This is a genomic window from Pseudomonas sp. So3.2b (genome assembly GCF_019464415.1).
Lineage (GTDB): Bacteria > Pseudomonadota > Gammaproteobacteria > Pseudomonadales > Pseudomonadaceae > Aquipseudomonas > Aquipseudomonas shahriarae.
Genome location: NZ_CP080494.1, coordinates 4,425,843 through 4,536,264, shown reverse-complemented (window position 1 = coordinate 4,536,264; position 110,422 = coordinate 4,425,843). Strand labels below are relative to the sequence as shown.

113 protein-coding genes and 2 pseudogenes (2 of these 115 only partly in view) are annotated in these 110,422 nt (G+C 58.3%); 48 read left to right on the top strand and 67 right to left on the bottom strand.

All coding sequences use genetic code 11. From position 1 onward, the window contains the following. A protein-coding gene (locus tag K1X80_RS20320; protein ID WP_057960300.1) for an ATP-binding cassette domain-containing protein crosses the window boundary here: on the top strand, positions 1–718 show its final stretch. Its footprint begins 1,199 nt before the window's first position; the window shows 718 of its 1,917 coding nt (coding positions 1,200–1,917); the start codon falls outside the window, past its left edge; its stop codon occupies positions 716–718. A 178-nt stretch (positions 719–896) separates the two neighbouring features. On the opposite strand, the gene K1X80_RS20315 is transcribed toward K1X80_RS20320, so the two are convergent. Continuing rightward, entirely contained in the window at positions 897–1,334 is a 438-nt protein-coding gene (locus K1X80_RS20315; RefSeq protein WP_057438517.1) for a universal stress protein, read from the bottom strand. A gap of 95 nt (positions 1,335–1,429) precedes the next feature. On the opposite strand from K1X80_RS20315, the gene K1X80_RS20310 reads away from it, so the two are divergent. After that, positions 1,430–1,867 (top strand): hypothetical protein, encoded by a 438-nt coding sequence (locus K1X80_RS20310; protein ID WP_057438518.1) that lies wholly within the window; start codon positions 1,430–1,432, stop codon positions 1,865–1,867. 105 nt (positions 1,868–1,972) lie between these two features. Here the strand turns inward: K1X80_RS20310 and K1X80_RS20305 are convergent, their stop codons facing one another. Beyond that, positions 1,973–2,314 carry a hypothetical protein gene (locus K1X80_RS20305; protein WP_157717225.1) on the bottom strand — a complete coding sequence of 114 codons (342 nt, stop codon included), beginning with the start codon at positions 2,312–2,314 and terminating at the stop codon, positions 1,973–1,975. Positions 2,315–2,331: 17 nt separating this feature from the next. On the opposite strand from K1X80_RS20305, the gene fadB reads away from it, so the two are divergent. The 6 genes from fadB to K1X80_RS20275 all read left to right on the top strand — a co-directional run bounded on the left by fadB (position 2,332) and on the right by K1X80_RS20275 (position 9,759). Further along, on the top strand, positions 2,332–4,479 hold the full coding sequence (fadB, locus tag K1X80_RS20300) for a fatty acid oxidation complex subunit alpha FadB (RefSeq protein WP_057438519.1): 2,148 nt from the start codon (positions 2,332–2,334) through the stop codon (positions 4,477–4,479). Between the two features lie 29 nt (positions 4,480–4,508). Next, complete coding sequence (fadA, locus tag K1X80_RS20295) at positions 4,509–5,684, top strand: acetyl-CoA C-acyltransferase FadA (RefSeq protein WP_005786153.1); 1,176 nt, start codon at positions 4,509–4,511, stop codon at positions 5,682–5,684. Between the two features lie 95 nt (positions 5,685–5,779). After that, positions 5,780–6,016 carry a DUF1653 domain-containing protein gene (locus tag K1X80_RS20290; protein WP_029300088.1) on the top strand — a complete coding sequence of 79 codons (237 nt, stop codon included), beginning with the start codon at positions 5,780–5,782 and terminating at the stop codon, positions 6,014–6,016. A 114-nt stretch (positions 6,017–6,130) separates the two neighbouring features. Next, the gene (gene topA, locus K1X80_RS20285; RefSeq protein WP_057960299.1) at positions 6,131–8,752 is read left to right on the top strand and encodes a type I DNA topoisomerase; all 2,622 of its coding nucleotides are present in this window, start codon (positions 6,131–6,133) and stop codon (positions 8,750–8,752) included. 129 nt (positions 8,753–8,881) lie between these two features. Then, positions 8,882–9,403, top strand: coding sequence for a DUF6586 family protein (locus K1X80_RS20280; protein ID WP_057438522.1), 522 nt, complete (start codon positions 8,882–8,884; stop codon positions 9,401–9,403). Positions 9,404–9,525: 122 nt separating this feature from the next. Continuing rightward, complete coding sequence (locus K1X80_RS20275) at positions 9,526–9,759, top strand: hypothetical protein (protein WP_026136850.1); 234 nt, start codon at positions 9,526–9,528, stop codon at positions 9,757–9,759. A gap of 150 nt (positions 9,760–9,909) precedes the next feature. Here the strand turns inward: K1X80_RS20275 and sulA are convergent, their stop codons facing one another. Both sulA and lexA read right to left on the bottom strand, forming a co-directional pair. Beyond that, positions 9,910–10,389, bottom strand: a complete 480-nt coding sequence (sulA, locus tag K1X80_RS20270; RefSeq protein WP_057438523.1) for an SOS-induced cell division inhibitor SulA — start codon at positions 10,387–10,389, stop codon at positions 9,910–9,912. Between the two features lie 10 nt (positions 10,390–10,399). Continuing rightward, positions 10,400–11,008 (bottom strand): transcriptional repressor LexA, encoded by a 609-nt coding sequence (gene lexA / locus K1X80_RS20265; RefSeq protein ID WP_029300096.1) that lies wholly within the window; start codon positions 11,006–11,008, stop codon positions 10,400–10,402. A 263-nt stretch (positions 11,009–11,271) separates the two neighbouring features. Between lexA and K1X80_RS20260 the strand changes: the two genes are divergently transcribed. The 3 genes from K1X80_RS20260 (at position 11,272) to K1X80_RS20250 (ending at position 14,459) form a co-directional block, all read left to right on the top strand. Then, positions 11,272–11,979 carry a TetR/AcrR family transcriptional regulator gene (locus tag K1X80_RS20260; protein WP_057438524.1) on the top strand — a complete coding sequence of 236 codons (708 nt, stop codon included), beginning with the start codon at positions 11,272–11,274 and terminating at the stop codon, positions 11,977–11,979. A gap of 140 nt (positions 11,980–12,119) precedes the next feature. Then, the gene (gene nagZ, locus K1X80_RS20255; protein WP_057438525.1) at positions 12,120–13,130 is read left to right on the top strand and encodes a beta-N-acetylhexosaminidase; all 1,011 of its coding nucleotides are present in this window, start codon (positions 12,120–12,122) and stop codon (positions 13,128–13,130) included. 366 nt (positions 13,131–13,496) lie between these two features. Continuing rightward, the gene (locus K1X80_RS20250; protein ID WP_076965387.1) at positions 13,497–14,459 is read left to right on the top strand and encodes an IS110 family transposase; all 963 of its coding nucleotides are present in this window, start codon (positions 13,497–13,499) and stop codon (positions 14,457–14,459) included. 503 nt (positions 14,460–14,962) lie between these two features. On the opposite strand, the gene K1X80_RS20245 is transcribed toward K1X80_RS20250, so the two are convergent. From K1X80_RS20245 to mfd, 3 genes are read right to left on the bottom strand one after another with little or no spacing between them, the layout of a single operon-like run. Beyond that, a complete protein-coding gene (locus K1X80_RS20245) occupies positions 14,963–17,656 on the bottom strand; it encodes a DEAD/DEAH box helicase (RefSeq protein WP_057960298.1) in 2,694 nt (897 codons plus the stop codon). Positions 17,657–17,665: 9 nt separating this feature from the next. Further along, entirely contained in the window at positions 17,666–18,235 is a 570-nt protein-coding gene (locus tag K1X80_RS20240) for a CsiV family protein (RefSeq protein ID WP_057438527.1), read from the bottom strand. Positions 18,236–18,245: 10 nt separating this feature from the next. Further along, positions 18,246–21,695, bottom strand: coding sequence for a transcription-repair coupling factor (mfd, locus tag K1X80_RS20235; protein WP_057960297.1), 3,450 nt, complete (start codon positions 21,693–21,695; stop codon positions 18,246–18,248). Positions 21,696–22,033: 338 nt separating this feature from the next. On the opposite strand from mfd, the gene K1X80_RS20230 reads away from it, so the two are divergent. Next, positions 22,034–23,497: a glyceraldehyde-3-phosphate dehydrogenase gene (locus tag K1X80_RS20230; protein ID WP_115128680.1), complete on the top strand. Its 1,464-nt coding sequence runs from the start codon at positions 22,034–22,036 to the stop codon at positions 23,495–23,497. A gap of 176 nt (positions 23,498–23,673) precedes the next feature. Here the strand turns inward: K1X80_RS20230 and K1X80_RS20225 are convergent, their stop codons facing one another. Next, positions 23,674–24,972: an MFS transporter gene (locus K1X80_RS20225; RefSeq protein WP_220172483.1), complete on the bottom strand. Its 1,299-nt coding sequence runs from the start codon at positions 24,970–24,972 to the stop codon at positions 23,674–23,676. Between the two features lie 263 nt (positions 24,973–25,235). Here K1X80_RS20225 and K1X80_RS20220 point away from each other — a divergent pair, with 263 nt between their 5' ends. Together K1X80_RS20220 and sthA are read left to right on the top strand one after the other, a co-directional pair. After that, positions 25,236–26,249 carry an FAD:protein FMN transferase gene (locus K1X80_RS20220; RefSeq protein ID WP_057960294.1) on the top strand — a complete coding sequence of 338 codons (1,014 nt, stop codon included), beginning with the start codon at positions 25,236–25,238 and terminating at the stop codon, positions 26,247–26,249. 190 nt (positions 26,250–26,439) lie between these two features. Then, positions 26,440–27,834: a Si-specific NAD(P)(+) transhydrogenase gene (gene sthA / locus K1X80_RS20215; protein ID WP_057438530.1), complete on the top strand. Its 1,395-nt coding sequence runs from the start codon at positions 26,440–26,442 to the stop codon at positions 27,832–27,834. A 42-nt stretch (positions 27,835–27,876) separates the two neighbouring features. Here sthA and K1X80_RS20210 read toward each other — a convergent pair whose 3' ends face one another. Together K1X80_RS20210 and K1X80_RS20205 are read right to left on the bottom strand one after the other, a co-directional pair. Continuing rightward, positions 27,877–28,599, bottom strand: a complete 723-nt coding sequence (locus K1X80_RS20210; RefSeq protein WP_057438531.1) for a glycerophosphodiester phosphodiesterase — start codon at positions 28,597–28,599, stop codon at positions 27,877–27,879. A 43-nt stretch (positions 28,600–28,642) separates the two neighbouring features. Continuing rightward, positions 28,643–29,227, bottom strand: coding sequence for a PilZ domain-containing protein (locus K1X80_RS20205; RefSeq protein WP_057960293.1), 585 nt, complete (start codon positions 29,225–29,227; stop codon positions 28,643–28,645). A 94-nt stretch (positions 29,228–29,321) separates the two neighbouring features. On the opposite strand from K1X80_RS20205, the gene K1X80_RS20200 reads away from it, so the two are divergent. From K1X80_RS20200 to K1X80_RS20190, 3 genes are read left to right on the top strand one after another with little or no spacing between them, the layout of a single operon-like run. Further along, positions 29,322–30,572, top strand: a complete 1,251-nt coding sequence (locus tag K1X80_RS20200; RefSeq protein WP_057438533.1) for a lipoprotein-releasing ABC transporter permease subunit — start codon at positions 29,322–29,324, stop codon at positions 30,570–30,572. A gap of 7 nt (positions 30,573–30,579) precedes the next feature. Continuing rightward, positions 30,580–31,263, top strand: a complete 684-nt coding sequence (gene lolD / locus K1X80_RS20195; protein ID WP_019818240.1) for a lipoprotein-releasing ABC transporter ATP-binding protein LolD — start codon at positions 30,580–30,582, stop codon at positions 31,261–31,263. Positions 31,264–31,321: 58 nt separating this feature from the next. Further along, on the top strand, positions 31,322–32,566 hold the full coding sequence (locus K1X80_RS20190; protein WP_057438534.1) for a lipoprotein-releasing ABC transporter permease subunit: 1,245 nt from the start codon (positions 31,322–31,324) through the stop codon (positions 32,564–32,566). Between the two features lie 105 nt (positions 32,567–32,671). On the opposite strand, the gene K1X80_RS20185 is transcribed toward K1X80_RS20190, so the two are convergent. Then, positions 32,672–34,036 (bottom strand): heavy metal sensor histidine kinase, encoded by a 1,365-nt coding sequence (locus K1X80_RS20185; RefSeq protein ID WP_057960292.1) that lies wholly within the window; start codon positions 34,034–34,036, stop codon positions 32,672–32,674. Next, positions 34,033–34,713 (bottom strand): heavy metal response regulator transcription factor, encoded by a 681-nt coding sequence (locus K1X80_RS20180; RefSeq protein WP_057960291.1) that lies wholly within the window; start codon positions 34,711–34,713, stop codon positions 34,033–34,035. Before K1X80_RS20180 ends, K1X80_RS20185 begins: the two co-directional genes overlap by 4 nt. A 156-nt stretch (positions 34,714–34,869) precedes the next feature. On the opposite strand from K1X80_RS20180, the gene K1X80_RS20175 reads away from it, so the two are divergent. Together K1X80_RS20175 and queF are read left to right on the top strand one after the other, a co-directional pair. After that, positions 34,870–35,394, top strand: coding sequence for a plastocyanin/azurin family copper-binding protein (locus K1X80_RS20175; RefSeq protein WP_057960290.1), 525 nt, complete (start codon positions 34,870–34,872; stop codon positions 35,392–35,394). Between the two features lie 67 nt (positions 35,395–35,461). Further along, positions 35,462–36,292, top strand: coding sequence for an NADPH-dependent 7-cyano-7-deazaguanine reductase QueF (gene queF / locus K1X80_RS20170; protein ID WP_057438537.1), 831 nt, complete (start codon positions 35,462–35,464; stop codon positions 36,290–36,292). Between the two features lie 136 nt (positions 36,293–36,428). Here the strand turns inward: queF and K1X80_RS20165 are convergent, their stop codons facing one another. Further along, positions 36,429–36,695: a DUF4404 family protein gene (locus K1X80_RS20165; RefSeq protein ID WP_057438538.1), complete on the bottom strand. Its 267-nt coding sequence runs from the start codon at positions 36,693–36,695 to the stop codon at positions 36,429–36,431. A 110-nt stretch (positions 36,696–36,805) separates the two neighbouring features. Beyond that, the gene (locus tag K1X80_RS20160; protein WP_057960289.1) at positions 36,806–37,417 is read right to left on the bottom strand and encodes a hypothetical protein; all 612 of its coding nucleotides are present in this window, start codon (positions 37,415–37,417) and stop codon (positions 36,806–36,808) included. 196 nt (positions 37,418–37,613) lie between these two features. Here K1X80_RS20160 and K1X80_RS20155 point away from each other — a divergent pair, with 196 nt between their 5' ends. Continuing rightward, entirely contained in the window at positions 37,614–38,300 is a 687-nt protein-coding gene (locus K1X80_RS20155; RefSeq protein WP_057438540.1) for a VacJ family lipoprotein, read from the top strand. A gap of 59 nt (positions 38,301–38,359) precedes the next feature. On the opposite strand, the gene K1X80_RS20150 is transcribed toward K1X80_RS20155, so the two are convergent. Next, on the bottom strand, positions 38,360–38,656 hold the full coding sequence (locus K1X80_RS20150; RefSeq protein ID WP_032863288.1) for a PilZ domain-containing protein: 297 nt from the start codon (positions 38,654–38,656) through the stop codon (positions 38,360–38,362). 277 nt (positions 38,657–38,933) lie between these two features. On the opposite strand from K1X80_RS20150, the gene rssB reads away from it, so the two are divergent. Then, positions 38,934–40,115, top strand: coding sequence for a two-component system response regulator RssB (gene rssB / locus K1X80_RS20145; RefSeq protein ID WP_032863287.1), 1,182 nt, complete (start codon positions 38,934–38,936; stop codon positions 40,113–40,115). Next, entirely contained in the window at positions 40,115–40,597 is a 483-nt protein-coding gene (rssC, locus tag K1X80_RS20140) for an anti-sigma factor antagonist RssC (protein ID WP_029293846.1), read from the top strand. Before rssB ends, rssC begins: the two co-directional genes overlap by 1 nt. 130 nt (positions 40,598–40,727) lie before the next feature. Here the strand turns inward: rssC and tal are convergent, their stop codons facing one another. Both tal and dusA read right to left on the bottom strand, forming a co-directional pair. After that, positions 40,728–41,654, bottom strand: coding sequence for a transaldolase (tal, locus tag K1X80_RS20135; protein ID WP_057438541.1), 927 nt, complete (start codon positions 41,652–41,654; stop codon positions 40,728–40,730). 229 nt (positions 41,655–41,883) lie between these two features. Then, positions 41,884–42,894, bottom strand: a complete 1,011-nt coding sequence (dusA, locus tag K1X80_RS20130) for a tRNA dihydrouridine(20/20a) synthase DusA (RefSeq protein WP_220172482.1) — start codon at positions 42,892–42,894, stop codon at positions 41,884–41,886. A gap of 103 nt (positions 42,895–42,997) precedes the next feature. Between dusA and K1X80_RS20125 the strand changes: the two genes are divergently transcribed. After that, complete coding sequence (locus K1X80_RS20125) at positions 42,998–44,149, top strand: site-specific integrase (protein WP_220172974.1); 1,152 nt, start codon at positions 42,998–43,000, stop codon at positions 44,147–44,149. Here K1X80_RS20125 and K1X80_RS20120 read toward each other — a convergent pair. From K1X80_RS20120 to K1X80_RS20085, 8 genes are all read right to left on the bottom strand, one after another. Then, entirely contained in the window at positions 44,124–44,399 is a 276-nt protein-coding gene (locus K1X80_RS20120) for a pyocin activator PrtN family protein (protein WP_169960493.1), read from the bottom strand. The genes K1X80_RS20125 and K1X80_RS20120 overlap by 26 nt on opposite strands. Positions 44,400–44,907: 508 nt before the next feature. Beyond that, positions 44,908–45,219 carry a hypothetical protein gene (locus K1X80_RS20115; RefSeq protein WP_220172481.1) on the bottom strand — a complete coding sequence of 104 codons (312 nt, stop codon included), beginning with the start codon at positions 45,217–45,219 and terminating at the stop codon, positions 44,908–44,910. A 62-nt stretch (positions 45,220–45,281) separates the two neighbouring features. Then, on the bottom strand, positions 45,282–48,095 hold the full coding sequence (locus tag K1X80_RS20110) for a toprim domain-containing protein (RefSeq protein WP_408980313.1): 2,814 nt from the start codon (positions 48,093–48,095) through the stop codon (positions 45,282–45,284). Then, positions 48,092–48,334 carry a hypothetical protein gene (locus tag K1X80_RS20105; RefSeq protein WP_220172480.1) on the bottom strand — a complete coding sequence of 81 codons (243 nt, stop codon included), beginning with the start codon at positions 48,332–48,334 and terminating at the stop codon, positions 48,092–48,094. Before K1X80_RS20105 ends, K1X80_RS20110 begins: the two co-directional genes overlap by 4 nt. A 71-nt stretch (positions 48,335–48,405) precedes the next feature. After that, a complete protein-coding gene (locus K1X80_RS20100) occupies positions 48,406–48,777 on the bottom strand; it encodes a hypothetical protein (RefSeq protein ID WP_220172479.1) in 372 nt (123 codons plus the stop codon). Further along, a complete protein-coding gene (locus tag K1X80_RS20095; protein WP_071610006.1) occupies positions 48,774–49,076 on the bottom strand; it encodes an ogr/Delta-like zinc finger family protein in 303 nt (100 codons plus the stop codon). The genes K1X80_RS20100 and K1X80_RS20095 overlap by 4 nt, the downstream gene beginning before the upstream one ends. Continuing rightward, positions 49,073–49,546 (bottom strand): YmfL family putative regulatory protein, encoded by a 474-nt coding sequence (locus K1X80_RS20090; RefSeq protein ID WP_170043356.1) that lies wholly within the window; start codon positions 49,544–49,546, stop codon positions 49,073–49,075. The genes K1X80_RS20095 and K1X80_RS20090 overlap by 4 nt, the downstream gene beginning before the upstream one ends. Before the next feature lie 29 nt (positions 49,547–49,575). Continuing rightward, positions 49,576–49,791: a DNA-binding protein gene (locus tag K1X80_RS20085; RefSeq protein ID WP_220172478.1), complete on the bottom strand. Its 216-nt coding sequence runs from the start codon at positions 49,789–49,791 to the stop codon at positions 49,576–49,578. Positions 49,792–49,875: 84 nt separating this feature from the next. Between K1X80_RS20085 and K1X80_RS20080 the strand changes: the two genes are divergently transcribed. The 4 genes from K1X80_RS20080 to K1X80_RS28295 all read left to right on the top strand — a co-directional run bounded on the left by K1X80_RS20080 (position 49,876) and on the right by K1X80_RS28295 (position 52,065). After that, positions 49,876–50,214 (top strand): helix-turn-helix domain-containing protein, encoded by a 339-nt coding sequence (locus tag K1X80_RS20080; RefSeq protein WP_220172477.1) that lies wholly within the window; start codon positions 49,876–49,878, stop codon positions 50,212–50,214. Positions 50,215–50,303: 89 nt separating this feature from the next. Then, positions 50,304–51,083, top strand: coding sequence for a zinc ribbon domain-containing protein (locus K1X80_RS20075; RefSeq protein WP_220172475.1), 780 nt, complete (start codon positions 50,304–50,306; stop codon positions 51,081–51,083). Positions 51,084–51,445: 362 nt separating this feature from the next. Further along, positions 51,446–51,748 carry a hypothetical protein gene (locus K1X80_RS20070; RefSeq protein WP_170060368.1) on the top strand — a complete coding sequence of 101 codons (303 nt, stop codon included), beginning with the start codon at positions 51,446–51,448 and terminating at the stop codon, positions 51,746–51,748. Continuing rightward, on the top strand, positions 51,745–52,065 hold the full coding sequence (locus K1X80_RS28295) for a hypothetical protein (protein ID WP_258571530.1): 321 nt from the start codon (positions 51,745–51,747) through the stop codon (positions 52,063–52,065). The genes K1X80_RS20070 and K1X80_RS28295 overlap by 4 nt, the downstream gene beginning before the upstream one ends. A 63-nt stretch (positions 52,066–52,128) precedes the next feature. Here the strand turns inward: K1X80_RS28295 and K1X80_RS20060 are convergent, their stop codons facing one another. The 13 genes from K1X80_RS20060 to K1X80_RS20000 all read right to left on the bottom strand — a co-directional run bounded on the left by K1X80_RS20060 (position 52,129) and on the right by K1X80_RS20000 (position 63,662). Then, a complete protein-coding gene (locus K1X80_RS20060; RefSeq protein WP_220172473.1) occupies positions 52,129–53,397 on the bottom strand; it encodes a phage late control D family protein in 1,269 nt (422 codons plus the stop codon). After that, positions 53,394–53,834, bottom strand: coding sequence for a phage tail protein (locus K1X80_RS20055; RefSeq protein WP_220172471.1), 441 nt, complete (start codon positions 53,832–53,834; stop codon positions 53,394–53,396). The genes K1X80_RS20060 and K1X80_RS20055 overlap by 4 nt, the downstream gene beginning before the upstream one ends. A gap of 5 nt (positions 53,835–53,839) precedes the next feature. Continuing rightward, complete coding sequence (locus K1X80_RS20050) at positions 53,840–56,461, bottom strand: phage tail tape measure protein (protein ID WP_220172470.1); 2,622 nt, start codon at positions 56,459–56,461, stop codon at positions 53,840–53,842. Beyond that, positions 56,451–56,570 (bottom strand): GpE family phage tail protein, encoded by a 120-nt coding sequence (locus tag K1X80_RS20045; protein ID WP_029293885.1) that lies wholly within the window; start codon positions 56,568–56,570, stop codon positions 56,451–56,453. Before K1X80_RS20045 ends, K1X80_RS20050 begins: the two co-directional genes overlap by 11 nt. A gap of 8 nt (positions 56,571–56,578) precedes the next feature. Continuing rightward, positions 56,579–56,914, bottom strand: coding sequence for a phage tail assembly protein (locus K1X80_RS20040; protein ID WP_220172468.1), 336 nt, complete (start codon positions 56,912–56,914; stop codon positions 56,579–56,581). A 51-nt stretch (positions 56,915–56,965) separates the two neighbouring features. Then, a complete protein-coding gene (locus K1X80_RS20035; RefSeq protein WP_220172466.1) occupies positions 56,966–57,481 on the bottom strand; it encodes a phage major tail tube protein in 516 nt (171 codons plus the stop codon). Between the two features lie 57 nt (positions 57,482–57,538). Further along, entirely contained in the window at positions 57,539–58,714 is a 1,176-nt protein-coding gene (locus tag K1X80_RS20030; protein ID WP_220172465.1) for a phage tail sheath protein, read from the bottom strand. Between the two features lie 131 nt (positions 58,715–58,845). Further along, a complete protein-coding gene (locus K1X80_RS20025) occupies positions 58,846–59,298 on the bottom strand; it encodes a phage tail assembly chaperone (RefSeq protein ID WP_220172463.1) in 453 nt (150 codons plus the stop codon). A gap of 3 nt (positions 59,299–59,301) precedes the next feature. Further along, on the bottom strand, positions 59,302–61,227 hold the full coding sequence (locus tag K1X80_RS28290) for a phage tail protein (protein ID WP_258571529.1): 1,926 nt from the start codon (positions 61,225–61,227) through the stop codon (positions 59,302–59,304). Next, on the bottom strand, positions 61,224–61,841 hold the full coding sequence (locus tag K1X80_RS20015; protein WP_220172461.1) for a phage tail protein I: 618 nt from the start codon (positions 61,839–61,841) through the stop codon (positions 61,224–61,226). The genes K1X80_RS28290 and K1X80_RS20015 overlap by 4 nt, the downstream gene beginning before the upstream one ends. Then, positions 61,841–62,752 carry a baseplate J/gp47 family protein gene (locus tag K1X80_RS20010; protein WP_220172457.1) on the bottom strand — a complete coding sequence of 304 codons (912 nt, stop codon included), beginning with the start codon at positions 62,750–62,752 and terminating at the stop codon, positions 61,841–61,843. Before K1X80_RS20010 ends, K1X80_RS20015 begins: the two co-directional genes overlap by 1 nt. Further along, positions 62,749–63,093, bottom strand: coding sequence for a GPW/gp25 family protein (locus K1X80_RS20005; protein ID WP_220172456.1), 345 nt, complete (start codon positions 63,091–63,093; stop codon positions 62,749–62,751). Before K1X80_RS20005 ends, K1X80_RS20010 begins: the two co-directional genes overlap by 4 nt. Then, entirely contained in the window at positions 63,090–63,662 is a 573-nt protein-coding gene (locus K1X80_RS20000; protein WP_220172455.1) for a phage baseplate assembly protein V, read from the bottom strand. The genes K1X80_RS20005 and K1X80_RS20000 overlap by 4 nt, the downstream gene beginning before the upstream one ends. A 223-nt stretch (positions 63,663–63,885) precedes the next feature. Between K1X80_RS20000 and K1X80_RS19995 the strand changes: the two genes are divergently transcribed. Both K1X80_RS19995 and K1X80_RS19990 read left to right on the top strand, forming a co-directional pair. Beyond that, on the top strand, positions 63,886–64,122 hold the full coding sequence (locus tag K1X80_RS19995) for a hypothetical protein (RefSeq protein ID WP_220172454.1): 237 nt from the start codon (positions 63,886–63,888) through the stop codon (positions 64,120–64,122). Continuing rightward, on the top strand, positions 64,119–64,577 hold the full coding sequence (locus K1X80_RS19990) for a hypothetical protein (RefSeq protein ID WP_220172453.1): 459 nt from the start codon (positions 64,119–64,121) through the stop codon (positions 64,575–64,577). The genes K1X80_RS19995 and K1X80_RS19990 overlap by 4 nt, the downstream gene beginning before the upstream one ends. Positions 64,578–64,588: 11 nt before the next feature. On the opposite strand, the gene K1X80_RS19985 is transcribed toward K1X80_RS19990, so the two are convergent. The 12 genes and pseudogenes from K1X80_RS19985 to K1X80_RS19935 form a co-directional block, all read right to left on the bottom strand. After that, positions 64,589–65,050, bottom strand: a complete 462-nt coding sequence (locus K1X80_RS19985; RefSeq protein WP_220172452.1) for a phage virion morphogenesis protein — start codon at positions 65,048–65,050, stop codon at positions 64,589–64,591. After that, complete coding sequence (locus K1X80_RS19980; RefSeq protein WP_220172451.1) at positions 65,040–65,522, bottom strand: phage tail protein; 483 nt, start codon at positions 65,520–65,522, stop codon at positions 65,040–65,042. Before K1X80_RS19980 ends, K1X80_RS19985 begins: the two co-directional genes overlap by 11 nt. Then, positions 65,519–65,704 (bottom strand): annotated as a pseudogene (lysC, locus tag K1X80_RS19975) (Rz1-like lysis system protein LysC); the annotation flags it as partial. The pseudogene lysC and the gene K1X80_RS19980, both read right to left, overlap by 4 nt. After that, positions 65,619–66,062, bottom strand: coding sequence for an Rz-like lysis system protein LysB (gene lysB / locus K1X80_RS28285; RefSeq protein WP_258571528.1), 444 nt, complete (start codon positions 66,060–66,062; stop codon positions 65,619–65,621). The gene lysB and the pseudogene lysC, both read right to left, overlap by 86 nt. After that, a complete protein-coding gene (locus K1X80_RS19970; RefSeq protein WP_220172448.1) occupies positions 66,059–66,262 on the bottom strand; it encodes a hypothetical protein in 204 nt (67 codons plus the stop codon). Before K1X80_RS19970 ends, lysB begins: the two co-directional genes overlap by 4 nt. Continuing rightward, complete coding sequence (locus tag K1X80_RS19965; RefSeq protein WP_220172447.1) at positions 66,259–67,101, bottom strand: N-acetylmuramidase family protein; 843 nt, start codon at positions 67,099–67,101, stop codon at positions 66,259–66,261. The genes K1X80_RS19970 and K1X80_RS19965 overlap by 4 nt, the downstream gene beginning before the upstream one ends. Further along, entirely contained in the window at positions 67,098–67,421 is a 324-nt protein-coding gene (locus tag K1X80_RS19960; RefSeq protein ID WP_169851701.1) for a phage holin, lambda family, read from the bottom strand. The genes K1X80_RS19965 and K1X80_RS19960 overlap by 4 nt, the downstream gene beginning before the upstream one ends. A 45-nt stretch (positions 67,422–67,466) precedes the next feature. Continuing rightward, on the bottom strand, positions 67,467–67,679 hold the full coding sequence (locus tag K1X80_RS19955; protein ID WP_220172446.1) for a tail protein X: 213 nt from the start codon (positions 67,677–67,679) through the stop codon (positions 67,467–67,469). Beyond that, the gene (locus K1X80_RS19950; protein ID WP_220172445.1) at positions 67,679–68,140 is read right to left on the bottom strand and encodes a head completion/stabilization protein; all 462 of its coding nucleotides are present in this window, start codon (positions 68,138–68,140) and stop codon (positions 67,679–67,681) included. The genes K1X80_RS19955 and K1X80_RS19950 overlap by 1 nt, the downstream gene beginning before the upstream one ends. A 104-nt stretch (positions 68,141–68,244) precedes the next feature. Next, positions 68,245–68,946, bottom strand: coding sequence for a terminase endonuclease subunit (locus K1X80_RS19945; protein ID WP_220172444.1), 702 nt, complete (start codon positions 68,944–68,946; stop codon positions 68,245–68,247). A 4-nt stretch (positions 68,947–68,950) separates the two neighbouring features. Then, the gene (locus tag K1X80_RS19940) at positions 68,951–69,973 is read right to left on the bottom strand and encodes a phage major capsid protein, P2 family (RefSeq protein ID WP_220172443.1); all 1,023 of its coding nucleotides are present in this window, start codon (positions 69,971–69,973) and stop codon (positions 68,951–68,953) included. Positions 69,974–70,013: 40 nt separating this feature from the next. Beyond that, the gene (locus K1X80_RS19935; RefSeq protein ID WP_220172442.1) at positions 70,014–70,844 is read right to left on the bottom strand and encodes a GPO family capsid scaffolding protein; all 831 of its coding nucleotides are present in this window, start codon (positions 70,842–70,844) and stop codon (positions 70,014–70,016) included. A gap of 155 nt (positions 70,845–70,999) precedes the next feature. Between K1X80_RS19935 and K1X80_RS19930 the strand changes: the two genes are divergently transcribed. From K1X80_RS19930 to K1X80_RS19920, 3 genes are all read left to right on the top strand, one after another. Continuing rightward, positions 71,000–72,757, top strand: coding sequence for a terminase ATPase subunit family protein (locus tag K1X80_RS19930; protein WP_220172441.1), 1,758 nt, complete (start codon positions 71,000–71,002; stop codon positions 72,755–72,757). Beyond that, complete coding sequence (locus K1X80_RS19925; protein ID WP_220172440.1) at positions 72,757–73,806, top strand: phage portal protein; 1,050 nt, start codon at positions 72,757–72,759, stop codon at positions 73,804–73,806. The genes K1X80_RS19930 and K1X80_RS19925 overlap by 1 nt, the downstream gene beginning before the upstream one ends. A gap of 62 nt (positions 73,807–73,868) precedes the next feature. After that, entirely contained in the window at positions 73,869–74,849 is a 981-nt protein-coding gene (locus tag K1X80_RS19920) for a hypothetical protein (protein ID WP_220172439.1), read from the top strand. Between the two features lie 85 nt (positions 74,850–74,934). Here K1X80_RS19920 and K1X80_RS19915 read toward each other — a convergent pair whose 3' ends face one another. The 7 genes from K1X80_RS19915 to K1X80_RS19885 all read right to left on the bottom strand — a co-directional run bounded on the left by K1X80_RS19915 (position 74,935) and on the right by K1X80_RS19885 (position 85,050). Further along, positions 74,935–75,615: an SOS response-associated peptidase family protein gene (locus K1X80_RS19915; protein WP_220172972.1), complete on the bottom strand. Its 681-nt coding sequence runs from the start codon at positions 75,613–75,615 to the stop codon at positions 74,935–74,937. 25 nt (positions 75,616–75,640) lie between these two features. Then, positions 75,641–75,979: a hypothetical protein gene (locus K1X80_RS19910; RefSeq protein ID WP_070994582.1), complete on the bottom strand. Its 339-nt coding sequence runs from the start codon at positions 75,977–75,979 to the stop codon at positions 75,641–75,643. 1,198 nt (positions 75,980–77,177) lie between these two features. Then, positions 77,178–79,793 (bottom strand): AAA family ATPase, encoded by a 2,616-nt coding sequence (locus tag K1X80_RS19905; RefSeq protein ID WP_220172438.1) that lies wholly within the window; start codon positions 79,791–79,793, stop codon positions 77,178–77,180. Positions 79,794–79,994: 201 nt separating this feature from the next. Next, positions 79,995–80,210 (bottom strand): hypothetical protein, encoded by a 216-nt coding sequence (locus K1X80_RS19900; protein WP_220172437.1) that lies wholly within the window; start codon positions 80,208–80,210, stop codon positions 79,995–79,997. A 186-nt stretch (positions 80,211–80,396) separates the two neighbouring features. After that, positions 80,397–81,725 carry a hypothetical protein gene (locus K1X80_RS19895; RefSeq protein WP_220172436.1) on the bottom strand — a complete coding sequence of 443 codons (1,329 nt, stop codon included), beginning with the start codon at positions 81,723–81,725 and terminating at the stop codon, positions 80,397–80,399. A 589-nt stretch (positions 81,726–82,314) separates the two neighbouring features. Continuing rightward, a complete protein-coding gene (locus K1X80_RS19890) occupies positions 82,315–83,976 on the bottom strand; it encodes a hypothetical protein (RefSeq protein WP_220172435.1) in 1,662 nt (553 codons plus the stop codon). A gap of 354 nt (positions 83,977–84,330) precedes the next feature. Next, positions 84,331–85,050, bottom strand: a complete 720-nt coding sequence (locus tag K1X80_RS19885; RefSeq protein ID WP_220172434.1) for a hypothetical protein — start codon at positions 85,048–85,050, stop codon at positions 84,331–84,333. Between the two features lie 42 nt (positions 85,051–85,092). On the opposite strand from K1X80_RS19885, the gene K1X80_RS19880 reads away from it, so the two are divergent. The 7 genes and pseudogenes from K1X80_RS19880 to gltS all read left to right on the top strand — a co-directional run bounded on the left by K1X80_RS19880 (position 85,093) and on the right by gltS (position 92,038). Continuing rightward, a protein-coding gene (locus K1X80_RS19880) for an IS3 family transposase (RefSeq protein WP_197884037.1) occupies positions 85,093–86,312 on the top strand; the annotation gives its coding sequence in 2 pieces (ribosomal slippage) (positions 85,093–85,438 and positions 85,438–86,312; 1,221 coding nt in all). Between the two features lie 457 nt (positions 86,313–86,769). Continuing rightward, positions 86,770–87,471 (top strand): transcriptional regulator, encoded by a 702-nt coding sequence (locus K1X80_RS19875; protein ID WP_057960365.1) that lies wholly within the window; start codon positions 86,770–86,772, stop codon positions 87,469–87,471. Positions 87,472–87,476: 5 nt separating this feature from the next. Continuing rightward, positions 87,477–88,262 carry a PhzF family phenazine biosynthesis protein gene (locus tag K1X80_RS19870; RefSeq protein WP_057960286.1) on the top strand — a complete coding sequence of 262 codons (786 nt, stop codon included), beginning with the start codon at positions 87,477–87,479 and terminating at the stop codon, positions 88,260–88,262. Between the two features lie 533 nt (positions 88,263–88,795). Further along, positions 88,796–88,993, top strand: a pseudogene (locus K1X80_RS19865) (DsbA family protein); the annotation flags it as partial. A gap of 93 nt (positions 88,994–89,086) precedes the next feature. After that, entirely contained in the window at positions 89,087–89,812 is a 726-nt protein-coding gene (locus K1X80_RS19860) for an IclR family transcriptional regulator (protein ID WP_057438547.1), read from the top strand. Between the two features lie 20 nt (positions 89,813–89,832). Then, on the top strand, positions 89,833–90,771 hold the full coding sequence (gene hutG, locus K1X80_RS19855) for a formimidoylglutamase (RefSeq protein ID WP_057960285.1): 939 nt from the start codon (positions 89,833–89,835) through the stop codon (positions 90,769–90,771). A gap of 58 nt (positions 90,772–90,829) precedes the next feature. Then, positions 90,830–92,038, top strand: coding sequence for a sodium/glutamate symporter (gene gltS / locus K1X80_RS19850; protein WP_057960284.1), 1,209 nt, complete (start codon positions 90,830–90,832; stop codon positions 92,036–92,038). A gap of 493 nt (positions 92,039–92,531) precedes the next feature. Here the strand turns inward: gltS and K1X80_RS19845 are convergent, their stop codons facing one another. Further along, positions 92,532–93,080, bottom strand: a complete 549-nt coding sequence (locus tag K1X80_RS19845) for a cytochrome b (RefSeq protein ID WP_057960283.1) — start codon at positions 93,078–93,080, stop codon at positions 92,532–92,534. Between the two features lie 506 nt (positions 93,081–93,586). Between K1X80_RS19845 and mqo the strand changes: the two genes are divergently transcribed. Beyond that, the gene (gene mqo / locus K1X80_RS19840; RefSeq protein ID WP_198817683.1) at positions 93,587–95,233 is read left to right on the top strand and encodes a malate dehydrogenase (quinone); all 1,647 of its coding nucleotides are present in this window, start codon (positions 93,587–93,589) and stop codon (positions 95,231–95,233) included. Positions 95,234–95,332: 99 nt separating this feature from the next. Here the strand turns inward: mqo and K1X80_RS19835 are convergent, their stop codons facing one another. Beyond that, positions 95,333–96,190 (bottom strand): LysR family transcriptional regulator, encoded by an 858-nt coding sequence (locus K1X80_RS19835; protein ID WP_057960281.1) that lies wholly within the window; start codon positions 96,188–96,190, stop codon positions 95,333–95,335. A gap of 122 nt (positions 96,191–96,312) precedes the next feature. On the opposite strand from K1X80_RS19835, the gene K1X80_RS19830 reads away from it, so the two are divergent. From K1X80_RS19830 to K1X80_RS19815, 4 genes are read left to right on the top strand one after another with little or no spacing between them, the layout of a single operon-like run. Then, positions 96,313–96,759 carry a hypothetical protein gene (locus K1X80_RS19830; protein ID WP_198817682.1) on the top strand — a complete coding sequence of 149 codons (447 nt, stop codon included), beginning with the start codon at positions 96,313–96,315 and terminating at the stop codon, positions 96,757–96,759. 33 nt (positions 96,760–96,792) lie between these two features. Next, positions 96,793–97,308 (top strand): hypothetical protein, encoded by a 516-nt coding sequence (locus K1X80_RS19825; RefSeq protein ID WP_162947753.1) that lies wholly within the window; start codon positions 96,793–96,795, stop codon positions 97,306–97,308. 12 nt (positions 97,309–97,320) lie between these two features. Next, positions 97,321–98,310: a 2OG-Fe(II) oxygenase gene (locus K1X80_RS19820; protein ID WP_198817681.1), complete on the top strand. Its 990-nt coding sequence runs from the start codon at positions 97,321–97,323 to the stop codon at positions 98,308–98,310. Beyond that, positions 98,300–99,220 carry a DMT family transporter gene (locus K1X80_RS19815; protein ID WP_057960364.1) on the top strand — a complete coding sequence of 307 codons (921 nt, stop codon included), beginning with the start codon at positions 98,300–98,302 and terminating at the stop codon, positions 99,218–99,220. Before K1X80_RS19820 ends, K1X80_RS19815 begins: the two co-directional genes overlap by 11 nt. Positions 99,221–99,252: 32 nt before the next feature. Here K1X80_RS19815 and K1X80_RS19810 read toward each other — a convergent pair whose 3' ends face one another. The 4 genes from K1X80_RS19810 to ppnN all read right to left on the bottom strand — a co-directional run bounded on the left by K1X80_RS19810 (position 99,253) and on the right by ppnN (position 101,898). Further along, the gene (locus K1X80_RS19810) at positions 99,253–99,627 is read right to left on the bottom strand and encodes a hypothetical protein (protein WP_057960278.1); all 375 of its coding nucleotides are present in this window, start codon (positions 99,625–99,627) and stop codon (positions 99,253–99,255) included. Between the two features lie 71 nt (positions 99,628–99,698). Continuing rightward, positions 99,699–100,094, bottom strand: a complete 396-nt coding sequence (locus tag K1X80_RS19805; protein ID WP_057960277.1) for a PIN domain-containing protein — start codon at positions 100,092–100,094, stop codon at positions 99,699–99,701. Next, positions 100,091–100,348 (bottom strand): AbrB/MazE/SpoVT family DNA-binding domain-containing protein, encoded by a 258-nt coding sequence (locus K1X80_RS19800; RefSeq protein ID WP_128592932.1) that lies wholly within the window; start codon positions 100,346–100,348, stop codon positions 100,091–100,093. Before K1X80_RS19800 ends, K1X80_RS19805 begins: the two co-directional genes overlap by 4 nt. A gap of 176 nt (positions 100,349–100,524) precedes the next feature. Then, positions 100,525–101,898: a nucleotide 5'-monophosphate nucleosidase PpnN gene (gene ppnN, locus K1X80_RS19795; RefSeq protein WP_057960275.1), complete on the bottom strand. Its 1,374-nt coding sequence runs from the start codon at positions 101,896–101,898 to the stop codon at positions 100,525–100,527. 328 nt (positions 101,899–102,226) lie between these two features. Here ppnN and fabV point away from each other — a divergent pair, with 328 nt between their 5' ends. Next, positions 102,227–103,420 (top strand): enoyl-ACP reductase FabV, encoded by a 1,194-nt coding sequence (gene fabV, locus K1X80_RS19790; protein WP_115128665.1) that lies wholly within the window; start codon positions 102,227–102,229, stop codon positions 103,418–103,420. Positions 103,421–103,606: 186 nt separating this feature from the next. Next, positions 103,607–104,230, top strand: coding sequence for an HAD family phosphatase (locus K1X80_RS19785; RefSeq protein WP_120733673.1), 624 nt, complete (start codon positions 103,607–103,609; stop codon positions 104,228–104,230). Here K1X80_RS19785 and K1X80_RS19780 read toward each other — a convergent pair. Further along, entirely contained in the window at positions 104,227–105,132 is a 906-nt protein-coding gene (locus tag K1X80_RS19780) for a LysR family transcriptional regulator (RefSeq protein ID WP_057438556.1), read from the bottom strand. The two genes, K1X80_RS19785 and K1X80_RS19780, sit on opposite strands and share 4 nt — an antisense overlap. A 98-nt stretch (positions 105,133–105,230) precedes the next feature. Between K1X80_RS19780 and K1X80_RS19775 the strand changes: the two genes are divergently transcribed. Further along, positions 105,231–106,397, top strand: a complete 1,167-nt coding sequence (locus tag K1X80_RS19775; RefSeq protein ID WP_128592933.1) for an aspartate aminotransferase family protein — start codon at positions 105,231–105,233, stop codon at positions 106,395–106,397. On the opposite strand, the gene punR is transcribed toward K1X80_RS19775, so the two are convergent. Continuing rightward, the gene (gene punR, locus K1X80_RS19770) at positions 106,389–107,306 is read right to left on the bottom strand and encodes a DNA-binding transcriptional activator PunR (RefSeq protein WP_057438557.1); all 918 of its coding nucleotides are present in this window, start codon (positions 107,304–107,306) and stop codon (positions 106,389–106,391) included. The two genes, K1X80_RS19775 and punR, sit on opposite strands and share 9 nt — an antisense overlap. A gap of 122 nt (positions 107,307–107,428) precedes the next feature. Between punR and punC the strand changes: the two genes are divergently transcribed. Then, on the top strand, positions 107,429–108,613 hold the full coding sequence (gene punC, locus K1X80_RS19765) for a purine nucleoside transporter PunC (RefSeq protein WP_220172433.1): 1,185 nt from the start codon (positions 107,429–107,431) through the stop codon (positions 108,611–108,613). A 1-nt stretch (position 108,614) separates the two neighbouring features. Here punC and K1X80_RS19760 read toward each other — a convergent pair whose 3' ends face one another. Further along, the gene (locus tag K1X80_RS19760) at positions 108,615–109,448 is read right to left on the bottom strand and encodes a nucleoside-binding protein (RefSeq protein WP_186626191.1); all 834 of its coding nucleotides are present in this window, start codon (positions 109,446–109,448) and stop codon (positions 108,615–108,617) included. Positions 109,449–109,591: 143 nt separating this feature from the next. Then, on the bottom strand, positions 109,592–110,422 hold the 3' portion of the coding sequence (locus K1X80_RS19755; protein WP_057960270.1) for a LysR family transcriptional regulator. It continues 120 nt past the right edge of the window; the window shows 831 of its 951 coding nt (coding positions 121–951); its start codon lies off the right edge, out of view; its stop codon occupies positions 109,592–109,594.

The window sequence follows — 110,422 nt, the reverse complement described above, 5'->3', positions numbered from 1 at the left end:
CAACGTCGCCGAAGGCCGCGACTTTATCGACATCGACGGCCAGAGCCGCCACGTGTTGAGCTACCTGGGCGACTTCCTGTTCAGCCCGCAACGTGCGCGCACGCCGGTCAAGGCGTTGTCTGGCGGCGAGCGTGCGCGTCTGCTGCTGGCCAAGTTGTTCAGCAAACCGGCCAACCTGCTGGTGCTCGACGAACCAACCAACGACCTCGACGTGGAAACGCTGGAGTTGCTGGAAGAGGTCCTGCTGACCTTCAACGGTACCGTACTGATGGTCAGCCACGACCGGGCATTCCTCGACAACGTGGTCACCAGCACTCTGGTCTTCGAAGGTGAAGGCAAGGTGCGCGAATACGTCGGTGGTTACCAGGACTGGCTGCGCCAGGGCGGCTCGCCGCGCCTGCTGGGCGTGACCGAGAGCAAGTCTGGCAAGGCCGACTTGAACTCTGCTGTGGTTGCACCGGCTGCTGTTGCGCCGGTTCAGGAAGCCGCGCCGGCTGCCAAGAAGAAGCTCAGCTACAAGCTGCAGCGTGAGCTCGAAGCCCTGCCGGGTGAGATCGAAGCCAAGGAAAAGCAGATTGCTGCAGTGGAGGCCGACATGGCTGACGCGGGCTTCTACCTGCGTCCGGCGGCAGAAACGGCCAAGGTCATCGAGTCCCTGGAGAAGCTGAACCAGGAGCTGGAAGTCTTGGTTGAGCGTTGGGCCGAGCTGGATGCCTGATTGATTCAGCGGCAATAAAAAACCGGTGCTCTTACGAGTACCGGTTTTTTTATATGAAATGCACTTCAACAGGTAGGAGCTGGCTTGCCGGCGATAGCGGTCTGCCAGCCACCCGATGTATCAGCTGACAGGCTGCTATCGCAGGTAAGCCAGCTCCTACATCTGATGTGCAGTGCTCTTACGAGCTTTTTACCAGCTTCACTGCCAGTACGTCGCACGGTGCGCCGTGCAATACGTCGTTGGCGGTCGAGCCCAGCAGCAACGCCAAGCCGTGGCGACCATGGCTGCCGACCACGATCAGGTCGCAGTTCTGTTCCTTGGCCAGATGATGGATTTCCTGGCGTGGCTGGCCGTAAGTCAGGTGGCTTTGGTCTTTTTTCAGTGCGGGATATTTGGCAATCAGTCGGTCCAGGCGCTCCTTGGCCTGGTCGAACTGCTGCTGTTGCAGTTGCGAAAGGTCCATCGGTACGTCGCCGCCAAAGGCCATGGCCATGGGTTCGACGATATGCACCAGCGACAGCTTCACGGTATCGCCGGCAATGGCCACGGCGCGCTTGATCACCGGATCGCACTCTTCGGTCAGATCCACGGCGACCAGAATATGTTGGTAAGTCATGAGGCGTTCCTCCAGGGGACTGCAATAAGTTCAGTATGGCTGCTTTCAAGCGGATGGGGTCAAATCCGCTCATCTAGAAATTCGGGAGTACACATATGACGGTCTGGATAGTGGTGTCAATCCTTCTAGTGGTCTTGAGCCCTCTGGCATGGCTGCGGCCCTCGCGCCACCAGAGCGGGCGCATGGCCCTGCGCATGGAGGCGCGACGCATCGGCCTGGCGATGCAACTGTCGCCCCAGGAATGGCCGCACTGGCTCAAGCAGGAGCCGCCCAGCCCCTGTGCGCAGTACTGTCGGCCACGGCGCGGCAGCAAACCCGCGCTGTGGGTTTACTGGCAGCAGGAGCCAGGTGTGTGGGTCAACCAATGGCAGGAAATCTGCGTGGACGAGAAGTTGTTGCCGCATTTTGCAACGCTGCCGGCCAATGTCTTCAAAGTGGAGGCGGACAAGCAGATGATCGCCCTGTACTGGGGCGAGAAGGGCGAGTCCAGTGACTTGCAGGCCATCAGTGCGTTACTCAAGGCCCTGGCCTGAGGCAATAAAAAGCCCGACATCATCATCGGGCTGGAGTTGGCCAGGCAGGCCGGTCATTCTGCGTTTCATCGCGCCGCGCATTCGCGCCGGCGTTCCCACATGCGGCTAGCCTAGCCGGATATCCGCCGCTGTACAGGCCTTTGCTGGCTCTTTTGGATTATTGATCAGGTGAATACCTGCGCATTGATTCGCCTTGGCGGTTATGAAATGACTGAAAAGTCGCGTTTTTACAGCGCTTTCGGGCGATTGACAATTGTCGGAATTTGGCTGAAGGTGGCGTACCCAAATCAAACGGGCGTATGAATTGAGTGTTTGTCTGTCAGGCATCTCATACATAATCCCGACTATCGCATTGGCGGGTGTGCCTGGCGCGTTGGCGTGAGCATTGACGAAATGATCAATGCCCGACCAGGGGCCAGCGTCCGATGTGTACTGTTCAGCTTCCATATCGTGGAGATCAGTTGATGATTTACGAAGGTAAAGCCATCACGGTTAAGGCTCTTGAAAGTGGCATCGTCGAATTGAAATTCGACCTCAAGGGTGAGTCCGTCAACAAGTTCAACCGTCTAACCCTGAACGAACTGCGTCAGGCCGTAGACACCATCAAGGCTGATGCATCGATCAAAGGTGTGATCGTCTCCAGCGGCAAGGACGTGTTTATCGTCGGCGCTGACATCACCGAATTCGTCGACAACTTCAAGCTGCCCGATGCCGAGCTTGTGGCTGGCAACCTCGAAGCCAACAAGATTTTCAGCGATTTCGAAGACCTCAACGTGCCGACCGTTGCCGCGATCAATGGCATCGCTCTGGGCGGCGGTCTGGAAATGTGCCTGGCTGCGGACTTCCGCGTCATGGCTTCCAGCGCGAAAATCGGCCTGCCGGAAGTCAAGCTGGGTATCTACCCGGGTTTCGGCGGTACCGTGCGCCTGCCGCGTATCATTGGTGCCGACAACGCCATCGAGTGGATCGCCGCCGGCAAGGAAAACCGTGCTGAAGACGCGCTGAAAGTCGGCGCCGTCGATGCTGTGGTTGCTCCGGAAAAACTCGCAGAAGCGGCACTGAACCTGATCAAGGGCGCCATCAGCGGCGAATTTGACTACAAGGCCAAGCGTCAGCCTAAGCTGGAAAAACTCAAGCTCAACGCCATCGAACAAATGATGTCGTTCGAAACCGCCAAGGGTTTCGTGGCCGGTCAAGCGGGCCCTAACTACCCGGCGCCGGTCGAAGCGATCAAGACCATCCAGAAAGCCGCGAACTTCGGTCGCGACAAGGCCCTGGAAATCGAAGCTGCCGGCTTCGTCAAGCTGGCCAAGACTTCTGCTGCGCAGAGCTTGATCGGCCTGTTCCTGAACGATCAGGAACTGAAGAAAAAAGCCAAGGCCTACGACGAAATCGCCAAAGACGTGAAACAGGCTGCCGTACTCGGCGCCGGGATCATGGGCGGTGGTATTGCCTATCAGTCGGCGTCCAAAGGCACGCCGATCCTGATGAAAGACATCAACGAGCACGGTATCGAGCAAGGCCTGGCGGAAGCTGCCAAGCTGCTGGTCGGCCGCGTTGATAAAGGTCGCATGACCGCTGCGAAAATGGCTGAAGTGCTTAACGGCATTCGTCCTACGCTGTCCTACGGTGATTTCGGCCACGTCGACCTGGTGGTCGAAGCGGTTGTCGAGAACCCGAAGGTCAAGCAGGCGGTACTGGCTGAAGTCGAAGCCCAGGTCAAAGAAGACACGATCCTGGCGTCCAACACCTCGACCATTTCCATCACCTTGCTGGCCAAGGCCCTCAAGCGTCCGGAAAACTTCGTCGGCATGCACTTCTTCAACCCGGTGCACATGATGCCGCTGGTAGAAGTGATCCGTGGCGAGAAGTCCAGCGAGCTGGCTGTTGCCACCACCGTTGCCTACGCCAAGAAAATGGGCAAGAACCCGATCGTGGTCAACGACTGCCCGGGCTTCTTGGTCAACCGCGTGCTGTTCCCGTACTTCGGCGGTTTCGCCAAGCTGGTCAGCGCTGGCGTGGACTTTGTGCGTATCGACAAGGTCATGGAAAAATTCGGCTGGCCCATGGGCCCGGCGTACCTGATGGACGTGGTCGGCATCGACACCGGCCACCACGGTCGCGACGTCATGGCTGAAGGCTTCCCGGACCGCATGAAGGACGACCGTCGTTCGGCTGTCGATGCACTCTACGAAGCCAAGCGCCTGGGCCAGAAGAATGGCAAGGGCTTCTACGCCTACGAGACCGACAAGAAGGGCAAGCAGAAGAAAGTTGCCGACCCATCGGTCCACGAAGTGCTGGCACCCATCGTCTACGAGCAGCGTGAGGTGTCTGACGAAGACATCATCAACTGGATGATGATCGCCCTGTGCCTGGAAACCGTACGTTGCCTGGAAGACGGCATCGTCGAAACCGCCGCCGAAGCCGATATGGGCCTGGTGTACGGTATTGGTTTCCCTCCATTCCGTGGCGGTGCGCTGCGTTACATCGACTCGATCGGTGTGGCCGAGTTCGTTGCCCTGGCTGATCAGTACGCTGATCTGGGCCCGCTGTACCACCCGACTGCGAAGCTGCGCGAGATGGCCAAGAATGGCCAGAGCTTCTTCGGTTAAGTGCCCAGACGACTAGAGCGAGAATATTTATGAGCTTGAATCCAAGAGACGTCGTGATTGTCGACTTCGGTCGTACTCCGATGGGCCGCTCCAAGGGCGGCATGCACCGCAACACCCGTGCCGAAGATATGTCGGCGCACCTGATCAGCAAGTTGCTGGAGCGTAACGTCAAGGTCGACCCGAACGAGGTCGAGGACGTGATCTGGGGCTGCGTCAACCAGACCCTGGAGCAGGGCTGGAACATCGCGCGCATGGCCTCCTTGATGACGCAGATCCCGCACACCGCGGCCGGCCAGACCGTCAGCCGCCTGTGTGGCTCGTCGATGAGCGCGCTGCACACGGCTGCCCAGGCGATCATGACCGGCAACGGTGATGTGTTCGTGGTCGGTGGCGTGGAGCACATGGGTCACGTCAGCATGATGCACGGTGTCGATCCTAACCCGCACATGTCGCTGTACGCGGCGAAAGCCTCGGGCATGATGGGCCTGACTGCGGAAATGCTCGGCAAGATGCATGGCATCACCCGTGAAGCCCAGGACGCCTTTGGCTTGCGCTCCCACCAGTTGGCCCACAAGGCGACTGTGGAAGGCAAGTTCAAGGATGAAATCATCCCGATGAACGGCTACGACGAGAACGGTTTCCTGAAACTGTTCGACTACGACGAAACCATTCGTCCGGACACCACCCTGGAAAGCCTGGCGGCCTTGAAGCCGGCGTTCAATCCAAAGGGCGGCACCGTGACAGCCGGTACGTCGTCGCAGATCACTGATGGTGCTTCGTGCATGATCGTGATGTCGGCCCAGCGTGCCCAGGACCTGGGGATCCAGCCTCTGGCGGTGATCCGTTCCATGGCCGTAGCGGGTGTGGACCCGGCGATCATGGGCTATGGTCCAGTACCGGCCACACAAAAAGCCTTGAAGCGCGCAGGTCTGAGCATCTCCGACATCGACTTCTTCGAGCTCAACGAAGCTTTCGCCGCACAGGCCCTGCCAGTGCTGAAAGATTTGAAAGTACTCGACAAGATGAACGAGAAGGTTAACCTGCACGGCGGTGCGATTGCCCTGGGCCACCCATTCGGTTGCTCCGGTGCACGTATCTCCGGCACCTTGCTTAACGTGATGAAGCAAAATGGCGGCAACCTGGGGGTTGCAACCATGTGCATTGGTCTCGGCCAAGGCATTTCCACCGTCTTCGAACGCGTCTAAGCGTTGGGTTGACGGAAGCCGGGGCCCAGTGCCCCGGTTTTTGTTTTTTGGAATTTTTAATTTTTTTTTAATAAATTTTGTAAGAGGGTCAGAGCATGAAAGTCGAACCAGGGCTCTACCAGCATTATAAAGGTCCCAAGTACCGCGTTTTTAATGTGGCACGGCACTCCGAGACCGAGGAAGAAGTGGTGTTCTACCAAGCACTGTATGGCGATTACGGCTTTTGGGTGCGTCCCTTGAGCATGTTCCTGGAGACCGTCGAGGTTGACGGCAAGCAGGTCCCGCGCTTTGCTTTGGTGCAGGTCGAACCCAGTCTTTTTTCAGGGCAATAACGGCGGGTTGCGCGCAATGCTGCGCTTGACCTCACTGTGTTGCCACTATATATAGCGTTGCCGCGTCAGGCGCCAACCGCCTTTCTCTTCTCGAATTCAGGAATTTTCCGATCCATGGGCAAATCGCTGGTCATTGTGGAATCCCCGGCTAAGGCCAAGACCATCAACAAGTACTTGGGTAACGAGTACGTGGTGAAGTCGAGTATCGGCCATATCCGAGACCTGCCCACCAGCGGTTCGGCTAGCGCCAGCAAGGAGCCTGCTGCCAAGCGCGGCAAGGCGGCTGCGGGCGAAGGTCCGGTGCTCTCGCCTAAAGAGAAGGCGCGCAAGCAGCTGGTCTCGCGCATGGGTGTGGACCCGGATCATGGCTGGAAGGCCAAGTACGAAATCCTTCCGGGCAAGGAAAAGGTGATCGAGGAGCTGCGCCGGCTCGCCAAGGATGCTGACACCATCTATCTCGCGACGGACTTGGACCGCGAAGGGGAAGCCATTGCCTGGCACCTGCGCGAAGCCATCGGTGGGGATGACAGCCGCTATAAGCGCGTGGTGTTCAACGAAATCACCAAGAAGGCGATCCAGGAAGCCTTCTCCAAGCCGGGCGAGTTGGACATTGACCGCGTCAATGCCCAACAGGCGCGGCGCTTCCTCGACCGCGTCGTCGGCTACATGGTCTCGCCACTGCTGTGGGCGAAGATCGCCCGCGGCCTGTCCGCTGGCCGTGTGCAATCGGTAGCGGTCAAGCTGGTGGTGGAGCGTGAGCGCGAGATTCGTGCGTTCAACCCTGAAGAGTACTGGGAAGTCCACGCGGACCTCGGTACAGCCAAGGGCAATAACGTGCGCTTTGAAGTGGCCCGCGAGAAAGGCGAGGCCTTCAAGCCGCTCAACGAAGCCCAGGCCATGGCCGCGCTGGACAAGCTCAAGACTTCCAGCTACAGCATCGTCAAGCGTGAAGACAAGCCCACCAGCAGCAAGCCGTCGGCGCCGTTCATCACCTCCACCCTGCAACAGGCCGCGAGCAACCGCCTGGGCTTTGGCGTGAAGAAGACGATGATGATGGCCCAGCGTCTGTACGAAGCGGGCTACATCACTTATATGCGTACTGACTCCACCAACCTGTCGGTGGACGCGGTGGCGATGGCGCGTACTTATATTGAAAGCGAGTTCGGCAAGAAGTACCTGCCGGAGAAGCCAAACGTCTACAGCAGCAAGGAAGGCGCACAAGAGGCTCACGAAGCGATTCGTCCGTCCGACGCCAATACCGAGCCAAGCAAGCTGACCGGCATGGAGCGCGACGCTGAGCGCCTCTACGAGCTGATCTGGCGCCAGTTCCTGGCGTGCCAGATGCTGCCGGCGCAATACCTGTCCACCACCGTCACAGTGGGTGCCGGGGACTTCGAGCTGCGTGCCAAGGGCCGGATCCTCAAGTTCGACGGCTATACCCGCGTGATGCCGCAAATCGCCAAGCCGGGTGATGACGATGTGCTGCCAGACATGGCCCAGGGCGATGCGCTGAAGCTGATCAAACTCGATCCGAGCCAGCACTTCACCAAGCCACCACCCCGTTATTCGGAAGCCAGCCTGGTCAAGGAGATGGAAAAACGCGGTATCGGTCGTCCTTCGACCTATGCGGCGATCATTTCCACGATCCAGGACCGTGGCTACGTTGCCTTGCACAACCGTCGTTTCTATTCGGAAAAGATGGGCGATATCGTTACTGAGCGTCTGTCCGAGAGCTTCTCCAACCTGATGGACTACGGCTTTACTGCCGGTATGGAAGAGAATCTCGATGACGTGGCCCAGGGCGAGCGCGACTGGAAAAACGTACTCGACGAGTTCTACGGCGACTTCAAGAAAAAACTCGAAGTAGCCGAGAGCCCGGAAAACGGCATGCGTGCCAATCAGCCGGTGATGACGGATATTCCGTGCACCACTTGCGGTCGTCCAATGCAGATCCGTACCGCGTCGACCGGTGTGTTCCTGGGTTGCTCGGGCTACAGCCTGCCGCCCAAAGAGCGCTGCAAGGCCACCGTCAACCTGGTGCCAGGTGATGAAATCGCTGCCGATGACGAGGGTGAATCCGAGTCGCTGGTGCTGCGTGGCAAGCACCGTTGCCCGATCTGCAGCACGGCCATGGATGCCTACCTGCTGGACGAGAAGCACAAGCTGCACATCTGTGGTAACAACCCCGATTGCAACGGCTACGAGATCGAAGAAGGCACCTATCGCATCAAGGGCTATGAAGGCCCGAGCCTGGAATGCGACAAGTGCGGCAGCGAGATGCAGCTCAAGACCGGTCGTTTCGGCAAGTTCTTCGGTTGCACCAACCCGACCTGCAAGAACACCCGCAAACTGCTGAAAAGCGGTGATGCGGCGCCGCCGAAGATGGACCCGGTGAAGATGCCCGAGCTCAAGTGCGAGAAGGTCAACGACACCTATATCCTGCGTGACGGCGCTTCGGGCTTGTTCCTGGCCGCCAGCCAGTTCCCTAAAAATCGCGAAACCCGTGCGCCGCTGGTGCTGGAGATCGTGCCGCACAAGGATGAAATCGATCCGAAGTACCACTTCCTGTGCGAAGCGCCGAAGAAGGATCCCGACGGTCGCCCGGCCGTGATCCGCTACAGCCGCAAGACCAAGGAGCAGTACGTGCAGACCGAAGTGGACGGCAAGCCTACGGGCTGGAAAGCCTTCTACGACGGTGGCAAGTGGAAGGTCGAGGATAAGCGCCAGGGCGCTTGATCCAGCACCTGCGTTGAAGTAAAGGCCGCCTTCACAGGCGGCCTTTTGTTTTGCGCTTGCAGTGGACTTGTCTCATCCTTGACACTGTTCAGCCAGCATCACATCTATGTCGTTGTGGAGACTGCCGTCATGGCCAACGAACTCTATACCCGTACCAACCAGAAAATTTACTTCGCGGGTTTGTCCCTGGAAGCCCTTGGCCGCGCCGAGGAAGGAAAGGAGATGAACGCTATCGCGCTGGTCCAGGCGGGTCGAGAGTCGGCGTTGTTTCACCTGTACGGGGCCTTGCTGGGCCTGTGTCATGAAATTGCCGGCTTCTATCGTTTGCCCCAGGCGAATGCGCCACGGGCCGAGGATATCCTGACCCGTGAGGTGCAGGAGTCGCTGGCTATTCCTGAGTTGGCTGAATTGGTGGAAATGGCCCGCAGCCCAGACAGTTGGCTGGCACGCTTGTTGGCTGCGCATTCGGCGATGTTCCAGCCGCCGCGTGTGCCGCACAAGCCCAAGGGCGATGTGACCCAGCCGCTGATCGTTGCGGTCAGCCTGGAAGAAGAAGGGCCGGAGCCACTAAGCCGGGCCGAACTGGAGAGTTGGCGCCAGGAGCTGAAGAAGCTGGCGATCCGCTTTCGGGATGGATTGAACGAGTGCTGAGCCGGGTGTACTCGGCAGGCCTTTGACCATTCATCAAGCCGCACGGCAAGCTGCCTCAGATACCGAGCGATGCAGCCCTCATGCCTGATATAATGCCGGGCTATCCTGGAGAACAGATTTTTATGCCAACGTCCTTTCTGGAAATTGTTGAATTGCCCGACGGCCGAATTGAGCTGCGCAGGGCTGAGGACGAGGGTTCTCTGGTGACTTTGGATTTTTCCGAGGACGCCAAGGCGTTCCTGCAAGGCCAGCATGTGGAAGTGGCAAAAGCCATGTTGAGCGTGGGTGTGCAGATGGCGGGGCGCCTGGCTGAAGGCGAACCTGAAAAAGACGACGGTCCACGGGTTCTTCACTGAGTCCGTTTGGCGTTTTTTAAGATTCAAATGTTCAATCGGCTTCTCAATTCTGTAGAAGCCTTGCGTCCATCGCAGGCACTGACCTGACGTCAGGCTGCAATCGGACGACCTGTGCCACTCCCGAGAACGCGTTGCGCGCCAGTCTCGGGTTTATCCCAATCGAATATTCAAACTTTGTGCATCGCCTGTGCGCGCTGCGCTGATCAACTGCTGCTTGGCCGAAGCGCCCAGCGGGTTCAGCCAGCTGACGACGGTGTGGCTACGCCCCAGGCGCAATGCCTCGCAGGTCAGTTGCTGGGCGCTCTGGGCACCGCGTGGTTGCAGCAGCAGGATGCGCTCGCGGTTCAGGCCTGCATCCCGCAGCCAGGCTTGGGTCAGGCTGGAGGGTGGGGCGATCAGGGTCAGCCAGCGGGCGTCCTGTTCCTCGCTCAGTTCACGCAGGATCGGCGCCAGCAAGCTCAGGCAGTTCCCGGCAGCGCCGCGCAACGACAATTCACTGAAGACCTCCGGTTCGGCGGGGGCGGTCCATGGGGACTCCACCGCCTCGCTGAGGATAGGTGCAAGTGGCTGGGCCAGAAAGGCCTCAAACAGCGGCAGTTGTGTATGTTGTTGCGCGTGTGGGAACTGCATGATGCCTCCGTTAGCGGCGAATTACGCCGACACTCAAGCCTTCGATCACCAGGTCCTGATCCTTCAGGTTGACTTCAATCGGCGAAAACTCAGGGTTTTCTGCCAGCAGCCAGACTTTGCTGCCTTCGCGCTTGAAGCGCTTGACCGTTACTTCATCGCCAATGCGGGCCACGACGATCTGGCCGTTACGCGCTTCGCGGGTGGTGTGCACGGCCAGCAGGTCGCCGTCGAAGATGCCCACGTCCTTCATGCTCATGCCATGGACCCGCAACAGATAGTCGGCGCGAGGATGGAAGAAGGTCGGGTTGATGTTGCAGGACTCTTCGACGTGCTGTTGTGCCAGAATCGGCGCACCGGCAGCGACCCGGCCGATGATCGGCAGTGTCGATTCGTCAGCCTTGGCTTCGAAGCCAGGGATACGAATACCGCGGGACGCACCCGGGGTCATTTCGATCGCACCCTTGCGGGCAAGGGCCTTCAGGTGTTCTTCGGCAGCATTGGGGGATTTGAATCCCAGCTCCAGGGCGATTTCTGCCCGGGTCGGCGGATAGCCGTTGTCGTCGAGGCAGCGCTTGATAAAAGCGAGAATCTCAGCTTGGCGTGGCGTCAGTTTTAGCATGTTGATCGCTCTGTCTTTTTATACAGTGACTGGGATTATATACAGTGAACTGCGCTTGGCAATCATCGTTTTTGCCGACTCCGCCGGACGGTCATCCGTCGGGCCCTGCAAAGCCTGGAGACAGCGCTGCCTACAGGCGATGGAAGATGTGATTAAATAGGTGCGAATCGGGTGACTGACCGGCCGGAAAACGGACCTGCAGGCTTGACATTGCACAAGGTGAAACGTATGTTTCAAACAAGTGTTTGTCAGGCGGAGTAGCCATGGCCCAGTCGGAAACCGTTGAACGCATTCTCGATGCTGCCGAGCAGTTGTTCGCGGAAAAAGGATTTGCTGAAACTTCATTGCGGCTTATCACCAGCAAGGCCGGGGTCAACCTGGCAGCAGTGAACTATCATTTCGGCTCGAAAAAAGCCCTGATTCAGGCGGTGTTCTCGCGCTTCCTGGGGCCATTCTGCATCAGCCTCGACCGTGAGCTGGAGCGTCGCCAGGCCAAGCCTGAGAATAAGCCGAGCCTGGAAGACCTGCTGGAAATCCTCGTCGAGCAAGCCCTGGTGGTACAGCCGCGCAGCGGCAACGATCTGTCGATCTTCATGCGCCTGCTGGGCCTGGCGTTCAGTCAGAGCCAGGGCCACTTGCGACGTTACCTCGAAGACATGTACGGCAAAGTATTCCGTCGCTACATGTTGCTGGTGAACGAGGCGGCCCCGCGTATTCCCCCTATCGAATTGTTCTGGCGCGTGCACTTCATGCTCGGTGCTGCTGCGTTCAGCATGTCCGGGATCAAAGCCTTGCGCGCCATCGCCGAGACCGATTTCGGCGTCAACACCTCCATCGAGCAGGTGATGCGCCTGATGGTGCCGTTCCTGGCCGCTGGCATGCGCGCGGAAAGCGGCGTCACCGACCCGGCCATGGCCGCCGCTCAACTGCGCCCGCGCAGCAAGTCTGTCCCGGTGGCGGCCAAGGTTTAGCCACTGGCGTCTGGGCGCAACCGCTTGCATCCGCTAAGCTAGCCGCCCATGCCGATTTCAACTATTTATCCGCACTTCACCGCCTTGCCTGGCTTGACCTGGCGAGGCGGTGAAGTGCGCGCGTCATTCAAGGAAAATTTATGACTGCTGCCCTGCAAGGCTCTTTGATGGTGGACGTCGCCGGCACCTGGCTGACGGCTGAAGATCGCCACTTGTTGCGCCAGCCTGAAGTGGGCGGCCTGATCATTTTTGCGCGCAACATCGAGCATCCGCGCCAGGTGCGGGAATTGAGCGCCGCCATTCGCGCAGTGCGCCCGGACCTGTTGCTGGCTGTGGATCAGGAAGGCGGTCGGGTCCAGCGCCTGCGCCAGGGGTTTGTACGCCTGCCGGCCATGCGGGCGTTGGCGGACAATGCCAATGCCGAATACCTGGCCGAGCAGTGCGGTTGGGTCATGGCCACGGAAGTACTGGCCGTCGGCCTGGACCTGAGCTTCGCCCCCGTGCTGGACCTCGACTACCAGCGCAGCGCCGTCGTAGGCACGCGCTCGTTCGAAGGTGATCCCGAGCGTGCCGCGTTGCTGGCCGGCGCCTTTATCCGGGGCATGAACAGCGCTGGCATGGCCGCCACCGGCAAGCACTTCCCGGGTCATGGCTGGGCCGAGGCAGATTCCCACGTCGCCATTCCTGTTGATGAGCGCAGCCTGGAACAACTGCGCACCCATGACCTGGTGCCGTTCGCGCGCCTGAGCAAGCAATTGGCCGCGGTCATGCCGGCCCACGTTATTTACCCTCAGGTGGATAACCAGCCGGCCGGCTTCTCGCGTCGCTGGTTGCAGGACATCCTGCGCGGCGAATTGCAGTTCGACGGGGTCATTTTCAGTGATGACCTGTCCATGGCCGGTGCCCACGTGGTGGGGGATGCGGCGAGCCGGATCGAGGCTGCTTTAAGTGCTGGCTGCGACATGGGCCTGGTGTGCAATGACCGCGCGGCGGCCGAGCTGGCCCTGAGTGCCGCCCAGCGCATGAAGGTCACGCCATCGGCACGTATTGCCCGTATGCGTGGGCAGGCGATTGCGTCGACTGACTATAAGCAGGATCCGCGTTGGTTGGCGGCACTTGGCGCGCTTCGGGATGCACAGTTGATCGAATGAGATTGAGGTGCGCCCATCGCAGGCAAGCCAGCTCCCACATCTGATTTGTGGCGGTACCAAAAATCTCTGCCCCAGTGGGCCCCCTGTGGGAGCGGGCTTGCCCGCGATGGCGGCAGCCCAGTCACTCTTTCTGGCGGCTGACCCTCCGCTATCGCAGGCAAGCCAGCTTGTATGGTTAGACTTGTAGGGGTGGTGGGACTAAAAGCCAGCATCTGACTCTAGCCAGTACAGACCGTGGGAGACTTCGTCCCACCCCTTCACCAAAGCGCCGATAAGGAATGCATCGGCCATGACCGACGATAGAAGCAAGCCAGCGCAACGGTGAAGCCCCGACAAGCCCGTAAACCCTAACCCGGAGCTTTTCTCATGGCAATGACTGTCTCGCAATCAATCATTGGAGTGGATGTCGCTAAAGCCGAAGTAGTTGTTTATCAAAGTGAAACTGCTGAAACAAAGATCGTATCGAACAAGAAAAGCGAGCTGAAGGCATGGCTGAAGTCTTTGCCTGCGGGCAGCGCCATCGCAATTGAAGCCACCAATATCTATCACGTGGATACCGTCAATTTGGCTCATTCGATGGGCCATATCGTTTACGTGATTGATGGATATCGCCTTAGCCATTACCGCAAAGGCACAGGTGGTCGCGCTAAAACAGACTTCAGTGATGCGCAGTTGCTGGCTCGCTACTTGAAGAATGAACAGGCTGATTTACGCGCCTGGAATCCGCCGCCGAAGATTTATACCAAGCTTCAAAGCTTGCTGCGTCGACGCGCAGCGCTGGTGAAAATGCGTGTTGCACTGAATCAGAGCTGGGCGGGCGAGCCATCACTCAAGGCCTCGTCCAAGAGCATTTCAGCGTGTCTTGATAGGCATGAGGGGCTCATTGAGAAAAGGATATTAGATGCTGTTACTGAGGCGGGGCTTTTGCATCAGGTCAAGCGCTGCCAAGCCGTCGAGGGCATTGGTTTTCTGACAGCAGTTGCCCTGGTAATGGCGTTTCAGCGAGGAGAATTTGAAAGTGCTGACGCTTACATCGCGTTCTTGGGAATGGACTTGAGAGTATCCGATTCTGGGCAAATGAGCGGACGCCGCTCATTGAGCAAGAAGGGAGATTCAGAGATACGCAGATTGCTGCATAACGCGGCGTCAGCAGGTATCAGGTCAGAAGCCTGGAAACCTTTATACGAGGGTTATCTGGCCAGGGGCCTGAAAACGACTCAAGCCCTGGTCATCATTGGCCGCAAGCTGGCGCGCATCGCCTTTTCGCTCATGAAAAACCTGAGCGAATACCAGTCAAAAGCGGTTTTGGGGGCTTCCCCAAAACCATAGAATCTCCCACATTTGATTTGTGGCGGGGCCATAATTCTCTGCCCCAGTGAGCCCCCCCTGTGGGAGTGGGCTTGCCCGCGATCGCGGCAGCCCAGTCACTCTTTCTGGCGGCTGACCCACCGCTATCGCAGGCAAGCCAGCTCCCACATTTGATTTGTGGCGGTACCAAAAATCTCTGCCCCAGTGAGCCCCCCCTGTGGGAGCGGGCTTGCCCGCGATGGCGGCAGCCCAGTCACTCTTTCTGGCGGCTGACCCACCGCGATCGCAGGCAAGCCAGCTCCCACATTTGATTTGTGGCGGTACCAAAAATCTCTGCCCCAGTGAGATCCCCTGTGGGAGTGGGCTTGCCCGCGATCGCGGTAACCCAGTCACTCTTTCTGGCGGCTGACCCACCGCTATCGCAGGCAAGCCAGCTCCCACATTTGATTTGTGGTGGTACCAAAAATCTCTGCCCCAGTGAGCCCCCTGTGGGAGCGGGCGTGCCCGCGATAGCTATCTAGCTATCAACGCTTCTCTAGCTTTTGGGGCAACGGCGCAAACAGCGCCTCGATATCCTCGTTGCCCAGCTTCCAGTCGCCCGTGGTGCGGCCATCCAGCACCCCCGCTGCCAGGTCTGACTTTTCTTGCTGCAGCGCCTGGATCTTCTCTTCCACGGTGCCCCGGGCAATCATCTTGTACACAAACACTGGCTTTTCCTGGCCGATGCGATACGCACGGTCAGTCGCCTGGTTTTCCGTGGCCGGGTTCCACCAGGGGTCGTAGTGGATCACGGTATCGGCTTCGGTCAGGTTAAGCCCCACGCCGCCCGCCTTGAGGCTGATCAGGAAGATCTGCAGCTTGCCACTCTGGAAGTCCTTGACCGGCGTGCGCCGGTCGCGGGTCTGGCCGGTCAGCAAGGCGTAGGCGACCCCGCGTTTTTTCAGCTCGAGCTCAATCAGGCTGAGCATCGAGGTGAACTGCGAGAACAGCAGGATCCTGCGCCCTTCGGCAAACAGCTCGTCGAGCATCTCCATCAGGCTGTCGAGCTTGCCGGAACTGCTGCCGCGTGCGGGCAGGGTGGCGTCGTTTACCAGGCGCAGATCGCAACAGACCTGGCGCAGCTTGAGCAGCGCTTCCAGAATGATGATCTGGCTGCGGGCCACGCCCTTGCGGGTGATCTCGTCGCGCACCTTCTTGTCCATGGCCAGGCGCATGGTTTCGTACACATCGCGCTGGGCTTCATTGAGATCGACCCAGTGGATGATCTCGGTCTTGGGCGGCAATTCAGTAGCCACCTGTTCCTTGGTACGGCGCAGCAGGAACGGCTTGATCCGACCGTTGAGGTGTTGCAATCGCACGTCGCTGCCGCGTTTTTCGATGGGCACGCGGTAGTCACGGTTGAAGCTTTTTACATCGCCCAACCAACCCGGCAGCAGGAAGTGGAACAGCGACCACAGCTCGCCCAGGTGGTTTTCCAGGGGCGTGCCGCTCAGGCACAGGCGCTGGCGTGCATTCAGCTCGCGGGCGGCCTGGGCGGCCTTGCTGGTGGGGTTCTTGATGTACTGGGCTTCGTCGAGGATCAGCACATGCAGTGGCTGCACGGCCAGTTGTTCGATGTCTTTGGGCAGCAGGGCGTAGGTGGTCAGCAGCAGGTCGTAATCCTGCAACTGGGCGAAGTGTTTCTTGCGCCCGGCACCGTACAGTGCCAGCACCTTGAGCTGCGGGGTGAAGTGCGCCGCTTCGTCGAGCCAGTTGGGGATCAGGCTGGTAGGCATCACCACCATGCACGGCCGGTCCAGGCGCCCGGCGATTTTTTCGCTGAGAATATGCGCCAGGGTCTGTAGGGTTTTGCCCAGGCCCATGTCATCCGCGAGAATCCCGCCCACTTCCAGTTGGCGCAGGGACTGCATCCAGCTCAGGCCTTCGAGCTGGTAGGGGCGCAACGTGGCGTTGAGGCCCTCGGGGGCGGCGCAGGTGAAGTCCTTGATGTCGCGCAGGCGCTGGGCAAAGTTGCGGATCTGCTCGCCACCTTCCCATTGCAGCGGCAGGTCTTCCAGCGGGTTGAGGCGAATCGCGTCGGCCTTGGCCAGGCGCAAGGCGGTGGTGCCAGGCTCCTGCAGGTAGAACTCACCGAGGGTCGCCAGCACCGGTTTGAGCCGGCCGTAGGGCAGGGCGACTTGCAGCGGGCCGTGGCCACCGTTGGGCAGGCCGGGGATGTTCACCAGGATCAGTTCGTCGTCGCGGCGGCGCGCGAGCTTTTCCGGGTTGAGGATTTCGGTGTGGGAGCGCATCAGGTTCAGCAGGATCGGCAGCAGGCTCAGCCGTTCGCCATTGACGATAATCCCCAACTCCAGGTCGAACCAGTCGCGCTCCGGCACTTCATCGACGCTGGCGTACCAGTCCTCGACCGGGCTCAGGTCGAAGCCGAAATCCTCGTCGATCTGCAGTTCCCAGCCGGCAGCCCGCAGGCTTGGGGAGGCGTTGAGGGTGAAGTTCAGCCAGGCGCTGTCATTGACCATCTCAAACAGCTCGCCGGCGCTTTCCGGCAGGGCCTTGCTCTGGCGGGTGGCGATCTTGAAGCCCAGCAGGCGCAGGTGCTCGCGAAAGCCTTGCTCCACCTCGGGATGGCGCTTGATCCGCAGGCTCTGGGTTTCCTGGCGGACAATGATGTCGGCGTTTTTCTGGCCGCTGACATAGTTGCCCTGGTAATTGAATGACAGCGCCGCCCGGTGCTGGATATAGCGCTGCATCTTGCCGTTGCGTGGCTCAAAGGCGCTGAACTCGATGCTGGCCAGCCACAGCCGGGGAATCGGCTGCACATCCTCGAGCACCACTTGCGGCAGGACCACGCGGTTATCCAGCACGGCCTGCAGTTTCTCCAGCAGCTCGGCATCCTTGGCCGCCGCCGGGTAGGCCAGGGTTTCCTGGACCTGCAGCAGCACGGCCGCGATGTGTTTGCAATTGGTGTGCACGGGGCAGGTGCAACGGCTGTCCACCAGGATCAGGGTGCCTTTGGCCGATTCGCGCAGGGAGATGGTCTGGCGATACACATTGCCGCCCGAGCCTTCGCAACTGGCGATGATGGTGCTGTCGCCGGACTCGACAATCCTTACGCGGTTTTCCAGGGCGTAGCGCCGGCCGCGCTCCAGGCTTTGTTCCTTGAAGCGGTTGGCCCAGGACGGAGCCAGGGGTTTGGTCAGCGACGACGTCAGGGGCATGGCGCTGGATCAGTCCGCCAGGCCGGGCGGCGGCGCGCTCGGTGGCTTGGCGGTAAGGGAGGTGATCTTGATCAGCAGGGCCAGGTGGCCGGCGTCCAGGTAATTGAGCTGGTTGTTCTTGGTGCGCACGTCCGGCTGGCTCAAGTGTTCGCTGGCAATCACGCTGCCGTTGTTGTCGAACTGGTTGAGCCAGAAGCTGGCGTCAATACGGGTAAAACGCCCCAATTGCAGGTCCAGTGTGCCCTGGATGGGGTATTGGCCAAACTGTTCCTGGCCGTCGGTGATTTTCACCTTCACCGGCTGCTCGCCCAGGTTCTGCTCCCAGGCTTTGTGCAGCAGCACGGTGTAGTCGCCATTGGCCTGGAGTTTCTCGACGATATTGTTCAGGCGCGGCGGGCTGATTTTCTCGATCCCTTGGCGTGGCGCCCCGGCGGCCCAGTCTTCCGGGGCTGGCCGGCTATTGATCAGCGGCTCTGCATTCTGGCGGATCAGGATCATTTCCACCTGGTAGAGGCTGTCGGCAAACGCCGAAGGTGCGACTACCACCAACAACAGGCTCAGGATACGAAGCAGGCGCATGGGGCGTCCTTCAAGCAGGTTTCGGGATGAGGCGCTCAAACAGCGCCTCCAATGTATTAAAGCGCTCTTCTGCACGTTCCATCGGCACCATGAACTTGAACAGCGTAGCGCCTTCGAATTTGTAGCGGTTGGGCTGGCCCTGGATCAACTTGATCAGTACCAGCGGGTCTACCGGCGTCTGCGCTTCGAACTCGATACGCCCGCCCTGCGGCCCGGCGTCGACCTTCTTGATCCCCAGTTGCTCGGCCTGCAATTTGAGCAGGGTCAGGCGCACCAGGTTCTTGGTCGGCTCCGGCAACAGGCCGAAGCGGTCGATCATCTCCACTTGCAGGTCCTTGAGACCTTCTTCGTCAGTGGCCGAGGCGATGCGCTTGTACAGGATCAGGCGTGCATGCACATCCGGCAGGTAGTCCTCGGGAATCAATGCTGGCAGACGCAGGTTGATTTCCGGCCCGCCGCCCAGGGGCTGGTCGAGGTTCGGTTGTTCGCCTTTGCGGATGGCCTTCACCGCGCGCTCCAGCATCTCCATGTAGAGGGTAAAGCCCACGGCCTGGATCTGCCCGCTCTGGCCGTCGCCCAGCAGTTCGCCGGCGCCACGGATTTCCAGGTCGTTGGTGGCCAGCACAAAGCCCGCACCCAGGTCCTGGGTGTTGGCGATGGCTTCCAGGCGCTTTTCCGCATCGCCGGTAATTTGCTGGCGCGGTGGCGTCAGCAGGTAGGCGTAGGCCTGGTGGTGACTGCGGCCGACCCGGCCACGCAACTGGTGCAGCTGCGCCAGGCCGAACTTGTCGGCGCGCTCGATGATAATGGTGTTGGCGCTCGGCACGTCGATGCCGGTCTCGATAATGGTCGAGGCGATCAGCACGTTGAAGCGCTTGTGGTAGAAGTCGCTCATCACCTGTTCGAGTTCGCGTTCGCGCATCTGCCCGTGGCCGATGCCGATCCGCGCTTCCGGCACCAGTTCGGCGAGGTCGGCGGCGCATTTCTCGATGGTTTTCACATCGTTGTGCAGGTAGTAGACCTGGCCGCCGCGCAGCAACTCGCGCAGCAGGGCTTCCTTGATCGTGCTGTTGTTCTGCTCCATGACAAAGGTGCGCACCGACAGGCGTCGTGCCGGCGGCGTGGCGATGATCGACAGGTCGCGCATGCCCGACACCGCCATGTTCAGCGTGCGCGGGATCGGTGTGGCGGTCAGGGTCAGGATATCGACCTCGCTGCGCAGGGCCTTGAGCTGCTCCTTCTGGCGTACGCCAAAGCGGTGCTCTTCGTCGATGATCACCAGGCCCAGGTTCTTGATCTTCACATCGTCCGACAGCAGCTTGTGGGTACCGATCACGATGTCGATCTTGCCTTCGGCCAGGTCGGCCACGGCTGCGTTGACTTCCTTGGCGGACTTGAAGCGGCTCATCACCTCTACGGTCACCGGCCAATCGGCAAAGCGGTCGCGAAAACTGTTGTAGTGCTGCTGGGCGAGCAGGGTGGTCGGCACCAGGATTGCCACCTGGCGGCCGCCATGCACCGCGATAAACGCGGCGCGCATCGCCACTTCGGTCTTGCCAAAGCCCACGTCACCGCAGACCAGGCGGTCCATGGGCTTGGGCGCGAGCATATCGGCGCGCACGGCGTCGATGGTGGTTTGCTGGTCCGGGGTTTCTTCGAAGGCGAAGCCGGCGCTGAACGTGGCGTAGTCGGCCTTCGGGTCGGCGAACGCATAGCCTTCGCGGGCCGCGCGGCGAGCATAGATGTCCAGCAGTTCGGCGGCTACGTCGCGCACCTGCTCGGCGGCCTTGCGCTTGGCCTTCTGCCAGGTCTCGGAACCCAGGCGGTGCAACGGCGCCAGGGCGTCGTCGCTGCCGGTGTAGCGCGCGATCAGGTGCAGGTTGGCCACTGGCACATAGAGCTTGGCGCCCTCGGCGTATTCCATGGTGAGGAATTCGGCTGCCTGGTTGTCGATCTCCAGGGTCTGCAGGCCCAGGTAGCGTCCCACGCCGTGGTCGATATGCACCACCGGCGCGCCTTCGCGCAGTTCGGTGAGGTTCTTGATCACCGCGTCGTTGTTGGCGTCGGCACGTTTTTCCCGGCGCCGGCGCTGCATCACGCGTTGGCCGAACAGCGGGCTCTCGGCAATCAGTGCCAGGGCCGGATCATCCAGTTGCAGGCCTTCGTTCAGCGGCGCAATGGTGATCGCCAGGCGGTCCTTGCCGGCGACAAAGTCCGGCCAGCTGTCGACGGTTTTTGGTCGCAGCTTCAGACGTTCCAGCAACTCCAGTAGCACTTCGCGGCGCCCGGCGGATTCGGCGGTAAACAGCACGCGGCCGGGGAAGTCGCCGAGGAAGTCGGACAACGCTTGCAGCGGCTGGCTGGCCTTGGCCTCGATGGCCAGGTTGGGCAGGGTTTGGGCGGGGAAGCGTTCGCGGCCGACGCCGGCTTCCACATCCTGTTGGCTGGCGACCACCCGTGGCCAGTTCTTCAGGCGGGCGAAGCAGTCCTCTACCGGCAGGAACAGCTCGGCAGGCGGCAATAAAGGCCGGGATGGATCGACGCGGCGTTCTTCATAACGGTTGCGTACGTCGTTCCAGAAGTTTTCCGCCGCCTGTTCGATGCCCGGCAGCGAGAACACCTGAGTGTCCTGGGGCAGGTAATCGAACAGGGTCGAGGTTTCGTCGAAGAACAGCGGCAGGTAGTACTCGATACCGGCGGGGGTAATCCCGCTGCTCAAGTCCTGGAAGATCGGGCAACGACGGAAGTCCACGTCAAAGCGTTCGCGAAAGCGCGCCTTGAAGCGTGTGACGGCGTCTTTTTGCAGGGGGAATTCCCTGGCCGGCAGCAGCTTGATCGACTGTACTTTGTCGATGGAGCGCTGGTTTTCCGGGTCGAAGGTGCGCAGGGTCTCGATTTCGTCGTCGAACAGGTCGATGCGGTAGGGCAGTTTGCTGCCCATCGGGAACAGGTCGATCAGCGCGCCACGCACGGCGAACTCGCCATGCTCGTACACCGTATCGACGCAGCGGTAGCCGCTGGCTTCCAGGCGCGTGCGCATCTGCTCCACGTCGAGTTTCTGGCCGATATCCAGCACCAGGCTGCTGCCCAGCAGGAACTTGGTCGGCGCCAGGCGGTGCAGGGCCGTGGTGATCGGCACCACCAGCACACCGTGGGCCAGTTCCGGCAAGCGGTACAGGCTGGCGATGCGCTGGGAGATGATGTCCTGGTGCGGCGAGAACAAGTCGTAGGGCAGGGTTTCCCAGTCCGGGAAATGCAGCACCGGCAAATCGGGGGCAAAGAAACTCAGCTCCTGCTCCAACCGTTCGGCGCTTTGGCTGTCGGCGGTCAATAGCAGGGTAAAGCGCTTGGCTGCACTGGCAGCCTCGGCAATGGCCAGGCTCAGGGCGGCACCGGGCAGATTGCCCCAATGCTGTTTACCTGCCTCGGCAGGGAGTAGCGGTAGACGCAGGACGGGCACGGACGTTTGAGCTCCAGCGTTGCGACAAAGTCGGTAATTGTAACGGCCTGGAGTGCCGCCTGTCAGTTGCTGACTGTGCCTATTACGGTTTGTAGGAAATGTAGTGGCTAAGACAAACAATGCGCGGTTTTGACTCAAAATGTAGTGCCAAAATGTACGTATGTTTCGGAGGGTTACGGACAAGTGGCCCGACGCTTTCACCAGGGGGTGCGCTGGAAGCCGCGTATTTACTGGCCTGTAGCGCGGCGAAAATTATGTGCAAGGGCTTTTGTTGCGTGGCGCGCATTGCTCCGGGGGCGGTCGGGCGGCATAATGTAGCCCCTTTTTTCAGCCCCTACATGTGGAAGGTTCCCGTGACTCAGAAGCCCGACCAGTGTCTTGGTGAATGGATCGACCGTGAAGCACTCGCAGAAGCGATGATCCCGCTTATCGGTCAGCTGTACCGCAATAACAATGTGGTGAGCTCGATCTATGGCCGCAGCCTGATCAACCAATCAGTCATCGCGATTCTCAAGGCTCATCGCTTTGCTCGCCATCGTTCTTCGGACGATAGCGAACTCTCCGTCCACGAAACATTCCCTCTGCTTAAAGCCATGAGCGAGCTCAAGCTCGGCGCGGCTTCGGTGGACCTGGGCAAGTTGGCGTTCAAATTCCGCGCTCAAGGCAATGGCCGCAGCGCCGAGCAGTTCGTGCGTGAAGAACTGGCCGACGTGGTTGGCCAGCAAAACGCCGCATCCCGTAAAGGCACTGACGTGGTGCTGTACGGCTTCGGTCGTATCGGCCGTCTGCTGGCACGCATCCTGATCGAAAAAACCGGCGGTGGCGACGGCCTGCGCCTGCGGGCCATTGTCGTGCGCAAAGGCGCCGAAAATGACCTGACCAAGCGCGCCAGCCTCTTGCGTCGCGACTCGGTACACGGTTCGTTCAATGGCACCATCACCATCGACGAAGAAAACAACACCATCACCGCCAACGGTAACCTGATCCAGGTGATCTACGCGAAGAACCCGACCGAGGTGGATTACACCCAGTACGGCATCCAGAACGCCTTGCTGGTGGACAACACCGGCGTATGGCGTGATGCCGACGGCCTGGGCCAGCACCTGGCCTGCCCGGGTATCGACCGCGTTGTGCTGACTGCGCCTGGCAAGGGCAAGCTGAAGAACATCGTTCACGGCATCAACCACAACGAAATCACCGCTGACGACAAGATCGTGTCCGCCGCTTCCTGCACCACCAACGCCATCGTGCCGGTGCTCAAGGCTGTGAATGACAAGTTCGGCATCATCAACGGTCACGTCGAAACCGTTCACTCGTACACCAACGACCAGAACCTGATCGACAACTTCCACAAGGGCGATCGCCGTGGCCGTAGCGCCGCGCTGAACATGGTGATCACCGAGACCGGTGCTGCCACCGCTGCTGCCAAGGCCCTGCCTGAGCTGGCCGGCAAGCTGACCGGTAACGCGATCCGTGTACCCACGCCGAACGTGTCGATGGCCATTCTCAACCTCAACCTTGAGAAAGCCGCCACCCGCGAAGAGATGAACGAGTACCTGCGCTACATGGCGCTGCACTCCGATCTGCATAAGCAAATCGACTTCGTCAATTCCCAGGAAGTGGTGTCCACCGACTTCGTTGGCTCGCGCCACGCCGGTGTGGTCGATGCTGAAGCGACCATCACCCAGGATAACCGCGTTGTACTGTACGTCTGGTACGACAACGAGTTCGGTTACAGCTGCCAGGTGGTGCGCGTGATGGAAGACATGGCTGGGGTCAACCCGCCAGCGTTTCCGCGCTAAGCGTTAGCGGTAAATGAAAAAGCCCCGACTGGTTCGGGGCTTTTTTGTGGCTGGGGGTTTGTGTGGGGTTTGAAGGCCTCATCGCGGGCAAGCCCGCTCCCACAGTTTGATTTGCGAATACATTCAAATGTGTGGGCGGGCTTGTCGGGCCGCCGCATCGCCGCGATAGCGATCTATCAGGCCCCACCGACTACCGAAGCCTGCGCAGTGCGCAGTTCGTGCCGATTCCCCTTGAACAGCACCAGGGTCGCCACCAGCCCCAGCACCGCCGCGCCACTGAGCCAGATCCCCGGTGCAGCCTTGTTATCCAGTACATGGATCAGGTAAGTACAGGCGGCCGGGGTAAAGCCGCCAAAGGTTGCGGTCGCCAGGCTGTAGGCCAATGAAAAGCCTGTGGTGCGTACTTCCACTGGCATGATTTCGGTCAGCGCGACGACCATGGCGCCGTTGTACGAGCCATACAGGAGCGACAGCCATAACTCGACGAGCAGCAGGTGGCTGAAGCTCGGATTGGCCACCAGCCATGACAGGGCCGGGTACGCCGTGAGGATTGCCAGAATAGTCGCCCCCAGCAGCAAGGGCTTGCGACCCACCTTGTCAGACACCGCGCCCATCACGGGTAACCAAAAGAAGTTCGACAGGCCGATGCACACGGTGACCAGCAACGCATCCAGGTCCGACAGGTGCAGTTCGGCCTTGCCGAAGGTCGGTGTGTAGGCGGTGATCAGGTAGAACGACACGGTCGTCATCACCACCAGCGCCATACCTGCCAGGACGATGCCGAAATTCTGGCCGATAGAGCGGATGATTTCCTGCAGGGTAGGGCGATGTTTACGTGCCTGGAATTCCGGGGTTTCCTCCAGGGAGCGGCGAATCACGAAGATCACCGGCACGATCAGGCAGCCGATCAGGAACGGCACGCGCCAGCCCCATTCACCCATTTCCTCGGGGCTCAGCCAGTGGTTCAGGCCCACGCCCAGCAGGCCGGCGAAGACCACGGCGGCTTGTTGGCTGGCGGATTGCCAACTGACGAAGAAACCTTTACGTCCCGGCGTGGCGATCTCCGCCAGGTACACCGAGACCCCGCCCAGTTCGACACCTGCGGAGAAGCCTTGCAGCAATCGACCAAACAGCACGATCAGCGGCGCGGCCACCCCGAGGGTGGCGTAGCCGGGCACGCAGGCGATCAGCACGGTACCGGCGGCCATCATGGCCAGGGTGATCACCAGGCCTTTTTTACGGCCATGGCGGTCGATGTAGGCACCGAGAAAAATTGCCCCCAACGGACGCATCAGGAATCCGGCACCGAAGGTCGCCAGGGACAACATCAGGGACGCGAAGGCGCTGTCGGCAGGGAAGAAGGTCTTGGCAATGGCCGTGGCGTAGAAGCCGTAGACCATGAAGTCGAACATTTCGAGAAAGTTACCGCTGACAACGCGAAAGATCGCCTTGCCTTTGCCCGTGGTGTTGGACATGTCATTTACTCAACTGGCTATCTTGTTGGAAATCCCTGGTCGTCGTTCTTCCTTGCTGCAAGGTCTGGGCGCTGGCTGGCGCCCAAGAGTTTTGTAACCATATGTGTATCCGTGTGGGCGAGCAACAAAAACCGTTAGCAAGCTGGCTATTTGTCATGAAGCAACCCGCGTCAGGCGACGACATGCCGCATAATGGCCAGCCCCGGAAATGTGCTTGAGTGCGGCTTCATTGGGTTTTCAGCAGCGATAAGGTTGTGTGGCTTATGGGCGGTTTGCGATGCGCGATGGTGGGCGCTGTGTTGGCGATCTTGACGGGCTGCGGCGGCGATGAGCCCCTGGAGGCGTTTGGCGGCCCGACCATGGGCAGCACTTATTCAATCAAATATGTCCGTACCCCCGGTACGTCGGCGGCCAATGATGTGCAGCCGCAGGTCGAGCGCATCCTTGCCGAGGTCGACCGACAGCTGTCGACCTATCGCAGCGATTCCGATATCGAGCGCTTCAATGACTTGCCGGCCAACCGCTGCCAGCCGATGCCCGAGTCGATCCTGCAGTTGGTACGCACGGGCGAGCAGCTGTCCCAGGCCAGTGGCGGCGCTTTTGACCTGACCGTCGAGCCACTGCTCAACCTGTGGGGCTTCGGACCCCAGGCGCGGCAGGTAAAAGTCCCGGATCCCATGACGCTGGCCTTGGCGCGCCAGCGCGTCGGTCATCAGCACTTGCGCATCGACGGTCACCAGCTGTGCAAGGACGCGGCGGTGCAAGTGGACTTCAACAGCATCGCCGCCGGCTACACGGTGGACCGGATCGCCGAGCGGCTAGGGCAGTTGGGCATTCAGCGGTATCTGGTCGAAGTGACTGGCGAGCTCAAGGCTGCCGGGCGCAAACCCGATGGCACGCCCTGGCGTGTGGCCCTGGAGGAGCCCCGCGATGACCAGCAGGTGGCTGAGCGCGTGATCGTGGTGGACGGCTTCGGCGTGTCTACTTCAGGTGACTATCGCAATTATTTCCAGCAGGATGGTCGCCGCTATTCCCACACCCTCGATGCCCGTAGCGGGGCGCCGATCACCCATCACCTGGCGTCGGTCACGGTACTGGAGCCTTCGGCGCTTATGGCGGACGGCTTGTCGACCTTGCTCCTGGTACTGGGGCCCGACGAGGGCTGGGACTATGCAGAAAAACAGCGGATCGCGGCATTTTTTGTGATGCGTGAGGGGGATGCTTTCGTCACACGCAGCAACAAAGCGTTCGAACAACTGACGGCGGTCAAGCCGTAATCAATACTGTGTAGTAAAGGCAAAACTGGCCTACGACGCGACCAAGGGTTAATGTGCGCGGCGTTGAGCCTTATATAGACTGTGCCCCGGCTCACACACCTGAGCCTATTTGATCCTTCATGACCGCTGGCCGCGGCATGATTTAGCCAGGCGCCCAACCGTGCGTCCTGGCCTGTTCTGAGGAGTACGCATGGCTGTCTACAACTACGACGTGGTGGTACTGGGTTCCGGCCCAGCTGGAGAAGGTGCGGCGATGAACGCCGCCAAAGCAGGACGCAAGGTGGCGATGGTCGATAGCCGTCGTCAGGTCGGCGGTAACTGCACCCACCTGGGCACCATCCCGTCCAAGGCCTTGCGTCACTCGGTGCGCCAGATCATGCAGTTCAACACCAACCCGATGTTCCGGGCCATTGGTGAGCCGCGCTGGTTCTCGTTCCCGGATGTACTGAAAAGCGCCGAGAAAGTCATTTCCAAACAAGTCGCCTCGCGTACCGGCTACTACGCCCGTAACCGCGTCGACCTGTTCTTCGGCACCGGCAGCTTCGCCGACGAGCAAACCGTCGAAGTGGTCTGCGCCAATGGCGTGGTCGAGAAGCTGGTGGCCAAGCACATCATCATCGCCACCGGTTCGCGTCCGTATCGCCCGGCCGATATCGACTTCCACCACCCGCGTATCTACGATAGCGACACGATCCTCAGCCTGGGCCACACCCCGCGCAAACTGATCATATACGGCGCCGGCGTGATCGGCTGTGAATACGCCTCGATCTTCAGCGGCCTGGGTGTGCTGGTGGAGCTGGTGGACAACCGTGACCAGTTGCTGAGCTTCCTCGACTCGGAAATTTCCCAGGCGTTGAGCTATCACTTCAGCAACAACAACATCACCGTGCGCCACAACGAGGAATACGACCGCGTTGAAGGCCTGGACAACGGTGTGATCCTGCACCTCAAGTCCGGCAAGAAGATCAAGGCCGATGCCTTGCTCTGGTGCAACGGCCGTACGGGCAACACCGACAAGCTGGGCATGGAAAACATCGGGGTCAAGGTCAACAGCCGTGGCCAGATCGAGGTGGATGAGAACTACCGCACCTGCGTCACCAATATCTATGGTGCCGGCGATGTGATCGGCTGGCCGAGCCTGGCCAGTGCCGCCCACGACCAAGGGCGTTCGGCGGCTGGCAGCATTGTCGACAATGGCAGCTGGCGCTACGTCAACGATGTGCCGACCGGGATCTACACCATTCCCGAGATCAGCTCCATCGGCAAGAACGAGCACGAGCTGACCAAGGCCAAGGTGCCTTACGAAGTGGGCAAGGCGTTCTTCAAGAGCATGGCGCGTGCGCAGATCGCCGGCGAGCCGCAAGGCATGCTGAAGATCCTGTTCCACCGCGAGACCCTGGAAGTGCTCGGCGTGCATTGCTTCGGCTACCAGGCCTCGGAGATCGTGCACATCGGCCAGGCGATCATGAGCCAGCCGGGTGATCTCAATACCCTTAAGTATTTTGTGAACACCACGTTCAACTACCCGACCATGGCTGAAGCCTATCGGGTAGCGGCCTACGACGGCCTCAACCGGCTTTTTTGAGCGGCTCCGGCCGGTGGCCTGAGCCGGCCGGGGAGACCGATTTCAGTAATTCCCGAGAGTGGCAGTGGCCAAACCGGGAAAGTCTGTAATCAGGCTATCTACGCCGAAGTCGGCGAGCCTGCGCATCAGCGCGGGTTCGTTGACTGTCCACACGGACACGTGCAAGCCCTGGCGCTGGGCTTTCTCCAGTCGCTCGGGAGTGCACAACGTCCAGTTCAACGCCAAATACTCACAGCCATAGTTCTGCGCGACCTTCAGCGGGTCGAGCCAGGCGTATTCGGCCACCAGTCCACGGGACAGGTCCGGCGTCAGCTCCAGGGCGGCTTTCAACACTTCCCGCGAGCTTGAAGTCACGGTGACCTTGTCCAGCAGGCCAAAGCGCTGGGCCATTTCCCGGATCGCCAGTACGGTGGTCGCGGCGCGGGTGCGCGAGGCGCTTTTGACTTCCAGTTGCCAGTGGTCGAAGTCGCACTGCTCAAACAGCTCTTCCAGGCGCGGGATCGGGCAAGGGGTGACCCAGCCTGGGCCGCCTTTGCGTGCGTCCATCTTCACCAGGTCGGCGGCGACGTACTCCACCACCTTGCCGCGTCGGTCTGCGGTGCGCTTCAAGGTCGGGTCGTGGATCACCATCAACTCGCCGTCCATGGACAGGTGCAAGTCCAGTTCGCAACGGCGCACGCCGTGCTTGAGGCATTGCTGGAAGCTGGTCAGGGTGTTTTCCGGTGCTTCGCCTTTAGCGCCGCGGTGGCCATAAATCAGGGTCACAGTTGCTCCTTTTCGCCAGGTATATGGCTGGATAAATACGAAATCAGGTGTCTTGGCCGTCGCTTTGTTCCCGAGCCAGGCGCCGTTCCTGGGCCTGTTTTTGCAAAATATAGCGAGCCAGTAACTGGCGCTGGGCGTCAGTCATGGATTCGAATTCGGTACCGATGTCAAAACTGTCGCCCTTGGGATCGCAATGGGTGACCTTGGCCCGCAGCAGCAGGCCCAGCGCCTGGGGCATCAGCACCAGCTTGACCGCCAGGTGGCTGCCGGGTGCGAGTGCCGTAGGGTGTTGGAAGTCGATGCCGCCTTCGGAAATGATCACCGGCTGCGGCGCGCCGATGTCGCCCAGCAGGCTTTGCGCCATGACCTGGCTGAGCAAATCCATGCGTTTGTTCTGCACTTTGAGGAAGGCGGCGAGGGTGCGGTCGCGCTCGCCGAGCTGGCGCAGCAGGTGTTGGGACTCGAATTCGCTCAGGTGCAGTTCACTGAGCAGGTTGAACAGCGGGGAATCATCCAGCAACACTTCCTTGCTCGCCGCTTGCGGGGCCGACAGGCTTTTGATTTGGAGTGCGATCATGTCGTCGATACGGTAGTATTCGCGGCGATCTTCTTCATCTAATGTCGTCATGGCGAACCCCAGGTAACGGTAATGGTCTGAGTGTAAAGCTGCTTACCAGACCCCGCCACCGGGACGTCTTCTTTTCCTCCGAACAAGCCCCGACATGTTCAGACCTCTCTTCGTATTTATCGGCACGCGTTATACCCGTGCAAAGCGTCGCAATCATTTTGTGTCGTTCATTTCCCTGACCTCCATGATCGGACTCGCCCTGGGCGTCGTCGTAATGATCGTGGTGCTATCGGTGATGAATGGCTTCGATCATGAGATGCGCACCCGCGTGCTGGGCATGGTGCCCCACGCGACCATCGAGTCCGGCGAGCCCCTGGGCGACTGGCAAGGCCTGGCCGACAAGGTCAAGCAGAACCCCAAGGTGCTGGCCGTCGCGCCATTTACCCAGATGCAGGGGCTGTTGACCAACAATGGCAAGGTGCAGAAAGTCCTGCTCAACGCCATCGACCCGGCACAGGAGCGCAAGGTCTCGATCATTGATCAGTTCATGCAGCAGGGCCAGCTCGATGCCCTGTCGCCTGGCAGCTTCGGCATCGTGATCGGCGACCGTGCGGCGGCCAAGCTCGGCGTGGCCATTGGCGACAAGCTGACCTTCGTCGCCCCGGAAGTCACCGTAACCCCGGCGGGCATGTTCCCGCGCATGAAGCGCTTTACCGTAGTCGGCATCTTTCATGTCGGCGCCGGCGAAATCGACGGCTTCCTCGGCCTGACCAACCTTACCGACCTGGCCCGCCTGCATCGCTGGAAGCCGGACCAGGTGCAGGGCCTGCGCCTGAAGTTCAACGACCTGTTCGAGGCGCCGCGCGGGGCCTGGGAAATCGCCCAGCATCTGGGTGAAAGCCAGTACTACGCCCGTGACTGGACCCGTACCCACGGCAACCTGTACCAGGCGATCCGCATGGAAAAGGCCATGATTGGCCTGTTGCTGTTGCTGATTGTCGCCGTGGCCGCCTTCAACATCATCTCCACTCTGGTGATGGTGGTGAACGACAAGAAGGGCGACATCGCCATCCTGCGCACCCTGGGCGCCACGCCGGGGCAGATCATGGCGATCTTTATGGTCCAGGGCACGGTGATCGGTGTGGTCGGTACCTTGATCGGTACGGCGGTGGGGATCTTCGCCGCGCTGAACGTCAGTGCTGCCATCGCCGGCGTCGAAACCCTGATCGGCCACAAGTTTCTCAACGCCGACGTCTACTTCATCGACTATTTGCCATCCCAGGTGCAGAGCCAGGATGTGTTGATGGTCGGCGGCGCCGCGTTGGTCCTGAGTTTCCTTGCCACCCTATATCCAGCCTGGCGCGCGGCACGTACCCAGCCGGCGCAGGCTTTACGCTATGAGTGAATCGGGCATGAGTGAAAAAGCAATCCTGAGCTGCCGCAACCTGGGCAAATCCTACGAGGAAGGCCCGGAATCGGTAGTGGTGCTGTCCAACCTGCAACTGGAACTGCATCCGGGCGAGCGCGTGGCGATCGTCGGCAGTTCCGGCTCCGGCAAAAGTACCTTGCTCAACCTGTTGGGCGGCCTTGATACGCCGTCCCAGGGCAGCGTGTGGCTGGCCGGTGAAGAACTCTCGGCGTTGAACGAGAAGGCCCGTGGCCAGTTGCGCAACCGCTCCCTGGGCTTTGTGTACCAGTTCCACCACTTGCTGCCAGAGTTCACGGCCCTGGAAAACGTGTGCATGCCCCTGTTGATCGGCAAGACCGCGATCCCGGAGGCGCGTCAGCGTGCTACGGCGCTGCTGGAGCGCGTCGGCCTGGGGCATCGCCTGGAGCACAAGCCGGCAGAGCTGTCTGGTGGCGAGCGCCAGCGTGTGGCGATTGCCCGTGCCCTGGTCAACAACCCAGGCCTGGTGATGCTCGATGAGCCGACCGGCAACCTCGATTCCCACACTGCCCAGGGCATCAAGGACTTGATGCTGGAGCTGAGCACCCAGATGCGCACCGCGTTCCTGGTGGTGACCCATGACATGAGCATGGCCCGGCAGATGGACCGCGTGTTGCACCTGCAGGAAGGTCATCTGGTCGCCATCTGACCTGTTTCAGCCCGGGCATTCGTGCCTGGGTTTTCTATTTTTTCAACGGTGCCCGCGAATGTTCAGACCGTTATCGATTTTTATCGGCACGCGCTATACCCGCGCCAAGCGCCGCAACCGTTTTGTCTCGTTTATCTCGATGACCTCGATGATCGGCCTCGCCCTGGGCGTGCTGGCGATGATCGTGGTGTTGTCGGTGATGAATGGCTTCCAGCGGGAAATGAGCTCGCGCATTCTGGGCATGGTGCCGCATGCCACCATCGTCGGCGTCAACCCGATCAGCGACTGGCAGCCCGTGGCCGCCGCCGCTCTGAAAAACCCCGAAGTGACCGCCGCTGTGCCGTTTACCGAGATGGAAGGCATGCTGTCCTATAAGGGCTCGATGCAGCCGATCCAGATCAGCGGGATCGACCCGGCCCAGGAAGGCAAGGTGTCGATCGTCACCCAGCATATCGTCCAGGGCAATCTGGAAAACCTGCAGCCGGGTGAGTTCGGCGTGGTGATCGGTGAAATCACCGCGCGCCGTTTCCGCTTGAATGTGGGGGACAAGCTGACCTTGATCGTCCCGGAAATCAGCACTGCGCCCGGCGGCATCACCCCGCGTATGCAGCGTTTGAACGTGGTGGGGGTGTTCAAGGTGGGTGCCGAGCTGGATGGCTCGATGGCGCTGATCCACGTCGCCGATGCCGCGCAAATGCTGCATTGGCAGCCGAACCAGGTGCAAAGCGTGCGCCTGGCGGTCAAGGATCTGTACGCGGCACCGAAAGTGTCGGCGGACATTGCCGGCAGCCTGGGCGCCGCCTACAAGGCCGATGACTGGACCCACACCCAGGGCAGCCTGTTCAGTGCAATGAAGATGGAAAAGACCATGATCGGCCTGCTGTTGCTGATGATCGTCGCCGTCGCCGCGTTCAATATCATTGCCACGCTGATCATGGTGGTGAACGACAAGGGCGCGGACATCGCGATCCTGCGCACCATCGGCGCCACGCCACGGCAGATCATGGCGATCTTCATGGTCCAGGGCACGGTGATCGGTATCGTCGGCACCCTGATTGGCGGCGTGCTGGGAGTGATTGCCGCGCTCAACGTCAGTGAGCTGGTGGGCTGGATGGAGCGCGTGACCGGGCAGCATATCTTCAGTTCGGACGTGTACTTTGTCAGCAACCTGCCTTCGGAGCTGCAAGGTGGCGATGTGTTGCTGATTTGCAGCGCGGGGTTTGTGTTGAGCTTTCTGGCGACGATCTACCCGGCGTATCGGGCGGCGAAGATTGAGCCGGCGCATGCCCTGAGATATTCGTAGGTCTTGAGATCGCTATCGCAGGCAAGCCAGCTCCCACATTTGACGGTGTTCGCAAATCAACATGTAGGAGCGGGCTTGCACGCGATGAGGCCCGCCCAACTTGCCTCAAACCCCCTGCGGCAGCTCAATCACAAACCGCGTCCACCCCGGTTGTGACTCACAGAAAATCTTCCCCCCGTGTGCCTGCACAATCGACTGGGTAATCGCCAGCCCCAGCCCTGCATGCTCACTGCTGCCTTCATGGCGTGCCGGATCCACGCGGTAGAACCGGTCAAACAGCTTGGGCAGTAACCCCTGGGGAATCCCGGTGCCGGTGTTTTCCACGCTCAGCGTCACGCCCTGGGCGTTTTCGCTGATCCTCACCCGTACTTCGCCGCCCGGCGGGGTAAAGCGCACAGCGTTGTCCAATAGATTGGAACAAGCACGGCGCAGCATGCTGCGGTCACCGACGGTACTGGCGCTGCCGTCGCGCAGCAGGTTGACCTGGGCGTCCTCGGCCAACGGCGCGAAGAACTCCAGCAAGGCATCCACCTCGTCGGCCAGGGCCAGGGGCTCGCGCCTGGGGTTCAGCAAGCCGTGATCGGCCTTGGCCAGGTACAGCATGTCATTGACCAGTTGGGCCATCCATTGCAGCTCTTCCAGATTGCTGTGCAGCGCTTCGCGGTAGTCCTCCAGCGGCCGGGGCTGGGTGAGGATCACCTGGGTCTGGGTCAGCAGGTTGGATAGCGGCGTGCGCAGCTCGTGGGCGATATCGGCAGAGAACGCCGACAGCCGCTGGAACGCGTCGTCGAGGCGGCTGAACATGGCGTTGAAGGCCTGGGCCAGTTCCGCCAGTTCGGCGGGCATCTGTTCTTCGGGCAGGCGCTGGGTCAGGGAGTGGGCGCGTACGCGGCTGGCCACTTCAGTCATTCGCCGCAACGGACGCAACCCGCTGCGTGCGGCCCAGGCGCCGAGAAGCGCGGTGGCCAGGGCGGACAGGCCGACCGTTAGCCAGATCAGGTGCTGCATGCGCTGCAGGAAGTGTTGGTGATGGGTGATGTCCAGCATCAGGACCAACTGCGCGGAGCCGGGCTGCTCGGGATTCAACGGCGCGTTGTACACCCGGTAGCTGGTGCCGGCGCTTTGCAGGCTGTGCAGGCCGGGCGCGGTAGGCAGGTCATTGGGGATGCGCAGCGCGCTGTCAAACCAGCGCTGGCCGTCGGCGGCATTGATGCGCACCGACAGGTCGGGTTGATGGCTCAGCTCGTCTTTCAGTGCGGCGATGCGTGAAGCGAACAGCGCCGGGGTGTCGGCGCCTTGCAGGGCGCTGCGCAGGGTCATCAGCTTGCTGTCGAGCAATTGCTGGTCCAGCTCGATGAAGTGTTTCTCGCTGGCCTGGTTGAACAACACGCCCGCCAGCAGCGAGACCACGGCGGTGCAGCCGGCAAACAACAGGGCCAGGCGGCTGGCCAGGGACAGGCGCTTGATCAACTGAACCGCTCCTCCAGCACATAACCCATGCCACGCACGGTGTGTATCAGCTTGTTGGGAAAGCTGTCATCTATCTTCAGGCGCAGGCGGCGGATAGCCACTTCGATGATATTGGTGTCGCTGTCGAAGTTCATGTCCCAGACCTGGGAGGCAATCAGCGACTTGGGCAGCACTTCGCCCTGGCGACGCAGGAGCAGCTCCAGCAGGGCGAACTCCTTGGCGGTCAGGTCGATGCGCTGGCCGCTGCGATCCACGCGGCGGCGGATCAGGTCCAGGCGCAGGTCGGCCAGGTGCAGGCTGGTTTCCTGGGGGGTGCTGCTGCCTCGGCGCAACAGGCTGCGCACCCGGGCCAACAGCTCGGAGAACGCGAATGGCTTGACCAGATAGTCGTCGGCCCCCAGCTCGAGGCCGTGGACCCGATCTTCGACCGCATCCCGCGCAGTCAGGAATAACACCGGAATCTCCAGGCGGGCGCTGCGCACCGCCTGCAGGATCTGCCAGCCGGTGCGGCCAGGGAGCATCACGTCGAGGATCAGCAAATCGTAGTCGCCCGTCAGCGCCAGGTGCTGGCCGGTGGTGCCGTCGGCCACCAGTTCGGTATTGAACCCGGCTTCGGCCAGGCCCTGGCGCAGGTAGTGGCCGGTTTTGGGTTGGTCTTCGACGATCAGCAGTTTCATAGGCAACTCATGGCAACGGGTAGCAGCAGGCTTTATACCGTGTGCGCCGTGGTGCTGGCGCAACCTGACAAAGTTGTAATCTAACAGTCAGCTGGCTGGCAGCGACGCATTATTAGAGTGTCCCACAAGCGGATCCCGTACCTTTGGAGAATGAACATGTTATCGCGCAAAGCCTGGTGGTTGGTGGGTTGTCTGATGATGCTGAGCGCTGCGGCGCTGGCCGATGGTGCGCACACTTTCGCCTTTGGCGAGGCTGCCCCGGCGACCAAGGCCACGCGGACTGTAGAAGTGCTGCTGCAGGATATTTCCTTTGCTCCTACATCCCTGGATGTAAAAGCCGGTGAGACGGTGCGCTTTGTGCTGGTCAACAAGGGCCAGTTGCTGCATGAGTTCAACCTGGGGGACGCGGCCATGCATGCCGATCACCAGAAGGAAATGCTCAAAATGCAGGCCAGCGGCATGTTGACCAGCACCGGCATGGGCCAGATGGATCACGCGGCAATGGGCCATGGTGACATGGGCAGCATGAAGCACGACGATCCCAACAGCGTGCTGGTGGAGCCGGGCAAGACCGCCGAATTGACCTGGACCTTCAGCAAGGCTGGGGCCCTGGAGTTTGCCTGCAACCTCCCCGGGCATTACCAGGCGGGGATGGTCGGCAAGCTGAACGTCAGCCAGTAAACCTCGGGCTCAAAGGCGGGTGCAAAGGCTGGTAGACTGGCGGGGTTAATTTAGCCAGGTTTCCGCCATGCATCCCGCAGCCGAACATTCGCCGCTGGGCAAGTCCAGTGAATACATCTCCACTTACACCCCTTCATTGCTGTTTCCCATTCCTCGCGCCGCCAAATGGGCCGAGCTGGGCCTCACCGCCGAGACGCTGCCCTACAAGGGCGTGGATTTCTGGAACTGCTTTGAATTGTCCTGGCTGCTGCCGTCCGGCAAGCCGGTGGTGGCCATCGGTGAGTTCAGCATCCCGGCCGACTCGCCGAACATCATCGAATCGAAATCCTTCAAGCTCTACCTCAACTCGCTGAACCAGACGCCGTTTGCCGATGGGCCAAGCCTTGAGGCGACCCTGCGTGCCGATCTGAGCGCGGCGGCCGGCAAACCGGTGGGCGTGCGCATCCGTAGCCTGGCCGAAGTGGAAGACGAAGGCGTGGTGCGCCTGCCGGGCGTGTGCATTGATGACTTGGATATCAGTGTCAGCAACTACGAGCATCCGCGCCCGGAACTGCTGCGCTGTGATGATTCCCGTGTGGTGGAGGAGAGCGTGCACAGCCATCTGCTCAAATCCAACTGCCCGGTGACCAGTCAGCCGGACTGGGGCAGCGTTGCGGTGGAATATCGCGGCGCGGCGCTGGACCATGCGAGCCTGTTGGCCTACCTGGTGAGCTTCCGCCAGCACTCGGACTTTCATGAGCAGTGCGTGGAGCGGATCTTTCTCGACCTGCAACGGTTGCTCAAGCCTGAGAAGTTGACGGTTTATGCGCGGTATGTGCGACGGGGTGGGTTGGATATCAACCCGTATCGCAGCACTGAGGATGTACAGTTCCAGAACCTGCGCCTGGCCCGACAGTAAGCTTCACACCCGGCAAATGTGGGAGCGGGCTTGCTCGCGATCGCGGTGTTTCAGTCAATATCTTCGGTGACTGATACTCCGTTATCGCGAGCAAGCCCGCTCCCACATTGGGTTTTGTACCTGGCTCGGGTTGGGATTAAATCCCCATATTGCCCAAGGCCACCACAATATTGCGCAATGTCCCGGCAATGCCCGGGTGGTCCAATTCGAAACGTTCGACTGCCAGGTTCACATCATCGGAGATGCTCGGCGGCTGGGTCGCAGGTTCCAGTTCCAGTTGCACTTCAAATTTGGCAATCAATGCTTCCAGCGCTTCGCGTTTTTCCAGCGGCAGAGGCGGCTCCTGGTTCAATTGCTCGCGCAGGATGTTGACCTGTTCTTGCAGTTTTTCGCGGGCAGGCATGGCGTTCTTCCTTTTATCAATAGGCACTGGCATAGACCACGGCACGCCGAGAAAGGTCTACGGTATGACCTGTAGATTAATCCACTGGCGGCGACTGTGCATGATCTTGATCAGGGCTTCTCGCCTTTGAGCCGGCGCAGGCTGATGTCCGCCAGGCAGGTGCCCAGCTCACCCAGATGATCAATCACCGAGTGCACGCCGAGGCCGTACAGCGCGACGGTAGCTTTGGCGCGTTTGTGTTCGCGCTCCTGTTCGCTCAGGGCTTGCCATTGGCTGGGGGGCAGCCCGCACAGTGAGCCGCAGGACGCCAGGCCAATGGTCCAGAGCCCGGCGTTGAGCCCTGCTTGCAGCAGCCGGGGCTCGCCGCTGACCAGTACGCAGCCATCCAGGCGCTGGATGTTCAGGTCCATCAAGGCTTGCCAGCAGGCATGGGGCGCCGGCCAGGGTGCGGTCGCAGGGCGGGTGCCTTGGATCCAGTCCGGCAGGGCTGCGGCCAACGGCGTGGTGACGGTGGGGGGCAGCTCATCCAGCCAGGCGCAGGGGGTGCCTTGACTGTTGAGCCATTGCAGGATGTTCAGGGCGCCAGGGGTGGTCAGGGCTTCGCCGGTGGGGATGGTGTCGGCGTGGGCCATGGAACCGAAGTCCACCAGGCAGCCACTGAGGCCAAAGAGTACGGCGGTCAAGGACGGGGCGTTGTCTGCAGCGATCTGGGGGTGGGGCATTGGGACGTCCCTGAAAATAGCTGTGACGCTATCGGAAGCCCATGACAAGCAGATGACACCTGATCTTGGATGTAGGAGTTTTGTATATTTGCTGAATGACAATTCCGTCAAGCTGCCTAATCTTACACTTCCGTCATATACTGCCGTCTTATTCAGGGCATAGCGCCCATGACAGATCATTCAAGGAGTTCAAGCTATGCGCTGGAGCCAGTGTCTTGCTCAACTATCGGTATGTGCCAGTGTGTTGCTGGTGCCTTTCGCCGCCCAGGCTGCGGAAGACGATCCATGGGAAAGCATCAACCGCCCGATTTTCACCTTCAACGACACCGTTGATACCTACGCACTCAAGCCATTGGCCCAAGGCTATCAGTTCATTACCCCGCAATTTGTCGAAGACGGTATCCACAACTTCTTCCGCAACATTGGTGACGTGGGCAACCTGGCCAACAATGTGCTGCAACTCAAGCCATACCAGGCGGGTGTCGATACCGCGCGTTTGCTGGTCAACACCACGTTTGGCGTGCTCGGCGTCATCGACGTAGGCACCAAAATGGGGCTGCAACGCAGCGACGAAGACTTCGGCCAGACCCTCGGCTACTGGGGCGTGGGCAGCGGTCCGTACGTGATGCTGCCGCTGTTGGGCCCAAGCACCTTGCGTGATGCGCCGTCCAAGTACGTCGACAGCTACACCGAACCGTACCGCTACATGAGCGACATTCCTACACGCAACAGCGCCATGGGCCTGGATATCGTCGATACCCGTGCGAGTCTGCTGTCGGCTGAAAAGCTGATCAATGGCGACAAATACACCTTTATCCGCAATGCCTACCTGCAGAACCGTGAGTTCAAGGTCAAAGATGGCAAGGTAGTGGATGACTTTTAAGGTTAACCCTTGAATGGAAAAGGCGGCCTTCGAGGCCGCCTTTTTTGTGTGCATTAATTTCAGTACATCTTGAGGATTTTCAGGCCCAGGTGTTGGTCGTCACCTTCTTTCCTGGCCCAGACCACCTCGGTGTCCGCCTCCAGGCCTTTGAGCGCAGCGTGCTCTGAGTCAATACGCACCTTCAGTTGGTCGCCCACGTTGAACGGGTGCTGGGCCTGGACCTGCATGCCAGAGCTGGAGAGGTCCAGGCAGACGCCGGCAATCTCTTGCCCGGCATGGATCAACGACACGCCGGCATCCACACGCATGCGGATGAAATCGCGCTTTTCTGCATAGTCACGTTCATTTGCGCTCATAGCTTTCATCCTTCCATTGCGTTGTGGTTTTGCCTGTTCTTATAACTCCCGGTGATTTGCGATGTAAAGACGTCCAGCGACCATCGGCATGAGCTTGAAACCCCTGGCGGATGGGAGTACCGTCTGCGCCTTAGAAGGGCACCTCTGCTTTACCTTTGTGCGTGAGCCAAAAGCTCATGTTTTGTAGGACAGAGAGGCTAGAAAGCGAATCCAGTAGTGCGAGCCGGGCCATTGCCTGACTGCCTACGCCAACCTAATTCTGGCGCCGTTTGCCCACATGCAAAAAACCAGTGCCACGCTGCTGATAATCGATGACGACGAAGTAGTGCGCGCGAGCCTCGCGGCCTATTTGGAAGACAGTGGCTTCAGCGTCCTGCAGGCCGGCAATGGTCTTCAGGGTCTCCAGGTGTTCGAGCGCGACCAGCCCGACCTGGTGATCTGCGACCTGCGTATGCCCCAGATGGGCGGCCTTGAGCTGATCCGCCAGGTAACCGAGCTTGCTCCGCAGACGCCGGTGATTGTCGTGTCCGGTGCCGGGGTGATGAACGACGCCGTGGAAGCCTTGCGCCTGGGCGCTGCCGATTACCTGATCAAGCCCCTGGAAGATCTGGCCGTACTGGAGCACTCGGTGCGCCGGGCGCTGGATCGTGCCCGCCTGCTGCTGGAAAACCAGCGCTACCGCGAGAAGCTCGAAACCGCCAACCGTGAGCTCGAAGCCAGCCTCAACCTGCTCCAGGAAGACCAGAACGCCGGTCGCCAGGTGCAGATGAACATGCTGCCGGTGAGCCCCTGGAGCATCGACGAGTTCCAGTTCGCCCACCAGATCATCCCGTCGCTGTACCTGTCGGGGGATTTTGTCGACTACTTCCGCGTGGATGAGCGCCGGGTCGCGTTCTACCTGGCCGATGTCTCCGGGCACGGCGCATCCTCTGCATTCGTGACCGTGTTGTTGAAGTTCATGACCACACGGCTGTTGTTCGAATCCAAGCGCAACGGCACCTTGCCGGAGTTCACTCCCTCGCAAGTGCTGGGCCACATCAACCGGGGCCTGATCAGCTGCAAGCTGGGCAAGCACGTGACGATGGTGGGCGGCGTGATTGATGAAGAAACCGGTCTGTTGACCTACAGCATTGGCGGTCACCTGCCATTGCCGGTTTTATACACTCCAGACAGTGTGCGTTATCTGGAAGGGCGCGGTCTGCCGGTTGGCTTGTTCAATGAAGCCACCTATGAAGACCACATCCTGGAGCTGCCACCGGCCTTCAGCCTGACGCTGATGTCCGATGGCATCCTGGACCTTCTTCCAGAGCCTACACTCAAAGAGAAAGAAGCCGCCTTGCCCCAACGGGTCAGGTCGGCGGGCGGCAGCCTGGATGGCCTGCGGCAGGTTTTTGGATTGGCCACGCTAGGGGAGATGCCGGATGATATCGCCCTATTGGTGTTGAGCAGGAATCTTTGATGAGTACCGGAAGAATCCAATTCGCCGAGCAAGATGGGACCTTCGTCCTGAAGTTTGTCGGTGAAGTGCGCCTGACCCTGTGTTCGGCGCTGGATGCAACGATTGAGCGGATTTTCACAGCCTTGAATTTCTCGGCGATCGTGATCGATCTGACCGAAACCCGCAGCATCGATAGCACCACCCTTGGGCTGTTGGCCAAGTTGTCCATTCTGTCGCGGCAGAAGGTCGGACTGCTGCCGACCGTGGTCACCACCCACGAAGACATCACCCGGCTCTTGCAGTCGATGGGTTTCGACCAGGTGTTCAACATCGTTGACCGCCCGATCCCCTGCCCGGAATGCCTGACCGACTTGCCTTCCCAGGACCAGTCCGAAGAAGTGGTGCGGCTCAAGGTGCTGGAGGCGCACAAGATCCTGATGGGCCTGAACGAGTCCAACCGCGAAGCGTTTCACGACTTGGTCAACGCCCTGGAGCGTCACTGACCTCGCTGTGAGCACGGTCAACATGTGGGAGCTGGCTAGCCTGCGATAGCGCCAGCCCAACCAACACATATTCAGCTACAAAAAAGGGCGGCATCCCAACGGATGCCGCCCTTTTTGCCGCCCTCGCTTTTTACAGCTTGGCGCTCAACAACGCTTCCAGCTTCTCCTGGTCCCGAGCAAACTGACGAATGCCCTCTGCCAGCTTCTCAGTGGCCATCGCGTCCTCGTTGGACTCCCAGCGGAACTGCGCCTCTGTCATATGCACACGGGGTTCACCGGCATGGCCTGGCGCTAACTTGCGCTCCAGCTTGCCATTGTCGGCCGCCAGCTTCTCCAGCAAGTCCGGGCTGATGGTCAGGCGATCGCAACCGGCCAACTCTTCGATCTGGCTCAGGTTGCGGAAGCTCGCGCCCATCACCACCGTTTTGTAGTCATTGGCCTTGTAGTAGTTGTAGATGCGGGTTACCGACTGCACACCAGGATCATCGGCACCGGTGTAGTCGTTGCCATTGGCCTTTTTGTACCAGTCGTAGATACGACCGACAAACGGCGAAATCAGGAACACCCCGGCTTCAGCGCAGGCTACGGCCTGGGCGAAGGAGAACAACAGGGTCAGGTTGGTCTGGATGCCTTCTTTCTCCAGTTGCTCGGCGGCACGAATACCTTCCCAGGTGGATGCGATCTTGATCAGCACGCGGTCGCGGCCGATACCTGCCTTTTCGTACAGGTCGATCAGGCGATGCGCACGCTTGAGTACCGCGTCCGTGTCGAACGACAGCCGCGCATCCACCTCGGTGGAGATGCGCCCTGGCACCACCTTGAGGATCTCCTGGCCCACAGCCACCGCAAAGCGGTCACTGGCCAGGCCGACATCGCCGTTGCAATCCTGCACGCAGGCGTCCAGCAGCTTGGCGTAAGCCGGAATGGATGCGGCTTTGAGCAAAAGGGAAGGGTTGGTGGTGGCATCCTGCGGCTTGACGCGAGCGATAGCTTCAAAATCGCCAGTGTCGGCAACTACAGTGGTGAATTGCTTGAGTTGTTCCAGTTTGGAAGTCATGGGCGTGCTCTGTCCTATGGGTCTGATGACATTACCCGAGGGCCGATAGCCGCTCAAGGGCGCAAACGCGTTCGATCGTTTGCGAGGGCAATAACCTGAAAACAGTCGTTTGAATGACCGACCGTGCTGCTAGATAGGAGGGCAAAATCGCTATCAGGTTCAACCAGCAACGCGATCAGAATGTGGGAGCGAGCTTGCCCACGATAGCGATGGACCCGTCGCCGCTCCGTCAACGGCCTTCCAGCAACGCTCCGGCCTGATCCAACAACGCCAACGGATCCGCGGCCTTGTGAATATCCACCGACAACAACTGCCGAAACCTGCGCGCCCCCGGAAACCCGGTGCCCAACCCCAACACGTGCCGCGTAATGTGATGCATCGCGCCACCGGTGGCCAGGTGCTCGGCGATATACGGCCGCAACTGCGCCAACGCCTCGGCCCGACTGATCACCGGCGCCGTACTGCCAAACAACTGCTGATCCACCTCTGCCAGCAAATACGGATTGTGATAAGCCTCACGCCCGAGCATCACCCCATCAAACACCTGCAGATGCTCTGCGCATTGCTCCAGCGTCTTGATCCCGCCATTGAGAATAATCTCCAGCTCGGCAAAGTCGCGCTTCAACTGCGCCGCCACGTCATAACGCAGCGGCGGAATGTCCCGATTCTCCTTGGGCGACAACCCCTCCAGAATCGCAATCCGCGCATGCACGGTAAAACTGGTGCACCCCGCGTCCTTCACCTGCCCGACGAAATCACACAACTGAGCATAACTGTCCCGGCCATTGATCCCGATGCGATGCTTCACCGTCACCGGAATCGACACCGCATCCCGCATCGCCTTGACACAATCCGCCACCAGGGCAGGGTGCCCCATCAGGCACGCGCCGATCATATTATTCTGCACCCGGTCGCTGGGGCAGCCGACGTTCAGGTTCACTTCGTCGTAACCGGCGGCCTCAGCCATGCGCGCGCACGCGGCCAGGTCGGCTGGAACGCAGCCGCCCAGTTGGAGGGCGAGAGGATGCTCGGCTTCATTGTGACGCAGGAAGCGTTCGTGGTCGCCGTGGAGAATAGCGCCGGTGGTGACCATTTCGGTGTAGAGCAGGGCGTGCTTGGAGAGCAGGCGTAGGAAGTATCTGCAGTGACGGTCAGTCCAATCCATCATAGGTGCAACGCTAAAGCGCCGAGACAGTGCGGGGCTTGATTCTGCTGGGCTAAAGCTCTGTTTGTCTAGCATTTTACTCAACGTGTTTTTGGCGTGTTTTAGGGTGTTTTCAGGCGTTTTTCAGGGCTCGGTGGTACGATGTACCACCTCAAAACTGACGCGTACCACTTTCGATATGGCGACTATCAGGGCAAGAAAACTGGCGGATGGGACTGTGAGCTACACGGCTCAAATCCGCATCAAGCGCGACGGAGTGCAAGTCTACCAAGAGAGCCAGACCTTCGCCCGGAAACAGGCAGCCCAGGCGTGGACGCGCAAGCGTGAATCGGAGCTGGACCAGCCCGGCGCGATCGAACGGGCGAGCCGGCAGGGCGTCACCGTCAAAGACATGATCAAGCAGTACTTGCTGGAAGTGGAAAAGGCCCGGCCGTTAGGCAAAACCAAGAAGGCCACGCTTGAAGCCATCGGCAAGATGGATATCGGTAAGCTCAACGATACCGACGTCACAACCCAGCGCCTGGTCGACTTCGCCCTCTGGCGAATGAGCCGTGAGGGTGGTGGGGTTCAGCCACAAACCGCTGGCAACGACCTGGCGCACCTTGGCGCTGTCCTGGCCATCGCCAAAGATGCCTGGGGCTACCAGGTCGATCCGCTCGCCATGGGCGGTGCCAGACGTGTGCTGCGCAAGCTGGGCTACAACCTGAAAAGCCGGGAGCGTGACCGCCGGCCGACCTTGGACGAGTTGGGAAAGGTGCTGGTGCACTACCAGGCCATGCAGGCCAGGCGCCCGACCGCCATCAATATGTTGAAAGTCGTTGGGTTTGCCCTGTTCTCCACACGCCGTCTGGATGAAATAACCCGTATTCGCTGGGCAGACGTCGACGAGCCTGGTCAGCGGGTGCTGGTGCGCGATATGAAGAACCCCGGCCAGAAGATTGGCAACGATGTTTGGTGTTTCCTTCCGGACGAGGCATGGCGGATCCTCCAGACAATGCCAAAAGCTGGCGACGACATATTCCCCTACAGTCCTGAATCAATCTCGACGTCCTGGGCGAAGGCCTGCAAGTTCCTGGAAATCTCAGACCTTCACTTCCATGACCTTCGCCATGAAGGTGTGAGCCGCCTGTTTGAAATGGACTGGGATATCCCGCGTGTGGCGAGTGTTTCCGGGCACAGAGATTGGAACTCTATGCGGCGTTACACCCACCTGCGTGGCAAAGGTGACCGATATGTGGGCTGGGAGTGGCATGAAAAGATATTAAGGGCGCCCGTCCAGCTGGGCGCCGCATCAATGAAGTGGCTCAAACGGCGGGTTTTAACCCGTTGAGTTGGTTGTGCTCTTTAACCGCGGCGGCGCGCTGTAGGTCGAGGTAGACGGCCAGATCGGTGAGGTGGACGCCCTTGGCAGACTTCTGGCTCGGCTCTAGGCGGGTAATTGGCAGCTTGATCTGACCACTCATCACCTTGCGCTGGAACATGTCCGGTGTCAGGTGTGTGAAATAGTCTCTGCAAACCAGTTCTAGTGAGATAACTGCCTGGCCATCATATTGAGCCATCAGGATGAAGGCTGTTTTCATGGATATTCCCTCACATCCGAAACGTTCGATGAATGAATGTCGGCTTAGCGTGATGCCCGGCGTTTTGCTCGCCATCTGTTTGAATCTCACACACAAATCGGTGCCGCTCGCGGTTTGGAGCGGTCAGGGCTTGTGTGAGGCCAGGCACAGTAGCAATGCATAGCTCGTATGCATCAGGTCCCTGCCAGAGTTGAGCGGGAAGTACCTGGCAATCTGTGCGGGTTGCGTCTGCGCACAGGTATAGCAGGAGAAGGACGGTCATAGGGCGACCTCCTGCGCAGCACGCAAGGTGGCAACATTTCCAACGATCCCTACGATTTCGCCTGTACGTGCGCTGAGACGGTATTCCCGGCCGCCACCGCTCATTGCGACGGAACTGACCTTGTCGCCGACAGCGAGTGGAGCTGTGGTAGCCTCTACGGTGCCGCCTTTGGGTTGATTCACTTGCATGGTGCTTTTCCTTTGGGTGGTCGGTGTCGAGGGGTTGCAGCCCCTCGGCACCACCTTCTTACTGGCTTTCGCCGATTGGGTTTTGCTTGCGCACCAGGTGCACCAGCAGGTTTTCAAACTCGACAACTTCATCTGTCTCGGATTGCCACTCCAGAACCGCCTGGATCTGATCCCGGCTGCACTCCAGCACCAGGATCTCTTTATCGCTTACCGCACGAACATCCAGGATCGCGACCAGGCCGGCTGGATCGTAGGCGTCGGCGTGAACAATTTTTCCCGATTCGTTAAACCAGTCCTTCAGCTCTTTCAGATGCCGGAGGCGGTTGGTTTCCCCCTCTTTGCCTTCCCCGGTGATGACTTGTACGTGCATGGTGCTTCTCCTTTGGGTGGTGGTAGACGTTGCAGCGCCTGACGGGTAAAACCGGTGAGGTGTCAGGCCTGGAAGTGCCAGCACTTCACAATGGGTTGTTTCGTGACGACGGCGTTGGTTTTGGTGGACTGGTAAGCGCGTACAGCGCTGTCGGTCGCCTTGTTGACGTCCAACAGCTTGCGGGAGCGGGAGTCTTTCAGGCGTTCGCGCAGCTCACCGACGTCGGCGATTTTTTGCCGGTTCTCTGCCGCACATTTCACGAAGTCATTGAGGTTGATGGCGATGACGTGGTCTTTTTTGCTGTGGTTGACCACCGGGCCTTCGGCGTCGAGGCCTTCCAGGTACTCGTAAACCTCCCAGAATTCAGCCACCACAGGATGGTCAGAGCTGATCGATGCCTGGCGCTCAATTGCCATGCGGATGATCTGCGAGCGGGTGTGCTCGACCTGTGCGTCAGTGAGCGGCACGACCATGCGCAGGCAGTCGAGCAGGGCGAGCATCTGGGCGTGGTTCTTGTTGATCCGCTCCACGCGGATGTAGCCACGCAGCTTGTTGCCGCAGTGGCTACAGTTGCTGTGTTCGTCCTTGAATCGGGTATCACAAGCGAAGCAATGGGAGTGCAGGTTGCGCAGCTTTGCCTCATAGCCCGGTACCCGCTGTCCGAAAAGCTCCATTACTTCCAGCTCTTTGCGCACGGCCTGCAAAACAAAGTTGCTGAGTGTCGAACCGTCCAGTGCATTGAGGCGATCCGCTGCCGCACGGCTTTCAGGCGTCACGTTCGGTCGTACAAAGTGCAGTTTGACGATCCGCGTCATGATCGCCTCAGAAGCCACCACCGGGGCGTTTTGGCTGATGGCAATGGTGCCGCGAAACGGTGGTTCGTAGGTTTCGTTACCTGCGGTTTTAACACCCTTGGTTGCCAGGGTGCCGCCGCCGAAGTAGTCCTTGAGCTCGTCCCATTCGAAGGTTTTGGCGTGGGCCTTATCGTCGCCGCTGCGGTCTGACTCCAGCAACACGATGGGCATGCCGGACACCTGGCCCATCAAGCGGCTGCGGCCGGCCTTGGTGGATTTGGACGGGTCGAACCCTTCGTAACCATCACGGCCCGCGAGTTTCCAGAGCAGTGTGAGCAAAGTGGTCTTGCCGGCGCCGGCCTCGCCCGTGGCTTCAAGGAACGGAAACGACTGGTAGCGGCCACGGATCTGCTCGGCGAACAGGGAGCCAAACCAGAAGGTCAGCGCCACGACGCCCTGGGCGCCGAAGCACTGCCAGAGAAGGCCAAGCCACTGCGGGTCGTATTTTTTGCTGTCTTTTTCCAGATCGATCTTGACCCCCTTTTGCAGGGTTTTGAGCTTGAGCTTGCCCATTTCGAAGAATTCTTCTTCGTTGATGTTGATGACCTGGCCTTCGCGGATGGCTACGTCGTTGAACACGTAGCAGCGGTATTCCTTGCTGTAGCCCACGTAGTCGATGGTCTGGACGGTCTTGATCCCAAAAAGCTGATCTTTCATGAGTTTGTCCAATTGCTGTCCACTGCCGGTGAACACGGCTCCGGCACCCATGCCGAGAAGTCTTTTTTTGAATTCGCTTGCGGCAGCGACCTGGCCGCCGGTGAAGGTGTTTTTCACGGAGCCGCCGTCGTGGGGGAAGTCGACGCGAAAGAAGTACCAGGACTCGTCGGTAATCTCGTTGCGCTGGAAATAGAGGGCCTTGGGGTAGCAGTTGGCGATTTCGACGACGCAACCGGCCATCTGCAAGGCTTTGTCCCGGATTTGCCTTTCGTTAAGCACTTGCTCTTCCTGCTTATCGGTTTTGTCGAACGTCTGCTTGGCGGTGTTGAATTTCGCCATGTCCAATTTCCACCAGTACAAACGGGAGTCGAAACAGAAGTGAAACTCCTCCCGCTCACGCCAGTGATACATGAGCATCGCCTTGTCGCTGGCGTTGTCTGCAATGAGCAGATCGCCCTGGTGCCTGGCTTCCCTCAGGTCTTTTTTGATGCGCTCTGCGCGTTCTGTTTCGTCGTCAATGAATGCCCAGCGCTGATGCAGGTCATTCCAGTCGACCTTGCGTGCGTCCGGTTGCGGGATCTGCGCGGCTTCGCAGGTGAAACCAAGTTCGCGGGCACGTTTGACCCACATCTGTGTGTACTTGTGAGCGCCTGGCTCGTTGTCCAGAGCCCAGATCAACTTAGGTGTTTTACCGCCGCGAGCGGTGATCAGCGCCTTCAGTGACTCCTCTGGAAAGGCATTTGAAGACAGGGCTGCAACTGCGGATAGACCGTTATGAATGAGCGCGATGGCGTCGAAGATGCCTTCAACGATCCACAGTTCTTTCACTTCAAGAAGATCCAGGCAAGGTGAGCACCACCAGTGTCCCCTGTAGCTCTTGAGGGGTTGGAAGCGGGCCTTTTTCTTGCCGAAGCGCGAAGGCTGGTCAATCAGGCGCTCCCAGTACCCGCCGTGTTCCAGGGGAAAACGGACGGTTGCAGAGCCGATTTCCAGATCCCGGTCAAAGTAGCTTTCCTGGGTATACCAACCCTCAATCAGTTCAGTGCGAAAGCCTCGGGCAAAAGACAGGTACGCCTTGGCACTGGCGGCTGGCTCGTCCCGGGTGGCAGGAGCCCGCTTGCTCCAATCGTCGAACAGGTCTGGATACAGCTCTTTAGTAGGAGCCATGTACCGGCAGTTTTTCTCACGGCCACAGCGGATGAACCAAGGTTCGTCATGGCGAGAAAACAGGCGTTTCTGGTTGCACTGCGGGCAAGTGCCCTTGCGCATGTAATTCGTGCCCTTCATGTGCTGAAGGCCGTAGTCAGATTCCAGGCGCTGAAGCACGTCTGCGCGGATCTGGTGCTCCATGGGCTTGCGATTCACTGCACTTTCCCCACGGCGGGGACGAGCTGCTTTTTCAGCTCGGTGCGTGTTTTACCGATGCCTGCCAGGTGTGGAAAGTCGGCAAGTACTTTCTGCCCGCGCTGACCAGTTGGCACATCCCGATAGCGGTCGGAGTACCAAATATCAGCCATGGTGACTTCATACTGACTGGTCAACCACAACAGGTAGTCCTGCGCCTGCTGTTCGTTTAGCTCCAGTTTTATGGTGATTTTGCTCATTTCGGCCACCAGTAAGTTGCAGTTTCCCCTTACCCACGCGGTGCGGGCATACAGAACGGGGGGATTGAGTTTTAGTGCGGGAGGTTGTGATTCAGCAGGTGCGTGGGGAGCAATCGTGCTGACACAGGGCGTCGCTGTTGAGTGCAGGTTTCCAGCAGCCAAATGACCGGACGGAATGGGCCGCTGCTGGGGTAGATGCCGAGCCAGGCAATGCGGTTGCACGGCATGCTTTCGAACTCGGCCACGGCCAATTCCGCAATGCGTTGCACCAGGTGCGGCGGCACTTCCAATGACAGCGTCAGGTACCGGGCGCAGTTATCGAGCAGTTGGGTGTCACCGGCCAGGTGTTGGGAACGGTGGCGGTACAGATAGGCCACGGCCGCTTGCTGCATCGCTACGCGGTAGTCGCTGGTGGGGTTGGCTGTCAAGTTGATGGCGTTCATACGGATGCAGTCTCCACGTCCAGTTGGTCCAGCAAATCGGGTTGGTTGGTATCGGCACGGCTGTCGCGTATAGCCTTTTGGCGCGCCACATACGGGGCGATTGGGACTATGGTCAGCGGTCGCTCAACACCCGACGGACTGAGCTGAAAATCTATGGTTTGGCTGCCGGTAAACGTTGCCCCGCACACGACGTTCATGCACTGGTAGTACAAAGAGCGGAAACATGGCGTCTGCCCCTCAGACGTCCGAATGCGCAGCGGGCCGTAGCAGGCAGGGCAAACCAGCTTGTAGGTGCTCAATGCTTTTGCCCCCGGCTGTGCAGCAGGATCGTTGCCAGAACCTCGGAGTGGCGAGCTGCCATGTAATGGCTATGAGCGCGCAGAATGGCCTCAGCCTCATCCCGTTCGATGACCCCGTCGTCCAACGCCTTAGCGATGATCTGATCGACCACGCCGCGCTTGGCTGCGGCTCGTACTGAGCGGCCGTAGAGGTCGACGTTATCGAGTGTTTCGGGCTTGGCCAGGGGCACAAACATGCCGCCGTACATGGCAGCTATGTATTCAGGCAGGTAGGTCGTGCCCATGTCCTGCTCTAACAGGTGGATTTGTTCATCGCTCAAAGGCCGGCTGCCGGCGTTTTCGTAGATGTGGTTATCGAACTTTTTGAGTTCGTACCCAAGACGTGCCGCTGCGCATTCTCGGCCACCTTCGTAGTCGTTGATGACAGCGCTCATGACTTGTCGCTTGGTCGCTAGAACTGGGCGTTTCATCTTCTGGTATCCCCTTGGAGCCAGAGGCCCTAGTTTGTAATGACGCCGTCTTTCTTGATGCCGAGCAAAACGGCTGCGCGATGAGCTTCTCCGCGCAGACACTTTTTTTGCCCGTTCAGTACGGCGTACACAGTCGAGAGATGGAGGTCGTACTGAATGGCAAAGTCCTTGACGGACATGCCCCTCATTTCCAGACGTGTTCTCGCGGCCTGGCATGCTTGCTCGGGTGCGTAGGTGGCGTGCATAGTTCGGATTCGTGTGATTTCGCGTAATGGTGTGATGATATTGGTTCAGATATTTGAACCTGTCAATGCTTGAGGTTCAAAAATATGACCATCAGCGTTCGGCTGAAGGAAGAAAGGTCGCGCCTAAAACTCAGCCAGACTGATTTAGGGGCGATTGGTGGGGTCGGAAAAACCACTCAAATTAATTACGAGAAAGGGGTCGGTAGCCCGGATGCGACATACCTCGCCGCAGTGGCTGAAAAGGGTGTTGATGTTCTCTATGTGGTGACCGGTGAGCGGAAGCCTATGCCGGCGGACAGTATCAGCGCCGAGGTTGCGCAGTTTGTGAAGGTGTACGAGCGCGTCAACGAATCCGACCGTAATGTGTTGCTACGTATGGTCTCTGCGTTTGCGAATGCGGCTGACGCAGAGGGAAAGAAATAGCGCCAGTGAGCAGGTGTCAGTTAGAGAAGCGGATGTAACACACCGACCAAGAAGGTCGGTTTTTCATGGAAGTTCAAAGGAGTAGAGGTATGGCGCTGAAGCCTTGTAAGTCTTGTAAGCACACCGTGGATACCACAGCAAAAATCTGCCCAAGCTGTGGCGTTAAAAACCCTGGCGTTACGATAGGCCAGCAGGTGTTCGGACTTGTGATTCTCCTGGTCATCATCGCTGTGACATTTTCAATGTGTTCGAGGGGCGACAAGGAAAAAACAGTCGAGAAGGCTGCACAAAGTAATGCTCTACCTTCGTACCTGGTCACCAAAGACGATTATCGAGAGGGCAAACCTCGAAAAGTTGAGGTCATGCTGACCAAGCGTCTGATTGACGCAGAGCTTGCCGAAGTAGCTAAAGCTGTTCGCGCTGATACAAATGTTAAGGCCGAAAAAACTTTCATCGGGTTCCGAGTGGAAGGGCAAATCGACACAGCATATTGGGCTAACGCTAGTTTCGATCCTGACTACAGAGCGTCTCTCATTGGCACTAGCGCCCAGGACTACCAAATCCTGAAAACGATGGACCTCAAGGCCTACCCGGACATGATTGGTAGTTGGTTGCAGGATGGGGCGCTGGGGCATGTGATGGTGCTGTACAAGCGGGATAGCAAGTACTTCATTGACTCTGTGTTCCCCAGCGGTGGCAAAAACACAGAGAGCTTCACCGCCACAAAGCTCCCTGATGGTGGATTGCGTCTGGACGATCCTCAGCAAGACTTTGGCGAGTACTACGTTGTCGACGCGAAGGGCAATTTGCAAGGGTTGGGCGAGAACGGTATGTACATGACGTTGCGACCCCACAAGCCCGAGCTGTAACAGACACTCACATTTTTTTGATCGTGGGCTGATGACACATCAACTTTGTGATGAACATCCGTTGTTCTCCGGGAGACCTCAACGGTGCCGTGTTGGCACCGGGCTCTCGTTGCGTGTGAAAGGAGTATTCGCATGATGGAGAACAGCGGTGTGTCGGAAAGCAGAGTGTCAGTCGTAGATGCGAACTGCCTTAGCGAGCAGGAAATGAGGTTGCTTGTATTGTTCAGGGCGATCAGCGTCCAGCGGCAAACTGATGTAATGCGATTGTTGGAAGTTTTTGTGTACGCACCTGGCCAGTGAGCTATGACCCCGGCACTGTGTCGGGGTTTTGATTGAGGTTGACCCAGAGCATAGGAGGGCACGTGTCTAACGATTATCAAAGTCTTGATACAGATCGTCTGAAGCAGATATTCAAAGAGCGCATAACAAAACCGGAATGCCCATTTTGTGGTCACGATGATTGGGCTTTACCGCACGTTACAGGCTCTACTGGTGTACGAATTCCATGGGCGTTTGGACAAAATTTTGCTCTGAGTGGTCCTGCTGCGGTGATGCTTTATTGCAAAAATTGTGGGTTCATGCGTCTGCATGCCCTTGCAGCATTGGACGGTGTTCTTGTCGAGCCCGATGTAATTGAAGTCGGTCCGCCAAAGGAGGCGCCATGAGCGAGCCGTTTGAACTGGTTAACCTGAGTGATAGGTACCCTGGTCGCTTTGATGGTGACAGAACGGGAGGTGGGGACGATAATGGAACCAGAACCCCACCGGGACCACCGGGAGACGATCCAATGGAAGCGCGCGTAGCGAAGCTTGAAACCCACGTAGAGTACATCCGTAGAGATTTGGATGAGGTCCGTGGTGATGTGAAAATCATCAAAAACCGACTGGCGTATTTTGCAGGCGCCTCACTGGTCATCGTTGCGATTTTGGCTTGGGTTGTAAATAACCGTTTTGACCAGGTGCTTCAGCTACTGACTAAGTAGGTGTAGTTCTGTCCATTGAAACCCGGCGATTGCCGGGTTTTGCTTTTTGGGTAGGGCGAAAAATCACGCCTCTGCCGCTTGCATTTTCCTCCACTCCCGATCTACGGCACGCTTGGCCGTCTTTTCACTGGCATACAGCCACCGCAACCGCCTCGGTTTCGCCTGATCCCCCGCCGTGATTGTCTTTTCCTTCACGCTTTTCTCATCCCGGTAGTACGCGATGATCCCTGTGTAATCCCCCGCGTTTTCCTCTGCCAGATCCTCCACATTATCCTCGGGCAACTTGCTCTCCAGCTCCAGGCTCACGGTGTAACCACCGTCCGCAGTCAGGCTGTGCTGCACATTCCCGCCGTACCAGATGATCTCGTCGATTTCCGCCTTCACGCCCTGGAGCGTGTAGGTCAGTTCGGGAATCAGGTCTGGCCGGCCCATGGCGAGGGTATAGCTGAGGGTGGCGCTGCCGCGTTGCAGGCGTCTGAATTCGGCACGGGCAGCGCGCAGGGCTGATTGTTGGTCGCTGTAGGTGTGGCGCAGGTCTTTAAGGTTGTCGCCGCCACCCGCAATGGCCTCCTGTTTCTTGGCGCTGTTGACGTCGTAGTAATAGGCGCGCACGCCGTCGTAGCTGTCGCGGTCTGCTTGCAGGTACCGGTGCTGGTCGCCGTCGATGCGGGTCAGGGTGATGTGGGGCAGATCCAGGCCGCTGGCGGTCTTGCCGCCACCGGCCGGCAGGCATAGCAGGCAGCCCGCTTTGACGCTGGCCACCGCGTCGAATTCTTCGCCCAGACGACTGATCAGGTTGGCGTCGGACTCGTTGGCCTGGTCCAGTTGCAGGATAGGCAACCCGTCCAGGGCGCCGGCAATGGTGGCGGTGAGGTTGTTGCCGATGGCGATATCGCCCAGGACTTCGCCGAGGGTGGTGTTGCTCCAGCTGCGCTCGCGTTTGGTCTTCAGGCCCTTGCGCAGGTCCGCCGAGCGGGCGCGGATACTCAGGACGTCCGGCGCGCCGCTGTGTTCGGTTTCGTCGACGGTGTAGGTGCCTTTGTCTACCAGGCCTGTATCACTCCAGCCGAGCCACAGCCGCAACACTGCGCCCTTGGGCGGGATGGTCAGTAGGCCGTCGTGGTCGCTGAGGGTGATGGTGAGTTGATCGGCCTCGACGCCGCGGTTGTCGGTCAGCTCCATGCTCATCAGCCGCGGGCTGATCTTCTGGGCGATATCGAGACCGTCCACGGACAGGCGGAACGCCGGCACCGGGTAGGCCGCGTCGCGGATGAAGCGTTGGGCTGTGTCCTTGAGGTAGCCGGTGACCTTGGACAGCACGGCGTCAATCACAGCAGCCCCCGCAGGATGTTGACGCCGATGTTGGTGGCTGCGCCGAGCAGATCGATACGGTCGTCGTCGGTGCGTTTAAGGCTCAGGGTGAACTCAATGCGCCGTGGCGTGCCGTTGCTGAAGAATATGGTTTTGGTTTCGCTGAGACTTTCGATCACCCACAGGCCGTAGATCCGGCCACTGCCTTCGACCATGGGCCAGGCCTTGCCGGTGTTTGCCATCAGGCGCAGGGCGTCCAGGCTGAGGGCACTGCCGGCCAGCTCCGGGAAAATGATGCCGGGGAGGGTGATGGAGTCTTCACCACGGCCCACGAACTGCCGCGCAGGAGCGGCGCCGACGCGGTTGTTGCTGGCGTGGCGCCAATCAGTTTGGCGCTGCAGCTCCTGGTAAGCGGCGGTGGAGAGGCTGAATACGAACATGCCGAGGGCACACATCATGGTGATTATTCCCGGTCAGAAAGTTTGCTGCGCTGACGCGCCTTTTTTTCGTTTTCGATCTTGTTGAGCATGGCGCGCAGGCTCTTTTCCATACTTTGCAGGTCCATGCTCGGCGACGCCGGCAGGTTGATTTGATACACATCGTGGCTGTCGTACGTGGCTGTTGCCGGTGAGCTGCTGATGGGCGGGCGGTCATCCACAGCCAGTGCGGGCATGGCTGTGGCGCTCATTGCCAGGGTGCCGGCTGCCGTGAGTTGCTTGCCCATGCTGCTCAGGGCGTTGAGCGGGCCTTTCTGGCCGCCCTCCAGGCCTTTGGTCAGGCCCGCCATGGTGAACCCGCCCAATTCGGCGAACACTCGCGACGGGCTGTGGATGCCGAGCTTTTCCTTGAACCAACCAATACTGGCGTCGCCGATTGAGCTGATCGCGGTTTTGACGCTGCCCAGCCCGGCCAGCAGCCCGTTGACCAGGCCATTGACGATCATGTTGCCGAACTCGGTAAAGCGGCTGGGCAGATCCACGCCCAGGTAACTCAGCACCCCGGCGAAGGCCTGGTAAATTAGGCCGATGGGGCTGAAGTTGGCCAGGGTGTTGATGATGCCGACGATCCCACCGCTGAAGCCGGCTTTGATCTCGGTCCAGGCGTTGGCGAAGTAGTTCTTCACCGCGTCCCAGTTGGTGTAGATCAGGTAGGCGCCAGCGGCCAGGGCTGCGACCACGGCGGCGATGAACAGAACAATCGGGTTGGCCGAAAGCCCCCACAGTGCAATGCCGACCGTGCGCAATGCAGTCACCAGCGGGCCGATCAAGATGCCGCCCAAGGTTCGCAACACCGTCCCGAACACCTTGAGGATGCTGATGATGCCTGGCAGTTTGATACCGAACATTGCCAGGCCGAAACGCAGCATCAGGAACGGCCCGAGAATGCCCGCGAGTGTAAGGGCGAGACCACCAAACACGGCGGACAGTACTGCCACACTGGCGACGATCTTCAGTAAGGTCGCGCTGAGTACGGGGTTGGCTTTGATCCAGCCGTCTACCTTGCTCAGAACACCGTCGACTGCATCCATCACATCGACCATGCTGGAGCGCAAGCCTTCTCCCGCGTCGCTCTTGGTGTTGAACCACTTGTTTTGCAGTAGTTGCCATCGACCACCAATGGATTCCGCACGGATATCCATTTCTTTTTGCATGGAACCAGCCGCAGCGGCGTCATCAACCAGCTTGAGCTGGCGGCGTAGTTCCTCAAGGTTGTTGACCAACTTTCCCGCGTCCTTGCCAAACTCTTTGCCGAATAGCCGTGTGGAGGCTTCAGTTTGCTGCTCGGGTGAAAGTTTTTTAATGCGCTCAAGGACGCCCATCATGGTGCCAAGGGCGTCCTTGGTCATGCCGGTTTGCACTGATTTCGAGTCCAGGCCCACCATCGCCATACCTTCCTGGAATTTCTTGCCCTGCATGGTGGCGATTGCCAGCTCACGCACCATCGCTCGCGATGCGCTGGCGGCGACTTCGGGTGCCGCGCCCAGCGACAGGAACGTACTGCCCAGCGCTGCTGCCTTGCGGTAGTCGAGTTTGTCGGCCACGTCGCTCATACGAGTCAACGTCTCGATGATGTCGCCACCCTTGGAGCGGGTGTTGTCGTCCAGGTAGTTGAGTGCGTCACCCAGCTCGGCGATGTTCTTGATCGGCACTTTGTACAGGCCAGCGATCCTGCCCATGTCTTCGCCGACCTTTTCGGCGGGCAGGTCGAAGGCCACGGCGGCTGTGGCCGAGACCTTTGCCATGGCGAGCAGGTTTTCTTTGCCCTGGATACCAGCGCGGGCCTGGGCTTCGACCAGGGCGGCGAACTCAGTGGTGGCGATGGGCATCTCGCTACTGGCTGCTTTGATAGCGTCTGCAAACTCATAGTAGGTGCTGGTGAGTTTGCCGTTGTCATCTCTCGCACCGTCGACCTGCTTTGCCACACCCATCATGGCGGTTTCGAAGTCGACGTATTCCTTAACTACGCTGACGACTGGCCGGCTGGCCGCGTAGGCCACACCCAGGCTGGCACCACCTGCGACAGCCGCGCTGCCGGTGAACTGTTGTCCCTTGTCATACGCACTACGGGCCGTCGCTGCGCGCTTGTGCTGGGCGGTCAGCTCGGCCATCCGCTTACCCTGCGCGCTGATGCTAGTGTTGGTGGCGCTGATTTGCTCGCGCAGCTGGCGTTCGTGAGTGCCCAGGTTCTTGGTGCTGATACCCGCGTCATACAGTCGGGAGCGCAGCCCCTGTAGCTGCTCGCTCTGCTGTTGATGCTGCTGTTTTAGCTTCTGGGCCTCGCGCACGGCTGTTCTGAAGTCCTTCGCCATTGCCCTGGTCGGCACGCCGGTCGCGGCAAACTGCTGGCTGAGGGTTTTGACTTTGGCCTGGGCGGCATTCAATGCCTCATTGGTCTGCTCGACAGCAGCGCGCTGCGACCGCCAGGCGGTGACGTCTTTCTGCTGGGTGTTGAGTTCCTTCAGGCGGTCGCGGGCAGCCTTGAGTGCGCGGGCGGTCTCCAGGCTGCCGTTGTTGATTTGCTTCAGCGGGCGGGTGGCTTTGTCGATGGCACTGAGCAGCACCTGAAGTTTCAGATCATTTGCCATCGGTGGAACTCCGCACCCTGGCACGCTCGCGCCAGTCCATCAGGTCTTGCAGGCCCAACTGATCCATATCAGCTGGTGCCCAGTGAAAAACCACGGCCAGGTCGGCCATGGCGTCCTCTACGCAACGAGGGATGCGTCCGTCTTCGCCGACTTCTGCAACAAAAAACCGCTGATCTTGCTGCTGAGGGCGAGCAGATCGGCCGGGTCCATGCCGGAGACCTCAATGGCGGTGAGGGTTGGGCTGCTGATACGCGGCACGACCTTGATCAGGCTGGCGACGTCCATTTGCAGCAGTTCCACCAAGCTCACGCCGCGCAACTCGCCCGAGCTGGGTTTGCGCAAGGTGATGCTGTCGATGGTGGTGACGCCGCGACGGATAGGGGAGTCGAGGACGACGGTGTTGTCGTCGGCCAGTGGCTGAACGTCGGGTTGTTCGGTGGCTGCAGGTTTCATTGGAAAAGCTCCTGTTGATGAACGTGTGGGGTTGTCGATCGAGGGCGGGGATCAGAGCCCGATGGCCTTGCGCTGTTTCTCCAGCATGTCCTTGCCACCGACCTTCTCAATGAAGTTGAGCAGGTCGACTTCGATGATTTCTTCGTTATCGACCGTCAGCTTGTAGTAGGTGCAGGTGGTGGTGATGGAATGCTCGGTGTCCTCGCCTGGCTGCGCGTCACCCATTTCGATGGTTTCGTGACGGCCGCGCACCACGATTTCCACCGCACTGACTTCGCCGGTGTCGTCCTGCTCATAGGCGCCGGAAAAGCGCAGGGCCACGCCCGAGGCGTTGACCGCGCCGAATTGTTTAAGGCTGATCAGATCGAGGCCACCGGTTTTCCATTCCAGCTGGATGCCGTCATCGGAAAAACCCAGGTCTGCCTTGACCGGGCCATTCATACCGCCGCCGCGATAGGCTTCCATCTTGCGGCCGAGGGCGGGCAGGGTGACGGACTTCACCAAGCCACGGTAGATGTTGGCGTCGTTGAACAACATGAGGTTTTTGAGCTTGTGGGGCAGGGCCATGGCGGTGTTCTCCGGGGGTATGGCACAGGGTTAACTCCCCTCGCGGGGAGGCCCGGTTTAGCTGTTGATCTGGGTGGCGAACTGCATCAGGTAGCGGTCGGTGATGCGCTGGCGAAGCGTGAGGTCTTCCAGGGGCGGCACTGGGGTGTAGTCGTAGTCCAGGGTCAGCTTGCCGGCCTTGAGGGTGTCCTTGTCGTTAATGTCTTCGGGGTACCAGCAACTGCCGCCGATCAGGTAGCCCTGGGCGATCCATTCGCGGAACTTGGCGTTAACGCCCTCGATGATGTCCCGCACCAGGGAGGCGTGCATGGGCTTGTCGACCGCCCACATGTGCGCCTCGGCCATGGTGTCGGCAAGGATCTGCGCGGTACGGGTGTAGTTTTCGAAGGCGAACAGCGGATCGTCGCTGCACGTACGGCTGCCCCAGAATCGGAAGCCGCCCTCGTTGATCAGCGTGGTGACTTCGTTGCTGTTGAGGTAGTTGGCATCGGTGGCCGGGTTTTGCAGATCCCAGAACACGTCGGCGCTGATCCCGGTCACGCCATTGACGGCGACGTTGGAGATGGTTTTGTGCCAGCCGATTTCCTGATCGATCTTGGCCCGCAGGCCCAGTGCGCGCGCCACTGCCGAGGCGGTAACGGTTGCATTGGTGACGGTGCTCCAGTTCTGGAACTCCGGCCAGATCACCATCACTTCACGGGCGCCGAAGCTTTCGCGGTAGGCGACCACTTCTTCCTTGGTTTTGCAGTCCCAAGCACTGACGTAAGCGAAGGCGCGCAGGTCCTTGGCAATCGATACCAGGGCGGTGGCTACCGGCTGGCTGTCGAGGCCTGGCACGCCGAGAATGCGCGGCGTCATGCCCACGCGGGCCTTGGCGGCGAGCAGGGCTTTCATGCCGGTGTACTTGCCATCGGCGGTGGTGGTGCCGATCAGGGCGCTGGTGGTGGCGGCTTCGTCGGCGCCTTCCTTGACCCGCACCACAATGGTGTAGGGCTTGGTCTGGTCGGCGATGGCTTGCAGGCTGCTCGCTAGGGTGCCTTTGACACCGGCTTTGGCAATGGCGCTTTGCACATTGGTCAGCAGGACCGGGGTGTCCAGCGGAAACATCAGGGGGTCTGCATCCTCAGCCGTGCAAACCAGGCCGATGACTGCAGTGGAGATGGTGCGAATGGGGCGGGTGCCGTCGTTGAGTTCGATGACCCGCACGCCGTGGAGATAGTCTGAACCGGCCATGGGTGGTTGCCTGCGCTGTTATGGAATGACAGTGCACAGGCTGCCGCGCGCGCGCCGGTTGGGCGAGCGCGGCGGGTTGTAGGGAAGGGGATTACAAAGTCTAAGACGGCGTGCGCGGAATTTCTCCGCGCCTATTCTGCTTGGTCAGCAAGCCAGTCCGGTGGAGTCGGGCGCAGGTCGGCGGCTGGAAAGCCTTCTGCTGTCGGCCAATCCCGCAAGGCCTGCCTGTACCTCAGCAGCTCTGAAAATTGCTCAGGCGTAATCTGGGTTTCCTGGCTCATGTCCACCTCGTCACGATGGCGGGTGACAATCCATTCACTGGTGGTTATCACCTGGTCTCGCCAGTGACGCTCCTTTTCGGCCAGTTCCTCGGTGGTTGGGAGCAGGGCCGGCGCTGCAATCGGTAGCCCGTCTTCGTCAGGGATAACCCGGCCACCTTCCTCCCGGACCCGCAACATCCGCTCGAACACTTCGCTGGCTACCTCCAGCACATCATCAGGCATTGAACACTCATCGCTGCCAAGCTCGCCACTGATATCAGACCGATAAAAGGCAGTCGTTGAAGGACTGAAGTAAAATTTCATGCATTACCTCCCGAACGCGATTGCGCGAAAACGACCTTCGGGGGAGAAGTTCCCGCCGGCACTGATTACGAAGCGATCTTTGGTGACGTCACCGACGACGAAGCCGAGGTTATTTCCATATCCGCCTGCTGTGGCGCTGAGAAGGACAGGAAATACGCCGAAGCATTCATTTGGAAAGGAAACAGGGAAGTAGCGAAGGTCATTCGCGTGCTGGCTTTCTGTTACATCAAACACCTGCTGGATCCAGCCGTTCGGGAGCCGCAGGATTCCTGTACCAGCGGAACTCGAAACAGTCGCGTTTGAAGATGTCCACAAGGGATCACTTGAGGCCCAACGAATTGGGTTGGCTCCCGCAGGGGCCGAACGAACAGACGCCGAACCCGAGCTGCCGAAGATGCATACCGCTGGCTTTGACTCGTCGTGCCGCAACCAGGCCGTCCCATCCCAGTAACAGTTTTGAGCGATACAGGACTCTAAAGGGGATGTCAGAAACGCATAGGTTCCACCGTGAATATCAATGCTTTCGCCTGGCAGCGGGTTGTTATTACGAATCGCGTCGCCGATCCCATATCCGGCCAGAGAGTTTGCCTTATTGGCCTTGGCATTCAGCCTGTAATCAACATCGACGACGCGGTACGCATCCGTAATACCGTAACCAGCCAGCGTCGTGGCATGTTCGGCCTTCTTGGCCAGCTCATTGGTCATGGTGGTAGCAAAGTTCGGATTGTTCCCCAGTGCCTTTGCAAGCTCGTTCAACGTGTCCAATGCGCCCGGCGATGAATCGACCAGCTTAGCGATGGCGGCAGCAACGAAAGCGGTGTTGGCTGCCTGTAGCGAGTTTGTTCCCGGCGCAGCTGTGGGCACCGTAGGAGCGCCAGTGAAGGCCGGGCTCGCCAAGTTGGCCTTGAGTGCTAACGCATTTGTGACTGTCGTAGCGTAGGTATTGACCGACGCCCAGACGAACGCAGCGTTTGCCAACTCGCCGTAGTTGCTACCAGGTGGCGCTGTCGGCGCTGTTGGCACCCCAGTCAAAGCAGGGCTATCCAAGTTCGCCTTCAAAGCGGGATTAAAGTTCCCATCGTGCCATGTAGCTCGCCACACGTAGGAGCCATCCGGCAATACTCGCCGGAACCCAAAAATATCGTTACCCCCCCCGACGTGACCGAAAATATCGAATGCGGTATTACCACTCGGATATTTCATCCGTAGAAATAACCCACCGCTAGAGGTCGGGGGCTTATCGGTAGTTCCACTTGCGTAAGTGCCAAGGGCGGTTTTTGGGATATCCCAAATAGCGCCAGCATGCCCCATTTGCGGCGTTGAACTTAAACCATCCTCAATGCCATTGCCTGCGAGTGTCGTGGGGTTGGTGCCGGACACGACAATCCCATATTTGTTGATGGTGACTCGTCGATAGGTCCCTGGGGTTTTGTCGCCAGGCAGCACCGCATCAATGCTTAAATCAACGTATTCGCGGGTAGCGAGCACCACCGCCGGATCAATCTTCAGCACGATGTTGGCTAGGCTGGAAACGATCAGATTCATCCGAATAATCTGCGTCCGGCCAGATCCCTGGGTCAGCAGCGGCTTGAAGGTTGGCGCGCAGTTGGCGACGGCCACCAGATCGCCGTCCGTGTCGTAGAGGCCGATTTCCCGAATCCAGAAACCGCCGACGTTTTCCGGGATAACCTGCTCGGCAATGATGATGCCGGCGTTTTTCGGATCTGGCTTGAGCTGGTTGAGAGGCGCGCGACGTCGCTCGTTGATCAGCTTGGTTTGCAGGCGGTCAGGGAACGGGTCGGTGCCGTTGGCATCACCCACACCCATCTGCGCGAACGTCCAAGGGGTGCCCAGGGCATCCGCGTTTGCCTGCTTGGCCTCGCCGATGGCCGTAAGAATGGCTTGAAACTGGCTGTTCTGGTCGATCATGGGAGGATGTCCATCGTATCAATGTGATGTTCGCGACCGCCCAGGCGCAGATAGCCGCTGACTTCGATGTCGCGTTGGGTCGGTGGGTAAACGCTGAGTTCATCGCCTTCGCTGACGCAGGCGCCGATATAGAAACTGCCGGTGGTTTCCAGGCTGATGGCCAGGCCGGTGAGGTGACGGCTGCGGGGTTTGGCGTCATCGATCAGGAAGGTCAGTTCCTGATACATCTCTTCGGTGATGCCGGTGTCCAGCACGCCGACCTTGAGCTTGAACGTGCCCGGCACGCCGGCCGGCACGTCCTCCCACCACTCGATAATCTCGATCAGATAGCCTAGGGGCTCGACCACTCGGCGCAACGCTCCGATGGTGCCCTTGTGGGAGTGCAGGTAGTACGCGGCCCGTATGGCCGCGCGCTTGGTGGACTCTGACCAGGTGCTGTCCCAGCGGTCGACCGAAAACGACCACGCCAGGTACGGCAATACCGCGAGGGGGCACAGGTCAGTGTTCCACAGCAGACGAATTGGAATAGGCACCCGCTGGATCTGCGCCAGTGCCACGGCGGCGTCACGCTCCAACTGCGTCGAGTTGCTGGGTAGCAGGTGCTGGGCGCCCATCACTCAACCCCAACCGACAATTTAATGTCGGTGCAAAACGGCGCCTGGTAAGGCGTGGCGGCTATATCTACCCAGTTCTCCAGCTCGACCTTGCGCACGCCCTCGACGTGCAGCGCGGCGTGGATCGCTGATTCTGAGACTTCCATGCCCAACCGGCGACGCTGGTGGACGTAGTCCTTCAGGCGTTGTTCGGCAGTCGCTCGGGCGGGCTCAGCTTCTGGGCCGCTGGTTTTCAGGTAGAGCTTGGCCTTGACCTGGTAGCGCAGGATCTGCGCGGCCTGGACGGTGAGGCGGTCGGCGACGGGGCGGCGGTCATCATCGCTGAGATAGGCGCTAACCACGGCCAACAGCCCAGGTTCTGCGCTCCCGTCGGCCAGCATGTCCTGGACCGTCACCACGACCACGGCTGGGGAAGGGCTTTCCGCCGTGGCGTCGGCAACACGGCCGTCAGCAGCGCGGGCGTGGAAGATATAGCTGTTACGCGGGCCGGCGGTGCTGAGGCCTTCCCAGGCCATCTGCGTGCGTTCGCGCAAGCTGTCGTCATCTTCCATGAGACGCGCCATGGGCGGGGATGCTGATGCATTGCCCTCCTGAATCACCAGGCGCTTGACGTTGAAGTTGGCGGCCAGGTTGTCCAAGTCCGAACCTTTGGCAAAGGGCAGCAGATTGGCGGTTGCCGCTTCGTTGACCCGTTGGCGCCAGATCGTTTCGCGGTAAGCGTTCTCCTGCAGCAGCTTGGTCAGCGGCTCCGACTCAAGCTCAAGGCGGGCGGCGATTTTTGGCTGTTCCTCTGCCGGCCACAGGCTGATGGCGTAGGCCTTGCGCTCGGCAAGGATCTGCTCGTAGTCGATCTGCTCGACGATCTGAGGCGCGGGCAACAGGCTGAGGTCGATGGCGGCGAACGTGTTCATACACTGGCCCCCAGTTGCAGCGGCAGGCTCATGCTCAACGGCTCATTGGTGTCGACCAGGGTGCCGTCCAGGTCTAGCACCGATTGGCCTTGCAGATTGGTGCCGAGGAACTGCACCCGGTTCAGGCTGATACGCGGCTCCCAGCGCATTAAAGCCATGACCGTGGCTGCGTACACGCGCAGGCGGGTGGCATCGTTGAAGGGATGGTCCACCAGCTCGGGCAGCAGGCTGCCGTATTCGCGGCGCATTACGCGGGTGCCGATCCGGGTGGTGAGGATGTCGGTAATCGACTGGCTGATGAGGTCCAGATCGCCGATGGCGCCGCCGGTTTCTCGGTTCATTCTGGTTTCCCCGTCTTCGCGCCGCCGACCAACACGCCGCCGTGCGGGTGTTCCACCAGGCTGATGCCGGCCGCGACCACGTCTTCGGACACGGTTACGAGGCCGACCACGTTCTGGTTGCCGGTTTGGTTGTAGTCGCCCTGGTGATTGATAGGGCCGATGATGTTGATGCCGCCCCTGCTGACCAGGCTGGTGGTGCCGCTGTCGGGCAGGATGGCGCTCAGGTGATGGGCAACGCTGTCGTACTCGATCACCGTGCCGTCGGCGTAGGTGCGACGGTGCAGGCCTGGGCGGTCGCCGTTGGCGGGGATGTGATCGCTGGGTAGGCCGGTGATGACGACGCCATTGGCGAGTTGGCCGGACGGGCTGATCAGGATGACCTGTTCGTCGACGGTGGGCGGGTCCCACTCACGGTCGGCCCCCGCACGCAGGGCCAGCCAGGGCAGCCAGGCGGTGGTCAATTCGCCGGTCTTTACCTTCACGCGCGGGGGCACCATCTGGACTTCGGCGATGACGCCGAGGCGGATGAGGTTTTCGAGCATGCGGGAGAGAGCGGCGAAATTGTTCATGGCGCCGATGGTGATTGCTCGCGCGCGCCACTGCAGCTTTGCTGGCTTGTAGGGGGCCTATTTACAGGAAGGAGGGGGCCGTAGGGCAAGTTAAATATGAGCCAAGACAACGTATATGGCACATTGCCGGTTAGACTAATGGCGCCTAATCTCTTGGCTTGCTGGTGCTCTATCGCAGCGTAAAGGCGCACCTGCGCCCTACCACATGATATGGAATTTCATAATGATCAAGACAAAGCAATTCTTAATTCAGTGCCCTCAATGTGGCAGTGAGGAATTTAAAATTCCTGAAAATGTTCAGGATGAGGATTTAGTCATATGTGGGTTTTGTAATTTTGAAGCTCCACTGCATGAAATTAGAGCGATTGGGATCGAGCAGGCAAAGCAGGTAGTGATTCCAGAGGCAAAAAAAGCAATTGAAGACATGCTTAAAAAAGCTTTCAAAGGGTGGAAGAAATGAGCTATGAAGATTTGACGCTACTCGTTTCTTTACTAGCTATAGTAATTTCTACTGTATCGCTTGTTCGAGCTAGAAGGCTTGGAGAGGAACAGTTAAAGCTTGAGAAGATCACCGCTGAACTTTCTGCGTATCAAATTAAAGAAATTGAGGAGCGAGCGCTGCTCAAGGATAGACCAGCAATTAAAGTAAGGCTTTCAAAACTTGGCAACAGATCTGAGTTTGTAGTTGCAAATGCTGGGCAAGGTAGCGCTTATGATATTAATTTTGAGCTTGTCGATTGCAGCGATAGTCCATTGTACGATGCAGAAAGCAAGCTTCCTTATCCTGAGCTTCGGCCTAGCTCTACTTTTAAACTTGGGGCCGCCTTCCATATGGGTAGCCCGGTACAGTATCAAGTAAAAGTAACATGGAGAGATTCAAGAGGCCTTCAGGAAGATGTGTTTTGGGTTTCATGATTCTTCGGGGTTTACAGTTCTCCTAAGTATTGGATCAACTTTTCACGTAAAAGGTCTAGATCTTCCTCGGAAAAGCCTAGAATTTTACGTTGTTCGTATTGCACGTCGGGAGCGCCGCGCTCTGCGCGGTCCTTCAAACCATACTGGTGAACCCTGGCAATACGGGCAATACGCCCGGCAAAACCCACGGTTATGGCGTTGCTGTCGCCTCGGGCCTTGAGGTAGGTGGCGTTCTTCAGCTTCTTGAACATCTCCAGCTTGCGACGAATGCGGCCCTGTTTATCGCGTAGATTGCGCTGTTTACGGGGGGCGAACTTGCTGAGGTCTGGGTTCTGCTGGGCGGTAACCCGTTTTTGTTGGCTGCGGCGCAGCTCCTGGCCGATGCTGCGGGCCAGTTGATTGCGCGCACCTGGCTCCAGCCGTTCCAACAGCGTGGCCGCCCATGTCTCCAGGGCTTCCAGATCATTTGCCATCGGGAACAATCCATTCACTGGTGTTGCCCTGGGCGCCCGGTTTCCAGTTCGGATCGAGGTAGTCCGCTACACGCTGTGGTTCGTTTGGGTGTTTGACGGTGGTGTTGCCTTGGTCATCTTTGCCGACGATCACTTTCTCGGTCAGCGGCAGGGTGATGCTGAGGTCTACCGCGCCCTTGTCGATGATATCGGCCTCAAACGCAATGCCATCTTTGACTTTGTTGAGGTTATCCAACAGTTCGTTTTGGTTGACGCTGAGCCAGCCCAGCAATGGGAGTATTACGCTATCAGGGTGTCCCGCGAACTCGGTGAGGATGACCTGCAGGTCAAAGCTGTACTCGAAAGAGAGACTTTCCGCTGATGTGCAGCGGACTTTTCCATTGTCGATAAAGATCAGCAGGCGGTCGGGGTTGTGTTTGAACTCGGCGACGGTGGCCAGGAGGTGGGCGCGTAGGCTTTCAGGCTTGTTCATGGCGCTGCCTGCTGATGTTGGTAAACCATGTCGACCTGCGCCGCACAGTCGGCCCAGGCGGCTTCGACGCGGTCCAGGTCGGTGAGTTGGTCGCCGTTATTGCGTGGGCTGGTCGCCGGCAACTGGCACGGCACCACGGCCGGACATCCACTGACGGTAAGCGTCGGCGCCGGTAAGGGCGGGGCGCTCCCGCAACCAGCGAGCAACATCAGGCAAAGGCTGAGTAGCCCAGGTGCGTAGTTCGGCGTTTTCAAGTTTCAGCTCCTCTATGGTTCGCTCGCGCTTTGCCAGGCCCTGGCGCAACTGATCCTGTTGGGTGCGCAAGGTACTTTGGGCGTCACGTTCCTGTTTCAGGGTGTTCGTGAGTGTGTTGGCGGTGGTGAGGTTGCGGTCGGCGTCTGCGCGGGCAGCCTCGGCCGCCGCCTTTGCCAGCTCTGTGTTGCCCTCGGCGACGTTGATGCGCTGTTGCTGGCCCCAGATCAGCAGCGCCAAGGCCCCGAGCAGGGCAATGCCGTACAGGGCCTGGCGCAGGGTGCTCATGCGCGGTACCAGCCGAGCTTATTCATGGCTTCGGTATCGAGTTGTTTAATAGGGCCGCGAACGATCACGGCCCTGGCACCGCTCATCAACTGAATGGCCTCGGCCAGCACTTGCATATCGTCCTGTGCGGTGGATTCCGGCACCACCAGCAGATCGCCGTCCTGCACTCGCAGTTTTTGCACCGCTTCGAAGTCGATCATGCCGCTACCCCTTGCCCGCAACCGCAGTCGGCGTGCCGTTCGTAAGCGCGCTGGAGCTTCACGTCGTAGAGGTTTCGCTGATAGTCCGGGCCGTTGTAGAGCTTGGCGAACTCGGCCCATTTGCGGGCTTTCAGCGCCTTGTGCAACACAGGGTCGGTTTCAATGAAGCGGGTGAAGGCGTCGAACTGTTGCGATTCGCCGGCACTCATGGCCGCCACGAAGTCCTGCACGCTGGTGTAGCCCAGGCGCTGCCATTGGAACCCCATGATCTGGAAGGCCCCCCAGGACGCAGACTCAAGGGCGGCGGTGTCGTCGATCAGGCGGGCCATCGCCAGGCGCTGGTGTTCGGCGGTACCTCCGGAATATCCGCCCGACTTTGGGTTGACCAGGGCGGGATTGACGGCGGCGAGCTGGTCGGCGTGGCGTTTGAGTTCGGCCGGGTCATCGCCTTCGTGTCGCACCTTGGCGAGTTGGCGGTGCATGATGTGCCGTTCAAACAGGATCACTGGCTTGTCGTTGTCGAGGAAACCCTTGCCCTTGGATTCCACCTCGTTGATGGCATAGATGCTTGCCAACGGCACGCCGAGGCGTTCGGCGGCAGCGACCAGGTCGCTGTTGCGCAGCAACTGGGCGCAGTCACCGCCGGCCAGGCTGGTCTGGGTCTTACTGCCGGCCACACCATCAGCGACCAAGCCGACCTTGAGCTGATAGGCACGGACAGCGGCTTCGGTGTCGTCGCCGTAGCTGCCATCCACGTCCAGCTTGGAGCCGTGGTTGTTGAGATTCTTTTGCAGCGTGCGGACGGCCTGCGAGCGGTCGCCGTGGCGTAGGGTGGTCATAGTTGTTCTACCTTGCGGGTGAAAAACTTCTTGGCAGCCACGCGGGTGCCTTCCACTCCTAGCAAACCAATCACTCCGCCGAAAAACGGTGCGGTGGAGATCGGAATGCCGAGCAAGGCCAAGCCATGGCTGGCGGCCAATGCCAAGGTGCCGCACAGCGGCGCTTCGACCAGCATGCGTCGCAGCGTGCCACCGCCGTACATGACTCGTAGGGCCGCGATGATCAAGGCGAGGACTCCGGCGTAAAGAGTCGGCCAGTTCTGTTCGAGCCAGGCGGCGAGCCAGGCCCAGGTGTCGGGACGTTCAGGCATGCGCTTCATTCCGTTGTCCAGGGTTGGTGGGTTCAAGGTCCGGGTGCAGCTCAGTCAGTCCCATAGGTTCACCATTTGCCGCTGCGGGGCGCTGGTTTGAGCTTCGGGCATGTTGACGACAAAGCCTTGCGGCAGAATTGGGCCCTGGTCGGCCAGGCCAGGGTTGGCTTCAAGGACGGCCTCGGTGACGCCTGCTGTGCGGCCGTAGAAACGCCAGCACAGTGCGTCGACCGTGTCGTTCTGATTGGCATGGACGGCGACGGCCATCAGATCAACTCCACGGTGGTGCGGGAGCGGCCGAGGAAGTCGCGGACGGCCCAGCGCAAGTCGCGGCGGTAATCGTCGATTGTGGGGGTGATTTCTTCGGCTTTCTGGCTGCCGGCATTGGTGGCGCTGTAGTCGCGGTGACGCTCGCATACTTCGGCGCCGGTACCGGCCTCTATGGCCCGCCGGTAGAGATAGGCCTTTACCGAAACGTCATTGATGCGATCACCTGGTACGTCGTCCAGCGTGGCGTGGCCGGCTGCTTGCTGGGCTTCCTGCCATTCGGCCAGCTCGCGGTTCAGGTTGATGGCTGCAGAAATTACGGCGGTTTCCAGGCGGGCAGGGGTGACGCTGGAGTCGATGCGCAGGGTGGCACGCAAGTGGTCCAGGTCAATCGATGGCCAGAAGGGGTCGGTGTTGATATGACCGCCGGCAACTGGGCCGCTGGCTACAAATGCGCTCATGGAACGGCACTCAAAAATAGGTCGCCGGTGGTCGGGGCTTCACGTTCAGGAGGAGCGGCCTGGCCGATCCGCCCCGAGCCGGCGGGGTGCGTGGGGACGCTCGGTTAGCTGCTTGGTGCAGCGTGTTTTTTCAGGAGGCGCTCGGCGCCATCCAAATCCTTTTTGCCGCCGCAACCGTCATGCAATTCGATTGCGCGCTTTAGAAGGTCGATGCCGGCCTGAATCTGTCCAGGCTGGCCCGGTTCTTCGGCGGTAATGCCGTGCAAGGTGGCGCGGCCAGTCGCCAGGAACAACTTGGCGCGAGCCTGATCGGGCATGTCTTCGGCGTCGGTCAGCTCGACGGTGCGATGCAGGATGCTCAGGTCGAAACTGCCATTGGCCTTCTGTGCTTTCAGCGCGGCTGTGGCAATCTCTTCCGCGACCAGGCAACCAGTGGTGCGTTCGAACCGATCCGGCATGATCAGCTTGTGCTTGAGCACGTAGTCGGCGATATCCAGGGCACCGCTGTAGTCCTCGACGTCAACGCGCCAGACCATGACGGTGGTCATTACGTCGTCCTGAGCACCGTTGCCTGATGCAAGTACTCCCTCAACATACGGGATGTACTCGGGCAACAACTGTGCCTTGAGCGCGGCCTTGCCTTCGTTGGACTGGATGGCTTTCAGGCGCAAACGGTCTTGCAGCAGTTGATTCAACTGATGCTCGTAGGCCGTGGCGCCGGCCATGGATTGCTGTGGTGCCGTTTTCGCTGCCTCCATTGCCGCGCGTGCGCGGCGTTGGTGGGCTTGGGCGATGCTGAGTACCATGGGATTAACCCTCGCTGCTTGCGTCTTCAACCGGCTTGATGTTTTCCAGCAAACAGCCGAGGCCGTATTCCTCGACCACATAAGCCTCGTTCGACGACTCGAAGTTGCTCACGCGGTTCCACTCCGGCTCTTCCTTGAGGTAGCGGCGGCGCCCGCCGATCTGCCAGTACACCGACAGGTTGGCGAAGGTGGTGATGAGGATCGTGCCTTCGGGGATGTACGGCACCTCGTACAGCGGCAAACCACCGACGCGACGCTGGGAGATGATCAGGTCGCTCGCCAGGGTGTTGGTCGCGTCCTGGTCTTTGTTGACCAGGGCCAGGAACTTGTCGTGGACCAGTTCGCGGCCGGTCAGTACCACCAAACCAGGGTTGCGGCGGTACCAAGGGTCGAGCAACTGGATGGCGTCGTAGACCAGGGCGTCGATGTTCTTGAAGTCACCGGTTTTGCCGATTGTGATCTTGCCGGCGACGGCGCCTTCCTTCAGCACACGGTCGGGTGCGTGGGTGCGGTACTGCTGGAGCCAGCCGATGTTGACGTCTTCCAACAGCGGGTGCGTGGTGCGGTCGGTTTGCTCTGCGGCAGAAACGCCGTAGAAACCGATCTGGATGCGGTCGAGCGCCTGGCGTTGAGCAATGGCGCTGGACAGACGGGTCTGGAAGTCCGGGAACTTGGCCCAGGCGTCGAGCTGCTTGTAGCTGACGAAGGTGTCAAAGTCGGTCTGCTCGGCCTTGTACTTGTCGCTCGATAGGGTGCCGATGCTACGTGGCTCCCGCTTCTTGACGTTGGTGTTGGTGCGACTGGCAACGGTGCCGCCCACGCCCAGGCCGACCTTTTCGCCTTCCTGTTCATCGACACCGATGATGTTGACCTTGGTCAGGAACTCGCTCGACTCCTGAATCTTGGTTTCCAGGCGCTGCTGGATTGTCGGGTCAACGCTGAAGGTCGCAGTAGCCGACTCAACGCCGTTGAGCAATGCGACCTGGCCGAGGTAGCCGGTGAAGAGTTTTCGAGTGTCGTTACGCATGGGTGTCTCCGATAGTGGGCTGGGCGGTGAAGGCCGCAGGTCAGAACTCAGCCAGGGCTTGTTTGCCGCCGCCGGTTACCGGTGGGCGCTGGGTTTGGGAATGGTCTTGGGTTTTGCCGAGGGTGGTTTTCAGCTCGACCAGGTCTTTGCTGAGCTGCTCAACCTTGGTGTTCAGTTCGCCGGAGAATTTCTTCTCGGCAGCCAGCTGATCGGGCAGATCCTTGACGTGGTCAGCAATCGCTTCGACGGCCTGGCCGATCTGCGCAAACTCGGCGTCGTCCTTGGCCTGTTTGCCACCTAGCAGAGCCTGTACTTTGCTGAAAAGCTGGGCGCCGAGGCTGGGTTTTTCTTCGATTTCTTCAAACTGGAGCTCGGTTTCTACCGCCTCGGTGAACATCGACGTCGCGGAATAATGACGGTCTTTGAATGGGCTGGATTCTGGCTTCTGCGCGGAGAAAGACAGTACATCGGTGCCCAGGCTGGCCGGGGAGTCGGTCACCGCCAGGCCGACGATGTAGGCCTCGCCGGTGTCCGAGAAGCTGTCGTCGATTTCGATCGAGGTGTAAATCTTCTGCTTGGCCTTGTTCATGGCGATCAGATCGGGCGTCGGCTCGACCTGGGCGAACAGGGCCAGCTTCTTCTGGCCGTTGATTTCCACTTCTTCGGTCTTGACCGCGAGCACGTCACCGTAGGCCTTGAAAGGGCTGTCGGGCAGCAGGCTGCGGAAGTGCTCCAGCCAGATGCGAGCACCATAGGTGGCTGGATTGAAGTTCTTCGCCGCCTGTTCCAGCCAGCTGCGTTTGATGGTGCGCTTGTCAGAGGTAGCGCCCTCGACGGCGACGCGGAACCAATTACTGCGGAATTTCTTCATGCCGGGAATCCTCAATGCGTTGGGCGCTAAGTGCGTTGCAATGAGGGGCATGGTCGTGACGCGCGCGAGTTGCGGCAACGAGGCGGGATTGTAGGAAGGGCTGTTACAAGAGGCGGCGCTACTGACTCGCAGGCATGGGCGGCAGCATCGCGGCCATGACTACGACCGAACTGCTCCCCATCGATCCCCGGCGCCAATCCAAGTTTCTGTATTGGATGGGCTGGCGTATCTGCGAGATCGCCGAGGCTACGGGCGAAAAGGAAAAAACGCTACACAGCTGGAAGGCCCGCGACGAATGGGATCGTGCCGACAACGTTGAACGGATCGGCGGCGCCTTGGAAGCACGGCTGGTGCAACTGATCCTCAAGGAGGGGAAGAGCAGCGGCGACTTCAAAGAGATCGATTTGCTGCACCGGCAGTTGGAGCGCCAGGCGCGCATTCAGCGTTTTCAGGGCGGCGGTACCGAAACCGAACTCAACCCCAACCTCGCCAAGCGCAACGAAGGCCCGAAGAAAAAGACCCCGAAAAACGACATCAGCGAAGAGCAGATCGAGCTGTTGCGCGAAGCATTTATCGACGGCTGCTTCGACTACCAGAAAGACTGGTACCGGGCCGGCAATCAGCGGACCCGCGTCATCCTCAAGAGCCGGCAGATCGGCGCTACCTACTACTTTGCCCGCGAGGCGTTTATTGATGCGCTGGAGACTGGGCGCAATCAAATCTTCCTGTCGGCTTCGAAGAACCAGGCCTACCTGTTCCGGGGGTACATCCAGGCGTTTGCCCGCGAGGTTATCGGCGTCGAGTTGACCGGCGATCCCATCGTGCTGCCGAACGGCGCCGAACTGTTTTTCCTTGGCACCAATGCGCGTACCGCCCAGGGCTACCACGGCAACTTCTACTTCGACGAATTCTTTTGGACGTTCAAGTTTGAGGAGTTGAACAAGGTTGCGTCGGGTATGGCGATGCACAAAAAGTGGCGCAAAACCTACTTCTCGACGCCCTCGACCATGGCCCACGAGGCCTACACCTTCTGGACGGGCGAGCGCTTCAACAAGGGCAAGCCGGCGGCGCAATACACGAAGGTCGATGTTTCCCATGGCGCTCTCCAGCAGGGCCGTTTCTGCGAGGACCGGTTGTGGCGCCAGATCGTCACCATCCTGGACGCGGAGGAGGGCGGCTGCGACCTGTTCGACATTGAGGAGCTACGCCGGGAGTACAGCCCCGAGGCGTTTGCCAACTTGCTGATGTGCGAGTTCGTTGACGACGGCGCGAGCATCTTCCCGCTCACGGTATTGCAGCCATGCATGGTTGATAGCTGGGTTGAGTGGGCCGAGGACTACAAGCCGTTTGCCATGCGGCCGTTCGGCGACCGCCAGGTATGGGTAGGTTATGACCCGGCGGAAACCGGCGACTGCTCGGGCCTGGTGGTGGTCGCGCCTCCGTTGGTACCGGGGGGCAAGTTCCGGGTACTGGAGCGGCACCAGTTTCGCGGCATGGACTTCGCGGCGCAGGCCAGTGTGATCAAAGCCGTATGCGATCGCTACTGGGTGACTTACATCGGCATTGACGTCACCGGCCTGGGTAGCGGCGTGGCGCAGCTGGTGCGCCAATTCTTCCCCAACGTGACCACCTTCAGCTACTCGCCAGAGGTCAAGACCCGCCTGGTGCTGAAGGCTTACGACGTGATCCACCGGGGCCGACTGGAGTTCGACGCCGGCTGGACTGACATGGCGCAGTCACTGATGGCGATCCGCAAGACCATCACCGCAGGCGGTCGTCAATTCACCTACACAGCCGGCCGCAACGACAACACCGGCCACGCCGACCTGGCGTGGGCGCTCTTTCACGCATTGCACAACGAACCGCTGGAGGGGCAGACCACTGCCAACACCGGTCGGATGGAGATTTTTTGATGTCGAACCGCCGCAGAAATACCAAGCAGTTGGCCCAGGCCGCCACGGTTGCAACGCAGGAGTTTATTCCTCGCGGTGACAGCAAGATCGAGGCGTTCAGTTTTGGCGATCCATCACCGGTGCTGAGCGGCCGGGAGGTGTTTGATTATCTGGAGTGCTGGTTTAACGGGCGGTGGTATGAGCCGCCGCTGTCGCTGGATGGTCTGGCGCGGTCGGTGGGGTCTAGCGTGCATCTGCATTCGGGGCTGATGTTTAAGCGGAATTTGTTGAGCAAGACCTTTATCCCGCACCGGCTGCTGTCGCGCGCGGCGTTTGAGCAGTTCGCCCTGGACTTCCTTTGCTTGGGCAATGGCTATCTGGAAGGGCGACGCTCAATGCTCGGCCCTGTGCGTGAGCTGGTACCGCCATTGGCGAAGTACATGCGCTCGGGTAAGGACGGGCGGCAGTTCATGGTCCAGGGCTGGAAGGAGGAGCATGAATTCGAACCGGGAACGGTCTTTCATCTGCGGGAGGCGGATCTGCATCAGGAGGTGTACGGCCTGCCCGAGTGGATCAGCGCTCTGCAGTCGGCGCTGCTGAACGAGTCAGCCACGCTGTTTCGCCGCAAGTATTACGAGAACGGCAGTCATGCCGGCTTCATCCTCTACATGACCGATGCTGCGCAGAACGAGGCTGACGTTGATTCCCTACGCAAGGCACTGAAGGACTCCAAAGGACCTGGAAACTTCCGCAACCTGTTCGTGTATTCGCCGAACGGTAAAAAAGACGGGTTGCAGATCATCCCGGTCAGCGAGGTGACGGCCAAGGACGAATTCAACTCGATCAAAAACCAGACTCGCGATGATGTGCTGGCCAGCTTGCGGATTCCGCCGCAGTTGATGGGCATCGTGCCGCAGAACGCGGCTGGGTTTGGGTCGATCAGGGAGGCGGCGCAGATTTATGCGGCCAATGAACTGGAGCCGATTCAGGCGCGTATGGCGCAGGTGAATGACTGGCTAGGGGAGGAGGTTGTGCGCTTTAAACCTTATGAAATCCCGAAGGATAGTTAGTAGAAACGCAATTGCTTTGCTAGGGTGCCCTTGCCTATCTAGGCAGGCGAGGGAGTAAAAAATTGAAGGTCTCAATTTTCTTAGGTAGCGCAGTTGGTGGCTTGTTATCGGTACTGATTTTGGTACTCGTTTTTCGCGCATTTGACCATGATATTGATTTGGTCTTGGGCGGTAGTGGTGGACAAGAACTAGATTTGTTAACTACTCTTGTTTTGCCATTGTTATCAACTTTTTTCGGCGCGATGGCAGGTTCTTATTATACATATAGGCTGCAAGTTCGAACCAAAGCGCAAGAGGAAGTTCAGCGGGAAGTATATTTGTTGCGCCATGCCAGTTTAGCTTTACAGTCCCAGCTCAATGATTTGGCCGGAATAAAGAGAGCAATGGTGCTTCCGTATCAAGATGACGCTCTTAGATCGCTGAGTATGCCTGTAACTATTGGCTCTCTCGGAGTGTTGGAAAGGATTGATCAGGATGTCGCCATTCCCCTGATTAGGTTGAATGAGGCAGACCTGTTATTGAGGGTGCAGTTTGCCGAAAAAACTTATCTAAATACTCTTGAGTTGCAGCAGTCGCATCATCGGCTTGCCAAGGAATATTCTCAAAGATTAAGTGATGGAGGCGTCGATCAGTTTGATATTTCATCGCTGTCCTTCAAAACGAAAATCGTCGGTGGTGCGATGATCGCACAGTTGTATACAACGGGAGAGGGATTGATAGGTGCTTTGGATGATGGGTTGGAAGATCTTTTGGCTGCGTTAGACGGTCTTGCTAGAGTTTATAAAGAAAAATACAGTAGTGGTAGGTATGGTTTCTTGTCTGTAGTGCCTTTCGCATCTTCAGTTGATATTTTTGCAAAGGTGCCGCCGCCGAAAATTAAAGATGTTAAGTCCTTGATGGAGTTGGCCGGTTATTATCCGAAATATTATGATCCAGCGTCGGATGAGATTGTACCGATTGCAAGGCTTGCCAAAACTGACTGGCGTTCTCCTTTTTATAAAGGTGGGATTTGGAGGTGTTATTTCATCAACGCAGTAAAATGAGGGCTGAACCCTAGATACGATTTCGATTTTTGTATTGGCAGAATTTTTATGATGATTTGAGAGTTGGCATATGAGGTAAATAGTTCTAGGGTGCGGGTTCAATCAAACTGGAATCCTTGTTCCTCACATTGCCAACGGCAATATCGACTTTAAACCATTCAAAGGCTTCGGCCGGCTCGCTTTGGTGCAATACCATCTGCTCGGCACGCTCTCTTGGTGTCGCGGGGTCCAGCCATTCGCGGGCAAGTTCCGGCGTCAGCACCACGGGCCGTCGGTCGTGAATGTCCACCATGCCGCCGGCACTGTCGGCGGTGATGATCACAAAGCCATCATGCTCGCCTGGGCCTTCATCGGCGTCTGGTAATTGGCCGATAGCCGCGCACAAGATCGGCGCGCCGTCCCGCCTGCGGATCAGGTAGGGCTGTTTCTTTGGTCCACCTTCATCCACCCACTCAAACCAATTGTCGATAGGCGTGATCGCACGGTGCGGCCAGATCGCCCGGAAGAATGGACCGTGGGCGACCTTCTCAACGCGTGCGTTTATCGGTGCGGCGCGGTCTTTCGCCCAATGCGGTCGCCACCCCCAGCGAACTGGATCAGAGTGCAGCAGTTCACCTTGCAGGTGCAACAATGCCACCTGGGTCGTCGGAGCAACATTGTACCGCTCGATAGGTTGGTCACCCACCGAGTTTGCCAGGGCGTTAGGCATGCTCAGCGCCGCAACGAAGTCGTGGATTCCCCTGTACTGCGACAGCCTTCCGCACACAACCAAGCCCTCCTTCCGTTTGATCTTAGACAATCGTGGTCGGTCGAGGTCGCATCTCGTTGACGATTCGCTTCAGACCTTCGGCTTCACGCTTACTTACGCTCAGTGACGTCCTCAGGGTGTCGATCTGTTTGCGCATCTCAGCCGCTTCGCCGCCTCTCTGACGGAGGTATCCAGCGAACTCGGCGTTCTTTGCCTGGGTAGCCAGCAGCATCTGACTGATTCCGAAGACATCCTCCCGCGCTTTGCGCAGTTGCACGTTCAGGTCCTGGATCTCGTTCTCCAGGAGTCGGCAGTGCTGCCGGTACATTTGCAATGGGGGAGGGAGGCCAAGCCAGCCGAGGGTGTCTTCATCGTTATTCATGGGGGCGAATCCAATACTGTATAGGCATACAGTAATCTGGATTTGTCCATGACGCGATTTGAGGCGACGAACTGTAGGAGGGAGGGGGGCTTTGGGTCAGAAAAAGTCAGCTGGGATAGATGAAAGATTGCCCTTCAACAGTATGAAAAAACCCAGCTCAACATAGCATTTGCAGGGTGTCACGGCAAGCCAAAGCGGCTGCGCGGGCCAATAAACATGGGGTTTCGGGGGCTAAGTGGTTGGCACCCAGGGAGCTGCTGACCGTTCGGGGAGTTGGCGTGCCACATGTAGGGCTACAGACGTGCCATAACGGGGCAGTGACGTGCTTCACCACCCGGCGCGCGCCGTCGTCCCCCCACCTCGCCTGCGGGCTAAATGGGTCTCTTTTTCTGCGCTTCTTCACCCTCATTCAAATCAAGCCGGGCGGGTGCTGGGGAAGAGTGTTTAGGCATATTGAATGCCTGCGAAACCCTGCAGAGGTGGATGTTTCCGCAGCTCTCACACGCAAGCTCAGGAAGGCGGATTCAGAAGGAGGCCCGGGAAAAGGGTTAGTTTTTTTTATTGGAGTGCAGTGATCTGAAAGGCCCGTATTTATTAGGCTTGAGACCTAACTTTGAGGGGTTAGTTTGGGTTAGGTGAAAAGTTATTTTTATGTAAGCCTATGTTTTTAAAAGGGTTTGTATTTTCTGTATTTAACATCAATGAAGGTTAGGGAATTACCAATAACTAACCAGAATCTAACCTTCGTAACTCTTGAAAAACCCTTGCTGCATAAGGGACTCAGGGCCGTTTGCAAAAAACTAACCCTCCTAACCTCTTTCCCATGGGTCAACATGAAAATTCGGATGTACCCATGCCGGGTCATGTGCTGAAGCCGCGTACAGGATTGCGCAGTCCAATCGTCCATCGCCCTCACGCGCGCCTACTCTCCTCCACGTAGCATTAGATGTTGGTGTGTTCGCAGATGGTATCGGGATTGGAGCGACAGGAACTACGGCGCGGTGGTGCACATAGGGCTAGTCGCCAAGCGAGAGCTATTTTAGGAGAAATGAGAGGTGCGAAAGTGGTGCAGGTTTTTCTTATCGGCCCTGAAGGGCCCGCATCACGGGGCCTGTATAACGGGCAGTCAGACTCAATCAGCCGATAAGGTGTTTGGCTTCTCGCGTGGTTGACAGCAATCTACCCAAGTATACCCGTCTTAACCTCTGCGTTTGCGGATGCCTTGGAACAAGGTGTTGACCGCCTCGATGTCTCTCAGCAACTCATCCGGCTGCGTAACAGCGCGCTGCTGGCCGGCTGCATGTGAATGTGCGCGCACATTGCGGCAGCATTTATCATGCAAACGCTGCACTTCCTGGAATTCAGCGTCCTGCACAACCATTACTCCATTAAGCCGGCCGACCGAGATACCGTCTCGAAACCGTACAACGGTCCCATTAAGTATTATGTCTTCAATTCCAACTTCCAGCGTCACGCGAAGGTCATCGTACGCATTGCGGATTGCGAGTCTCTCGTCATCCCCTGGAGGATTATTGAAAATTGCTGCAATACGTTTTTGGTCGGCACGATGCTCTACAAGGCGTTCATTTTGTTTTCGCATGTCATAAGGAAGTCCGGCATTGATGTAGCCTGGCCCTTCTGCGCGATAGGTGATCGATCTCACTTCAGGGGCCAGTTGGGCATCTTGGCTCAAAGTAGTTAACTCTCCGAAGAACACTGCATCGTGCGTGAAGACAATGACTTGCCGGTTTGCGGACTCTTCAACGATTCGGCGCGCGACAGCCGTTCGATGACTGTGGTCAAGGCTTGAAACCGGATCGTCGAAAACTATTCCGGATGTGGAGCCTGACTGGTGCAGTTCCGCGAAAAAATAGGCGAGGGCGCACATACGCTGTTCCGCCTCACTTAGAACAAGGTGCGGATCTAACCGGCATTCGTGAAGCTGGACTCCGAGGCGAACTGCCCCCAGGTCACCAGTTGAACTAACCTTTGCCTTTATGTGGTAGAGATCTAAGCCATTGAGCTCATCAGTCATCCGGGCTGCCAATGACTCTGTGACGTAAGTCTTTGCGAGCTGACCTGCGAGAATGCTAATTGAACGTGTATTGATGATGTCATTGAGGCAGTTCTGAAGCCTATCTCTGCGGGTAAGATTCTCAATTACCAGGGCGATACCTTCGATATTTTCGGAAAGTACCCTTCGCGCTTCCAACTCCTTTAAGCGAAGTTTCTTAGCCGCTAAGGCTTCTGCATCGAGGTTTGCGCGCAAGCCGGCAGCTTCCGCGCGCAGGCTCCCTGCGATCTGGAGGAGTGATGCAGTCGGATTTGCTACGCGATACGCGGGGGCATTCAGCCATTCTCCTGTGGCGATGCTATTTCTGAGCCACTGAAGTCGAATGACCAGGTCTTCTTGGAAAGTTCGAATTTCGTCAGGTAGCGTTACTATGCGAGCCCCTAAACTCTCAAGCATGACCGGGGGTACGATGAACGTGACTACCGCCTTGCCAACAGCGCGCACGCCTTCCAGCCACACCTTACGAGCAACTTGAGCCGCTTCGGCCGCTCTGTCCCGAATATAGTGATCGAAGCGTTGCAAGCGTTCCTGAGCTGCTGGAGTGAGTTCTTGCTGACAAAGCACGCATGATGCACCTTCAATGGTCACCGGGAAGGATTTCCCCGGATAAGCAGTGGTGGTCGAGTACTCACGCGCGGCATTGAAGAGGAGCGACCATGGGCCTTGTCCCGTGCCGGGCAGCAGAACTGAGTCATCCTCAGCCTGCAGCAAGGCGGATGCTGCGAGCTCAGCCGCCTCCGCGTCAACCAATGTTCGATGTCCCAACTGCGCGGTGCTGATTGCATCATCCGAAACTACGCTGGCGGCAGCGGTGATGGTGCCACATAGCTCTTCTATTCGTGTCGCAGCATAGTCGAGGTTAGTCGCTCTGGCGCTAGGGTCAGCCTCGCTGATCTCTTTAGGGAGGCGTGCGTGTTCTGTTCGTTCATCCTGGGTGAATATGCACAAGGCGCGTGCTCGCACCAAATCTGTCGCTAGTCCTATCGGGTGGACTGCTTGGCCGGCCTCTGTGTCTGCAGGGATGACATTGAAAGGCGTAACGTCGGTGGCGAGCCCCGCGATTTCTGCTTGAAGTCCCGGACGTAGAGCCTGACTAAGACCATTCGCCAACTGCTGGAGGTAGGTTAGGGCAGACGGCTGAAACGCGAATGCCTCTGTTGATTGGAGGTAGTGCCGGGCGCAGTCGCCATCGAAGACGGAAATGCCTCTGAGTTCCGTCCGAGGGATAGCACCGCGTTGACCGCTCCAGACAGCCTGTTGTGGTGCATCATCCAAATTAAAGTCGATCGTGGCGCTTGGTGTTAGCTCTTGGAAGTCCGGGGCATAGGCGTTGGGATAAACGGTACCTGGGCTCCTGGCTCGGCATGCCTGTTTCAGCACACGCGCATAGCCGGATTTACCGGTGCCATTGCCACCGTAAGCAATGGTGAGTCCTCGCGACTGAAAATCTAAAGTTTGGTCGCTCGGTATTTTCCCAACATTGGTCATCGTGCTTAGCGACGTGAGGACGACAGATCTGTCTGGGTTTGCCTCGGCGGGGAAGTGAACAGCGGCGAACTTGATCGGCTGTGGCGCAGGCTCTATTGCGCTGCGCATTCCGTGATGTTGTTTGGCGAGATCAAGAATTTCGCGAAGGTCATTTTCACTCCACACCCCCTGAACACATAAGCGTCGCAAGGCATCCTGCCTCCAGGGTGGCAACCTGTCCGCCCATGCCAATACTTCCTCGTAAATAGCCATCTTGATACTCCATATCGGCAAGGGGGCAGCAAAGGATTATCATTGTGCCATCATGCGACTGATGCCGTGCAATGATTTAGCTGCCGTTTGTGCATGGCTCAGAATTTATCTTTTCAATTTTTGACGGCAAAAAAAACATGGAGTTATCTCGAAATCACGGCAAATACCCGCCAACGAGTGCTTTGAGTCGAAGACCGGAGTCTAAGTGAGATCAGACCTTTTCAATCGGGCGATGCCTTGTTTGATATGGCCCGCGTTGTCACCAATCGTCTGAAGTGCCCCTCGAACGTTCTTACCCAGGTCTGATTCGTTTTGATGCTCAGCCCAAAGTGTCAGTTCCATCACTGCCGCCTCCAAAGCCAGTTGATTTTGATAAAACCGCTCAAGCAAATCAGTGAGTGAATATTCGTTAGCCATGGATGCTTTCTCTTGCCGAAAAAATTCAGCATAGCAGGGGTGATGAATCACCACAGCGTGGCAATGTCTTAATCTTGATACGCGGTTAAGCCTTATGGCCGACTTATAAAGCCGGCAGCAAGCATGATAGTTGCAGAAGGGTTAAGTATTTCTAACTGGAAAATAAATTACAGAGCAGAGATTGTCCTAATCTACTTCTAGGTGTGCATCTATAATGCTCCCATTTATATCGCCGAACACAAGCGCGCCTAGAGCATTTTTTCCCACTAATGCATTACCGTTAATTTCGGCCAAAATTCGCATTTTTTGCCCAGGGGCTCGCTCAAATTTGAAGTGAGAGCCACTTGCGGTTGCCGTTATGCATGACCAAAATCCACTGTTATGCTTTATGTAGTCTATGTTTTCAATTTCAATTTCTTCATATGTTGTATTTGAAATTGCAATTACTGATGAGATTTTGTCATTTTCAAATAATTCGTATTTTTGTTCTTCAAAGAATTCTGTAGCGCTCTCTACGATGTCATCCATCGTAACTAGTCTCATTGATAGCGTTTCAAGCATCGTCATTGTATGGTCGAAAATAGAATCGGAAGTTAAGTTTTCATTTTTGTTGGGTTCGTCCGCTACAATATCTTGAAATTTTTGAGCTAGTTCTTTTTTGTCGTAGAAAATGTATTCTATTTTTGATAGGTCTTCATTGTTAAATTTCTTGTCTTTTAATAGTTCGGAGAAGTGTTCGTACCCAAATATCGCTGCCACAATTTCTGCTGTAGACGTTAAGGATAAGTAGATTTCATCCAGTTTCATGCTGTCTTCAATCATTGACATATAGAGGTAGGCGGATGGGAATCGGTTAGACTCATGAAGTGCTCTGAGTCGAGAACTTTCTACCTGAAAACGACTCCGCTCCAACTCCGCTTGTCGACTTCTATTGTCTTCTTCTAATTGAGAAATTTTAGTTTTACTTAGCGCCTCTGCGGCTCTCGCGGCGGCCTCATCAGATTCGGACTTGGCTTCAAGAGCCCTCGCAGTGAGCCGCATTGTTCGTTGTTTTAAGTGTTCAACAACTTCATTCTTGCGATTTAAGCTAAGCTTGACACTTTCTTCTAAAAAGGGTTTGTCAGGGTTTGATAGAAGTTTGGCTTCGTTGAGGTGTTTTTGGGAGTTGATTTGGTTGAGTTCTGCCTTGACGGCTTGATGGTGTAGTTTGCTGTTAGCAAACTCTAGTATTGATTTTGATAGGAGTGATACCCAAGGTAGAAGAAAAAGGTAAAATATTGTTAATAAGGCAGGAATTATGAATAGTGTGTTGAATGCAATGAGTTTGCTTTCAGTTGTAAAAATATAAAACTCATTAACTCTTTCTGAAATTTTCCCCTCGCCCCATATTAAGATCGCTAGGTGATTCCAGTTGCAAGTGATCCAGGATATTATAAATGCTCCGACTAATGGATCACTAATCCGTGTTTTTGTATTTCCTGACATTGAAGAAATAATATCATCCAGTACTTTCATTGCATTAAGTCCATTTGTGTGTTTTAAGGTTTTATGTGGTGGCTTCTATGTTTAGAGTTTTTGTTGAACATGGCATTGCAGGATCTGTCTGATTGTTCAAGTCGCGTTGACGGTGTGTCGCAGTTGTAGCGCGTCACAAGACAATTAGTCATTCAGGCCCTGGTGAAAAAGGTCTCGCCAGGAATAATAGATCTACTTTTTCTGAAAAGGGAGAGTTGAACAGTGAATTCTAACGGACTATGAAAAATAGTGGTACTAAAGTGGTACGAGAGTGTCACTGGGGTTCTGGAGCCCTTGACGGGACTGCGATTGAGTTTTAGTTGTTCCAATCCATCACCGAAATGCTGATGGCTTTAGACTGGATTGCAGTTATTTCGGCTCTCCATAACCGTGAGCATCTCGCTGAAATCATCATAGTCGGCTATGTAAAAAGAATTTCGAATTTCTGTGTCGATCAGGTATGAGTGGGTCGTGGCTCTACCTTGCGAAGCTCTACTTTCACAAGGTTGAGTTGGCCGTTAAAAAATCAACGTAAATGGTCAGGCTAATCCAATGAATAATATAATCTCATCCGGGGAGCTTAAAAGCATTAGCTCTTTGAGCGCTTCTTTACACTAGCCCACAGTTCCTCCAGTAATATTCTAAATGGTTCGTCCTTCTCGGGAACTGGGTGGATCAGGAGGTCTCTGAGGGTTTCCTTGTACAGCCATTCACCATCGAGGGTGAGACCCTGGAGAAGTTTATCGCGGATGAATTTTTCATCCCCTCCTAAAAGATGCGCGCAGTAAGCTCGGTTTCCAAGTGGTACTGACAGATCTGATACCTCCGTCAGAACCTCATCAAAAATAGTTGCTGCCTGATTTAGATTGTCATTACGGAATTGCCTATCAGCCCATCTCTTCTTTGCTTGACAAAGGAGCACAAATGCCTTGGTGTTTTTTAACTTCCCTATTTCATCTTTGATTTCTAAATCTTCTGAATCTCCAAATTGTTCCATTGTACGGTCAAAAATTTGATTTCCCTCATCTATTTGGTTTTTTTCAGATAAAAGACCAATTTTGCGACTTCTTACAGCAATTAAGTGTTTCGCAATTTCTTGGGTACTGGTTTCGTCAAAGCGCGCAAGAAAATGCTCGCATAAAGCGAGCGCTTGATCGTTTAAGTTTTTGACTGATAATCCGATAATTTTATTGGAGAGTGCGTGAGCCATGTATTCGCTATGTGAAAGCGTTTCATTTTTTTCAAGCCGAGAGATAATTATATCTAGCAGTGCGTTTGCTTCGTCGAAACGCCCTAATAGTCCTAGGCACCCTGCTTTTCCGTTTAGTGCTTCAGCGAGCGAGGATTCTATATCATCCTCTTTACTATCGTATCGTTTGATGAGTTCATCAAAAATTTCAAGGGCTTGCTCATACCGGTAGAGCTCGGTCATCGTTGCGGCTGCGTTGGACATAGCCCGCGTTACTTGTTGTGGGGTGGCTGACTTTACATCAGCTGCGTCGCGCCAAAAACGAACGGCACGTTCCTTTTTGCCTTTGCTGTAGGCATCAAATGCGCGGTTGTTCCAATCTTTGAATGTATACGTCGATTCTGGCTTGTTTGTTGCTGCCGTTGCAGCCTCTGCGAGCGCACTAGCCGCAGTTTCGGAAATTTTAGCTTGAGACGTATGTTGACCGCTAACTGATAGTTGTATTTCTTTGATCGCTAAATCCGCACCGTCTTGAACTCGCTGAATATGTAAGTTGAATCCTGCTTCTGCTTGGCTTTCCAAAGTTATTAAGTTTGCTTGAAGCGTGTCCAATCTACTTTGTAGCTCGTTAGCGTGCACGCCAAACCATTCGTTGGCTGTAATTTTAGCCTCTTTTCGAGCTTCCTTCTGCGCTTCAATCTGTGCTTCACTTCGCGCTTTGCGTGAGACTGAGAAATAACCAGCTAAACCTGCTAATGGAAGTAGAATGCTAAGCGCAGTAAGCAAAATTCCTAATAGGCTAAGGCTTTGGTCTATATGTGAATTTTGAGTGTCTAAGCGCTTATCTTGACTATCTAAGCGAGAAGATAGAGCTTGTATGTCTTTTTGTAGAATGTCGCGCGTACTATCTAAGCGGATCTGAGCGAGCTCTTTATAGGAGCTAAAAGCTAACTCATCATTTTTTATAGCGGCGCTGTAACTAATTGAGGGTGTATACCCTAAAACAATAAGTATGATTATACGAGCTGTTGCCCCCACCGCTCCCTGGTTAGATACCGTCAATGCCTCTTACTCCTTAATTTTTGAGAAGCATATCATCACTGCGGTGTGGAGTCTCATTAGGTACAGAAAAACTAGGTGGTGGTACTAAAATGGTACGTGGAAATTCGAGTCGCGATAGAACTCGCGTTTTTCATGACTGTAATAAAAAACACGTCCAATCCATCATCGGGGCGACGGAGAAGCGACGGGAGAAAGCTTGTGGTGGAGCTGTGTGCTGGGGCATGAGGATCTGAGGTGAGCTTTGCGAAGGGGAGGCAGTTTAACAGGAATGGGTTGGTGGGGATGGGGGAGCTTCTTTGGGAGGGATTGTTGTGTTAAATAAATCTGTCCCCTTTCCAGAAGTCGTCGATACAACTACCACCGCCTCCACCACGCCTTCTGAGCAACCACCTCAGGCTCCAGCGAGGCGATCTTAGAGCCTGCAATCTTTATCGGTGCGACGTCCATACCATCGAATCTACCTAGACCCAGAGGGGGGCTTTCTGCTTGTAGAAAACGAGTGGTTTCTGCTGAAGCCACCGCATGCAGTAACGACGAAGGCGATATATTCCGACTCAAGACGTGAATGCCGCTCTCTGGATCATGCAGACTACTTGCGTCGGTGCCTTCTACGCCATCTATCAGAAGCGGCTGGATCATGACCGTCCCAAGCTCATAGGTGATATCCAGATCACCGCAAACGCAACGCAGCCTTTGCAGTTCACCATTCGACGATACGCATACAAAATCCAGCCCGTCGTCATCCGTGCAAAAGCTGCAAACGTGTAATTGAAGGTTTTTGCTTAGCGCTAAATTCACATTCAGGAAAGCTCTCTTGAAGTAGTCGGCTAGCTGAGCATCCTTAAGCACTTTGTATATCCGCGATAGCGCTGCCAATTCTTGAGGGAGCTCAAGCGGTACATCCTTGATGGGTGGCATAGACGTAAAGGGCCATTTCCGTTCTTCGCCAGCCTTGAACGTGTCTAAGTAGAACGACGTGGCGTTTTCATCCTGGTGTAATGACCAACCAATGCTCATCGGCAAAGTAGAAAGTGGTTCTAACTCCGTGAACGAGCCCCATGAAAGACAGGACACCGTTTCCCCCTTACGATAAGGGATAGGCAAACGGGTATGTTTATGACTAACAGCAATGATAAGGGTGGCGAGCTGCTCGGCCAGGAGCGCCGACGCCGCTGGAGCACCGACCAGAAGCTGGCCATGGTTCGCGAGAGCCTTGAACCGGGACAAAGTGTGTCCGTGGTGGCCCGACGCAACGGCATCAACGCCAACCAGCTGTTTCTTTGGCGCAAGCTGTATCAGGACGGAAGTCTATCGGCGGTCAGTGCGGGCGAGGCCGTTGTACCGGCGTCGGAACTGAGCGATGCGCTCAAGCAGATCCGAGAATTGCAGCGGATGCTGGGCAAGAAGACGATGGAAGCCGAAGTCCTAAAAGAGGCCGTGGAGATCGCCCGGTCGCGAAAATGGATTGCGCACTCACCCTTGTTGCCGGGGGACGACCAGTGAAACTGGTCAGCGAATGTCTCGGTGTGTCGCGCTCGCAATTAACGGTTCGGATCAAGCAATCGGTATCGCCTAAAGTACGGCGACGTCGGCTCGTGAACGATACGGAGTTGGTCGCCGAGATTAAGGAGCAGGTCAGCGAGTTACCGAGCTATGGCTACCGCCGTGTTTGGGGGTTGCTGCGCCGCGAGCGTGAAGTTCAGTCACTGGCTCCGATCAATGTGAAGCGGGTTTACCGCGTCATGCGCGATCACAATCTGCTGTTAGAACGCCGCATCAAGCAGCCTGGCGTGCAGCGCCGGCATGAAGGCCGAATTGCCGTTACTACCAGCGATACGCGCTGGTGCTCGGACGGCTTCGAGTTTCGCTGCGACGACGGTGCGAAGTTGAGCGTGACTTTTGCCCTGGACTGCTGTGACCGCGAAGCCATCGGCTGGGTCGCCAGCCCGACGGGCTACAGCGGTGACGACATCCGAGACTTGATGTTGGAAAGCGTGGAGAAGCGATTTGGGGATCAACTACCGAGCACGCCGGTGCAGTGGTTGAGCGATAACGGCTCGGCTTATATCGCCGAGCAGACGCGTCTGTTTGCTCGCCAGATCGGCTTGCAGCCGGTGACCACACCGGTACGCAGCCCGCAAAGTAACGGCATGGCAGAGAGCTTTGTGAAGACGATCAAGCGTGATTACGTGGCGCACATGCCCAAACCGAATCGAGAAACCGCGCTGCGCAATCTGACGATTGCCTTCGAGCATTACAACGAGCAGCATCCGCACAGCGCCTTGAAATATCGGTCGCCGAGAGAGTTTAGGCGTTTGGCAGCAGCATCAATTTAACGGGGAGTTGGTGTCCGGTCTGGTAGGGGCAAGTCCACTCCGGCTTCACATTCATCGCGTGAGCAACGACAAGGGACCCCATTTTTTAGATCCTTCAGGTACAGGGCTGAATCGCTCCAAGCATAGTCGATACTTGAGAGTGTGCTATCGGCCGATTGCCGCCAGTCATGAGGGGCTGGGCGTCAATGATTGGAAGTAGTGCTGGTACCCAAGTGGTACGCAGCTTTCAGATCGGCACTGTAGGGCAAGGAATACGTAGCCTACAGAATTAGCAGTTCCAATCCATCACCGAAAAGGCTGATGTTTTGCGCTCGTGACCGGCAGCACTCTGGGCCCAAAGCTGCCTATCAGGAAAGCCACTGAACCGATTCCGAAATGCCAATAATTCAACAAAAAGTTGATAGATCAACGAGTGGTTGATATTTTCGTCGCCTTCGATAATCACTTGAAGGCACCCATGAAGGTCTCTGAAGCCTCACCAGCCGAGCGACAGCTGATTCTTGACGTGCTTCATAGCACCCTCAAAATGCTCAGTAATGCGCTAGGACTTCATACGGAAATTGTGTTGCATGACCTGACCAACCCCGAGCGATCCATTCTTGCTATCGCCAATGGTCATGTTACTGGAAGAAGGGAGGGCGGTTCATTGTTGGGAGGCCCGCGCCAGGACGCGGGGTTTATCGCCGTCAGGCGTGCGATGGAGGATCACTCAGGCACCGATCCTGTATTGGTAGAGAATTACCCTACAGTTGCGCCTGACGGTCGCCCGCTGCGCAGTTCCACTGTGGTGTATCGCGACAGCAGCGGGCAACCTTTTGCCAGTCTTTGCATCAATGCCGACTTGAGCGGTATTGCTGCTGCCCACGCCTTGCTCGGAGGGCTTCTGGGCCTGGAAGGCGCTCCAGAGTCACGTGGCGATGAGCCGAGAGATATGGAGCAGATGATGGCGGAAATCATACAGGTTGCTTGTCCCGGCGGTGCCGTACGGATGAAAAAACTTCAAAAACTTGAAGCGGTGCGGCAGATGCAAGATCGCGGGATATTCATTGTCAAAGGCGGGATTGAGAAAGCCGCTGCCGCGCTCGGCGTTACCCGATACACCATCTACAACTACCTGGAGCAGATCCGGGCTACAGAAAATGTTGGCAGGCAGGAATGACCAGAATGCAATTCGATATTTTCCAGGTGGACGCTTTTTCCTCTGAGACTTTCGGCGGCAACCCGGCGGCGGTCTGTCCGCTGGAGGTCTGGCTGCCTGATGCGACGCTGCAACAGATCGCAGCAGAGAACAACTTGTCCGAAACCGCGTATTTGGTGCGCAACGGTGAGGTGTTCGAGCTGCGCTGGTTCACCCCCACGGTGGAAGTCGACCTTTGCGGCCACGCCACCCTGGCGGCGGCCTGGGTACTATTTGAACAGCTTGGGGAAAGCAGGGATATGCTGCGCTTTTCCACCCGCAGCGGTGAATTGCGAGTGCGCCGCGAAGGCGGGCGCCTGGCCATGGACTTCCCGGCCAAACAGCCGGAAGCCGTAGCTGTCCCGCCAGGCCTGCTGCAAGCCTTGGGCCTGAAACAGGTCGATGCGCTTTATCGAACAGACGATTACCTAGTGGTGGTCGAGGATGAAGCCATCGTTGCAGGCCTCAATCCCGATTTCGTAGCTCTGTCTGCGTTCGACGTGCGGGGTGTCGCTGTAACCGCGCCGAGTCGTAACTTCGACTTTGTCTCTCGCTGGTTCGGGCCTCGGGTTGGGGTGAACGAAGACCCGGTCACCGGCTCGGCCCACACCTCACTAGCGCCATACTGGGCCAAGCGCTTAGGTAAGCGCAGTCTGAGAGCCGAGCAAGGTGGGGCACGCAAGGGCCAGTTGCACTGCGAAGTCCTGGACAGCGACCGAGTCATTATCAGCGGCCACGGGGCGCTCTACCTGCGGGGCACGATCTATATTTAACGCCAGCTCATTCGGGCGAACTTGCTCAACAGAGGAGTGAGCGCCCCTGCGGCGCTCATATTTCTGCGACCACACTTCGAAAGTGTCTTCTGTAAATTTAACAGAGCAGCAAAGGTCAACGAACGGCCGAAAAACCACTCGCTGTGGTGAGTAGGTTCTCCGGTGGCGATCGTGCGTGAGTTCAGGCGAAGGGAAACTCCGACTTTTTCAACACAATCGACCCATAACAGCCCTTCGCAAAGCGCAGCTTTCGCCATTACTTTTCGTGCAGAGCCTAGGGCTCTATACGGGCAAGGACCGTGCAGGGCTACTCGCAAAGGCCCGAGAGATTGGTCTGTTGAGGTACGCGCGGCCCTGAAGGAGGGACGGTGCGCCCGAAGCTCAGGCAGGCAGGAGAAATCACTGAGAATCCATATAGCTGCATTGAAAAGCACTATAGGCAGATTAATTTATTAATCGGTAATCGCGACACTAACACAGGATTTTCTCGCCTGATTATCAGATAGAAATGTTTGAAACGCCTATACATCTAGCGCGCCGCCGAGATTCTCGCCTCTGATGAATATGCCGCTGAAGTTCGTGAGCAGGAGCAACTGTGGATATCTCGTGGCGTGAGTTCGGTGCCGACCATCGTGTTCAACGATCAGTATGCAGTCAGTAGTGGGCAGCCGATGGAGGCGCCTGTTCACGCGATTCGGCAGATCATCCGTGAGACTCAGGCTGACCGCTGATCGTTATCTGCGGGTTTTTTCCCACTCAGTGGGAATCTGGTTTCAGTTAATGGAAAACTCGGTGCACCATGCCCGCAAGAGCATGAGGCCGATATGAACTACAACACGCCCACTGATCGCTTGCTGCAAATCCTCGTCACTCTGGGGCAATCCAGCGAGGCGATCTCCGCCAAAGAACTGTCCGAGCAACTGGCACAGCCGCTCAGCAGCACTTATCGCCATCTCAAGACCTTACTGCGCTGGGGGCTTGCCGAAGAGAACGGTCAGGGTCGCTATTTGCCAGGGCCAACCTGTTTGCAACTGGCCAAGAAATTCGACCGCGAAGCCGTGCTGGTGACCCTCGCCAAGCCGGAACTCAAGCGCCTGGCCGAGCAAAGCCAGGAAAGCGTGGCGTTAATGGTGCCCAGCAATGGCCAGGCGATTTGCATCGAGCTGGTCGATAGCCCACAACCGCTGCGTTGCTGCTACCAAAAAGGGCTGGCCCAGCCGCTGTTGGTCGGTGCATCGGCGAGAGTGCTGTTGGCCTATATGGATGAGGCGCAAAGCCTGTCGGCTCTGTTGGCGCAAGGCGTCGAAAGCGAGGAAGTCGCCACGTACCAGCGCAGTTTTGCCGATATCCGCGCTGCCGGTTATGCCGTGAGTGTGAGTGAAATCGACGACGGCATTTGGGGTATCAGCGCGCCGTTGCTCGACAGCCGCAATCGCCTGCTAGGCGCCATCAGCCTCATGGCTCCTGCCTCCCGGGCGCACACCCGCAGTGAACGCCTGATCCGCTGGACCCAGGACGCGGCCCTGCGCCTGAGCGCTCGGCTCGACTGAATTTGACTGGAGTTTCAAGCATGACTGCTGTTTCTGACATACCCCTGTGGACAGGTCGTATCGACGCTGGCGAAGGGCAGGCTGCGCTGCGCTGGCATCAATGGGTCAAGCCCTTCTGCGAGGGTCAGTCTGCGGGTGCCGCACTGATTGGGCTGGCCTGTGATGAAGGAGTCAGACGGAATCAAGGACGCACCGGCGCCCGTCTTGGCCCGTCAGCACTGCGCAGGGCGCTGGCCAACCTGGCGTGGCACGGCCGGGCGCCGCTGTATGACGCGGGCGATGTGAGTTGCACCGACAGCAACCTCGAAGGCGCGCAGCAGATTTACGCTCACCACGTCAGCTATCTGCTCAACCAGGGGCATTTGCCGTTGGGGTTGGGTGGCGGCCATGAAATCGCCTTTGCCAGCTTTAGCGGCCTGGCCGATCACCTGCGCCAGGCCACCCCGCATGCGCGGATCGGCGTTCTCAACTTTGATGCCCACTTCGATCTGCGCCATGGGGAACAAAGCAGTTCGGGTACCCCTTTCCGCCAGATAGCCGAGTACTGCCAGCGTGCACGGATGCCGTTCACCTATTGCTGCCTGGGTGTCAGCCAGTTGAACAACACCCAGGCGCTGTTTGAGCAGGCGCAGCGACTGAATGTGCGTTACCGCCTCGACCGGCAAATGAACAGCTGGGACATACCCGCCTGCGAAGCGATGATCGATGAGTTCTTGCAAGACGTCGATCACCTCTACCTGACCATCTGCCTTGATGTCCTGCCCGCCAGCCAGGCGCCCGGTGTCAGTGCGCCGTCTGCCCATGGCGTGGACATGCAGATCGTCGAGCATCTGATACGCCATGCCAAGGCCAGCGGCAAATTGCGCATGGCCGATATCGCCGAACTCAACCCCGGCCTGGATATCGACAATCGAACCGCCCGCATTGGTGCGCGTCTGCTTGCCAGCCTGATCGATTAAGTTTTTCCGTAAATCCCTGAAACCGCTTGTTGAATCATAAGAAAAAGAGAAATTCGCCATGCTGACATTCGAACTGGATGCGCTGAGCACCCTTGCTCTCGCGCTGCTCCTGCTGGGCCTGGGTGCCCAACTGAAAAAACGTAGCTACTGGCTGCGTCACCTGTGTGTACCTGCACCGGTGATTGGTGGTTTTGGTTTTGCCTTGGTGATCTGGCTGTTACGTGATCAACAACTGCTCAACCTGACCCTCGACACCAGCCTGCAAACCCCGCTGATGGTGGCGTTTTTCACCACTGTCGGTTTGGGGGGTAGCCTGGGTTTGCTGCGCAAGGGGGGCAAATTGCTGTTTATCTACCTGGGTGCGTGCTGGGGCCTGGCGCTGGTGCAAAACGTGGTGGGTGCCAGTGTTGCCAAGCTGCTGGGCATCGATCCGTTGCTGGGCATCATGGCCGGCGCGGTGTCACTGGAAGGCGGTTTTGGTGCGGCGGCAGCTTTCGGGCCGATTGCTGAAAACCTCGGTGCGGTCGGTGCGACCACTGCAGCGCTGGCAGCTGCAACTTTTGGCATGGTGGCAGGCGGCTTGCTGGGTAGCCCGCTGGCGCGCTGGTTGATCGAGCGCAACAAACTCGTGGTCAAGGCCGAAGCCGTTGGTAGCCTCAAGGCGTTCGAAGAAGTGGTCCATACCCCGCCGCCCGCGCTGGATGCTGCCACCTTGTTGCGCTTGTTGACCTGCATTGTGGTGATCATGGTGCTGGGATTCTGGCTGGGCTCCAGCTTGCAACAGCATCTGGGTATCGTGCTGCCGAGCTATGTGGGCGCCATGTTCGTCGCGATCATCCTGCGCAACCTCAATGACCGTGCTCAGGTTATCGAGATGCCCGACCAGGCCGTCAGCACTATCGGCGATGTGTGCCTGGGCATGTTCCTGACCATGGCAATGATGAGTCTGAAGTTTTGGGAGCTGGAGAAGCTCGGTTTGCCGCTGCTGGTGATTCTGGTGGTGCAGGTGGTGATCATGATTTTGCTGTGCGTGTTCGTCCTGTTCCGCCTGTTTGGCCGCAACTACGACGCGGCAGTCTTGTGCGCGGGCTTCATGGGGCATGGGCTGGGCGCGACGCCCAATGCAGTGGCCAACATGGGCGCCATTTGTGACCATTACAAAGTGTTTTCGTACAAAGCCTTCATCATCGTGCCGCTGTGCGGTGCCGTGCTGATCGACATTGTGGCTATCCCGATGATCACCTGGTTTATCAACGCATACAGTTGAGAATCATCTGGTTGCTTCATTGCTAAAGCGCGCCGAAGCCATCGCCGGCAAGGCGGCTTCTGTGTTGTGGGAGCCGACTTGCCGGTCAGGCGCCGATTGCCCGGCGTTTGGCCAGCGGCCATGCGACGCGCATAGACATGCTGGACCCGAGCCCCGGGCCTGAAGCTGTGCCGGTGGTCCACCGAAAAAACCTGGAAGCGCTTCACCCAACGCCTGGCGCAACGGCCCCTGCCAACCAATGGGCGCCCGGAAATTTTCCTGCTGACGCCCGTACAAGGCTCTGAATATGGCCAAGCCGACGCGCTGATCGAAGGTTTACAAGGTTATGACTCAGATGCCTTCGTGGAGTTGATACAGCGCAATGGGGCTGAAGCCGTCATCCCCTCAAGAGGGAATCGTCTGACGCCCCGAAAGCTGGATCGATCTACCTACAAGGCACGTAATCTGGTGGAGCTTTTTTCTGAGGAGAGTACGGTTCCGGTGCCTTCCCACATCATTCGACGCGCCCCGGCAACATCCCCGCCAGTACCTTGTCCTTATCAATAAAATGATGCTTCAGCGCCACCATCACATGCCCACCTACCAGAGCGCCGCATAACCACGCGCTGTAGGTGTGAATCGCTTTTGCCAGGTCATAGAGGCTTTTATCCGGCTCCACCAGCGGCGGCAGCAGGAATAGGCCCGCAACCAGAATGGGTTTGTCAGCCACCGAGCTCCAGTACCAGCCGGATATCGGCAATCCGAGCAGTGCCACGATGTACAGCAACAGGTGGCCAATAAACGCTGCACGCTTGAGCCGTGGTGTCATCGTATCGGGCATCGCCGGTGCTGCATGGGTCAGGCGCCAGGCGATGCGCAGGACGATAAGCAATAGCAGGGTGCTAGCCATCGCCTTGTGTAAAAACGTGAGTTGATGCTGCGGGTTGAATTCATCGCGCCAGTGAACGGCGACAATTCCCACCAGCCAGGCGGCAATCCAGATGAGTGCCATGCCCCAGTGCAGCCATTTTGCCGTGGCCGTATAGCTTTTTGTCTGTGTCATCTGGATGCGCGCCTGTGTTTTGGGTAGGCGCGATTATCGACAATTGGGCAGGGCGGAAAACCGTAAAAACTCGATGATTCCCATCGGCTTTTCTGATTTTCAGCATTTCTCTCCATCCTGCCGGGACTACAAGCGCCGGGTCACAGGATGCCCTATTCCTCAGGTGGCGCTGAACCTGTCGCGAAGACGACCACCAAGTCCAGAACAGACGCCCGATCCCGCCGGAGCATGATATTCTGCGCGCCATCTTGGTCTATCCTTTCTCTGGTACGCACTCCCGAATGCGTACCGGCAGAGAGCTGTCGCCGAGGTAGCTGAAGCCAATAATGATAAAAAGTCAGCGCAGAAGGGACATAAAAGTGAGGTCGATACGTCGGCCTTGTGTGCCCACCCTGCAGTTCTTGCGAGTACGGGACCCGGCCAGACATTGCCTGATGTTTGGCGTACTACGGTTGCCGGAAGGTCAAGGACGGTAGGGCGGAAGGCGTTTTATCATAGGTGCTACGATGTTTAAAAAAGTGAACACTGCCCTGCTGGGGCTGGCTTTGTCGATAGGGATTACTTCCGTCCAGGCGGAAGAGGCAAAGAAAGTTGATGTGCTATTGATCGGCGGCGGCATCATGAGCGCGACCCTGGGTGTGTGGCTCAATGAGCTGCAGCCGGATTGGTCGATGGAGATGGTTGAGCGCCTGGACGGTGTCGCCGAAGAAAGCTCCAACGGTTGGAACAATGCCGGTACCGGTCACTCGGCCCTGGCTGAGCTGAACTACACCCCGGAAAACAAGGACGGCGCCGTTGAGATCCCGAAAGCGGTCGAGATCAACGAAGCGTTCCAGATCTCCCGCCAGTTCTGGTCGTGGCAGGTTCAGCAAGGCGTTCTGAAGAACCCGCGCTCGTTCATCAACTCCACTCCGCACATGAGCTTTGTGTGGGGCGATGACAACATCAAGTTCCTGAAAAAGCGTTACGAAGCGCTGCAGGCGAGCCCGCTGTTTGCTGGCATGGAATACTCCGAAGATCCGGTACAGATCAAGAAGTGGGTTCCGCTGATGATGGAAGGGCGTGACCCGAACCAGAAAATCGCTGCGACCTGGTCTCCGATCGGCACTGACGTGAACTTCGGCGAGATTACCCGCCAGTTCGTCGCTCACTTGCAGACCACGCCCAAGTTCGACCTGAAACTGTCGAGCGAAGTGCAGGACATCACCAAGAACGCCGACGGTTCGTGGCGCGTCAGCTACAAAAACCTGAAAGACGGTACCAAGACCGAGACCGACGCCAAGTTCGTGTTTATCGGCGCGGGCGGCGGTGCCCTGCACCTGCTGCAAAAGTCGGGCATTCCTGAAGCCAAGGAATACGCCGGCTTCCCGGTGGGTGGCTCGTTCCTGGTGACCGAGAACCCAACGATTGCCGAGCAACACCTGGCCAAGGCCTACGGCAAGGCATCGGTTGGCGCGCCACCGATGTCGGTTCCGCACCTGGACACCCGCGTGCTGGATGGCAAGCGCGTGATCCTGTTTGGCCCATTCGCGACCTTCTCCACCAAGTTCCTCAAAGAAGGCTCGTACCTGGACCTGCTGACCAGCACCACCACCCACAACATCTGGCCAATGACCAAAGTCGGTATTCGTGAATACCCACTGGTCGAGTACCTCGCCGGCCAGTTGATGCAGTCGGATGACGACCGCTTCAAGGCGCTGCAAGAGTACTTCCCGAACGCCAAGAAAGAAGACTGGCGCCTGTGGCAAGCCGGTCAGCGTGTGCAGATCATCAAGCGTGATGAAGAGTTGGGCGGCGTCCTGAAACTCGGTACCGAAGTGGTCAGCTCCGCCGACAACACCATCGCCGGCCTGTTGGGTGCGTCGCCAGGTGCGTCCACCGCAGCGCCGATCATGCTGACGGTGCTGGAAAAAGTGTTCAAGGACAAGGTTGCTACCCCGGCTTGGCAGGAGAAGCTGAAGCAGATCGTGCCGAGCTATGGCACCAAGCTGAACGGCAGCCCTGAGCGCGTTGCGCAAGAATGGGCCTACACCGCCAAGGTGTTGCAACTGACGCCTCCGCCAGCCATGCCGCAAATGGCTGCTCCACAGGCGACCGAGGCTGCCAAGCCTGCGGCCGAGCCGAGCAAGCCGGCGGCTGACATTGCGCTGTAAGCGGTTGACGCAGTCCTGAGACAGGATTGAATCGACAGTTAAAAACCCGCTGAACCGGTAACGGTCAGCGGGTTTTTTGATTGTGGCTATTCGGTCTGCTCAAAAGGGCCGAATACTGAACCCTTTTTTGATCTGCTCATGTAGGTGCAATGCCAGATGATTAGCGCTATCAGAAAGTAAATAAAGCTGATGCGGCGGCAGCCCAGGTAACTGTATTCCGGGGATGAGTTTGGTCAGCCCGGTGGTCATGCGCTCCTCCTCAATCATCCCGACCGCCAGCCCACACATGATGGCCGCCTCCACAGCCGTCGAGCTGGCACTCTCCAGCAGGACTCGGTAATAAACCCCATGCTCTTTCAGGGCCTGTAAGGCCGATGCCCGGTATGGGCACCCGGTCAGCTGCACTGCAATGGGCAGCGGTGCCTGCTCGGATCTCTGGAAATTCTCGGCAACTACCCAGACGGGTTGGATCGTGCCGAGACGTTCACCCTGTTCCAGCGGTTGTGAGCTGACAATCAGTGCCAAGTCAATTTGTTCGCGACTGAACATTGTGAACAGCTCACCACTGGACCTGGCTTCCACCTCCAGTTCAAGCAGCGGATTGTCTGCAATTAGCAACGGTAGGAAGTCACGCATAAATGCCGGAGCGTATGAGTCAGGCAAGCCCAGGCGGATTTTGCCCTGCATGCGTTGTGGCGTGAGTGATGCGAGCAGGCGGTCATGGCTTTTCAGAAAGTCAGTGGTTTCACTCAGCAACTTCTTGCCATACATCGTGAGTTCGACGCCCTGGTTGTTGCGGCTGAACAACCGTTGACCCACCAGTTGCTCCAGCTTGTGGATTTGAGTGGTGACAGTCGATGCACTGCGATGGACATGGTTGGCTGCTTCATTGAAACGCCGAAAGCGGGCAACCGCATGAAAGGTGCGTAGAAGGTCGATGTTCAGTTGTTTGTTCATGATTCCTCTTTTGAGGATTAGTGGTGCGGATTATTCAAATATACAAAATCATGACCCCACTTTAGTCTTTTGGTCAAACAAGAGCGCACCTGCATACCTAATAAGAAAGAGTTGGAGCGTATATGGATATCAACACGCTGGTTGTAGCGTCCTTGCAGAACAATCATGACCTGGAAGGAAGAATCTGGACTATTGAAAACGCTGAGAAATATTCGACCTTGTCTGAGCATCGGACGGAGCTTTCGCAGCAAGTCAGCGCAGAAATACTAGCGCTGATGACCGCCTTGAATAGCCAGGGGATAAGCGACGAAGGCGTATGCGCCGCGCCTTGCGGAACGGGCTCCCTGGGTGACCTGCTGCAATCAGTCGCTGGAGATCTGGTCGATCTCCTGGGGCAGGGCAGCGTTCATTACGTCGAACTGGGTCCAGAACCAGTGAAAACATCCGCCCTGATGGGGTATTTGCTTGAGTGTGGCATTGAGCTTGAGTATTACACCGCGGTCGATATCAACTGTGCTTCGCAGGGCATCATGCGTCGTGCGATTGAGCCGATGCTGGCCACTCCTTAGGGGTTTTCCTATCTGGCCACTGATTTCCGGGACTTGTCCAGGCACCAGCTTGAACGCGGTCAGGATGTGACGCTAATTACAATGCTGGGCTTTCAAGAGGGCAATGAGTTGCCCGATACCGTAGGCGAGATCATCCGCCGGGTGGGCGGCATGCGAACGTACGTCTTGTCAGAAATGCAGTTGTCCACGGTTGAGGATGACGCTCATATCCATCGTTTTTATAACCACGATTGCATGATTCGGTTTTCTGATCTGATCGGGTTGAAACTGGGTTTGGAGAAAACGGATAGCCATCGGGTCATCATCTCCGAAATCGAGCACCACGATGAGCGCTACCGTGTAGCTGCAACGTTGTTGCCCGTCCATGACGGTCACGATGATGGCTATCTCTTGACGAATGTCTGCCTGAAATACACCCGCGAGCAATTCATCCGTGTGCGCCAGGAGTACGGCAGTTGCCGAGTAATTGGTGAGTATTGCAGCGGAGATGGCAGTGTTATGTATCAACTGTCCGAGTATTGCCTGGACCACGATTGCACTGACAGATAGAGGTGGATAGCCATGAGACGAGACGGTGACCTTCCGGTATTTGTACAGGGAGCAGGACGGCTGAAACTGGCGTTGCAGGCGTCGCTTTCTCCAGCATCGTTACGATGCAAGCATCCAGGGGCATTGCTCGATACCTTGAAGCATTGGAGTGACAGCTACTTACGCAACAGTGTTCCAGCATTCGGGCATCGCCAAAGTCTTGCCGAGCTTGGTTATGTGAACTCGCCGTTGGGCGTCGCCTCGGCTGAGCAACTAACAGCCGTGGCACAGGTTGCGGGACTATTCACCGAAGAGGGCGTCACGCAACTACGTCGAGCTTGTTATCAGTTGGAGGCGGGCTCTACCACCAGCGACTGGATTATTTCCAATCGCACCCGCGCCGCCACTGAGTCCTCGACCCTTATTCGGGAGATGATGGATAGTCGCGCTTTTTTGTTGGCGGTGTCGCAGATTGCAGGTGTCCCTTTGGTGCCCCACCCATTTTTACGGGCGCGTTCACAGGTCAACTATTTCTACCCGCGCCAGGCCCCTGAGGATAAAGCCCAGATTGGCATGTGGCATACCGACGGCACCAGTTTCGTGTTGAATATCCTGCTATCGGACCCTGGTGAGTATGAAGGTGGAGAGTTCGTTTTTTTTGACCAGCGGAACGAGCTTTTTGATGTGAGTAACCTGGATGGACACGTATGTACCAGCGTAGTCAGGGCCAGTGGCGATGCGGTCTACCTTTACGGTAGCCGTGTGTTTCATGGTGTTCGCCCGGTCACGGCCGGCAGGCGTATGTCGTTGGTCCTTTCATTTCATTGTCCTTACAGCTCAGTCGATGTGAACAAGTTCTGGCACCTGGCATCCGACGACGGTGTACTGAGGACTATCCGGCCATGGTTCCAGCTTAGGCGCGACTTGGCATTGCCCGCTGACGAGCAATACCGTCGACTGGGCATTGAGCCTATTACCTTTACCGAACTGGCGATATTCAGGGGTAATAATGATGTCGCCTAAGAGCACGACTTTGGGAACGCTGAAGTTACTGTTATTGCAGATAGTGTTTGTCTTGTCCTGGAGCTCCGGTTTTATTGGAGCGAAGATGGGGGCCGAGGATGCGGGAGCGTTCAACTTGCTGTTCTGGCGTTTTTTGCTGGTCTCAGTCTGTCTGGCGCTGTTTTTGAATATCGCGCTGCTGAAGGTTTCCTGGGAGCAAATTCGCCACCATGCGGTGATCGGTTTTTTGTCGCAGTTTCTCTATTTGAGTTGTGTCTATGTGGCGATCCAAAATGGTTTGCCGCCAGGTATTGCGGCGATCATCGCTGCGCTTCAGCCGCTGATGACCGCTGCACTTTCATCGGGCAGTACGACAGAGCGCAGCGGAGCGTGGCAATGGCTGGGTTTGCTGGTTGGTTTTTGCGGGGTGTCGATTGTGATCGCGGGGCAGTACCGCAATAGTGCTGCCGAGCTCGGACTGGGTATGTATTTACTGCCGCTTGTCTCTGCACTGGGGCTGACGATGGCGACGTTATATGAACGGCGCTCAACGCTTAGACAAACTCATCGCAGCCCCTTGAGCCTGTCACTGTTTATCCAGTCGCTGATTACCTTGATGGGCTTCACTGCGGCCGTGCTCTACACCGATACGTTCAGCATTCCCCGGGACAGCGCCGTACTGGTCTCGATCGTTTGGCTGACGGTGTTTTCTACGTTTGTCGCGTATCTGAGCCTCTGGATGTTGTTACGGGTCATGACCGCTACCCACGTCGCAGCGCTGGTGTATCTGGAACCCCCCGTGACGTTGGTCTGGGCGGCAGTCATGTTTGGCGATGTGATTTATACGTCGACGTATGTGGGAATTGCGGTGGTGGTGGTTGGGCTGATTCTGGTCCGTTTGAAGAGGCAGGCGATGGTGCGTGCGTCGTAAACATCATGCCCCGGTCGCTTGGATAGGGTTCTTCAGGTCGGCTTTTTGGTTCCCAGTAGCCGCACTTCCTTGAGCAACGCCGCGCCCAATTGCTCCGTTCCCAGTTCCTTGTACCCAACCGCCTTGATCTCACCGTTCTCTTCCGCCTGGATGATGATCACCGGCGTTTCCTTGCCTGTGCCCGCTTCGACGTGCATGGCGTATTGGGGGATTTCCAGCTTGATGGGCGTGCCTGCCGCCTTGCCTTTCACATTGATCAGAAACGCCGCACAGCCATTGTCGACATCGTCGTTGGTGGCAGAACGGCCGCTGACGAAACAGGTCTCTGGAAGGTCCGGCCAGGCGATGGTTTCTGCCAGGGCGAGGGTGGGTGTCAGGAGCAGGGCTGCGAGCAGAAGCGTGCGCACGTTGGGCGGTCTCTCAAGGGCAGTGGAATACAGGTTTTACCAAAGCAGGCCCGTTGCAGCAACGCCAGGATTCAGCCCAGGCGACGCATGCCGACGGCTTTCGCGGCATCGATATCAAAGGTGGCGGTGTATTCGCACCCGGCAGCGTGGGCACAGCGTTCGATCAAACAGTCGGCGAAGTCAGCCTTGGTCGTGGTAAATCGGCGCACGGCCTGCCAGATGAGTTCGGCATCTTCGATGATCAGTTCACGGGTGCGCAGCAGGGTTTCCAGAACCGCCACCAGTTGCGTCTTGGTGCATTGGTAGCAGCTCTGTAATACCCATACCAGCTCCACGACCGAGACCAGGCTGACGAAGCCCGGTGAAACAACGGTCAGGGATTCGATCAGGTTCGAGGCCTTGGCCGATTGAACCGGATCGTCCTGAGTGACATAGCGCACCAGCACATTGGTATCCAGGCCAATCATCCCGCTTTCGCTCCCTGCGCGGCGATGGCCTGGTTCATTTGTTCAATGCTGACGGCCTTGGCGGGCTTGCGGATCAGGCCCTTGAGGTCCTGGATGCTGTGGTTGGCAGCGATAATGGCAAACTTGCCATCTTCCATTTCGACAAACTCCACCCGGTCTCCGGTGTCCAGGCCCAACGCGCTGCGGACTTGAACGGGGATGGTGATTTGCCCTTTTGAGGTGAGTGTGGCGGTGGCCATAATGAAGATCTCCATCGGGATATTCCTTACCTTAGGGTAAGGAATAATGGAGGACAAGATCCGTTGGTCCATAGGTCGCTCTGCTGGTAGGTGTCGGTGGTCGGAATAGATAAAACCCTAGTCCGCTTTCGCTCCCTCGACACCCCTCAGATGGCTCTAAAGCAATACAACCTATGACCTGGCAATCTGCCTTATTGCACCACGCGATAGCACGGTACATACGCCGCGCCGCCAGGCAGTTTCATCCGGTGTTGCTCCACAAACGCCTTCAACAGCTCATCCAGTGGTTTCATGATGGTCGGGTCGCCGTGGATCTCGTACGGGCCGTTCTGTTCGATCATGCGGATGCCCTTGTCCTTGACGTTACCCGCCACGATCCCCGAGAACGCCCGGCGCAGGTTGGCCGCCAGTTCATGGGGCGGCAGGGCATGGTTCAACTGCAGGCTGGCCATGTTGGCATGGGTTGGGTCGAACGGACGCTGGAAGCCTTCGTCGATCTTCAGCAGCCAGTTGAAGTGGAAGGCGTCGTTGCGCTCGCGGCGGAACTGTTTGACGTCCTTCAGGCCCGCGGTCATCTGCCGGGCGACTTCGGCGGGGTCATCAATGATGATCTGGTAGTGGGCCTGGGCCGCTTCACCCAGGGTCGCGCCGACAAACGCATGCAGCTGTTGCAGGTACGGCGCCGCCTGTTTGGGCCCGGTGAGGATGACCGGGAAGGGCACGTCACGGTTGTCCGGGTGCATCAGGATACCCAGCAGGTACAGGAACTCTTCAGCCGTACCGGCGCCGCCGGGGAAGATGATGATGCCGTGCCCGACACGCACGAAGGCTTCCAGGCGTTTTTCGATATCCGGCAGGATCACCAGTTCGTTGACGATCGGGTTCGGTGCTTCGGCAGCGATGATGCCCGGCTCGGTGAGGCCCAGGTAGCGCCCGCCGGTGATGCGTTGCTTGGCGTGGGAAATGGTCGCGCCCTTCATCGGACCTTTCATCACGCCCGGGCCGCAACCGGTGCACACGTCGAGGCTGCGCAGGCCCAGTTCGTGCCCGACTTTCTTGGTGTATTTGTATTCTTCGGTATTGATCGAGTGCCCGCCCCAGCACACCACGATCTTCGGCTCGACACCCGGGCGCAAGGTACGCGCGTTGCGCAACAGGTGGAACACGTAGTCGGTGATGCCCTGGGAGGTGCTCAGGTCGATGCGTTGGCTATCGAGTTCGTTTTCGGTGTAGACAATGTCGCGCAGGGCGCTGAACAGCATTTCCCGGGTGCTGGCGATCATTTCGCCATCTACGAACGCGTCGGCTGGCGCGTTCAACAGTTCCAGGCGCACGCCGCGATCCTGTTGATGGATGCGGACTTCGAAGTCCTTGTAGGCGTCGAGGATGGTCTTGGCGTTGTCGATATGGGCGCCGGTATTGAGGATGGCCAGGGCGCACTGGCGGAAAAGCGTATAGATGCTGCCGGAGCCGGCTTCGCTCAGTTGCTGGACTTCACGTTGTGACAGCGTTTCGAGACTGCCCTTGGGGCTGACGGAGGCATTGATGACTTGGCGTTGAGGCATTCTTATTCCCTGAAAGCGCAGCCACCGGGCGATGGACAGCCAGTGGCTTGAGGATGACGAGCGCCGAATACGGTCGCACAGGACGGGCATTTTCCCTGCCCTGAAGGCAGGACGCAAACTCTGTCCTGCCTCATCATGCCGCAGAACTTGCTGAATTCGCGCCCTTGTCGGAAAAATATAGTGCCTTTGGCCGGTGTGGATTGGATTTTGCGAACAGAAGAATTGCGACTATCGTGACGCTTCGGTTTTTCGGACGTCATAGACCAGTACGATTGACGCCGTAATGGCCACCATTGGCCATCGGCACCTTGGAAGAGGCAGAAATTTTATGATCATCAAACCGCGGGTTCGTGGCTTTATCTGTGTGACCGCCCACCCTGTTGGCTGCGAAGCGAACGTCAAAGAGCAGATCGACTATGTGACCGAACACGGTGCCATCGAAGGCGGCCCGAAGAAAGTCCTGGTGCTCGGTGCGTCCACCGGTTACGGCCTGGCTGCGCGTATCAGTGCCGCGTTTGGTTGTGGCGCCGACACCCTTGGGGTGTTTTTTGAAAAAGAAGGTGAAGAAGGCAAGCTCAGCTCTGCCGGCTGGTACAACAGCGCCGCTTTCCACAAGTTTGCCGCCGAAAAAGGCCTGTACGCCAAGAGCATCAATGGCGATGCGTTCTCTGACGAGATCAAGCGCCTGACCATCGAAACCATCAAGAAAGACCTTGGCAAGATCGACCTGGTGGTCTACAGCCTGGCCGCGCCGCGCCGTACTGATCCGCAGGGCGTGGTGCACAACTCCACCCTCAAGCCGATCGGCAAGGCTGTGACCCTGCGCGGGATCAACACCGACAAGGGCGTTGTGGTCGACACCACGCTGGAGCCGGCGACCCAGGAAGAAATCGACGGCACCGTCAAAGTGATGGGCGGCGAAGACTGGCAGCTGTGGATCGACGCCCTGCGTGACGCCGACGTGCTGGCCGAAGGCGCCAAGACCACCGCGTTCACCTACCTGGGCGAAAAACTGACCCAGGATATCTACTGGAACGGCTCCATCGGCGAGGCCAAGAAAGACCTCGACAAGAAAGTCCTGACCCTGCGCGACAACCTCGCCGCACTCAAGGGCGATGCCCGCGTCTCGGTGCTCAAGGCCGTGGTTACCCAGGCCAGCTCGGCGATCCCGATCATGCCGTTGTACCTGTCGCTGCTGTTCAAGGTGATGAAGGAGCAGGGCACCCACGAAGGCTGCATCGAGCAGGTCTACGGTCTGTTCAAGGACAGTCTGTACGGCAGCGAGCCGAAGCTTGACGCCGATGGCCGCCTGCGTGCCGACCTGGCGGAGCTGGAACCGAAAGTCCAGGACGCCGTGGCGGCGCTGTGGAATCAGGTGACCGATGACAACGTCAACGAAATCAGCGATTTTGCCGGCTACAAGGCAGAGTTCCTGCGCCTGTTCGGTTTCGAGATTGGTGGCGTGGATTACGACGCGGACGTCAATCCGACCGTGAAGATTGAAGGTCTGGTTCAGGCTTAAGCTCTAACAAACTAAGCGAAACCCTTGTGGGAGCTGTCGAGCCCCGGCGAGGCTGCGATAGCGGTGGTTCAGGCAACATAATGTTGCAGTGCCGCCGCTATCGCAGCCTCGCCGGGGCTCGACAGCTCCCACATTTGCTTCATGCTGGGTGTTCCAGTGACCACACTCGGCTAACGGAGGATCTTCATGACGATTCGTGCAGTAGTTTTTGATTTCGGCGGTGTTCTGTTTGATTGGAGCCCGCAGCATCTGTACCGCAAACTGATTACCGGTGACGAGGAGCGCCAATGGTTCCTCGAGAACATCTGTACCCAGGCCTGGAACACCGAACAGGACGCTGGGCGCACTCTGGCTGAAGCCACCCACAGCCTGATCGCCGAACACCCGCAACATGAGGCCCTGATCCGGGCCTACTACGACCGCTGGCATGAAATGCTGCGCGGCCCGCTCGCCGACGGCGTAGCGATTCTTGAAGACCTGCATGAGGCTAAAGTGCCGCTGTTCGGCTTGACCAACTGGTCCGCTGAAACCTTCCCCTATGCTCGCGCCAACTACCCCTTCCTGAAGTACTTTCGCAATATCGTGGTGTCCGGCGAGGTAAAGCTGATCAAGCCCGACCCTGCGATCTACCGCGCCAGCCTTGAGCAGGTGCGCGCCCATTTGCCGGATATCCGCCCCGAAGAACTGGTGTTTATCGACGATGTGGCTGAAAACGCCCACGCTGCCAGTGCTGTGGGCTGGCGGGGTATTCATCATGTATCACCCGAGCAGACCCGCGGTGAGCTGAAGGCCCTGGGGGTGAATTTCTAACGCGCCCATTGTTCGATCACGAAGTCGACGAAGGCCCGCAGCTTGGGCAGGCGGTAGCGGTCCTGTGCATATAGAAGGTGCATGGAGCGCGAAGGTGACTGATAGCCTGGCAGTAGCGCCACCAGTCGGCCCGCCAGCAGGTCGGCGGCCACCAGGGCGTCGGGTAGCATCACGATGCCCATGCCTTCGACGGCCGCGCGCTGCAGGGCCTGGGAGCTGTTGATGGTCATGGGCCCGGACACGGCGACTTCGACTTCACCCTCGGCCCCCCGTAGGCGCCAGAGTTTGTCGGCGTTGCGCCAGTCATCGGTCGATGGGTAGGCGAACGCCAGGCAGTCGTGGTTCTGCAAATCCATGGGTTGCTGGGGTGTACCCCGGCGCGCCAGATAATCCGGCGATGCGCACAGGGTCATGGTGTAGTCCTGCAAGGGCCGGGCGATCAGGCTCGAAGGTTGCAGCTCACCCAGGCGGATTGCGACGTCGAAGCCACTGTCGATCAGGTCCATCGTTTGATTGCTCAACACCACGTACAGCTGGATCAGCGGGTAGCGGCGGGAAAACTCACTGAGCGCCGGTGCCAGGCGCTCGGCCCCGAACGCGGGCGGTGCGGTGATGCGCAGCAACCCTTGGGGCGCCTCGCGGTGGACCTGTTCCGCCAATTGCTCGGAGTTGGCCACCAGCCCCAGGACTTCTAGGCAGCGCTGGTAATACAGGCCACCGAACTCGGTCAGGCTTTGCTTGCGGGTCGTGCGCTTGAGCAGGCTGACGCCGAGGCGTTGTTCCAGGGCGCGCAAGTGGTTGCCGACCATGGTCGTAGACAGGCCGCAGACCTGGGCCGCTGCGGTCATGCTGCCGGTTTCTACCACTTTGACGTAGACGCTCATTGCCTGGAACAAGTCCATTATCAAGTCCTGATTTAAAGTCATTGCAGGTATGCGCAGTTTATCCAGCTTGAGTGGCTAACGATACTAAGGCCATGACCTTGATGGAGCCCGATGCCATGACCGCCGCTTGCCTGATGACCACCTATCAACCCCTGGCACTGAGCTTTGCCCGTGGCTTGGGCACCCGCCTCTGGGACCAGCAAGGCCGTGAATACCTTGACGCGGTGGCCGGGGTTGCCGTGACCAATGTCGGTCACTCCCACCCGCGGCTGGTGACGGCAATCAGCGAGCAAGCCGGGTTGCTGTTGCATACCTCCAACTTGTACGGCATCGACTGGCAGCAAAGGCTGGCCCAACGTTTGGCCCGGCTATCGGGCCTGGATCAGGCGTTTTTCAACAATTCTGGCGCCGAGGCCAATGAAACCGCGTTGAAACTGGCGCGCCTGCACGGTTGGAAAAAAGGCATCGAGCAGCCGCTGGTGGTGGTCATGGAGAACGCCTTCCACGGCCGCACCCTGGGCACCATGGCCGCCAGTGACGGGCCATCGGTACGCCTGGGATTCCAGCGTTTGCCGGGGGATTTCATCAAGGTCGGCTTTGGCGACCTGACGGCATTGGACGCAGTGACCCGTGAGTTTGGCGCCCGGATAGTCGCGGTATTGCTGGAGCCGATCCAGGGTGAAAGTGGCGTGCAACTGGCCCCGCCGGGCTATCTGAAAGCCTTGCGCGCCCACTGCAGCCAGCACGGTTGGTTATTGATGCTCGATGAGATCCAGACCGGCATTGGCCGTACCGGCACCTGGTTTGCCTTCCAGCAGGAGGGGATTGTCCCGGACGTCATGACCCTGGCCAAAGGCTTGGGCAACGGCATTCCGATTGGCGCCTGCCTGGCCCGTGCCTCGGTGGCCAAGCTCTTCACCCCAGGCAGCCATGGCAGCACCTTTGGCGGTAACCCGCTGGCGTGTCGCGTGGGCTGCACGGTGCTGGATATCATCGAGGAACAAGGCCTGCTGGAGAACGCCGCGCGCCAGGGCGAGCGGCTGCTGGCGCGGCTGCGAGTGGAATTGAGTGAGCATCCGCAGGTGCTGGCGATCCGTGGTCGTGGCCTGATGATCGGCATTGAACTGGCCACGCCGCAGCGTGACCTGGCCGAACGGGCCGCACGGGAGCAGGGGTTGTTGCTCAACGTTACGCGGGGCAAGGTCATTCGCCTGCTGCCGCCCCTGACCCTGGACAGCAAGGAAGTGGAGATGATTGTGCGGGCCATCGCTCGGTTACTGTGAAGCGGGTCCGTTCAGCCACTCCTGGTTCAGCGTCTGGCTATCCCCCAGGTAGTCCAGGAGCCAGGCCATGGCGGGTGACAGTTTGTTCTGCGCCCAGGCCACGCAGGACGGGCTGGCCGGGAAGGGCCGGGACAGTTGCAGGGCCGCCAGCTCACCGCTGTCGATCAATGGCTGCACCAGGTGCGCCGGCACCATGCCGACGCACAACCCGTCCTGCAGGCAATCCATGGCCGATGCCCAGTTGGGGACCACCAGGCGCCGCTGGTTATCCAGGGTCCAGGTGTCGCGCTTGGGCAGGTTGCGCGAAGTGTCGGTCATGCACAGCGACGCAAAGGGTCGCAGTTGATCGTCACTGAGCAAACCGTCGAGCTGGGCCAACGGATGCCGGGCGCTGACCACGCACAGCCAGTTCAACAAGCCCATATCACGAAATGTGAAGTGGCTGGCCACCGGCACCGCGCTGGTGGCGCCGATCACGATATCGGTGCGCTCGTCCGCCAGGGCGTCCCACACCCCGTTGTACACCTCGTACTCCAGCAGCAGCTCCACTTCCGGGAACTGGCGATAGAAGTCCAGCACCAGTTGCCGGCAACGCTGCTGTTTGACGATGGAGTCCACCGCCACCTTCAGCTGGCCGCTCCAGCCATTGGCCACCTGCTGGCACAGTCGGCGGGTGCCGAGCATGGTTTTCATCACGCCACGGGCTTCGTCGATAAACAGGCGGCCGGCGGGGGTCAGCTCTACATCGCGGTGGCGGCGGATAAACAGCGGCACTGCCAGCCATTCTTCGATTTGCCGCACGGTGTAGCTGATGGCCGAGGGTACGCGGTGCAGTTCCTGGGCGGCAGCGCTGAAGCTACCGTGACGGGCCACGGCATCCACCACATCCAGGGAGTATTCGGACCACATGGGGGTTGCCTTCAAAAATATTGATAAGAACGTCCAATTATTATCGCTTCACAGGGCAACTGCCAGCTTCATAATAGGCGCCAGTCAGCAAATTGTTTGATGGCAGTACTTACAAGGCTTCAATGAAAAACTCTTTTGGTTTTACCTGGTACCTGGCAGGGCTGAGCATGCTCGGCTATCTGGCCATGGATATGTACTTGCCCGCGTTCGGCGCCATGGGCGAACACCTGCAGATTTCCCCCGGTGCGGTGGGGGCCAGCTTGAGTATCTTCCTCGCCGGTTTTGCCGTGGGGCAACTGCTCTGGGGGCCGCTGTCGGACCGCCTGGGGCGTAAGCCGATCCTGCTGGCCGGCCTGAGCCTGTTTGTGCTCGGCTGCCTGGGGATGTTTTGGGTCGAGACCGCGCCGCAACTGCTGGCGTTGCGTTTTGTACAGTCGATTGGGGTGTGCAGCGCCGCAGTCAGTTGGCAGGCGCTGGTGATTGACCGGTACCCGGCCGACAAGGCGCACCGAGTGTTTGCCAGTATCATGCCGCTAATGTCCCTGTCACCGGCTCTGGCACCGTTGTTGGGGGCGGTGGTGTTGAATCACTGGAGCTGGCAGGCGATCTTTGCCGTGTTGCTGGTCGTCTCGCTGTTACTGCTGTTGCCGACTCTGTTCCTCAAACCGATGCCCAAGCGCCTGGCCACTGATGGCGAACAGTCGCGGCTGGGTTACGGGCAATTGTTCAAGTCGCGGGTGTTTACCGGCAATGTGATGATCTTCGCCGCGTGCTCCGCCAGCTTCTTCGCCTGGCTCACCGCCTCGCCATTTATTCTCGGTGGCATGGGCTACAGCCCCAATGACATCGGCCTGAGTTATGTGCTGCCGACCCTGGCGTTTCTGGTGGGCGGCTACAGCTGCCGCAGTGCCCTGCAACGGTTCCAGGGCAAACTCCTGTTGCCGTGGTTGCTGGTGGCCTATTGCGTGAGCATGGTGGCGTTGTATCTGGTCGCGACCTTGACGGTGCCGACGTTGACCACCTTGCTGATTCCGTTCTGCCTGATGGCCCTGGTCAACGGCGCCAGCTATCCGATTGTGGTGGCGAATGCGCTGATGCCGTTTTCGGAAAACTCCGGCAAGGCCGCCGCCCTGCAAAACACCCTGCAACTGGGCTTGTGCTTTGTCGCCAGCCTGCTGGTGTCATCCTTGCTGGAGCAGCCGTTGCTGGTCACGGTGATCGTGATGCTGGCGACCGCGCCGCTGGCGGTGCTGGGTTACTGGCTGGCGCGGACCAAGGCGGATGAGTCGCAGATGGCGCCGGCCTAGCCTAGAAGGTCACTTCCATATTCAATGTCGGTGTCGAGGTGCGGCTGCCACGGCCGCCATCGACCCCGAACTTGTTATGCCAGTATTCGTAGCCTACCCCCAGGTACAGGTTGGGCTTGACGCTTTTGCCCGGCCGTACCGCGACCATCAGCGCGGTGCGCATCAGGGTTTCTGCGGCGGTGTCGCGACTGTTGTAGTCATGGCCTTTGTCACCGACATGGTTGATAAAGCCCTGGAACTTCGCGCCATGGTTGCCGAGTTCGAATGGGCGCATCCAGGTCAGGTTGAGCATGTAGGTGTCGTCGAAGGTGTGGTTCGGATCCTTCGCACCGGGGATGCCGGAATGGTTGTTTTCCTTGTAGTACATCAGGCTCAGGTCCAGCACCCCGACCGTATTGAACTTCACGGTCGGCCCGAGCACCAGGGCGCGTTTTTTCGCGGATGCCAGGTTGTTGTTGCGGTTGGCATCGAACCCCAGGGTCAGCGCGTAATCCTTGATCAGCCCGGTGCCCAGCGGCCTGTCGAAGGCCCGTGACGCATACAACTGATGGCGGTAGACCGCATACACCTCGCTGCCGCCGTGATCGGTGCCCTTGCGCGGGTCACGGCTGTCGGACAGGAAGACGTCGAGGTTGAGGAAGTTGCTGCCGTACTGGTAACCACTGGCATGGGTGAAGCTGTAGATGCGCTTGCTGAATTCGTCGGGGTTGTTCGGATTGGTGAACTGTTGTCCGTAGCGAAATCCTACGCTGTTGTTCATCCATTCCACCGCGACAGCCTCCCCGCCGCCGAGGAGTGTGAGTAATACGGTTGCGCCGTGCAGTGCCTTTTTCATTGTTTTAGTTCCTTTGGCGTTTGGCTCGTGGCAGCCGTGCAGGGGCCGCCGGGCGCAGTATCGACACAACCGCCGTGATGCTCAAAGAACAGAATATCGACTGGGCTGCTGCCGAATCGGCAGCACTGAAGCTGGCCTGCAGGTCAGGAAATACGCGGTGTACAGGGCAATTCTTCGCGTTCACGCAAAGCGATTTCCTCGCTGATCAGGTGGGCCATCGACTCGACCGCCGTGGGCAAATCCCGACCTTTGCGCGCATACAACCCCAGGTCGCTGAACATCCCGCCCTGGTCGCTCAAGGGAATGTGCAGCAACTCACCCCTGGCCAAATCGGCCTCGATCCCGATGCGCGTCTGGAACGCCACCCCCAACTGCTGGCGCGCCAACTGCCGCGCCAGTTCCATGGAATTGCTTTGCAGCAAGGGCTTGTGCGCGGCCGACGAGCGCTTGTGCAGCGGGGCGATCAGGTGATGGATCGACAGCTCGCTGTTGGCCTGGATCACCCCGTGCTCGGCGCACAGGGTGTAGCTGACGCTGGCATGGGAAGCCAGTGGATGCCCCGGCGCTACCAATGCCCCGAGGCGGAAATGGCCGACACACAGTTGCGTGGTTTCCGCGCTGCGCGGCAGGGCGAAGGCCAGCCCCAGGTCTGCCTGGCCATTGATCACCGCCGCCGGAATGGATTGTGAGCCCTGCACGGTCACACCGATGGTCACCGCCGGGTAGCGCTGGCGCATGCGTTTGAGCACGGCGGGCAGCAACTCCACTGTCGCGCCTTCCACCGTGGCGATCTCTACATGCCCGGTCTGTACCTGGTTCAGGCCTTCCAGTTCGCCGCGCACCCGTTCCACATCCTGCAACACCAGGGTCACATGGCGGGTCAGGATTTCCCCGGCCGCAGTCAGGCGCAGCCCACCGGGCAGGCGCTCGAACAGGGCCGCGCCGACTTCGTCTTCGAGTTTGAGAATCTGCCG

What these genes read in the sequence shown, in the direction of transcription:
- K1X80_RS20315 (WP_057438517.1), bottom strand. Translation starts at nt 1,334, where the DNA reads ATGACTTACCAACATATTCTGGTCGCCGTGGATCTGACCGAAGAGTGC.
- K1X80_RS20310 (WP_057438518.1), top strand. Translation starts at nt 1,430, where the DNA reads ATGACGGTCTGGATAGTGGTGTCAATCCTTCTAGTGGTCTTGAGCCCT.
- K1X80_RS20305 (WP_157717225.1), bottom strand. Translation starts at nt 2,314, where the DNA reads ATGGAAGCTGAACAGTACACATCGGACGCTGGCCCCTGGTCGGGCATT.
- fadB (WP_057438519.1), top strand. Translation starts at nt 2,332, where the DNA reads ATGATTTACGAAGGTAAAGCCATCACGGTTAAGGCTCTTGAAAGTGGC.
- fadA (WP_005786153.1), top strand. Translation starts at nt 4,509, where the DNA reads ATGAGCTTGAATCCAAGAGACGTCGTGATTGTCGACTTCGGTCGTACT.
- K1X80_RS20290 (WP_029300088.1), top strand. Translation starts at nt 5,780, where the DNA reads ATGAAAGTCGAACCAGGGCTCTACCAGCATTATAAAGGTCCCAAGTAC.
- topA (WP_057960299.1), top strand. Translation starts at nt 6,131, where the DNA reads ATGGGCAAATCGCTGGTCATTGTGGAATCCCCGGCTAAGGCCAAGACC.
- K1X80_RS20280 (WP_057438522.1), top strand. Translation starts at nt 8,882, where the DNA reads ATGGCCAACGAACTCTATACCCGTACCAACCAGAAAATTTACTTCGCG.
- K1X80_RS20275 (WP_026136850.1), top strand. Translation starts at nt 9,526, where the DNA reads ATGCCAACGTCCTTTCTGGAAATTGTTGAATTGCCCGACGGCCGAATT.
- sulA (WP_057438523.1), bottom strand. Translation starts at nt 10,389, where the DNA reads ATGCAGTTCCCACACGCGCAACAACATACACAACTGCCGCTGTTTGAG.
- lexA (WP_029300096.1), bottom strand. Translation starts at nt 11,008, where the DNA reads ATGCTAAAACTGACGCCACGCCAAGCTGAGATTCTCGCTTTTATCAAG.
- K1X80_RS20260 (WP_057438524.1), top strand. Translation starts at nt 11,272, where the DNA reads ATGGCCCAGTCGGAAACCGTTGAACGCATTCTCGATGCTGCCGAGCAG.
- nagZ (WP_057438525.1), top strand. Translation starts at nt 12,120, where the DNA reads ATGACTGCTGCCCTGCAAGGCTCTTTGATGGTGGACGTCGCCGGCACC.
- K1X80_RS20250 (WP_076965387.1), top strand. Translation starts at nt 13,497, where the DNA reads ATGGCAATGACTGTCTCGCAATCAATCATTGGAGTGGATGTCGCTAAA.
- K1X80_RS20245 (WP_057960298.1), bottom strand. Translation starts at nt 17,656, where the DNA reads ATGCCCCTGACGTCGTCGCTGACCAAACCCCTGGCTCCGTCCTGGGCC.
- K1X80_RS20240 (WP_057438527.1), bottom strand. Translation starts at nt 18,235, where the DNA reads ATGCGCCTGCTTCGTATCCTGAGCCTGTTGTTGGTGGTAGTCGCACCT.
- K1X80_RS20230 (WP_115128680.1), top strand. Translation starts at nt 22,034, where the DNA reads ATGTGGAAGGTTCCCGTGACTCAGAAGCCCGACCAGTGTCTTGGTGAA.
- K1X80_RS20225 (WP_220172483.1), bottom strand. Translation starts at nt 24,972, where the DNA reads ATGTCCAACACCACGGGCAAAGGCAAGGCGATCTTTCGCGTTGTCAGC.
- K1X80_RS20220 (WP_057960294.1), top strand. Translation starts at nt 25,236, where the DNA reads ATGGGCGGTTTGCGATGCGCGATGGTGGGCGCTGTGTTGGCGATCTTG.
- sthA (WP_057438530.1), top strand. Translation starts at nt 26,440, where the DNA reads ATGGCTGTCTACAACTACGACGTGGTGGTACTGGGTTCCGGCCCAGCT.
- K1X80_RS20205 (WP_057960293.1), bottom strand. Translation starts at nt 29,227, where the DNA reads ATGACGACATTAGATGAAGAAGATCGCCGCGAATACTACCGTATCGAC.
- K1X80_RS20200 (WP_057438533.1), top strand. Translation starts at nt 29,322, where the DNA reads ATGTTCAGACCTCTCTTCGTATTTATCGGCACGCGTTATACCCGTGCA.
- lolD (WP_019818240.1), top strand. Translation starts at nt 30,580, where the DNA reads ATGAGTGAAAAAGCAATCCTGAGCTGCCGCAACCTGGGCAAATCCTAC.
- K1X80_RS20190 (WP_057438534.1), top strand. Translation starts at nt 31,322, where the DNA reads ATGTTCAGACCGTTATCGATTTTTATCGGCACGCGCTATACCCGCGCC.
- K1X80_RS20180 (WP_057960291.1), bottom strand. Translation starts at nt 34,713, where the DNA reads ATGAAACTGCTGATCGTCGAAGACCAACCCAAAACCGGCCACTACCTG.
- K1X80_RS20175 (WP_057960290.1), top strand. Translation starts at nt 34,870, where the DNA reads ATGTTATCGCGCAAAGCCTGGTGGTTGGTGGGTTGTCTGATGATGCTG.
- queF (WP_057438537.1), top strand. Translation starts at nt 35,462, where the DNA reads ATGCATCCCGCAGCCGAACATTCGCCGCTGGGCAAGTCCAGTGAATAC.
- K1X80_RS20165 (WP_057438538.1), bottom strand. Translation starts at nt 36,695, where the DNA reads ATGCCTGCCCGCGAAAAACTGCAAGAACAGGTCAACATCCTGCGCGAG.
- K1X80_RS20160 (WP_057960289.1), bottom strand. Translation starts at nt 37,417, where the DNA reads ATGCCCCACCCCCAGATCGCTGCAGACAACGCCCCGTCCTTGACCGCC.
- K1X80_RS20155 (WP_057438540.1), top strand. Translation starts at nt 37,614, where the DNA reads ATGCGCTGGAGCCAGTGTCTTGCTCAACTATCGGTATGTGCCAGTGTG.
- K1X80_RS20150 (WP_032863288.1), bottom strand. Translation starts at nt 38,656, where the DNA reads ATGAGCGCAAATGAACGTGACTATGCAGAAAAGCGCGATTTCATCCGC.
- rssB (WP_032863287.1), top strand. Translation starts at nt 38,934, where the DNA reads ATGCAAAAAACCAGTGCCACGCTGCTGATAATCGATGACGACGAAGTA.
- rssC (WP_029293846.1), top strand. Translation starts at nt 40,115, where the DNA reads ATGAGTACCGGAAGAATCCAATTCGCCGAGCAAGATGGGACCTTCGTC.
- tal (WP_057438541.1), bottom strand. Translation starts at nt 41,654, where the DNA reads ATGACTTCCAAACTGGAACAACTCAAGCAATTCACCACTGTAGTTGCC.
- dusA (WP_220172482.1), bottom strand. Translation starts at nt 42,894, where the DNA reads ATGCTAGACAAACAGAGCTTTAGCCCAGCAGAATCAAGCCCCGCACTG.
- K1X80_RS20125 (WP_220172974.1), top strand. Translation starts at nt 42,998, where the DNA reads ATGGCGACTATCAGGGCAAGAAAACTGGCGGATGGGACTGTGAGCTAC.
- K1X80_RS20120 (WP_169960493.1), bottom strand. Translation starts at nt 44,399, where the DNA reads ATGAAAACAGCCTTCATCCTGATGGCTCAATATGATGGCCAGGCAGTT.
- K1X80_RS20115 (WP_220172481.1), bottom strand. Translation starts at nt 45,219, where the DNA reads ATGCACGTACAAGTCATCACCGGGGAAGGCAAAGAGGGGGAAACCAAC.
- K1X80_RS20105 (WP_220172480.1), bottom strand. Translation starts at nt 48,334, where the DNA reads ATGAGCAAAATCACCATAAAACTGGAGCTAAACGAACAGCAGGCGCAG.
- K1X80_RS20100 (WP_220172479.1), bottom strand. Translation starts at nt 48,777, where the DNA reads ATGAACGCCATCAACTTGACAGCCAACCCCACCAGCGACTACCGCGTA.
- K1X80_RS20090 (WP_170043356.1), bottom strand. Translation starts at nt 49,546, where the DNA reads ATGAAACGCCCAGTTCTAGCGACCAAGCGACAAGTCATGAGCGCTGTC.
- K1X80_RS20085 (WP_220172478.1), bottom strand. Translation starts at nt 49,791, where the DNA reads ATGCACGCCACCTACGCACCCGAGCAAGCATGCCAGGCCGCGAGAACA.
- K1X80_RS20080 (WP_220172477.1), top strand. Translation starts at nt 49,876, where the DNA reads ATGACCATCAGCGTTCGGCTGAAGGAAGAAAGGTCGCGCCTAAAACTC.
- K1X80_RS20075 (WP_220172475.1), top strand. Translation starts at nt 50,304, where the DNA reads ATGGCGCTGAAGCCTTGTAAGTCTTGTAAGCACACCGTGGATACCACA.
- K1X80_RS28295 (WP_258571530.1), top strand. Translation starts at nt 51,745, where the DNA reads ATGAGCGAGCCGTTTGAACTGGTTAACCTGAGTGATAGGTACCCTGGT.
- K1X80_RS20055 (WP_220172471.1), bottom strand. Translation starts at nt 53,834, where the DNA reads ATGATGTGTGCCCTCGGCATGTTCGTATTCAGCCTCTCCACCGCCGCT.
- K1X80_RS20050 (WP_220172470.1), bottom strand. Translation starts at nt 56,461, where the DNA reads ATGGCAAATGATCTGAAACTTCAGGTGCTGCTCAGTGCCATCGACAAA.
- K1X80_RS20045 (WP_029293885.1), bottom strand. Translation starts at nt 56,570, where the DNA reads ATGGCCGACCTGGCCGTGGTTTTTCACTGGGCACCAGCTGATATGGAT.
- K1X80_RS20040 (WP_220172468.1), bottom strand. Translation starts at nt 56,914, where the DNA reads ATGAAACCTGCAGCCACCGAACAACCCGACGTTCAGCCACTGGCCGAC.
- K1X80_RS20035 (WP_220172466.1), bottom strand. Translation starts at nt 57,481, where the DNA reads ATGGCCCTGCCCCACAAGCTCAAAAACCTCATGTTGTTCAACGACGCC.
- K1X80_RS20030 (WP_220172465.1), bottom strand. Translation starts at nt 58,714, where the DNA reads ATGGCCGGTTCAGACTATCTCCACGGCGTGCGGGTCATCGAACTCAAC.
- K1X80_RS20025 (WP_220172463.1), bottom strand. Translation starts at nt 59,298, where the DNA reads ATGAAATTTTACTTCAGTCCTTCAACGACTGCCTTTTATCGGTCTGAT.
- K1X80_RS28290 (WP_258571529.1), bottom strand. Translation starts at nt 61,227, where the DNA reads ATGATCGACCAGAACAGCCAGTTTCAAGCCATTCTTACGGCCATCGGC.
- K1X80_RS20015 (WP_220172461.1), bottom strand. Translation starts at nt 61,841, where the DNA reads ATGGGCGCCCAGCACCTGCTACCCAGCAACTCGACGCAGTTGGAGCGT.
- K1X80_RS20010 (WP_220172457.1), bottom strand. Translation starts at nt 62,752, where the DNA reads ATGAACACGTTCGCCGCCATCGACCTCAGCCTGTTGCCCGCGCCTCAG.
- K1X80_RS20005 (WP_220172456.1), bottom strand. Translation starts at nt 63,093, where the DNA reads ATGAACCGAGAAACCGGCGGCGCCATCGGCGATCTGGACCTCATCAGC.
- K1X80_RS20000 (WP_220172455.1), bottom strand. Translation starts at nt 63,662, where the DNA reads ATGAACAATTTCGCCGCTCTCTCCCGCATGCTCGAAAACCTCATCCGC.
- K1X80_RS19995 (WP_220172454.1), top strand. Translation starts at nt 63,886, where the DNA reads ATGATCAAGACAAAGCAATTCTTAATTCAGTGCCCTCAATGTGGCAGT.
- K1X80_RS19990 (WP_220172453.1), top strand. Translation starts at nt 64,119, where the DNA reads ATGAGCTATGAAGATTTGACGCTACTCGTTTCTTTACTAGCTATAGTA.
- K1X80_RS19985 (WP_220172452.1), bottom strand. Translation starts at nt 65,050, where the DNA reads ATGGCAAATGATCTGGAAGCCCTGGAGACATGGGCGGCCACGCTGTTG.
- K1X80_RS19980 (WP_220172451.1), bottom strand. Translation starts at nt 65,522, where the DNA reads ATGAACAAGCCTGAAAGCCTACGCGCCCACCTCCTGGCCACCGTCGCC.
- lysB (WP_258571528.1), bottom strand. Translation starts at nt 66,062, where the DNA reads ATGAGCACCCTGCGCCAGGCCCTGTACGGCATTGCCCTGCTCGGGGCC.
- K1X80_RS19970 (WP_220172448.1), bottom strand. Translation starts at nt 66,262, where the DNA reads ATGATCGACTTCGAAGCGGTGCAAAAACTGCGAGTGCAGGACGGCGAT.
- K1X80_RS19965 (WP_220172447.1), bottom strand. Translation starts at nt 67,101, where the DNA reads ATGACCACCCTACGCCACGGCGACCGCTCGCAGGCCGTCCGCACGCTG.
- K1X80_RS19960 (WP_169851701.1), bottom strand. Translation starts at nt 67,421, where the DNA reads ATGAAGCGCATGCCTGAACGTCCCGACACCTGGGCCTGGCTCGCCGCC.
- K1X80_RS19955 (WP_220172446.1), bottom strand. Translation starts at nt 67,679, where the DNA reads ATGGCCGTCGCCGTCCATGCCAATCAGAACGACACGGTCGACGCACTG.
- K1X80_RS19950 (WP_220172445.1), bottom strand. Translation starts at nt 68,140, where the DNA reads ATGAGCGCATTTGTAGCCAGCGGCCCAGTTGCCGGCGGTCATATCAAC.
- K1X80_RS19945 (WP_220172444.1), bottom strand. Translation starts at nt 68,946, where the DNA reads ATGGTACTCAGCATCGCCCAAGCCCACCAACGCCGCGCACGCGCGGCA.
- K1X80_RS19940 (WP_220172443.1), bottom strand. Translation starts at nt 69,973, where the DNA reads ATGCGTAACGACACTCGAAAACTCTTCACCGGCTACCTCGGCCAGGTC.
- K1X80_RS19935 (WP_220172442.1), bottom strand. Translation starts at nt 70,844, where the DNA reads ATGAAGAAATTCCGCAGTAATTGGTTCCGCGTCGCCGTCGAGGGCGCT.
- K1X80_RS19930 (WP_220172441.1), top strand. Translation starts at nt 71,000, where the DNA reads ATGACTACGACCGAACTGCTCCCCATCGATCCCCGGCGCCAATCCAAG.
- K1X80_RS19925 (WP_220172440.1), top strand. Translation starts at nt 72,757, where the DNA reads ATGTCGAACCGCCGCAGAAATACCAAGCAGTTGGCCCAGGCCGCCACG.
- K1X80_RS19910 (WP_070994582.1), bottom strand. Translation starts at nt 75,979, where the DNA reads ATGAATAACGATGAAGACACCCTCGGCTGGCTTGGCCTCCCTCCCCCA.
- K1X80_RS19905 (WP_220172438.1), bottom strand. Translation starts at nt 79,793, where the DNA reads ATGGCTATTTACGAGGAAGTATTGGCATGGGCGGACAGGTTGCCACCC.
- K1X80_RS19900 (WP_220172437.1), bottom strand. Translation starts at nt 80,210, where the DNA reads ATGGCTAACGAATATTCACTCACTGATTTGCTTGAGCGGTTTTATCAA.
- K1X80_RS19895 (WP_220172436.1), bottom strand. Translation starts at nt 81,725, where the DNA reads ATGAAAGTACTGGATGATATTATTTCTTCAATGTCAGGAAATACAAAA.
- K1X80_RS19875 (WP_057960365.1), top strand. Translation starts at nt 86,770, where the DNA reads ATGAAGGTCTCTGAAGCCTCACCAGCCGAGCGACAGCTGATTCTTGAC.
- K1X80_RS19870 (WP_057960286.1), top strand. Translation starts at nt 87,477, where the DNA reads ATGCAATTCGATATTTTCCAGGTGGACGCTTTTTCCTCTGAGACTTTC.
- K1X80_RS19860 (WP_057438547.1), top strand. Translation starts at nt 89,087, where the DNA reads ATGAACTACAACACGCCCACTGATCGCTTGCTGCAAATCCTCGTCACT.
- hutG (WP_057960285.1), top strand. Translation starts at nt 89,833, where the DNA reads ATGACTGCTGTTTCTGACATACCCCTGTGGACAGGTCGTATCGACGCT.
- gltS (WP_057960284.1), top strand. Translation starts at nt 90,830, where the DNA reads ATGCTGACATTCGAACTGGATGCGCTGAGCACCCTTGCTCTCGCGCTG.
- K1X80_RS19845 (WP_057960283.1), bottom strand. Translation starts at nt 93,080, where the DNA reads ATGACACAGACAAAAAGCTATACGGCCACGGCAAAATGGCTGCACTGG.
- mqo (WP_198817683.1), top strand. Translation starts at nt 93,587, where the DNA reads ATGTTTAAAAAAGTGAACACTGCCCTGCTGGGGCTGGCTTTGTCGATA.
- K1X80_RS19835 (WP_057960281.1), bottom strand. Translation starts at nt 96,190, where the DNA reads ATGAACAAACAACTGAACATCGACCTTCTACGCACCTTTCATGCGGTT.
- K1X80_RS19830 (WP_198817682.1), top strand. Translation starts at nt 96,313, where the DNA reads ATGGATATCAACACGCTGGTTGTAGCGTCCTTGCAGAACAATCATGAC.
- K1X80_RS19820 (WP_198817681.1), top strand. Translation starts at nt 97,321, where the DNA reads ATGAGACGAGACGGTGACCTTCCGGTATTTGTACAGGGAGCAGGACGG.
- K1X80_RS19815 (WP_057960364.1), top strand. Translation starts at nt 98,300, where the DNA reads ATGTCGCCTAAGAGCACGACTTTGGGAACGCTGAAGTTACTGTTATTG.
- K1X80_RS19805 (WP_057960277.1), bottom strand. Translation starts at nt 100,094, where the DNA reads ATGATTGGCCTGGATACCAATGTGCTGGTGCGCTATGTCACTCAGGAC.
- K1X80_RS19800 (WP_128592932.1), bottom strand. Translation starts at nt 100,348, where the DNA reads ATGGAGATCTTCATTATGGCCACCGCCACACTCACCTCAAAAGGGCAA.
- ppnN (WP_057960275.1), bottom strand. Translation starts at nt 101,898, where the DNA reads ATGCCTCAACGCCAAGTCATCAATGCCTCCGTCAGCCCCAAGGGCAGT.
- fabV (WP_115128665.1), top strand. Translation starts at nt 102,227, where the DNA reads ATGATCATCAAACCGCGGGTTCGTGGCTTTATCTGTGTGACCGCCCAC.
- K1X80_RS19785 (WP_120733673.1), top strand. Translation starts at nt 103,607, where the DNA reads ATGACGATTCGTGCAGTAGTTTTTGATTTCGGCGGTGTTCTGTTTGAT.
- K1X80_RS19780 (WP_057438556.1), bottom strand. Translation starts at nt 105,132, where the DNA reads ATGGACTTGTTCCAGGCAATGAGCGTCTACGTCAAAGTGGTAGAAACC.
- K1X80_RS19775 (WP_128592933.1), top strand. Translation starts at nt 105,231, where the DNA reads ATGACCGCCGCTTGCCTGATGACCACCTATCAACCCCTGGCACTGAGC.
- punR (WP_057438557.1), bottom strand. Translation starts at nt 107,306, where the DNA reads ATGTGGTCCGAATACTCCCTGGATGTGGTGGATGCCGTGGCCCGTCAC.
- punC (WP_220172433.1), top strand. Translation starts at nt 107,429, where the DNA reads ATGAAAAACTCTTTTGGTTTTACCTGGTACCTGGCAGGGCTGAGCATG.
- K1X80_RS19760 (WP_186626191.1), bottom strand. Translation starts at nt 109,448, where the DNA reads ATGAAAAAGGCACTGCACGGCGCAACCGTATTACTCACACTCCTCGGC.